The following is an 81,973-nucleotide window of genomic DNA, read 5'->3' on the forward strand; positions in this document are numbered from 1 at the left end:
GCTCGACCAGTGCCCGTGCCCGGGCGAACTCGGCCGGGGTGAACGGCAGATACGGCCGCTCCACGCTGATCACCCCGCCCTCCGGCGCGCGCAGCCGCAGCACGGTGTCCTCCAGGGAGCCTTCCGGCGGCACGTCGTCCACGACGTGTCCCCCGAGGCCCGCGGGCAGCGAGCGGATGGTGCACCGGCCCAGCAACTGACGCAGTGCCAGCGGGAGTTCCGCCGTGTCCAGGGCGGTGCGGGCGGCCAGCCCCAGTATCCGGGTCGGCGCGTCGACGAGGTCGTGGGCGTCCGCCCGCTCGGTCCAGGTGCGGTCCCCGCCGGCCGCCGACACCACACCGGCCAGCTCGGATCCCGTCAGCTCACCCGGGGCGCGGAGCAGGAACTCGTCCACCGTGCCCTCGGCCAGCGGGTGCGTCTGCAGGCTCAGGATGTCGACCCGCCGTTCGGCGAGGGCCGCGCACAGCACGGCCAGCGACCCGGGGGCGTCCCGCACGGTCGTCCGCATCCGCCACAGCGCGCTGTCCCCGGCGTCCGCTCCCGTCACCGCCTCGCCGTCCCGGTCGGACGACCCGGCCCGCCGCGCGGCGGACGGCGGCCGGGCGCCGGTATCGTCCGGCGGCGGGGCGTGCCCGTGGCGCCGTGTCCACCAGGTGTGGAAGCCCGCCGTGGCGATCAGGGCGGCCACCGACGCCGGCAGCAGGGCGGGGATCGCCGGGCCGTGCTCCACGAGGCGCGCCACGGCGCCCGTCACATCAGACATGTCTCGACTCATGCGACCACTGTGAAGGAACGGTGTTGCGTGATCACGAACGCTCTGTGACCGATGGGTAAAAGAGCTTCCGGGACATTTGGGAAACACCACCGCACGGAGACACGGGCCGCGCACCGGGGGATGACGCCGGTGCGCGGCACACCTCACAGGCTACGGGAACTACTGACCGACCCGGCCCGGCTGGAGCACCTTCGTGAACAGCACCGTCCCGTCCTGCTCACGCAGCCGCACCGTCATCTCGGCGCTGTCGCCGTCGATTTGGACCTCGCCGAAGAACTGGTAACCGTCCGCGGGCGAGACGTTGGAGGCGGTCGGCGCCTTCACGAAGACCCTCTCCGGGCCGAAGGTGCCGTCGAGCGCGCTGGCCGGGAAGGCACCCGCGTTGAGCGGCCCGGACACGAACTCCCAGAACGGCTCGAAGTCGGTGAACGCGGCCCGCGAGGGCTGGTAGTGCTGGGCCGATGTGTGGTGCACGTCGGCCGTCATCCAGACCGTGCCGGTGATCCGCCGGTGCTTGACGAAGCGCAGCAGTTCGGCGATCTGCAGCTCGCGTCCCAGCGGCGCGCCGGGGTCACCCTGCGCCACCGCCTCGATGTTCGCCCTCCCCTCGGTGCCGTCGGGCACGACCAGGCCGATCGGCATGTCGGCGGCTATCACCTTCCACACCGCGCGCGAGCGCGACAGCTCCCGCTTGAGCCACTCCAACTGCTCGCGGCCCAGGATGCCCTGGGGGTCCACGGTCTGGTCGCCGGGGGAGTTGGCGTTGCGGTACGTCCGCATGTCCAGCACGAACACGTCGAGGAGAGGGCCCTGGTGGAGGACCCGGTGCACCCGCCCCTCCCGCGCGCCGGGGCGCAGCGTGGAGATCGGGAAGTACTCGCCGAACGCGCGCCGGGCCCGGGCGGCCAGCACGTCCACGCTCTTCTCGGTGTAGCGGCTGTCCGTGTCCGCTATCACCTGGCCCGGGTACCAGTTGTTGCGCACCTCGTGGTCGTCCCACTGGACGACCGACGGGACCTGGGCGTTGAAGCGCCGCAGGTTGTCGTCGAGCAGGTTGTAGCGGAAGTTGCCGCGGAACTCGGCCAGGGTCTCGGCGACCTTGGACTTCTCCTCGGTGGTGACGTTCCGCCAGGTGCCGCCGTCGGGCAGGGCGGCCGTCTCCGCGATCGGGCCGTCGGCGTAGACGTTGTCGCCGCTGCACAGGAAGAAGTCCGGGTCCAGGGCGCCCATGGCGTCGTAGATGCGGTAGCCGCCGAGGTCGGGGTTGATGCCCCAGCCCTGGCCCGCCAGGTCGCCCGACCACACGAAACGCACTCCCTCGCGCCGGCGGACCGGCACCGTGCGGAAGGTACCGGGGACCGGCTCGCCGGTGCGGCGCGGGTCGTCCGGGTCGGCGAGGAGGACGCGGTAGTGGATCTGCTCGCCCGGCGGCAGGCCGCGCAGCCTGGTCGTGCCGGTGAAGTCCGTGTCGGCGCCGAGCAGCGGGCCGCGCCATCTGCGCGGGTTGCGGAACGACTCGGTCGCGGACGTCTCGACGATCATCCGGGCCGGCCGGTCGGACCGTACCCACACCAGACCGGAGTGGGCGGTCACGTCTCCCGTCTGCACGCCCCAGCCCGCCCCCGGCCGCCCGGAACGGGCGAACGCCGGCGCCGCCCCGAGAGCGGTGGGCAGGGTCAGGGCCGCCGACGCGGCGAGCGAGCCGCGCAGCACGCTGCGGCGGCCGGGCAACGGACGGTGTGACATGGATACGCCTCCAGGGACGTCCAGGGACGGGATCCGGCCGGTGGCCGGCCAGTGTGCAGAGCCAGACCTACTGGTGCGGCGCGGCGACCACGGAAATTCCGGGTGAACAACCGGCCGCCCGCGCGCCGGGAGCGTCTCACTCGCCCCGCGCCATCAGCGCCACCCCCGCGCGGATCCGCCCCGGCGTCAGATGCGCGTATCCCAGCACGAGCCGCACCTCCTTCCCCGCCGTCCCCTCACCGCCCGCCGCGTGCCCGTACGCCGCCAACGCGTGTACCGCGACCCCGGCGTCCGCCACGCGCGCGAGGAAGCGCTCCTCGGGGCCGTACCGCTCGGGGAGCGTGGCGATGGCGTGGAGTCCGGCGGCGATGCCGGAGACCCGCGAGCCGGGGAAGTGCTCCTCCAGCGCGGCGACCAGCGCGTCGCGCCGCTCGCGGTAGGCGCGCTGGCAGACACGCAGCTGGCGGTCGTAGTCGCCGCGCTCCACGAAGCGCGCGAAGAGCGCCTGGTCGAGGGTCGGATGTCCGAGGTCCGTGGTGCGCTTGCGCTCGACGACGTCGTCCGCCAGCCACTCCGGTACCAGCAGCCAGCCCAGCCGCAGTCCCGGTGCGAGGGACTTGCTGACCGAACCCGTATAGGCGACGCGTTCCGGATCGAGCCCCTGGAGGGCGCCCACGGGGGCACGGTCGTAGCGGAAGTCACCGTCGTAGTCGTCCTCCAGGACGAGCCCGTCCACGGACCGCGCCCAGTCCAGCAGTTCGGCGCGCCGCCGCGCCGAGTAGGCGATCCCGGTGGGGAACTGGTGGGCCGGCGTCGTCACGACGGTCCGTACGCCCGAGGCGCGCAGCGGGCCGACGGCGAGCCCCTCGTCGTCCAGGGGCAGCGGCACGGTGCCGACGCCCGCCGACGCGTACAGGGCGTCGTGCTGGGGGCTGCCGGGGTCCTCGACGCCGGCGGTGCGCACCCCGCGCGCGTGGAGCACGCTCGCGAGCAGCGCCGTCGCCTGCGCCACACCGGAGACGACCACGAGCCGCTCCGGGTCCGCCACCACGCCCCGGCGCCGTGTGAGCAGCTCGGCCAGCGCGGTCCGCAGCCGGGGCAGCCCGCGCGGGTCGGGATAGCCGAGGCTTTCGTGCGGCAGCTCCGCCAGCACGCCCCGCTGCGCGGCGGCCCACGCCGAGCGCGGGAAGAGCGACAGGTCCGGCGTCCCCGGCACGAAGTCGGCACGGTCACCGGGGGAGCGCGGGGCGAGATCGCGCGCGCGTGGACGGGCCGCCCTGACGGCGTCGCCCACCCAGGTCCCCGCACCCTGCCCGCTGCGCAGGTAGCCCTCGGCCGTCAGCTGCTCGTACGCCTCCGTCACGAGCCCCCGTGACACCCCGAGGTCGGCCGCGAGGTCCCGGCTGGACGGCAGGCGGGTGCCCGGCGTGAGCCGGCCGGAGCGGACCGAGTCCCGCAGCGCCTCCTGCAACGCCCGGCCACGCGCGCGTGCCGGCGCCGAGACGGCGGGCAGCAGCAACTCCCAGGCGGCCGTCCCGTCGCCCGTCCCGTCGGGAACGCCGTCGGCCGTGCCGTCGCGAACACCAGCGGCAGTGCTGTCGGCGGAGCCCGGACGGCTGTCGTCCGGGCCGGTCGGCGCTGATGTCATGAAAGCAGTCCCCCGAGGATCACGTCCGCCCAATCGCCCCCACTTTACGAGGGGTTGGACCCGAGGGGTGGGAGCCGCCGGTGCGTAAACCGGAGTGACAGACCACAGCGAGGGGGCAGGCCGCTGCCGGACCCCGGAATCGTACGCGCAATCCAGGAGCGCCCGTGGACGCCAAGAACCGTTTCGAGACGAAGGCCACCTTCGCTCTCTCCCGACTCGAATGGCTGGGCTTTCTCACCGTATCGCTCGTGCTCGTCTTCCAGCACCACGCGGAAATCCGCTGGGGCGTGTTCGTGCTGCTGTTCGTGGTGATCGACGTCATCGGCTACATTCCCGGGGCGATCGCTTTCCGGCGCGGCCCGGACCGACGTGTTCCGCGTGGTTACTACGTGGCCTACAACGTGATGCACAGCCTGGTCACGGCAGGTGTCCTGGCCGGGGCGTGGGCCCTGTTCGTCCGGCCCGAATGGGCGCTGCTCGCCCTCCCGGTCCACCTCATGGGCGACCGGGCGCTCTTCGGGAACTCCCTCAAACCCTTCGGCGTCGCCTTCGAACCGGAAACCGACCCGGCCTTCCGGGTGTTCGAGCAGCGTTATCACTCGGTGGCGGATTCCGGTGAAAGCGCCGCGGCGCGGACCGTGGAGGGCACCGATGCCGTCCGTGCTTGACACGCTCGCCGCGCACAGCGACAACCCCAGTTCCTTTCTCGCCCTCAACAGCGGAAACACGTACTTCCACGACGACCGGTTCGAAGGCGCCTGCGCCTATCGCACATCGGGCCGGTACGTGCTGCAATTCGGCGGCCCGTTCGCGGCACCCGAACACCGCGCCCGGCTGCTGGACGCCTTCGCCGCGCACGCCGGACGCCGCCTGGTCGCCGTACAACTGCAGCGAGCAGACGCCGAGTTGTACGCGGCGCACGGGTTCACGGTCAACCAGCTCGGGTCGTCGTACGCCGTCGACCTGAGCCGTTTCACACTGCGCGGCTCACGTTTCGTCCGGCTGCGGAACAAGATCTCGCGCGCCCGGCGTGCCGGTCTGGAGGTCGCCGAGGTGGTGGACGGGGACGACCGGGCCGAACTGGATCGGATCGACCAGTGCTGGCTGCGGGAGAAGGGCCGGCACGTCAAGGAGCTGCGCTTCCTCGTCGGCCAGCGGCACGGGAGCCTCCAGAAGCACCGCCGTCTGTTCGCCGGCCGGATCGACGGCGAAGTGGTCGGCTACATCAACTACTCGCCGGTCTACGGCAGCCGCCCCGGATGGCTGCACGACCTCAGCCGGCGCCGACCCGACGCGCCGCCCGGCGTGATGGAGGCACTCAACGCCACCGTCATGGAACGGCTGACCGCCGACGGAGCCGGCTGGCTGCACTTCGGGTTCACCCCGTTCACCGGGCTCGGCCCGGAGCACGAACCGCCGGGCGCCAGCCGCCTGTTCTCCCGGTTCGCCCGGCTGCTGGCCGAGCGCGGCGAGGCGATCTACCCCGCGGCCTCCCAGCTCGAGTACAAGCAGAAATGGGCCCCGCACGCGGTCCTCCCGGAGTACATCGCGTTCCGCGGCAGGCCCCGCCCCGGTGCCGTCTGGCAGCTGCTGCGCGCCACCAACGCCGTATGAGCCACCGTACGCGCGGCCGTGCGGGCGCCGTGCGAGTGCCGTACCCGCGCCGTGCGAATGCCGCGCACGTGTCACACCCATCCCATCCCGGAGGACCACGCCCATGAGATTCCTCGAGCGTGAACGCGCCACCCTCGCCAAGCTGTTGCCCGACCTGGACCCCGCCCTGCGCGAGACCCCGCTGATGGAGCTGGAGCGGCCGGGCAGCCCCGGCATCCGGCACTTCCGGGACAGCGGCGGTCCGGGACTCCTGGTTCCGGAGTCCCACCAGGGCCGGGGCGCGACCGCGCTGGACGCGCTGCGCGTGCAGCGGGCCATCGGCAGCCGTTCTCCCTCCCTGGCCGTGGCCACCACCATGCACCACTTCTCCATGGCCACCCTGGTCGGACTCGGCGACCTCGGCGACGGCCTGGAGTGGATGCTGGTCGAAGGCGTGGCCTCGACCAACCGGGTCATCGCCTCCGGTTTCGCCGAGGGCCGCAGCGGCGCCGGCATCCTGGACCCGTCGATGACCGCCGTGGTGACGGAGGACGGCATCCGGATCAACGGCGTCAAGCGGCCGTGCAGCCTGGCCCGCTCCATGGACGTGCTCACCGCCAGCGTCATGATCCCGCGCGAGGACGGGCAGGGGGACGAACTCGCCGTCGCCCTCGTGCCCGCCGAGAGCGAGGGCCTGAGCGTCAGCGGCTTCTGGTCCAGCGCCTTCCTCGCCGGTGCCGAGAGCGAACAGGTCACCCTCACCGACGTCCTCGTCCCGCCGGAGCTCCTCCTGCGCACCGCGACGACCTCCGGCGAACGGCTCGACGAGCTCCAGACGGCGGGTCTGATCTGGTTCCAGACGCTGATGACGGGCAGCTATCTCGGCGCCGCGAGCGCGCTGGTGGAGCGGGTACTGCTGAACGACCGTATCCCCGAGCACGAGCGGGTCCGTCTCTTCGTCGAGACCGAGGCCGCCATGGCCACCGCCGAGAGCGTCGCCCGGCGCATCGACGCCGGTGACCTGGACGAGTCGGCGCTCGCGCAGGCCCTGTACGCGCGCTACGGCGTCCAGGACGCCGTCGCCCGTGTCGTCCCGCGCGCGGTCGAACTGCTCGGCGGGCTCAACTTCATGGCCTCCGACGAGGTGGGCCACCTCGCCGCCTGCGCCAACGGACTGTCCCTGCACCCGCCGTCGCGCCCCCGGATGACCGGCCCGCTCTCCGCCTACCTGGCCGACCGGCCACTCGTCATCGCCTGACCTCAGTCCGCCGTTCACCGGTGGCCGAGACCCGTTGGGAGAACACACCCATGCCGTCAGACAACCAGCGTCTCGCCGTCCTGCCCACCTGCCGTACGGGACCGCGCGACCGCCCCACCCTGCTGCTCACCGGTGGTTCCGGAGTGCTCGGACGGGCCCTGATCGACGAGCTGTCACCCGACTTCGACCTGCTGTGCCTGCGCCGCAACACACCGCTGCGCGATCCGCGGGTACGCGAGCTGCGGGGCGACCTCGTCGCACCCCGGCTCGGTCTGAGCCCCCTGGCCTGGCACGAACTGGCCCTCCAGGTGGACGTCGTACTGCACTCCGCCGCCGAGACCAACTGGCGCACCCCGCCGGACGACATCACACGCACCAACCTGCGCGGTGCTGACACGATGCTCGACCTGGCCGCCCGGGCCGACGCCCCGCTCTATCTGGTGAGCACCGCGTTCGTGGCCAACACCCCCACCGAGGAGGACCGCCGGCGCTTTCCCGGCGCCGCCGCCTACCTCGACTCCAAGACCCGGGCCGAGCAGCTGGCACGCGACGCGGGTGTGCCCGGCGCCATCGTGCGGCCCTCGGTCGTCATGGGCGACTCCGGCACCGGGCGGATCGCCGGCCAGCAGGGTCTGACCAAGACGATCGGCTCGATGGTCCTCGGGCAGGTGCCCGTGCTGCCGGGAGCCCCCGAGGCCCGGATCGACATGGTGCCCCAGGACTACGTCGCGCGGGCCATCGGCGACCTGGTCCGGGGCGGCGTGGCCGGCGGCGAGTACTGGCTGACGGCGGGGAAGGAGGCCATCGAACTGCGGGAGTTCGCCGACGTCTGCGCGGACGTCGCCGTACGCCACGGCCTGCCCAGGCCCGAGCGGCCCCGGCTCATCCCGGTCGAGGCCGTGCACCGGCTGCTGCTGCCCATGCTGGAGGGCACCGCGCTGCCCGCGTCGGTCCGCCGGCGACTGGAGCACTACGCGGAACTGCTGCTGGTGTTCCAGCGGGAGCTGCCGTTCGACACCTCCCTCGGCGAACCCGACTGCGGCACCCGCCTGACCCGCACCGACATCCGCGCCGCCCTCGTGCGCAACGCGGAGAGCTGGGCCGAGGACAGGGCCGGCCTGCTCAGCAGGCACCGGGCCGCCGCGACCGCTTTGAGGGAGGCGGCGTCATGACGGTGTCGCCCCCGTCCACCGAGGCGTCCGGATCACCGGCCGGAACGGCTGGTCCGCCCGCCGGGACGACCGGATCGTCCGCAGGGGCCGCCGGGGCGCCCGCCGGGACGGCCGGGCCGTCCGCCGGGGTCGCTGGCCCATCTGCCTCAATGGCTGGGCCGCCCACCAGGGCCGCCGGGCCGTCCGACCGGATCGACGTCGTCGACCTCTACCTCAAGCACATCGGCTCCGGCCGCGCCGTCATGGGCCGGGTCATGGGCGGCATGGCCGAGGTCCGCTCCGAGGGCGTCTGGATCCACGCCGACGACGGCCGCCGCTTCCTGGACTTCGGCGGCTACGGCGTCTTCATCCTGGGCCACCGCCACCCGGCCGTCGTCGAGGCGGTGCACCGCCAGATCGACACCCACCCGCTGGCCAGCCGGGTCTTCCTCGAACCCGTCGCCGCCCAGGCCGCCCAGGCACTCGCCGCCCACACCCCGCCCGGCCTCGACTACGTCCACTTCGTCAACTCCGGCGCCGAGGCCACCGAGGCCGCCCTGAAACTGGCCCGCGCGCACGGACGCACCTCGTTGATCACCACGCGCGGGGGCTTCCACGGCAAGACCCTCGGCGCCCTGAGCGTCACCGCCAACGCCACCTACCAGACGCCCTTCCAGCCGTTGCTCCCCGACGTCACCCAGGTCGCCTACGACGACCCGGCCGGCCTCGAACAGGCGCTGGCCGCCCGCCGCGACCGGGCCTGCGTCATCGTCGAACCCGTGCAGGGCGAGGGCGGCGTACGCATCCCCCGCCCCGGCTACCTCAGCCAGGTGCGGGCGCTGTGCCGGGCGTACGGCGCCCTGCTGGTCGTCGACGAGATCCAGACCGGCATGGGGCGGCTGGGCACCTGGTGGGGCGTCGACGCCGAGGACGTGCGCCCGGACGTACTGCTCGCCGGAAAGGGGCTCAGCGGAGGCGTCGTACCGATCGCCGCGATGGCCGCCACCGCGGAGGCCTACGCACCCTTCAGCCGCGACCCCTACCTGCACACCTCCACCTTCGGCGCCTCCCCGATCGCCTGCGCCGCCGCCCTCGCCACCGTACGGGCGATGGAGGAGGAGAACACCGTGGCCCGGGCCGCCGCGCTCGGCCTGCGCGTCCTGACCGCCGTACGGGCCGTGTGCGCGCCGTACGAGGGCGGGCTGGTGCGTGAGGTGCGCGGCCGGGGGCTGCTGATCGGCATCGAGTTCGCCGAGGACCAGGCGGTGGGCGAACTCCTGCTGGAGCTGATCGCCCGCGGTGTGCTCGTCAACCACTCCCTCAACTCCACCCGGGTGCTGCGGCTGACCCCGCCGGCCGTGGTCGAGGACTCCGCGCTCGACCTCTTCCTCACCACCCTCGCCGAGGCCCTGCACAGCGCGGCCGGCCGCATGGCCGGCTGACACCAGCTTCCGGAAGGAACCGAACGACCCATGCGCCATGTGGTCCTGCACGCCTTCGCCGACAAACTGGCACCCGCCGACGTCTACCGACGCATCAGCGACTTCCGCCGCTACCCCGAGTACAGCGACACCTTCCGCGAGGTGCACGTCGAACCCGAGCTGCCCGACGGCTCGACGGTCTCGGACTGGACCGTCGAGTTCCGGGGCGGCCTGATGCGGTGGCGGGAACGCGACACCTACTCGCCCGAGACGCACTCCCTCGCCTTCGAGCAGCTCAGCGGCGACTTCCAGACCTTCGAGGGAAGCTGGCGCTGCGAGCCCCGAGGCGGCGGCACGCTCGTCGTGTTCACCGCCGCCTTCGACCTCGGCATCCCCTCCCTGGCCGAGATCCTCGACCCGGTCGCCGAGTCGACCGTGCGGACCAACATCGCCCGCGTGCTGCGGGGCCTGGCGGACGCGGAGGTGATCGATGAACGCGCGGCTGCGGCTCGTGGCTGACCGGACGGCGACCACCGGGACCCCGCCCACCGCGACGGATCCACCGCACGGGGAAGCACCGCACGGGGAAGCGCTGCACGAGGAACCGGGGCCGGGCGCCGCCCGCTGCCTCGGCCTGTACGCCAAACTGGCCGCCGGGGTGACCGTCGTGACCGCCCGTGGTGAGGACGGCCCGCTCGGCATGACGGTCTCCGCCGTCACCTCGCTCTCCGCCCGCCCGCCGATGCTCCTGGCCTGTCTGCGCGACGGTTCCCGCACCCTCGCCGCCGTCCGCGCCCGCCGGGTCTTCGCCGTGCACCTGCTGCGCGAGGAACAGCAGGAGCTCGCGGGCCGGTTCGCGTCCCCCGTCACGACGGCGGCCGAGCGGTTCGCCGGGACCGACATCCGGCAGGTGCTGGGCGTCCCGGTGCTGGCCGGCGCGCTCGCCTGGTCGGTGTGCCTCACCGAGGACGTACGCCGCTACGGCGACCACCACCTCGTCGTCGGCCGGGTCGCCGCCGTGCACGTGGGCGGCGGACGCCCGCTGCTGTGGCACGACCGCCGGTTCGGTGCGCTGACCGATCCGGTGCCGGACGCCGCCGGATGACCACGCCGCCGGCCGGAACGCCGTACTGGCAGCCGGCGGAACTGCCGCCGCAGCCCCAGCTGTACGGCGTGGTCACCGCGGACGTGGCCGTCGTCGGGGCCGGCCTGGCCGGACTGTCCTGCGCCTACCACCTGGCGCTCCGCGCGCCCGGCCTGGACATCGTCGTGGTGGACGCCGAGCAGCCGGCCGCCGGGGCGAGTGGCCGGGGCACCGGTCTGCTCGGCCCCCGGGCCGGCCCCGCCGTCGACCGCGCGGTGCGCCGCTTCGGCCCGCGGACGGCGCGCCGGATGCACCGGGCCAGCGAGCGGGCGGTCCGCGACGTCCTCGACCTGTGCGGCCGGCTCGACGTGCCGTGCGGGCTGCGAACCGGCGAGCAGCTCATGGCCACACGCTCGTCCGCGGGCCTGGTGGCACTCGCCCGCCAGGCCCGCGCCTGCCGCGAGATCGGCCTGGACGTCCCCGTCCTCACCGCGGCCGGCATCCGCGACCGCGTGGGCGTGCCGTACAAGGCCGCCCTCCTGCACCGCCCCGCCGCCACCCTGGACCCGGCCGCCCTGACCTGCGCCCTCGCCCGTGCCTGCGCGGACAAGGGCGTGCGCTTCTACGGCGGCAGCCCGCTGCTGGCGCTGCGCCCCGGCGACCTGGTCGGCCCCGAGCTGGTCCTCCCGCACGGCCGGCTCTACGCCGGTCAGGCGGTGCTCGCCGTCAACTCCGCCGCGCGGACACTGGACCTGCCGGTCGGCACGGTCCTCCCGCTGGAGGTGTACGCCGTCGCCACCGAGCCGCTGAGCGCCCAGGTGTACGAGGTGCTGGGCGGGGACGCCGGACGCACCGTCGTCGACGCCGTTCCCCTGGCGCCGTACTTCCGGCTGCTCCCGGACGGAGGGCTGGTGGCGGGAGGCGGCACCGCCACGGTCCCGGCGGGGCTCGACGCTCCCCGGCTGCGGGCCCTGCGGGAGCGCGCCTGGAGCCGGCTGGAGAGATGGCTGCGATGCCTGCACCCCGGCCTCGCCGGGACACGGGTCACCCACCGCTGGTCCGGCCGTATCGGTATCACCGGTGACGACCTGCCGGTGGTCGGGCCGGTCCAGGGGTTCCCCGACGTCTGGTACATCGGCGGCTGCGGCGGACACGGCCTCGCCCTGTCCGTGGCGCACGGCGCGCACGTGGCCGCGGCCCTGCTGGACGAGCCCGAACCCGGAGAACCCCTCCCGTGGCACCGCTCCCGGGCCCCGCGCCTGCCGGTTCACGGCCCCGCCCGGCCCCTGCTGCGCGCGTACGTGGACGCGCTCGCGGGCGCCGCGCGCCGCGCCTGCTGACACCCCGGCGGAGCGGTAGCCATGTGCTCGCGACCGAGAGACGAACCAACGGACAACCAACGGTTACCACCGGACAACCACCGGACAGATCGACATGACGAGCAGACCACCGAGAGACAACCGACGGAGAGGTCCCGGATGCGCCACCCCCGCCCCGGCAGCGACGGCGGTCTGCCGGCGTCCCTGCCCATGGGCACCGCCGACATCGCCTACCACCTGGCCATGGAGGGCAGACCGCTGCCGGCCGGTTTCCTCTTCGGCTTCTCGGGCCGCGCCCCCACCCTGGACGCGGTACGCGCCCGGGTCGCCGAACGTGCCCACCGCATCCCGGCGTTGCGCTACCGCATCGATCGAAGGAGCCGGACCTTCTCCCGCGTCGAACGGATCGACGTGGAGCGGCACGTGCACGAGGCCTGGCTGCCCGGGGACGACGACGGCTCGGGCGCCGGGAGGCTGATGCTGTCCCGTCCCATGGGCGGGGACGGCAGGCCGCCCTGGGACCTGTGGCTGGTGCACGGCCCCACCGGCGGCCACAGCCTGTGCTACCGCACCGACCACACCTTCCAGGACGGCGTGGGAGCCGCGCACACCGCGCGGGCCCTGCTCGACGACGACCCCGCGGGCGGACCACCGGCGCACCACCGCGGCCTGCCGGCCCCCGGCGGCCTCGCCGGTGCCGTCGGTGACGTGGCGGCCTCCTTCCGCCGGACCGCCAAACCGGCCTTCGACGTACCGGTCCGCGGGCGGACGGACATGTGTCAGGCGGTCGTCCCGGTGGCGCGGCTGCGGGCCGTCGCCCGGGCCCACGGAGCCTCCGTGAACGACGTCTTCCTCGCCGCCTACGCGCACGCGGTGGGCACCTGGCACCGTAAGAGCACCGGTTGTGCCCATCCGCCGCTGCCAGTGGCACTCCCGATGTCGGTGCGGGGACCCGGCGAGGAGTGCTCCCCGGGCAACCGGCTCGTCGTGGCACGCGTCCTGCTGCCCTGCGACGCACCGTCCCCGTGGCACGCGCTGCGCCGCGTGGTGGCCCGTACCGGGGCCCTGCGCACCAGCCGTCAGCGTGAGGCCCTGCGCCTGATGCTGACGGCCGGGCCACGGGCGGTCGGCGCCCGGGTCGGCACCCGGATGGTCAACGGCCGGTCCGTCGCCGGGCCGGTGAGCAGCGTGAACTTCGGCAGCGCACTCGTCCACCAGGGCAACGCCGCCCGCCGGGCCGTCGTCTACTCCGGGCTCGGCGCCGGTATCCGCTGCCTGACCACGCTGACGAGCCAGCACGACACCGCCTGCTTCGCCGTGATCCACGACGAGGCCCTGTCGACGGCCGGTGAACTCCCGGACCTGTGGCTCGCGGCACTGCTGGAACTGGAACGGCCGTAACGGGTACGGGGCACGGCAGGGTCCTCGGGCGTCGCGACGAGCCCGGGGCGCCTGCCGTGCCCTCCGGTTCCTCAGCCGGAGTCGCCGGAGTCGCCGGAGGCGCCCAGTGTCCCGGTCGTCAGGAACACGCACTTCGCCGCGGCCTCGGAGAGCAGCGGCAAGTAGGGCGCCAGGCGCTGCACCACGTACGGCAGCGTGAAGAGATCGGCCACCCGCGCGTCCCAGCCGTGCCCCGCCCACCAGCCCTCCGGCTCGGCGAGCTGCCAGTCCCAGGAGATCCCGGTGGCCGACAGCGCCTCCAGGAACGGCGCCACGAACGACGAGGACGCGGCCCCGGCGTTCACGCACTCGGCACCGAAGGCGCTGCCGGGTGCGGAGAGCTCCGTCATGGTGCGGACGATGGACTCCACCGTGTGGGGCTGGAGGTGGTAGAGGTGCGTCTCGCACAGCCACACGGTCGGCCGGCGCGGATCCAGCCCGGCGGCGAGCAGGTCCCCGCCCCAGGATCCGGCCAGGTCGGCACCGACGGTGCTGCGGCGCCCGCAGGACGGCGTGGCCCAGTCCAGCACGTGCTCCTTGAAGGCCAGCAGCGCCGGATCCTCGACCTCGAAGACGTGCACACCGGTCGGCCAGTCCAGCCGGAAGGCGCGGGTGTCGAGACCGGCCCCGAGCAGCACGACCTGCCGGCACCCCGAACGGACCGCGGCCATCAGGTGCTCGTCGTAGAAGCGGGTGCGCACCACGGCCCAGTCGGGCAACAGCCGCTGGAGCGGACCGTCGCCCGGGGGACCCCCGGTGAAGCCGGCCGCGTGCAGGAAGTCGGCGGCCCACGGATCCCGGACGTACGGCGCGGACCGCCCGTACTCCGCGGCGTGCGCGGACGCCGTCCAGAGGGCGACCCGGGAGAGTCCGTCCGGCAGCGGGACGCCCGACGCGGGCGGGGTCTTGGGCCGTGTGGTGTCCGGCATGGGAAACCTCCGTGTCGGTGATGTCGGTGATGTCGGTGATGTCGGTGATGTCGGTGATGTCGGCCGCGGGGTCCGGTCAGGGGGAGCGGCGACGACTGAGCAGGATCGCCAGCGCACCCAGCGCCAGCAGCCCGCCGGAGGGACGGACGGACCGCTGGCCGCCCATCGCGGCGGGGGTCCGCGGCTCGTGGATGTTCAGGGCGAACTGTCGGTTGGCGATGTCGGACAGCACCCCGCGGACCTGTTCCGGACTGGTGACGGCGGTCAGCAGCAGCTCCATGGAGTTGCGGGCGAACTGGTTGCGGCCCAGGAACTCGCGGCCCAGCGAGAAGAGGATCTTCGGCACCTCGCCCTGGAACACCTCCGGCAGCGTGATCTCGGGAGCCAGGCAGCGTACCGAGCCGTCGAGGTTCGCGAACGACTTGCCCAGCAGCGAGACGGCCGGCGGCGAACCGATGCCCCGCTTGGTCGCCTTGGCCAGCACCGTGGTGAGCGAGACGCCGAAGTTCATGTCCTCCAGGGACAGATGGGAGACCTTCGGCACGAAGGCGGCCATGTCGGCGGCGAACGCCGGCATGTTGGCCCACGGCGTCATCCGGCCCATCCCCGCCCAGTGCTGTGCCAGTCCGGCACCGTCGTTCTGCGCCAGCGTCATGAACAGCGGGAGCAGTTGCATGCTGGTACGGCGGTCCAGACGGCCGACCATGCCCCAGTCGATCAGCGTCGCGGGCCCGCCGGGCACCGCGAAGACGTTGCCCGCGTGCGGGTCCGCGTGGAAGAAGCGGTGGACGAAGTACCCGTGGTACATGAAACGCAGCAGATCCTTGCCGATCTCGACGCGCTCGTCGTCCGTGAAGTGGCTGCGGTCGATGTGCCGCACCGACTGCCCGCCGGCGAGCGACTGGACCAGGACCCGGGGACTGGCGTGCAGCACCCGGGGCACCTCCAGCGAGCGGAAGTGCCGGATGTGCTCACGGGCCTCGTCCATGTTGTGGGCCTCGCCGTTGAAGTCGAGCTCCGGCTCCATCGCGTCGAAGACCGAGCCGAGCATCGCCTCGATGTCGATGACCTCGTTGAACCGGGGCGCGACGCGGGCCACGATCTTCGATGCCCGTCGCATCAGGGCCATGTCCGCGAGCACGCCGTCGCGGATGCCGGGCCGTTGGATCTTCACCACGGCCGGGCGTCCACCGGGCAGGGTCACCCGGTAGACCTGCGCGAGGGACGCCGCCCCGAGCGGGGCGGCGGTCTCGACGTCGTCGAAGCGCAGCTTCCAGTCCGGTCCGAGGTCCCGCGCCAGCACCGGCTCGAACACGGAGAACGGCTGGATGTCCACCTGGTCGTGCAGGTTCTGCAGCTCGTCCCGGATCGACTGCGGAACCATGTCGGGACGGGTGGAGAGAATCTGACCGAGCTTCACGTAGAAGGGCCCGAGGCTCTCCAGCGCCTGCCGTACGGCCTTGGCCCGGCGCTGCTCCGACCCGGTGGAGGTGCCGGGGGCGGACCCGGCGGAGGCCTCGGTCTCCTCCGCCGGGGACCGCGTGTCCCCTCTCGTACGTCTCCGCAGCCGGGTCGCCTGTCCCACCTCGTCGGCCACGAGGCTGCCCAGCACCTTGACCACGAGACGCAGTCGATCGCCGACGACAGACGCCATCGTGTGTGATCCTCCTCAGATCGCTGCCGGGTACTCGAACGGCGGTCGGCGCGCTCGACCGGATCGGCCGGGCGGGACGGGGCGCCGGGGCCGGCCGGCTCTAGGACGTGGACTGTCCGCCCTGGGTGGGCAGACCGGTCAGGTTCTGCAGGCCCTCGAGTGCCTCGACGAGTTTGGGCAGCACCTGGAGCAGCTGGGTGAGCTGGGTCGGCAGCGACATGAGATCGCCGACCCCGCCGGCGGCCTGGCCGAGGCCTCCGGCCAGCTGTCCGAGCCCGCCGAGGGCACCGGCCGCACCGCCGACCGCGGCGAGCGGGTTGGCGGCGCCGCCCAGCGCCGCCAGGGGGTTGCCGGCGCCGCTGAGCGCCGCCAGGGGGTTACCGGCAGCGCCCCCGCCCAGCGCGGCGAGCGGGTTGGCCCCTCCCGCGGCGCCCGTGAGCGCGGCCAGGGGGTTGCCCGGGCTGCCCGCGAGCGCCGCCAGCGGGTTGGCCGCGCCCGCGAGCGCGGTCGCCGGGTTGACGGCGCCGGCCAGCGCGCCGAGCGCGTTCGCGGGCAGTCCGGCCAGTGCGTCGACGGGGTTGCCCGTGCCCGAGCCGCACGGCCCGGGCCTGTCCGGCCGGTCGAGGATGTCGTCGAAGGCTTCCTTCCCGCTGTCGGCCATATTGCCGACCAGGTCCTTGAGGATGTCCTGGAGGTTTTTGTTGTTGGACATGAGCGGGGTCCCTTTCCGTTTCCTGTGATGCGAGGGAAATGGCTTGTGCCCGTTATCGGGCGCAGCCTTCCAGGGATTTGGCGCACGCGTTCTTGAGTCGGGCGCGGCCCCTGGTGAAGGCGGCCTCGGCCGCCTTGACGGAAATGTTGTGTATGCGGGCGAATTCCGCAGTCGAAATCCCCTTGGCGCGGGCGAGTATGACCTCCTGTTCGCGTCCGCGCAGGTGTTTTACCTGGCCCAGCAGCCATCTGCCGAAGTCTTCGTCGCAGACGTCCTCCTCGGTCGTGCCGGAGGCGTCCATGGGCGCCGCGCGCTGCAGAAGTCTGCTGCGACGATCCATGTCACGGTAGAAGTCGATGCAGAGGCGAAGCGCCACGGACGTCAGGAAGGAACCGAGCCGATTCCTGTCCAACGCGGCATGGGCGGCTGCGCGGGCCATCGTTTCCTGAACGCAGTCCTCGGCGTCCTGAAAACTGGGCAGTCTTCGCCGAACCAACCGCATGAGGCGGTCCTGATGCTGGAAGATGTCTTCCCAGGAGCATTCAGCGGGCGATTGGCAGGTGGAATGTCGCACCATTGTGGATTGCAGCCCGTTGTCTCTCGGATTGGGCAGGGAGAACCGCAGTCGACTTTCTATTTGTCGGCCATGTGGTTTTCCTACCCGAGGCCCTCGGGGGGCAAACCGGAATGCGTACCTCCAGCGGTCGGCAGGAATGATTCTTCGCGGTCATTTCCGCGGAGCCGGACGCCGGGTCCAGTCGCGGTTCCAGTTGAACCACATGTCCCGTACGGTCTGGTGCACTTGGGAGCCGCCGGCGCGCAACTCGGTGGTGTACGCCTGGACGGCCTCCCTGCCCACCATCCGCGCGCCGCCGGTGAAGTAGGACCCGCGCACGTGCCGCGGTGAGCGGAATTTGCCCCACAGCAGGATCTTCATCAGCGGCCACAGGGTGAACACGCCGGAGGGGCAGCGGTCTTCGGGATCGAGGGTGCCCCACACCGCGGGGCAGAGCTCGCTCTCGCGTAGCAGTGCGTAGATGCGCGCGATCGTCCGGTCCTTCGTCAACTCTCCCGCGTGGTACGCGAGTACGGCGTCCCGCGACTGGTCGAACAACCGCTCCACCCACGGGTTGTCGACCCCTTGGAGGCCTCGGTAGGGCGGCAGTTCGAGTGCGTCGAAGCAGGCCGGGTCGTGCGTCTTCTCGAACGTCACGGCGGCCTGGTTCTGGGCGTTGGTCCCGTACAGAGTGGTGATGGTCCACACCCGGTTCCAGGCGTTCCACAGGTCGAAGTCGTCGAACGAGATGTAGCTGCAGGAGACCAGGTCGTCGTAGAAGCGGAACATGCGCTTGGTCCAGTGGTCCAGGTACGCGAACCGGGCGGTGTCGAAGTCGTCCTGGCGCACGGCTTCGATGAGCCGGTGGCCCAGCGCGTTGAGTGCCATCACGGTGACCGCGAGGCCGCTGGAGAAGAGCGGGTCGATGAAGTCGCTGGCGTGCGGCAGCAGGCACCACCGGTCTCCGACGACCTTCTGCGAGGCGAACTGGGTCCGGTCGGTCGACACGTACGGCCGCACCGCCCGCGCCTGCTCGAACTGCCGAGCCACACTGGGGAACCGGCGCACATGGCGCCAGAACTCCTCCTCCGCCGAGACGTCGTCCGGACGGGGGTGCCGGTCCAGATCGAGGTTGACGCCGACGCTGCACAGCTCACTGGTGCTCGTCGACTGGTTGTCGAACGGGATCACCCAGAACCAGCCGCCCCGGAACATGTGGTGGAGCGTTCCCTGGCTGAACGGGCTGGGCATTCCGTGCTGCTCGCGCGGCGGCGCCACGGTGTCGAAGGGACGCACGTCGACCATGTGCGTGAAGATCGTGCGTGACCGGGTGCGGTACGGCGGCTCCTGCCGCAGCCCGAGCCGTTCGGGCAGCACGGCCCGCATCCCGCCGGCGTCCACCACGTAGGACGCCCGGAAGGTGCCCCGTTCCCGGGTGACCAGGGTGGCGCCGTCCTCCTCGAACTTCACGTCGTCCACGAGGGTGTGGGTGTAGGCGGTGACGCCGTAGGACACGGCCACGTGGAACATGTACGCGTCCACGTCCTGCCGGAAGTAGTGCGAGTCCGGGCCGAGCGGCGGTCCCCAGGTGGGGTACTGGGTGCACTCGTCGGCCCGGGTCGGCTCGCCCTCGCGGTGGTAGACGAAGCTGAAGTTCCGCTTGACTCCGCAGTTGGACGACACGTGACGGCGCAGCGTTCCGTTGGTCGCCAGGTGCTCGATCTCCGGGACGCCGTAGCGGCGGGCCAGTACGCGCAGGCCGAAGGTGGTCTCGGGAACGGTGGACTCTCCGATGGCGAAGCGGGGGTGTCCGCTGCCCTCCAGCAGCAGCACGCGCACACCGTTGCGTGCGAGTACGGCCCCCAGCATCGTCCCGCCGATGCCGCCACCGACGATGGCGACATCGAAAACACGCTGGTCCTCTTGCATGTCTGCGGTTCCTTTCGCGACGGGAAGAGCGAGTTGCCCGGCCTCCCCGGTCACCGGTGGGCGACCGGGGAACCCGGCAGTACCCGGCGCAGCCCGCAGGCCGCCACCCGGGCGGAGAAGGAGACGGCGAACCAGGGAGTGGGCGCCAGGTCGGACAGCCGGCGCCGGTCTCCCGGTACGAGGCGCTCGCCGCGCCCGGTGACGTCGAGCCACGCACCGAAGTGCAGCAGCCGCGCCTCGGGCCCGGCATCACGCGCGGGGAACGGCCGCATGTGCTCGCGCACCGCGCGGGTCAGGGCCCTGCGCCGTTCGGCGCCCACCGCGTGCCCGGCCAGGAAGGAGTCGAGCAACTCGGCGGAACGGCCCGGAAACCCACCCCGTCTAAGCCGCGTGCGACCCACCAGCCCGGCGTCGTGGAACGCGGCGGCGGCCAGCAGCCCGACCCGGTCGTAGGTGGTGCCCCGGATCCGAGCACAGGCGTCCGCCAGCAGGAACGTACGCAGGGAGTGCACGGCGACGTGCGGCGGCAGCCGGCACAGCTGTGTCAGTGCGGCACCCGCGAGGGGATGCCCGAGCAGCTCCGCCAGGCGGGGCCGGCCGAGCAGGGGCTGCCACGAAGCGGGCAACGCCTCCGGTGGCGCGGCGGGCCAACTCGCCTCCTCGTCACCCGGGTCGGGCAGTCCGGGCTTTGCGGCCATGACCAACTCCCCCTCGATGTCCAGCCGTACGTCGGCTGTTTCCGTCTCACCTGTCCTTACGCTCGGCCCCCGCCCCACCCCCAAGGCGCAACGACCGTTGTCCGACCGCGCGTTGGCGCGCGAACGGCGGCGCGCGGACCGGGAAACGCGCTCCGGGGCGCGCTTTTGAGGCCGGCCGCGTTTCGCGGAAGTCCCGGCGTCCGGGAACGGGCATTCTGTATTCCGTGATCGCCGTGCTCAATGTCCATGAACGCTCCCTGCCCGCCCCGGCCGAGGAAGTCGGCGCCCTGATCGACTCGCTGGGCGGTGAGAACGACCGCCTCTGGCCGCCCGACTGGCCGCCCGTGCGCTTCGAGGGACCTCTGGCCGTCGGCGTCCCAGGTGGCCACGGACCGGTGCGGTACGTGGTGAGCCACTATGCGCCCGGCCGGTGGGTGCGCTTCCGGTTCACCGGTCCGCGGGGGTTCGAGGGCTTCCACGAGTTCAGCGTCGAACGCCTCGACGAGGGGCGGACCATGCTGCGCAACACCCTCGTGGTCCGTCCGCGGGGGCTGCGCTGGCTGGGCTGGCTACTGGTCGTCCGACCGCTGCACGACGCGGCGTTCGGGCGCAGCCTGGACTGCGCCGAACAGGCTCTGACCGGGCGGGTGGCCCACCCCGTCAGGTGCGGCAGGTACGTGCGTCTGCTGCGTGGTGCCGCCACGCGACTGGCCGTATGAACCATTCGAATGAATGAACCCTATTTGCTCGATGGGAGGAATTCTTTCCCCCTGTCGAGGGATCGTTGCGGAATTCGATGGACGCGAGACTGAGGAGTCAGAGCGAACCCAACGGTATTCCCAACGACAGGGAGATCGTCGTGAGTTTCCTGAACCCCCGCATCCCCGGACTCAATTCGGACGACGTGGCCACGGACCTCAGCGAGGCCCCGCACCGTCTCGCCGGACTCGCGCGGGCCGCCGGCGCCCAGGTCATCGCCACCGTCGACGTACAGCCGGGGGAGGACGACTGGAACGTCCCGGCGACCGAGGAACATCCCCGCCCCGTGGTGCTCGTGCACGGTACCTTCGGCAACCGCGGCTACACCTGGACCTCGGCCGCGCCCCTGCTGCGGCAGCACGGCCACCGGGTCTTCCGGCTCGACTACGGCCAGCACGGCAACCCGGTGATCTTCGGCCTGGGCGACATCAAGCACTCCGCCCGCCAGCTCGCCGACTTCGTCGAGGAGGTGCTGCGACGCACCGGCGAGCGGCAGGTCGACCTCGTCGGCTTCTCGCAGGGCGGCATGATGCCGCGCTACTACCTGAACGCCCTCGGCGGAGGGCCCAAGGTGCACAACTTCGTCGGGATCGCGCCCAGCAACCACGGAGTCACGGCCCAGGGCCTGATGAACCTGGCCCGCCAGATCCCCGGAGTGGTGGAACTCCTCGAACAGGGCGCCTTGGGGGAGGTCGTGCCGGCCTGGCCCCAGCTCCAGCACGACCACCCCTTCCAGGGCGAGCTGGCCGCCCTCGGCGAGACGACGGAGGGCGTCCGGCACACCGTCATCGCCACCCGCTACGACGACGTGGTCACCCCGTACACCTCGTGCGCCCTCGAGCGGACCGAGGGCCGCTACGTCGACAACATCGTCCTGCAGGACATCGACCCGGACGACCGCACGCCGCACGTGAGCATGCCCTACAACCCGACCGTGCTGAAGGAGGTCCTCAGAGCGCTCGCCTCCTGAGCGCGGCTGCCGTCCAGGAGGACGCGGGCGACCAGCGCCGGATCGTCGTTCATCGGCACGTGGCCGCAGCCGGGCAGCCGTACCAGCCGGGCCCGCGGAATGGTGTGCTTGGCGCGTACGCCCTGCCGGGGCAGGAGCAGCCGGTCCCGGTTGCCCCACGCCACGGTGACGGGGACGCCCGGGACGTCGTCGGTGAACAGCACGCTCCGTCCGGCCCGGAGCGTCTGCGCGAACCCCTCGGCGTGCGCGAGCGCGAGCGTCTCGGCGACCACGGCCTCGGGGGAGCGGCGGCCGGGACGGGCGTAGATCGTACTCGTCAGGGCGGTGCGGCCGACCGCCGTGCGGGAGAGCCGCTCGACCAGGGGGAGGGGCAGACTCCGGGCGGTCCGGCGCATCCCCGTCAGCACGCCGAAGGCGTAGCGCCGCTCGGCCTGCGTCCAGAACCCGGCCGGGGACAGGGCCGTCACCGACCGCACCAGGTTCTCGCGGCCGAGCTCCAGGGCCAGCAGGCCGCCCAGTGAGTTGCCGGCCACATGAGGCCGGTCGATTCCCAGTGCGGCGCAGAAGGCGCCGAGTGCGGCGGTCGTCGTCGGCAGGTCGTGCGGCAGCCCGTGCGGCAGCGCGGCCGACTGCCCGAAGCCGGGCAGATCCACGGCTATCACCTCGCGCTCGGTCGCGAGGATGTCGACCACCGGGTCCCAGGCCTGCCGGTGGTGGCCTATGCCGTGCAGCAGAAGCAGCGGCTCGCCGCTGCCCGCGCGCGCGTAGGCGAGGGTGAGGTCCTGCGGGCCGTACGCGGTGGCGGCCGTGAAGGAGAGCGTTGCGGACATGGGGCTCCTTGTCGGGAACGCGTGTAGTGGGAACACGTGTTGTCGGGAACGCGTGAACGATGACGGCATCGCGTAGACAGCCTGTCAGTAAGAGCTACCGACGGGTAGCCCCCGGGGGCGGCCCTTCGCCGGCGGTGGCGGCGGCCGGGGGCGATTCCGCCTGGACACGGCCGGACGAGTCCGCTGGGATGGAACGGTGACCACCGAAACCGCGACCGACGTCTTCGAAGAGCACCGCCCCGTCCTCCTGGGAGTCGCCTACCGCATGCTGGGCCGGCTGGCCGACGCGGAGGACGTGGTCCAGGAGGCCTGGCTGCGCTGGTCCGGCGCCGACCGGTCCGGCGTCCGCGAGCCGCGCGGCTTCCTGGTGCGCGTCACCACCCGCCTCGCCATCGACCGGCTGCGCCAGATCAAGTCGCGGGGCGAGACGTACGTCGGCCCATGGCTGCCCGAGCCCTATGTCACCGACTTCGGCGACGCCGTCCCGGACACGGCGGAACGGGCCGTCCTCGCCGACTCCGTCTCCCTCGCCGTCCTCGTCGTCCTGGAGTCGCTGTCACCGCTGGAGCGGGCGGTGTTCGTCCTGAGGGAGGCGTTCGGCTACCCGTACGCCGAGATCGCCGCGATGCTGGAGCGCCAAGAGGCCGCGGTGCGCCAGCTCGCCGGCCGGGCCCGCAAGCACGTCGACGAGCGGCGGCCCCGCTACGACGTCGACCCCGCGCAGCGCCGGGACCTCACCGAACGCTTCCTCGCCGCCGCGGTCGACGGCGACCTCGAAGGACTCATGGCGCTGCTCGCCCCGGACGTCCGCCTGGTCGGTGACAGCGGAGGCAAGTCCAAGGCCCCCCTGCGCGTCCTGGAGACCTCCGACAAGGTGGCCCGCTTCCTCCAGGGCGCCGCGCGCAAGGGGATCGCGGACGCCTCGTTCCGCTTCCTGGAACTCAACGGAGGGCCGGCCCTGCTGGTCCTGTCCGGGAACGAACCCGACTCCGTCTTCCAGCTGGACGTGGTCGATGGCCGCATCGAATCGGTGTACATCATCCGCAACCCCGACAAACTGCAGGCTCTGGCCGCCCTCGTCTGACCGCCCGCCTCCCCGTCACCACCCGAGCCCCCGTCCCCGCGACGGGGGCTTCGTCGTCCTGTCGCTGGATTGGTCTTGACCAAGGGTGTGGGCCGTTTTAGGGTCGCAGAGAACTGCAACAACCTTTAATAAACAAGGGCGTCAAAACGCCGCCGGACCACGGCGATTGCGGAGGACAGGGTGGGGACCACGCAGTTGGAACCGGTGCCGGAACCGAAGTACTGGCACCTCAGGACCGTGCTCAGCGAAGCCCTGGACTCGGAGTTCTCGGTGGGTGAGGTCCTGCCCAACGAGCGGGACCTCGCCGCCCGGTTCGGGGTCGCCCGCGCCACGCTCCGCCAGGCCCTGGAGCAGCTCGAACTGGAAGGCAGGCTCCAGCGGCGCCGCGGCGTGGGCACGACCGTCGCCCCACCGCGCGTCGGTGTGGCCGTCGGCACCCGGCAGCACGCCTGGCCCGGGACCGCCGACGACTCCTGGCAGCCGGCCGACTGCGCCCTGACGGTTCCGTCCGCGGCCGTCGCCGACGCGCTGGGCACCGGCCGGGACGAGCCCGTGCACACCGTCCGCCGCTCCCGCGTGACACACGGCCAGCCCGTCGCCGCGGAGCTGCTGTACGTCCCGCCCGCCTCGGTGCCCGACCTCACCGCCATCGACGCTCCCTCCGGCGCCGCACGCGCGCGTACCGTGCTCCGCGAACTGCAGCGCGGAGAACTGGAGCGGCAGGAGAGCGCCGTGGAACTCGGATCGGCCGGCGCCGAGGACGCGAAGGAACTGGACCGCCTCCCCGGAGCGCCCGTCCTCGTCGTCACCACCCGCTACCTCGCGAAGGGCCGCACCGCCGCGCTCTCCGTCGCCACCTACCGCGCGGACACCTGCCGCCTCACGTTCGGGGACTTCGGAGACGTGGAGATCCACCACGGCCCCGAGACCCGCGCCTCCTGACCGGCCCGGCCCGGTCTTCGGCTGGTCAGCGGCGAGCCGTCGCGCCCTCGACCGCGAACAGCTGCTCCTCCACATGGTCGAGGGCCAGTCGCAGCGCGCCGGTCGCCACGGCCGCTTCGCCGAGTAGGGACAGGGCCAGCTTCGGCGGGCGCAGGCAGTAGCGCGCCAGCTCCCGCCGCAACGGCTCCAGCACGTCGTCCAGCCCCGCCGCCCAGCCACCGATGACGACCAGCTCGGGATCGAGGGCCAGCGCCATCGCGGCCACGTCGTGCACCAGCCGCTGGATGTAACGCTCTACGGCCGCACGGGCCCGCAGGTCGCCCTCACGGGCCTCGGCGAACACCTTGGCGACCGCCTGCTCGTCCAGCGGGTGCAGCGGCTGGTCCGTGGTGGACAGCAGCGTCTCCGGTGTCACGTCCCGGCCCAGCAGATGCAGCGCGCCGGTCTCGCCGGCCGCCCCGCCGTACCCCCGGTGCAGCCGTCCGCCGATCAGCGCCCCGGCCCCCGGACTCAGCCCGGCCAGCACGAACACGATGTCGTCGGACTCGGTGGCGGCCCCCTTCCAGTGCTCGGCCACCGCCGCCGCGTTCGCGTCGTTCTCGACCAGCACCGGGCACTTGAAGGAACGGCTCAGCCGCTCGCCCAGACGCAGCCCGGTCCACCCGGGCAGCGCGGTACCCAGCCGGACCGTGCCGTCCGCCTCGACGATCCCCGGCGTGGCCGCTCCCACCGCGCGCAGCGACCCGCGGGCCACCCCGGCCCGGCGCAGCAGCTCGGCGACCGCCGTGCGCAGCCGCTCCAGCCGCTCGTCGGCCGGGGCGCTCTCGTCGACGTCCTTGGCCTGGGCGCCGATCACCCGGCCGTCCAGGCCGGACAGAAGCGCGGCGACGCGGTGCGGCCCGATCTCCAGACCGAGCAGGTGCCCGGCCTCGGCCCGGAACCGGAACCGCCGCGCGGGCCGCCCCTGCCGTCGGGCCGTGCCCTCGTCGGCGGCCGCCTCGATGACGAGACCCGCCTCGATGAGCCCCTCGACGACACCCTCGACGGTCGGCCGGGACAGCCCCGTCACCCGGGTGATCTCGGTCAGCGTCGCACAGTCCGTGGCACGCAACGCGTGCAGCACCACCGCGGAGTTGATCCTCCGCAGCAGCGACGGATCCCCGCCGGTCAGCCCGCCCAACGTCCGTCCTCCCAGCTCGTGCGCGTGTTGGCCGGATCGTACTCGGCCCGCTCCGCCCCGGCGAGGGCCGGTCCGTCCCTTCCCCGCCGGGCAAGCGCCTCACCCGGGTGCCACGAACCCCGACTCGTACGCCGTGATCACCGCCTGGGTGCGGTCCCGCGCCCCGAGCTTCGCCAGTACCGCGCTCACGTGGGACTTCACCGTCTCCGTGCCGACGACCAGCCGGGCGGCGATCTCCGCGTTCGACATCCCGCGCGCCATCAGCCGCAGCACCTCGCCCTCCCGCTCGGTCAGCTGTGCCCGCTCCAACTGCGCGCGAGCCGCCCGGTTGCCGCCGCCGTCGCCGTACTCGGCGGCGAGCTGCCGGACCGAGGCGGGGAACAGCAGGGAATCGCCCTCGGCGATCAGCCGCACCGCGTGCACGATCTCGGCCGGCCGGGCCCGCTTCAGCAGGAAACCGTCGGCGCCCGCGCGCAGCGCCTCGTACACGTACTCGTCGTTCTCGAAGGTCGTCACCACGAGGATCTTCGGCGGGTCGGTCATCGTCCGCAGCAGCGCGCGCGTGGCCTCGATGCCGTCCAGCAGCGGCATCCGGACGTCCATGGCGACCACGTCCGGCCGCACCTGCCGCACCAGCGGAATGACCGCCGCCCCGTCGGCCGCCTCCCCGACCACCTCGATGTCCGGCTGCGCCTCCAGCACGGCCCGCAGACCCGCGCGTACGAGGGGTTCGTCGTCGACGAGGAGCACTCTGACCGGCATCCGCCCAGCGTAGATCAACTCGGCGGCAGCTCGACGCGTACCTGCCAGTCACCGGCGTCGTCGGGCCCCGTGTGCGCCCGCCCGCCCAGCAGCGCGGCACGCTCGCGTATACCGCGCAGCCCGCTGCCGCGCCCGGGCGTGACCCTCCCGTCCGGCAGCGCGTTGCGCACCTCCAGGGTGAGCGCACCGTCCCTCACCTCGACGCGGACCCGCGCCGGCACCGCACCCGCGTGCCGCAGCACGTTGGTCAGCGACTCCTGGAGGATGCGGTACCCCTCCCGGGAGACGGGGCCCGGCAGGCTCTCCACGGGGCCCGTGACCTCCGCGTCGACCTTCGCCCCCGAGGCGCGTGCGGACTCCAGGAGACGGTCGGCGTCCGCGAGCGTCGGCCGCCCGCTCGCGGGCCCCCTCGTCTCCCGCAGGACACCGAGCACCCGCTCCAGGTCCTCCAGGGCCGCCCTGCCGGTCTCCTCGATCGCGGTCAGGGCCCGGTCGGTGAACTCGGGCCTGTTCGCCGCGCGCGCGGCCCCCGCCTGCACGACGGCGACGGTCAGCGCGTGACCGATGGAGTCGTGCAGCTCGCGGGCGATGCGGTTGCGCTCCAGGAGCTGCTCGGTGCGTTCTTCCAGGGCGCTGAGCCGTTCGGCGGCGGACGGTCCGAGGAACGCGCGGGCCGCCGCCGTCACCAGGACGCCCAGGCCGACCACGGCGCCGTACAGCGCGAGGAGGGGAAGCACCGCGAGGAGCGCCCACACCCAGTGCGGGTCGGCGTCCCGCAGCACCGGTATGTCGTCGACGCGGTAGCCCAGCGAGCGCCGGACCATCTCGACGGAGATGAGCGGCAGCCACACGCAGACCATCGAGGTCAAGACGCCCAGCAGCATGCGCAGCTCCAGCCACGCCACCGTGCGCAGCCGGTCGCGCCGGCTGACCGAGGGGGTGACCGAGAACGCCGAGTCGTCGTGTCCGGGGGTGAGGAGCAGGCGGGCCTGCACTCCCTCGCCGGTCCGCACAGCCGCGATCAGGCCGACCGGGACCAGCACGAGCAGGGGCACCCAGGGCATGTGCGGCACGACGAACATGAACACGCTGAAGGCCGCCATCGGCACCCACAGGTGCAGCAGGCGTGTGTACGTCGTCCCGCGGACCAGCGGGCGCAGCAGGCGGACCATCCCGTCATCGTGCCACCCGGCACCGACAGCGCGGCTCCCCCGCACGGGGGAGAGGCTCTCCACCGGCGGGGGAGGCCACGACCCGGTGCGAACCGGCACGCTGCTGTCATGACCAGCATCGACGTCCAGAACCTCACCAAGGAGTACGGCACCCGACGAGCCGTCGACGACCTCACCTTCACCGTGCGCCCCGGCCGCGTCACCGGCTTCCTCGGCCCCAACGGCGCGGGGAAGTCCACCACCATGCGGCTCGTCCTGGGCCTGGACCGGCCCACCTCCGGGACCGCGACCGTCGGCGGACGCGCGTACGCCACCCTGCGCGAACCGTTGCGGCACGTCGGCGCCCTGCTCGACGCGCAGGCCGCGCACGGCTCGCGCACCGCCCGGGACCACCTGCGCGTCCTCGCGGCGAGCAACCGCGTCCCGTCGCGCCGGGTCGACGAGGTGATGGAGGAGACGGGCATCGCGTCGGTGGCGCGCCACCGGGTGCGGACGTACTCCCTGGGCATGCGCCAGCGGCTGGGCATCGCCGCCGCCCTGCTGGGCGATCCCGAGGTGGTCATGCTGGACGAGCCCTCCAACGGGCTGGACCCCGAGGGCATCATCTGGATCCGCGGACTGCTGCGCGGCCTCGCGGCCGAGGGACGCACGGTCCTGGTCTCCAGCCACCTGATGAACGAGACCGCGTCCTTCGCCGACCACCTGGTCGTCCTCGGCCGGGGCCGCCTGCTCGCCGACACCCCGATGCGGGAGTTCATCGACGCGCGCGTGCGGCCGCGTGTCCGTATCCGTACGTCGGACGCCACCGCCCTCAAAGCCGCCCTGGCCCGGCACGGCCACGACGCCGTGGAGCAGGACGACGGGTACTGGACCGTGCACCACGCGCGCGTCGACGACATCGGTCGCGCCATGTCCGGCGCCGGAGTCCCGATCCTCGAACTGTCCTCGGACGAAGGCACGCTGGAGCAGGCGTACCTCGACCTGACGGCCGCCGAGACCGAGTTCACCGCACACCCCCAGGAGGCCTGACCATGTCATTCACGCCCGTACTCCGTTCGGAGGCGCTCAAGGTCCGCACCCTGCGCTCGCTGTGCGGCACCCTGCTGGCGGTGTTCGCGGTCACCACCGCCGCCTCCGCGCTGGCCGGAGTCTCCGACACCACCCAGCCCGAGTTCGATCCGCTGTTCATGGCGCTCTCCGGTGTCATACCCGGCCAGATCGCCGCCGTCGCCTACGGGGCCATGGCCGTCTCGTCCGAGTACCACGGCAACGGGATCCGGCTCTCCCTGGCCGCCGTTCCGCGGCGCGGACGGTGGTTCGCGGCGAAGCTCGTGGTCGTCGCCGCACCCGTGCTCGTCGTGGGGCTGCTCACCGCGTTCGCCTCCCTCGTCGCGGCCCGGGCGGGCCTCGGCACGGCGGCGGACGGGCTCACCACCGGCGAGCAGGTGCGCGGCGTCGTGGGCTGCGGGATCTACCTCATGCTGATGGCGCTGCTCGCGGCCGGCCTCACGGCGCTGTTCCGCAGCGGCGTGGCCACCCTGTCCGTCTTGATCCCGTTCATCCTCATCGTCTCCTTCGTGATCGGGGACGCGGTGGGCGGCGTCACCGACTTCCTGCCGGACAAGGCGGGACAGGTCATCCTCTACCAGACGCACGAGGGAACCCTGGGGCCCTGGGCCGGACTCGCGGTGACCGCGCTGTGGGTGGCGGCCGCCCTCCTCGCGGGAGCCTGGCGGCTGCGCGGCCGGGACGCCTGACGCCTGCCCGCGGCTGACGCTCCGCCAATTGTCAGTGCCGGCCGGTTTACTGGAGGGCATGGACATCGCGCGGCACATCGCCCTCATCGACGAGCTGTGCTTCCGACCCTTCCCGGCGGAGCACGGCCCGTCGGACGGGGGCGCCCGGCGTCCCGGCCACTTCGTGGCGGTGCTGGAGAGCAGCCACGGCCTGCGCGGCGGCGACCAGGGGGAGCGGGCGGTGACGGTGGAGCAGTACGAGAAATACCGCGACGCCCTCTACGAGCGCCTCGCCGGACGCTGGGGAGAGACGGATCCCTGGAACCTGCAGACGGTCCTGCTGCGCACCGAGGCCGAGGAGATACCCGAGCCGTGGGCGGACCTGAGTGTCCGAGCGAGCGTGGCCTACCTCTGGGAGGCGGAGGGCACCGGCCGCTGGGCCGCGGTGGCCGTCGCCGACCGGGACGGGACGGACGAGGTGCGACTGCTGGCCGTCGTCACGGAACAGGCGCCACCCTGACGGCCCTCCGTAGCTACGCCTCCGCCTGTGCCTCCGCCGCGATCCGCAGCCGCGCGAACTCCTCCGCCATCGTCCGCGCCGTCCAGTGGGCGTTGAGGCCACTGGGATTGGGCAGCACCCACACGCGTGTGTCCCCGATCGTCCGTTCCTGCGGCCCCACCTGGGCCTTCCGGTCCTCGAAGGCGGCGCGGTAGGCGGTGACACCGACCACGGCCAGCCAACGGGGCCGCAGCCGCGCCACCTTCAGCGCCAGCAGCCGGCCGCCCTCCCGGTACTCCTCGGCACTCAGCTCGTCCGCCCGCGCGCTGGCCCGCGCCACGACGTTCGTGATGCCGAGCCCGTACGACGGCAGTTCGTCCTGCTCCGACGGCTTCAGCAGCCGCGGCGTGAACCCGGACAGGTGCAGCACCGGCCAGAACCGGTTGCCGGGGCGGGCGAAGTGGTGGCCCGTCACCGCCGTCATCAGCCCGGGGTTGATCCCGCAGAACAGCACATGGAGACCGTCCGCGACGACGTCCGGTACGAGACGGTCGCGGGCGGCCTCCAGCTCCGCACGGGTGAAGCGCGTCAGAGGATCGCTCCGGGGGTGTAGCCCGCGGCGGCCGGGTGCTGCTTGACGATCTCCTCGATCCGGGCGACGACGACGCCGACCTGGCCGGCCGCGGCGCCCGTGAAGGACAGCTTGTCGGCCATCAGCGCGTCCAGCCCGGCACGGTCCAGCGGGATGCGCTCGTCGGCGGCCAGCTTGTCGAGCAGCTCGTTGCGCTCGGCGCCCCGCTCGCGCATCGCCAGCGCGGAGGCGACCGCGTTCTCCTTGATCGCCTCGTGCGCGACCTCGCGGCCGACGCCGGCCCGCACCGCGCCCATCAGGACCTTCGTGGTCGCCAGGAACGGCAGGTAGCGGTCCAGCTCCCGGGCCACGACGGCCGGGAAGGCGCCGAACTCGTCCAGCACGGTCAGGAACGTCTCCAGCAGCCCGTCCAGCGCGAAGAACGCGTCGGGCAGGGCCACCCGGCGCACCACCGAGCAGGACACGTCGCCCTCGTTCCACTGGTCGCCCGCCAGCTCGCCGGTCATCGACGCGTAGCCGCGCAGGATCACCATCAGGCCGTTCACGCGCTCGCAGGAGCGGGTGTTCATCTTGTGCGGCATGGCGGAGGAACCGACCTGCCCGGGCTTGAAGCCCTCGGTGACCAGCTCGTGCCCGGCCATCAGCCGGATCGTCTTCGCCAGCGACGACGGCGCCGCCGCCAGCTGCACCAGCGCGGTGACGACCTCGTAGTCCAGCGAGCGCGGGTAGACCTGGCCGACCGAGGTGAAGGCCCGTGAGAAGCCCAGGTGCCCGGCGATCCGCTGCTCCAGCTCAGCGAGCTTGCCGGCGTCCCCGCCGAGCAGGTCCAGCATGTCCTGGGCGGTGCCGACCGGGCCCTTGATGCCGCGCAGCGGGTAGCGGCCGAGCAGCTCCTCCACCCGGCCGTACGCGACGAGCAGCTCGTCGGCGGCGGTGGCGAAGCGCTTGCCCAGCGTCGTGGCCTGCGCGGCGACGTTGTGCGACCGGCCTGCCATGACCAGCTCGCCGTACTCGCCGGCCAGCTTGCCCAGCCGGGCCAGGACGGCCACCGAGCGGTCGCGGATCAGCTCCAGCGAGAGCCGGACCTGCAGCTGCTCGACGTTCTCCGTCAGGTCCCGCGAGGTCATGCCCTTGTGTACGTGCTCGTGCCCGGCGAGGTCGTTGAACTCCTCGATCCGCGCCTTCACGTCGTGCCGGGTGACCTTCTCGCGCTCGGCGATCGAGGCCAGGTCGACCTGGTCCAGGACGCGCTCGTAGTCGGCGATCGCGGCGTCGGGCACCTCGATGCCGAGATCCTTCTGGGCCCGCAGCACGGCGAGCCAGAGCTGCCGCTCGAGCTTCACCTTCTGCTCGGGCGACCAGAGCGTGGCGAGCTCGGCGGAGGCGTAGCGTCCGGCGAGGACGTTCGGGATGCGGGGCTTGGCGGGAGCGGAAGTCACGTGAACGGATTCTACTGGCGATTCCTGCAGGCCAGCTCCACGGGGTTCTTCGTCGGAAGCTACGAATGCCACGAAGGCCGGGCGGGCCCGAAGATCACGGCGTCAGGTCCTCGTACGGCAGCAGCTCCGGCCGCTTGGGCGGCAGGCCGTCCCCGGACGACCGGCCGGTCAGCCTGCGGCCGATCCAGGGCAGCAGGTACTGCCGGGCGAACCGGACGTCCGCGGTCCGGCGCATGGCCCAGCCCGGCGGGGGCGTCGGCGGGATCGGCGCGTGCCACTCGGGGTCCTCCGGCTCGTGACCGAGCGCCTGCCACACGGCCTCCGCGACCCGGCGGTGCCCGTCCGCGGTCAGGTGCAGCCGGTCCACGTCCCACAGGCGCGGGTCGGCCAGCGAGCGGGCCCCGTACAGGTCGACGACCACGGCGCCGTGCCGCTCGGCCAGGTCGTCGATGATGGCGAACAGCGCCTCCATGCGCGGCCGGAACCGCTCCAGCACCGGCCCCTGGCGGCCCGGGCTGCGCATCAGCACCAGCTGCTCGCAGTTCGGCGCGAGGCGTTCCACGGCCTGGGTCAGCAGATCCCGTACCCGGGCCATGTCGCACTTGGGCCGCAGTGTGTCGTTGAGCCCGCCGACCAGCGTGATCACGTCGGATCCCATGGTGGCCGCCACATCGACCTGCTCGTCGACGATCTGGCCGATCAGCTTTCCGCGCACCGCGAGGTTCGCGTACCGGAAACCGGGGGAGCGGGCGGCCATCCGCGCGGCGAGGAGGTCGGCCCAGCCCCGGTACGAGCCGTCGGGCAGCAGGTCCGACATGCCCTCCGTGAAGGAGTCGCCGACGGTGACAAGGCTGGTGTGAGTGGGATTCGTCTGCATGGCGACAGAAATGGTAGCCCCCGCACATACCCGCCGGTCGGTCGCCCTCCGCGGGGCCGTCCGGGCTCACGTCCGTTGCCCGAACAGCTCCCGCAGCACGTCCTCCATGGTCACCAGCCCCGCCAGCCGCCCGTCGGAGCCGATCACGGCCGCCAGGTGCGTACGGCTGCGGCGCATCGCGGTGAGCACGTCGTCCAGCGGGGTGCGCTCACGCACCCGCGCGATGGGCCGCATGTCCCGCAGCCGGAACGGCACGTCCCGCGGCGAGGCGTCCAGGGCGTCCTTCACATGCAGGTAGCCGACGATCCGCCGCCCGTCGTCCACCACCGGGAAACGGGAGAACCCGGACTCCACCGACAGCCGCTCCAGCTGCTCCGCGGTGATGCCCACGCGCGCGTGGACGACGCGTTCCAGGGGCAGCACCACGTCCCGCACCGGTCGACGGCCCAGCTCCAGGGCGTCGTGCAGGCGCTCCTGGGCCCGGTCGTCGATCAGGCCGGCCTCACTGGCGTCCTTCACGATCTCGGCCAGCTCGGCGTCCGTGAAGGTCGAGGAGACCTCGTCCTTCGTCTCCACCCTGAGCAGCTTGAGCAGCGCGTTCGCGAAGGTGTTGACCGTGAAGATCACGGGGCGCAGTGCCCGGGACAGCGCCACCAGCGGCGGCCCGAGGAGCAGCGCACTGCGTACCGGTTCGGCCAGGGCGACGTTCTTCGGCACCATCTCGCCGAGCAGCATGTGCAGATACGTCGCCAGCGCCAGGGCGATCACGAAGGACACCGCGTGCCCCGCGCCGGAGGGCACGCCCACCGCGTGGAACACCGGCTCCAGCAGGTGGGCGATCGCCGGCTCCGCGACCACACCGAGGACCAGTGTGCACAGCGTGATACCCAGCTGCGCCGCCGCCATCAGCGCCGACACATGCTCCAGACCCCACAGCACGCTCCTCGCGCGCCGGCCGCCCTCCGCCCCGGCCGCTCCCGCCGCCCCGGCTTCCATGGCCTGCTCCACCTGGCTGCGGCGCACGGAGATCAGCGCGAACTCGGCACCCACGAAGAACGCGTTGACGACGAGCGTCGCCAGACCGATCAGCAGCTGTACCGCGGTCACCGGCCGGCCTCCCCTTCGTCCGCGTCGGCGGCGCGCGCGTCGTCGAGCGGCGCGCGCAGCAGCACCCGGGCCGCCCTGCGACCGGTGGCGTCCACGACGTCCAGCCGCCAGCCGGCGACCTCCAGAGTGTCGCCGACGGCGGGAATGTGCCCCAGCCCGGCCGCGACCAGCCCGGCGACCGTCTCGTACGGCCCCTCGGGCACCTTGAGTCCCAGCCGCGCGAGCCGGTCCACCCGCGCCGCACCGTCGGCCCGGTACAGCGCGTGGCCCTGCTCGTCGGTGCCGGCGGCGTCCAGCTCGGGCGTCTCGTGCGGGTCGTGCTCGTCCCGCACCTGGCCGACGACCTCCTCCACGATGTCCTCCAGCGTGGCCACGCCCGCCGTCCCGCCGTACTCGTCGATCACGACGGCCATCGTGCGCCGCCCGGAGAGCCGGTCCAGGAGCCGGTCGACGGTCAGTGACTCCGGGACGAGCAGCGGCTCGCGCATCAGCTCGGCGACCGCGATCCGGCTCCGCCGCCCGGCCGGCACCGCGAGCACGTCCTTGACGTGCGCCGTCCCGACCACGGCGTCGAGAGTGTCCTGGTAGACGGGGAACCGGGACAGCCCGGTCGCCCGCGTCGCGTTCGCCACGTCCTCGCACGTCGCCCGCGCGTCGAGGGCGACGACCTGCACGCGCGGGGTCATCACGTTCTGTGCCGTCAGGTCGGCCAGGTTCAGGGTCCGCACGAACAGCTCGGCGGTGTCGGCCTCCAACGCGCCCTCCTTGGCCGAGTGCCGGGCGAGCGCCGCCAGCTCCTGCGGCCCGCGCGCGGACGCCAGCTCCTCGGCGGGCTCCACGCCGAATCGGCGCACGATGCGGTTGGCCGTGTTGTTCAGGTGGGTGATGAAGGGCCGGAAGACGGCGCTGAACCAGCGCTGCGGACCGCCCACCCGTTTGGCCACGGCCAGTGGCGAGGAGATCGCCCAGTTCTTCGGCACCAGTTCGCCGACGATCATCAGGAAGACCGTCGACAGGGCCGTACCCAGCACCAGCGCCAGTGAGGAGGCCCCCGAGCGCGACACCCCCACGCTCCTGAGCGGCCCCGCGATCAGCGCCGCGACCGACGGCTCGGCGAGCATGCCGACCACCAGATTGGTGACCGTGATGCCGAGCTGCGCCCCGGAGAGCTGGAAGGTCAGGTTCCGTACGGCCTTCAGGGCACTCGCCGCGCCCCGCTCGCCCCGCGCCGCCGCGCGCTCCAGCTCGCCGCGCTCGACGGTGGTCAGTGAGAACTCGGCCGCGACGAAGGCGCCGCACACGAGTGAGAGCAGGATCGCCACCAGCAGCAGAAGCACTTCGGTCATCGGGTCACCTCGGGTCCATGATCGGCCAGGACGCTGAGGCTCGCGCGACGGGGTGCGCCGGGTGAGGTGCCGGGGAGGGCGCCGGGAGGAACGCCGATGCGGACTCACTCATGCGCCGTTGCTCACACCTTTCAGTCGGTGAGGGGCTTCACCCAGCGTCGCCACTGTTCCTGGGGCGCGTACCCGGCCGCCCGCCAGGCATGCTGGGCCCGCTCGTTGCGCAGCAGCACCATCGCGTCCCCTCGGCGCCCGCCCAGCCCCGCGAACCGCTCCTCCGCGGCCGTGAGCAGCGCCGAGCCGATGCCCTGACGCCGGTGGTCCGGGTGCACCGCCAGCCGGTACAGATGGCACCGCCAGCCGTCGAAGCCCGCGATCACCGTGCCCACCAGGACCCCGCCCCGCTCGGCCACGATCAGCGCCTCGGGGTCGCGGGCGACCAGCCGCTCCACGCCCTCCCGGTCGTCGCTGATGCTCGTCCCCTCGGCGGCCGTCTTCCAGAAGGCCAGCACGGCGTCCAGCTCCCCGGGCCCGGCGGCCCGTACGCGCAGTTCGTTCACGTGGTGATCCCACCACGCTCGCGAGGACCACCACGCGGTATTCCGGCATGCGGACCGTCGCGGCGCGCACCGCCGCGCGGGGCCGGCCGTCAGGCGTCGCGCAGCGCCCGCATCACCGGAGCGAAGACCTCCATGTACGGCTCCAGCACGGTCAGGTAGGTGAAGCCGTACCGTTCGCGCTGCGCCCGTACCTGCGCGGTGATCTGCTCCAGGGTCCCGGCCAGGAAGATGGGCAGCTCCAGCACCTGGTCGGTGGTCAGGTGCGGAACGTGCTCCAGGAGGGGCTGGACGGCGGCCTCGCGGTCCTCGGTCACGACGACCGTCTGGATGAGCAGGTTCAGCTCCGCGGGCTCCTGGCGGCCCGCCGCCAGCTCCCGGTACCGGGCCACACGCTCGTCGAGCTCCTCGGCCGTGATCGGGGCGAGTTGCCCCGTCGTGCTGCCCCGCACGGTACGTCCGCCCGTGAACGCGGCGATGGCGGCGTGGCGGGCGGTCAGCTCCAGCATCCGGTCACCGTTGGCACCGATCAGCAACGGCACCCCCGGCCGCTGCACCGGCCGCGGCCGGTACTCCTCGTCGCCGAGCAGCCGCTCCAACTCCTCGACGGTGCGCCGCAGATGGTCCACCCGCTCACCGGGTGAGCCGAACGGCAGCCCCGCCGCGTCGTGCTCCGCCCGTACGTAGCCGGTGCCGAGCCCCAGTTCCAGGCGCCCGCCCGTCAGCGCGTCCGTGGTCGCCGCCTCCCGGGCCAGCAGAGCGGGATTCCAGAAGCCCGCGTTGAGCACGAAGGTGCCCAGCCGGGGCCGCTCGGTGGCCCTGGCCGCCGCGACCAGCGCCGGGAACGGCGCCGGCATGCCGAGATGGTCCGGAACCAGGATCACGTCGTACCCGAGCTCCTCGGCCCGCCGGCATTTCGCGGCCCACTCGTCGGCGGGTGCGGACGCCATCAGATTGACGCCGAAGCGGAACGGACGCGACATGAACTCTCCTCCAGGGCAGGGCACTTCGGGATACCGCGAGTCAATCACCAGTGCGCGGTGGCCGCCAGCACCTTCATCCGTGAGGCACGCGGCGCGGGCGCCCGCGCCACCACCGCGCCCAGCGTGCCCCGCCCGCCGGGATTCCGCCCCGCTCGCGCAGGCCTCCGCTCTTGCCGCCGCTAGCGTCTCGGCGCTAGCTTCGAGGTATGGCGAAGACCCGGAAGGCCCAGCTGAACGTGCGGGTGGACGAGGGCACCGCCCGGGCGGCCCGCGAACGAGCGGTGGCCCGGGGGATGAGCGTCAACCGCTACATCGAGGAACTGGTCCGGCAGGACACCGGCGAGGCCGGCCACACCTTCGTGGAGGCCGCCGCCGACTTCATGCGGCAGTACGAGAAGGTGTTCGCCGAGGAGGTCGGCGAAGGCCGCGGCTGAGCCGTCGACGCCCCCGGATGAACGACCTCACCATCGATCTCGCCTGGCTGCTCATGCTCGCCGAACAGCGCACCCCGGGAGACCCCCAGGTCACCGACTGGGGAGCGCTCGTCGCGGCCGTCGCCCGCCACCGGGCCGAGATATTCGACACCCCCGTCTACGAGGGCCCGCACGCCCGCGCCGCCGCGCTGCTCCAGCTGCTGATCCACGTGCCCGCGCTGGAGCGCTCCAACGCCCTGTTCGCCTCCGCGGTCGCCTATGCCTACCTGGTCGCCGGCGGGGTCGAGGTCGCCACCACGCCCGAGCAGGTGCGGGACCTCGCCCTGCTGGTCAAGAGCGGTGAGGCGTCGGTCGACGAGATCGCGGACGAACTGCGCCGGTGGCGCGTGTGACGACTACGCCTCCGCCTCGGCCTCCCGCCAGGCCGTGCCGAGCACGCAGTACGAACTCGGCAGCGCCGGCCCGTTCTCCGGCATCAGCACCCGGCGGTAGGGACCGAGCGTGAACCCCGCCTCCCGCAGCGCGGCGACCGGTTCGCGGGACAGGTGGCAACCGCCGGACAGCAAAGGCCACAGGGTCCGGTCCAGCGCGCGCTGGGTGCAGGTCATCACCCGGCCGCCGCCCCGGCCGTGCTCGAAGAACCGCAGCTCGCCGCCGGGTCGCAGCACCCTTCTCAGCTCCCCGAGCGCCCGCGGCACGTCGCGGACGCTGCACAGCACCAGCGAGACCACGGCCGCGTCGAAGGCCTCGCTCTTGACCGGCAGCGCCTCCGCCGCACCCGGCGCGACGTCGACCGGAACCCGCGCGCGCAGCGCCGCCTCCACGGCCAGGTGCCGCAGTACACGCTCCGGTTCGATGGCGACGACCTCCGAGACGGCGCCCGGGTAGTGGGAGAAGTTGAGTCCGTTGCCCGCGCCGACCTCGATCACCCGCCCGGACAGCCCGGCGAGCAGCCGTTCGCGCACGCGCCCCATGCCCATCCGGGTCTCGGCGCTCTCACTGAACCGGGCGTAGCAGCGGGCGAACAGCGGATGGTGCACGGCGTCCCGCGGCACCCCGCGGGCACGAGCGGATCGCAGCGCCATGGGACCTCCCTCACGAGGCGGTGCCTTACCGCGATTGTCCCCCCTGCGAGCACCGCGCACCCACCGCGCGGACGGCTCCTTTCCGGGCGCCTCGTTCCGCCCGGGACGCGGGGCGGCGGGCCGCCCCGGAGCCGTCGCGTCGGTCAGGGGGCTTCCCGGGCCCGGAACGCCTCCGTGTCCCAGGTGCCCGCCAGCCGGGGCGCCAGCCATCGCGGGGCCGCCGACCGGAAGGAGGCCGGCGGGAGGGAGCCCGCCCCGGCCGGCAGGGCGCCGAGCAGGGGGGCGCCGGCCACCTCCGGAAGGTCCGCGAGATTGCAGCGCGAGGCGAGGTCCGGGGTCCCGGGCCAGCTGCCGATCACCACGCCCGGCAGCTCCAGGCCGCGGGAGCGCAGCTCACGCGCCGTCAGTTCCGTGGTGTTCAGCGTGCCCAGCCCGGCCGAGGCCACCAACAGCACCGGCGCGCCCAGCAGTCCGGCGACGTCCGCCAGTGTCCCGCCGGCCGCGTCGAAACGGACGAGGAGCCCGCCCGCGCCCTCGACCAGCACGAGGTCGTGCTCGGTGGCCAGCTTGTCCGCGGTCTCCGCCACCTCCTCGGGACACACCGGCGCCCGGCCGGCCCGCCGCGCGGCCGTACCCGGCGCCAGCGGCTCCGGGTAGCGGGCGACTTCGGCCGCCGTCACGGCGCCCGCGAGGCGCGCCACCTCCTGGGCGTCCCCGGGCTCGTCCGGCCGTACGCCCGTCTGCGCGGCCTTCAGCACGGCCACCGACCGGCCGTCCGCCAGCGCCGCCGCGGCGACGGCGGCGGTCACGACCGTCTTGCCGACCTCCGTACCCGTGCCCGTGATCACCAGTACCGGCATGTCATCCCTCCCGTGCCGCCGCGCACACCGCGCGGGCGATCCGTGCCACGTCCGCGTCGTCCGTGACGTACGGCGGCATGGTGTAGACCAAATCGCGGAACGGCCGCAGCCACACACCCTCGCGTACGGCCGCCGCCGTCGCCGCCCGCATGTCGACGGCGTGGTCGAGCTGCACCACGCCGATCGCGCCGAGTACCCGTACGTCGCGCACACCCGGCGTCTCGGAGGCGGGCGCGAGGCCCTCCCGCAGGCCCGCCTCGATCCGCTTGACCTCCGCGAGCCAGTCCTGTCCGAGCAGCAGCCCGATCGACGCGCACGCCACGGCCGCCGCCAGCGGACTGCCCATGAACGTCGGCCCGTGGGCCAGCACCGGTACCTCGCCCCGCGAAATGCCGTCGGCCACCCGGAAGGTGCACAGCGTGGCCGCCATCGTCAGGTAGCCGCCGGTCAGCGCCTTGCCCACGCACATCACGTCCGGCGTCACCGCCGCGTGCTCCGCCGCGAACAACGCGCCCGTACGCCCGAACCCGGTCGCGATCTCGTCGAACACCAGCAGTACGCCATGCGTGTCGCAGGCCTCCCGCAGCACCCGCAGATAGGCGGGGGAGTGGAACCGCATCCCGCCGGCGCCCTGCACCACCGGCTCGACGATCACCGCGGCCAGCTCGTCGGCGTGCCGCTCGATCAACGCGCGCAGGTGATCCGCGTACGCCTCCTCGTACTCCGCCGGCGGCGCGTCCGCGAAGACCTGGCGCGGCAGGACGCCCTGCCACAGCTCGTGCATCCCGCCCTCGGGGTCGCACACCGACATAGGCTGCCAGGTGTCACCGTGGTAGCCGCCGCGCCAGGTCAGCAGGCGCCGCTTGGCCGGGCGGCCCAGCGACCGCCAGTACTGCAGACACATCTTGACCGCCACCTCGACCGACACCGACCCCGAATCGGCGAGGAAGACGTGCTCCAGCCCCTCGGGTGACATGTCGACAAGGAGCTTCGCCAGCCGCACGGCGGGCTCGTGGGTGATCCCGCCGAACATCACATGGCTCATCCGCTCCAGCTGCTCGCGCGCGGCCTCGTTCAGCACCGGGTGGTTGTAGCCGTGGATCGCCGACCACCAGGACGACATCCCGTCGACGAGCTCCCCCGAGCCGTCGGCCGGCCGCAGCCGCACCCCGCTCGCCGACTCCACGACGAGCGGATCCTGCCGGCCGGGCATGGGGCCGTACGGATGCCAGACGTGCCGCCGGTCGAGCGCCAGCAGCTCGTCCACGGACAGCGCGGGCTCAGGCATTGGGCGCGAGGTCCGTTCCGGCACCACGGCGGCGTACGGCGACCAGGTCCGTACGGACTTCGCCGGCCGGCGCCGGTCCGGCGGCCGGTGCGACGCCGCGGTCCTCCGCGGCCGGGGCGGAACCGCAGGCCACGCCGCTCTCGTGCGAGCCGCAGCCTTTGCCGCTCTCGTGCGACCCGCAGGGCCCGTCGCCCTCGTGCGGTCCGCAGCCACCACCGCCCGCCGTCGCCCGGTGGCCGGGCAGGGTCACCTGGTCGGCGCCCTCCACCTCGAAACCGGCGTCCGCGATCATCTCCAGGTCGGCATGGCCCGCCTGGCCCTCGCTGGTGAGGTAGTCGCCCAGGAAGATGGAGTTGGCCAGATTCAGCGCGAGCGGCTGCATCGTGCGCAGGTGGACCTCGCGCCCGCCCGCGATGCGCACCTCGACGTCCGGGCAGATGAACCGCGTCATCGCCAGGATGCGCAGGCAGCGCTGCGGGGTGAGGTGCCACTCCTTGGCCAGCGGCGTGCCCTCCATCGGGATCAGGAAGTTGACCGGCACCGAGTCCGGGTCCAGCTCCCGGAGCGAGAAGACCACGTCGACCAGGTCCTCGTCGCTCTCGCCCATGCCCGCGATGAGACCCGAGCAGGCGGACAGACCGGCCGCGTGCGCCTTGTTCACCGTGTCCACCCGGTCGGCGTACGTGTGCGTGGTCGTGATGTCCCCGTACGTCGCCTCGGACGTGTTGAGGTTGTGGTTGTAGGCGTCGGCGCCCGCCTCGCGCAGCCGCTCCGCCTGGCCGTCGGAGAGCAGGCCCAGGCAGGCGCACACCTCGACGGCCTCGTTCTGGTCCTTGATGGCCTTGATGGTGTCCGAGACCCGGTCCACGTCCCGGTCGGTCGGACCCCGTCCGCTGGCCACCAGGCACACCCGCTTGGCACCCCCGGCCACGCCCGCGGCGGCGGCCCGCGACGCCTGGTCGGGCTTCAGCCAGGTGTACTTGAGGATCTCGGCCTTGGAGCCGAGCCGCTGCGAGCAGTAGGAGCAGTCCTCGGGGCACAGGCCGGACTTGAGGTTGACGAGGTAGTTGAGCTTCACCCGTCGGCCGAACCAGTGACGGCGTACCCTGCCCGCCGCGGCCACCACATCGAGCAGGTCGTCGTCGGAAGTGGCGAGGACGGCAAGAGCCTCCTCGCGGGTCGGCGTCTCGCGCCGAAGCCCCTTGTCCACCAGCGTGTTCAGCAGGTCCATGAGAGCCGATCCTGTCCTACGGGGCCACCCGGGGCCAAGGAGAGTTTGCACAACACTGACAGATCGCCGTGTGGGTATTGCCACACCTCGCGGGGGCTGTCGTGCCGCTAATGTCTGTCCACTGCCTACAAAACTCCGGAGGACCGTCCCATGGCGTTCGGCTGGATCGACGAGCAGGCCCGGGCGCGCCGCCAGGCCGGACTTGTACGGATTCTGCGCCCCCGTCAGGCCGACTCGCCGCTGCTGGACCTGGCGAGCAACGACTACCTCGGACTGGCCCGGCACCCGGAGGTCACCGAGGGCGCGGCGCGGGCCGCGCGCACGTGGGGGGCCGGCTCGACCGGGTCCCGGCTGGTGACCGGCACGACCGAACTGCACGCCGAGCTCGAACGCGAACTGGCCGCCCACTGCGGTTTCGAGGCCGCGCTCGTCTTCTCCTCCGGCTACGCGGCCAACCTCGCCGCGGTCACCGCGCTGGCGCCGCACGGCTCCCTCGTCGTCTCCGACGCGGGCAACCACGCCTCGCTGATCGATGGCTGCCGACTGGCCCGCGGCACGACGCAGGTGGTGGCGCACGCCGACCCGGACGCCGTACGCAAGGCACTGGCGACGCACGACGGCCCCGCCGTGGCCGTCTCCGACACGGTCTTCTCGGTCGACGGCGACGCCGCCCCGCTCGCCGCGCTCGCCGGGGCGTGCCGGGAGCACGGCGCCGGGCTGGTCGTCGACGACGCCCACGGCCTCGGTGTCCTCGGCGACGGCGGGCGCGGCGCCCCGCACGCGGCGGGACTCGCGGGCGCCGACGACGTCGTCGTGACGGTGACGCTGTCCAAGTCGCTCGGCAGCCAGGGCGGCGCCGTGCTCGGCCCCGCCCGGGTGATCGAGCACCTGGTCAACTCGGCCCGGACCTTCATCTTCGACACCGGCCTCGCCCCCTCGGCGGCGGGCGCGGCGCTGGCGGCGCTCACCCTGCTGCGCCGCGAGCCGGAACGGGCGGCGCGGGCCCGCGCGGTGGCGGCCGAACTGCACGCACGCCTGACCGGACTGGGGCTTCGCGCGGTACGTCCGGACGCCGCCGTCGTCTCGGTGCGCGCCCCCTCCCCGGAGGGGGCGCTGCGGTGGGCGGCCGACTGCCGTGCGGCCGGCCTGTCCGTGGGCTGCTTCCGTCCTCCTTCCGTACCCGACGGCATCTCACGGCTCAGGCTGACCGCTCGTGCGGACCTCTCCGGGGAACAGATCGAACGCGCTGTACGGGTGATCGGCGAGACGCGGCCATGAGTCGGCGTGACACGGCCGTGCGTCGCCCGATGCCGGTCCGGGTCAGTGGCGGTGGATACCGGCCGTGAACGACGCCCAGCTCCCGGGGGAGAAGAGCAGCGCGGGACCGGCCGGGTCCTTGGAATCGCGCACGGCGAGCAGTCCGGCACAGGGGCCGGCCGACGGCCGCGCCGTCTCGACGCAGTTGTTCGCCCCGGTGCTGTAACTGCTGCGCAGCCACCGCACGCCGGGCAGATCGGTACTGGCAGGGATGCTCCGGGGAAGTTCGGACGTGAAGCCTGTCATGGTGCCTCCTTACGCGCCTGCCGCTGTCGCGGCGATGAAGTCCAACGAGTCCTCGGGCGAAAGGGCATGGATCAGAAGAGCGTTGAAGGCCTCGGTGTAGGCCTCTAGGTCTTCTTTCCGTTCGAGGTGCAGGCTACTCGTCAAGTGGTCGAGAACAACCACGTCCAGATCAGAAGTGCTCGAAAAAGAGAAGATTACGAAAGGTCCGGTGACACCGATGTGCGCCCCGGCGGCGAACGGCAGTACCTGGAGCCGGACATGGGGCAGACGCGCGGCCTCGACCAGCCGCGCCAGCTGACGGGCCATGACTCCGGATCCGCCCACCTCCCGGCGCAGCACCGACTCGTCCAGGACCGCGCTCAGTCTCAGCGGCGGCAGCGCCCGCAGCACGTCCTGCCGGGCCAGCCGGACCTCCACCAGGGTGTCCAGTCGTTCCTCCGGAAGCCCGTCCACCGCGGCGCGCGTCACCGCGCGTGCGTACTCCGGCGTCTGCAGCAGCCCGGGTACCACCGTGGTCTCCAGCGTGCGCATCGCGCTCGCCTGGGACTCCAGGCTGATGAAGTCGCGGTAGGTCGGCGGCAGTACCCCGCGATAGGCGTGCCACCAGTGGTTACGGCCGCCCGCGTCGTCGGAGCCGGCCAGCGTCACCAGCAGCTCCCGCAGCTGGTCGTCGGCCACGCCGTAGGCGTCCAGCAGTAACCGCACGTCGGCCGGTCTCGCCCCGCTCGTCCCGGTCTCGATCCGGCTGACCTTCGACTGGTGCCAGCCCACCAGCCGGGCCGCCTCGCCGCTGGTGATCCCCGCCGACGTACGCAGGGCGCGCAGTTCCGCGCCCAGCTTCCGGCGGCGCACCACGGGACCATGCTGCATGGGCCACTCCTCTACTCCCTCTGAGCCGCCCACATACGCTCTGCCGTCGCAGAGTTCACCGCATCGAGCGACAGATATATGCATATCTTGGTGGATCGCCGCCCTTCACGAGCCTGATGATGGCAGTCTGACGGCGAAGCACCAGTCCGGGACCGTACTCGAACCGTCCGCTCCATGTCGGGCCGCGGTCCCGCGGGAAAGGGACGACCTCGCCATGGCAGACCATCTGGAAGCATCCGTCACTCTGCCGAGCGATCCCGCCTCGGTGGCCGCCGCGCGCACTTATGTGGTCGGCACGCTGGCGGAGTGGGGCCTGTCGGCGGACACGGATGTGTCCGAAACCGTCCGGCTCATCGTCTCCGAGTTGACGACCAACGCGGTTCAGCACACCCTCGGCCAGTCACCCACCTTCACGGTGGACCTCGCACTCGACCGTGACGAGCGGCTGCGCATCGGCGTCACCGACAGCCATCCGCGGTTCCCCAAGCGCCTGCCCGCAGCCGTCCAGCAGGACAACGGCCGCGGCATGGTGATCATCCGCTGGCTGACGGCGGAGTGCGGCGGCAAGCTGAGAGTGCGGCCCACGCGGGAGGGCGGCAAGACCATCTCCGTCGAACTGCCCTGGACGCCGCCGGGCAGTCCGGTGACTCCCGAGCCCGTCACGGCCGTGGGGCGGGCCTCCGACCGGCAGGGGACTCAGCGATGAGGCGCCGGCGGCCTCCGGAGCGCCGCCGCATACCACGCACCCGAGGGGGAGACGGCGTCGTGGTCCGCCGTCTCCCCCTCGGGTGCGCTACTTGACCCGGCCGTACCAGACGCTGCCGGTCCAGATCTTCTGCAGACGCACCACGTCCCCGGTCTTCGGGGCGTGCCAGATCTTGCCCTTCCCGGCGTAGATGCCGACGTGGTAGACGCTGCGGCCCGAGTGAAAGAAGACCAGGTCCCCGGCCTTGCGGCTCTTGGCGGAGATATGACGTGTCTTGTTGTACTGCTGCGCCGCGGTGCGCGGCAGCTTCTTGCCGGCCTTCTTGAACGAGTACAGGGTCAGCCCGGAGCAGTCGAACCTGCGTGGTCCGACGGCGCCCCATGCGTACGGTGAGCCCTTCTTGGAGGCCGCGATCTTGAGGGCCTTCGTGGCATAGGTCGCCGCGGCCGCCTCGGAGGCGGCACCGGGGACCACGACAGATCCGCCGATGGCGGCGAGGGTGAGGGCCGAGGCCGTACCGGCACGGGCCATCAGCGACGGGACACGATTGAGCGCGGACATGCGCAACCCTTCGTCAGCCGCCTGTGAAGGATGACCTGTCGGATTCGGGCTGGCGAAGTTGCCCGGCCGCACGAGTGCGGCTTCACCCCAAGGGCTGCTCGGCCCGGCGCCTCTCCCGCGGAGATGACCGTTCCGGCGACCCGTCGTGCTCGGGTCCTCCACTCCTGCCGATCCACTCCTGTCGACCGGTTGTCCGGGCGGCGGCAGGACTCGGCGTCCGCCCGGACCGCCCCGCCGCTGCGGCGGGGGCTTGTCGTCAGTCACGGATCTTGTCTCGTCCAGAGGGAGAATCCCAACGGAACGTGCCCTTTGTGTTGTTACTCACCACTCACCCGTTCGGGTGGACACCTCCCTGTTCGAGTCACTTCCGAGCGTGGCGTCGACCCCCGGGACCAGCGGCGGAGCCTCTCATTCCGCCGTGCGGGCACGAGGGTCGCGCAACCTCGACCGGTCGGAAATCGATGGTGTTCCTACGCCGAAAGGGGGTACGCCGTTTGGTCCGTTTCGCCCCCTGGCGCGTCAACTGCCGGAGCGCGGCGGAAGGCTGACACGTGCCGTCCGCCGTTCGCCGTCCAGGACGGTGTCCACTCGATGTCCGCGGTCACCTGCCCGGGAGTGCGGCCCGTGTGGCGTACGACCATCTCCTCCAGCCGGGCGCGGACCCGGAGCAACTCGTCGGCCTGTACGACGAGATCACTCATCGTGTCGCAGATCGCCGTCATCGCGGTGAAGGAGCCGCAGGGCGAGTTGACGTCCCCCCGCGAGCACCACCACTTCGGCATCGCGGCGGAACACCGGGGGCCGAACGCGACGTAGCGGGTAGCACGGTCCGCTCTCCGCGGCGGGTTCCGCAGCTCGCCGACCCCGTACCGACCGGGGTGCGGACGGCCGGGGCTCAGGCGGCCGGTACCGACGCCCGGGTCCGGCCGGGTGCCGGTGAAGCGCCGGGTGCGCGCCGGCGCAGCGCGCCGCCGAGCAGGACGGCGCCCAGGCCGAGCAGGGCCCACCATGTGAGCGTGAGCGCGGGGCCGATGGCCGCGGCGCCGTCGAAGAAGGACACCGAGCGCAGCAGTGAGCCGCCCGCGCCCGGCGGCAGCCACTGGCCGATCGCTCCGGCCGGCCGGGGCAGCGTCTCCGGAGCCGAGGACACTCCCGAGAAGGGATTGCCCAGCAGCATCATCACGGCCCCGCCCAGCCCGAGACCCGCGCGTCCGAGCAGCGCCCCGAGCCCGGCGATGCCCGCCCCGACGGCCAGGGTCGAGAGCCCGAACACGCCGGCCACGGCCCACCAGTCACCGGTGACCACCCCGAGCCAGCTGTGGGCGATCGCCGCCGCCACCAGGCCCGTCGACACGGCGGCGCCGGTCAGTGCGACGACGGCGCGGACGCCGCGCAGCCCCAGCAGGGTCACCACGGCGCCGGTCGCGATCCCGGCCAGCGCGAGCGGCAGCACGCTCGCGCCCAGGGCCGCGCCGCGCGGATCCGCCTCCGGGGCGGGCACCACGTCGACGACCTGGACCGGGTCCCCCGAGGCGGAGGCCCGCCCGGTCATCGCCTCCCGCAGCAGCTGGGCCACGGCGGGGCTCGCCGCGGACGCCGTGAGCAGTTTCGGACCCCGGTCGCCGGCGATCACCGCGCCGTACACGGTCCGGTCCTCGACGGCGCCGCGGGCCTCGTCCTCGTCGGCGTAACGGTGGATCTCGAAGGCGCCCTCGTTCCGGTCGAGCCGCTGTTCCACCTGCGCGATCGCGGCGGGCGCTCCCGCCACGCCGACCGGCAGATCTCGGGGTGCCGTACGGGCGGCCGGCCAGGCGAAGGCCCACAGTGCCAGTGCCACCAGCACGGGGACCAGGACGACCACGGCGGCCACGCGGCGGCCGGGGGAAGGGGAGGGGCCGGACATGAGTGCTCCTCGTAAAAAGAAGGTCGTTCGTTTTGCCTTGTTTCCACCGTGCGGCGGGGTCGGTCGGCTTGTCAAGAAGGAACGTTCGTTTTACGTTGGACCACATGGCTCGCGTATCCCAGGAACACCTCGACGCCCGCCGCCGTCAGATCCTCGACGGCGCCGCGAACTGCTTCGCCCGCAACGGCTTCCACGCCACGTCGATGCAGGACGTGCTGAAGGAGGTCGACCTCTCGGCGGGCGCGGTCTACCGCTACTTCAGCGGCAAGGAGGAGCTGATCGCGGCGATCGTCACCGAGGTGCTGGGCACCCTGCGCGGCGTGTACGAGCGTGCCGCGCTGGAGAGCCCGCCGCCCCTGCCCGACGAACTCGTCGGCCGCATCTTCGCGCACCTGACGCGGGAGCGGCCGACGGTGACGGACGGCGGCGAGTGGCTGTTCCCGCGACTCATGGTCCAGGTCTGGACCGAGACGCTGCGCAATGACGAGCTGTCCGCCGTCCTGAGCGAGGGCTTCGCCGAGGTCCGGGCCGCCTGGGTCAAGGTCGTGGTCCGCTATCAGGAGAACGGCATGATGCGCGACGACGTCGACCCGGACGCCGTGGCCCGGACGCTGATCGCCACCGCACAGGGCCTCGGGGTCCAGTACGCGCTGTTCGGCGGCTTCTCCACGGAGGCGCTCCAGGCGGGCATGCGGGGGCTGTTGAGCATGCGAGAGGCCGACGACGGCACCGGTAATCAGTCGGTCAAATCCGGGTGACGTGCCCGAAACACTGTAGCCCTACTCTCCACCCCGATCCACCTGCGGTTTTTGAGCACAGGCGAGTGCATTCCAGCGCATTCATGTGTGTTACATCTATAGCCGTCGCGGTGGCCGCGGCAGCCGGACCGCCCGGTCCTGGCGTGATGTCCTGTGAGGTGGTAAGTGCAACTGACCCCGCACGAGCAGGAGAGACTGCTCATTCATGTGGCCGCGGACGTGGCGGAGAATCGCCGCGCACGAGGCGTGAGACTCAACTACCCCGAGGTCGTCGCACTGATCACCTCGCACATCCTCGAAGGCGCCCGCGACGGTCGCACGGTCGGTGAACTCATGGCCTCCGGCCGCAAGTTGATCCAGCGCGACGAGGTCATGGAGGGCATACCCGAGATGATCCACGACGTGCAGGTCGAGGCCACCTTCCCCGACGGCACCAAGTTGGTCACCGTCCACGATCCGATCATCTGACGGGGACGGCAGCCATGATTCCCGGAGAGATCCTCTTCGCCGACGAGCCGGTCGCCTTCAACGAAGGGTGCGAGACCACCCGACTGACCGTGCTCAACACCGCCGACCGGCCCGTCCAGGTCGGCTCCCACTACCACTTCGCCGAGGCCAACCCCGCTCTCGACCTCGACCGCGCCCTCTCCCACGGCAAGCGGCTCAACATCGCCGCCGGCACAGCCGTCCGGTTCGAGCCCGGCATCCCGGTCGACGTGGAGCTCGTCCCCCTCGGGGGTGCCCGCGTCGTCGTGGGCCTGCGCGGCGCGACCGGAGGTGCCCTCGATGCCTGAACTGTCCCGCCCCGCCTACGCCGACCTGTTCGGCCCGACCACCGGCGACCGCGTCCGCCTCGCCGACACCGACCTCCTCGTCGAGATCGAGGAGGACCGCTCGGGCGGCCCGGGCCGCTCCGGAGACGAAGCCGTCTTCGGCGGCGGCAAGGTGCTGCGCGAGTCCATGGGCCAGTCCCGTGCCACCCGCGCCGACGGCGCCCCCGACACCGTCATCACCGGCGCCTTGATCATCGACCACTGGGGCGTCGTCAAGGCCGACATCGGCATCCGTGACGGCCGGATCACCGGCATCGGAAAGTCCGGCAACCCGGACACCATGGACGGCGTCCACCCCGACCTCGTCATCGGCCCCGAGACGGAGGTCATCGCGGGCAACGGCAAGATCGTCACCGCGGGCGGCATCGACACCCACGTCCACTTCATCGCGCCGGCCGCCGTCGACGAGGCCCTCGCCTCCGGTGTCACCACCCTCATCGGCGGCGGCACGGGACCGGCCGAGGGCAGCAAGGCGACCACCGTCACCCCCGGCTCCTGGCACCTCGCGCGCATGTTCGCCGCCCTGGAGGCCAGCCCCGTCAACATCGGCTTCCTGGGCAAGGGCAGCACCATGTCCAAGGAGTCCATGCGCGACCAACTGCGGGCCGGCATCCTCGGCTTCAAGATCCACGAGGACTGGGGCGCCACCCCCGCCGTCATCTCGGCCTGCCTGGACGTCTGCGAGGAGTCCGGCGTCCAGCTCGCCGTCCACACCGACACCCTCAACGAGGCCGGATTCGTCGGCGACACCTTCGACGCCGTGGCCGGCCGCACCCTGCACGCCTTCCACGTCGAGGGCGCCGGCGGCGGCCACGCACCTGACATGATCACGGCGGTCTCGCTGCCCAACATGCTGCCGGCGTCCACCAACCCGACCCGGCCGCACACCGTCAACACCGTCGAGGAGCACCTCGACATGCTGATGGTCTGTCACCACCTCAACCCCGCCGTCCCCGAGGACCTGGCCTTCGCGGAGTCCCGCATCCGGCCCAGCACCATCGCGGCCGAGGACATCCTGCACGACATGGGAGCGATCTCCATCATGTCGTCGGACGCCCAGGCCATGGGCCGCATCGGAGAGGTGATCCTGCGGACCTGGCAGACCGCGCACGCGATGAAGCGGCGCCGGGGCTTCCTGCCCGGCGACACCCGCGCCGACAACCTGCGGGCCCGTCGCTATGTCGCCAAGTACACCATCAACCCCGCCGTCGCCCAGGGCATCGACCACGAGGTCGGCTCCGTCGAGACCGGCAAGCTCGCCGACCTGGTGCTGTGGGACCCGCGGTTCTTCGGTGTGAAGCCGCAGGTGGTACTCAAGGGCGGTCAGATCGCGTACGCGCAGGTCGGCGACGCCAACGCCTCCATCCCCACCCCGCAGCCCGTCCTGCCACGCCCGATGTTCGGCGCGCTCGGCACGGCGCCCGCCGCCAACTCGGTCGCCTTCGTGGCCCAGGCGACCATCGACGACGGGCTCCCGGGACGCCTCGGGCTCGGGCGGGAGTTCGTGCCCATCCGGTCGACCCGCGGCCGTACCAAGGCGGACATGCGGCAGAACGACGCCCTGCCGCGCGTCGAGGTCGCCGCGGACTCCTTCGCGGTGACCATCGACGGCGAGCTCGTCGAACCCGCACCCGTCGCCGAACTGCCGCTCGCGCAGCGGTATTTCCTCTTCTGAGCGCCGACATGAGCCGCGCGACACTGCTCGTCCTCGCGGACGGCCGCTTCCCCGCCGGAGGGCACGCCCACTCCGGCGGGGCGGAGGCCGCCGTCCGGGCGGGACACATCACCGACGCCGCGAGCCTGGAGGAGTTCTGCCGGGGACGGCTGCACACGAGCGGAGCCGTCGCGGCATCCCTCGCGGCAGCCGCGGCCCTCGGCGTCGACCCCGGCGAACTCGACCAGGCCGCGGACGCCCGTACTCCGTCGCCCGCCCTGCGGGCGGTGGCCCGCAGACTCGGGCGGCAGCTGATGCGGGCCGCCCGTGCCACCTGGCCGCATCCCGAACTCGACGCGTCGGCACGGCGGTTTCCCAAGGGCGCCCATCAGCCGGTCGTCCTCGGGCTGACCGCCCGGGCGGCCGGGCTGGGGCCGCTGGACGCGGCGTACTGCTCCGCCTACGAGGGGGTGAGCGGGCCGGCGACGGCCGTGGTGCGGCTGCTCGGCCTCGACCCGTTCGACGCGACCGGCGTGCTCGCGCGGCTCGCGCCCGAGCTGGACCGGGTGGCCGAGGACGCCGCGGAGGCGGGCCTGCGGGCCGTGACCGAGGGGGCCGACGTGCTGCCCGCGCGGTCCGCGCCGTTGCTGGAGACCGGGGCGGAGGCGCACGCCGCCTGGCCTGTGCGGTTGTTCGCCTCGTAGCGGGTTCCGCCCCCGCCGCCCCTTCCCTTTCCCGACCCCCGGGGCTCCGCCCCTTCGACCCCGCCGGGGGGCCCTGTCCCCTGGACCCCCGTCGGCCTTGACGGTCTCGTCCTCGAACTCCCCCGAAGGGGGCACCCCCGGACGGGCTGAACACAGCCGGCCTCAGTTCTTGTAAGGAGTCGCAGCATGCATCTCGACCATCACCACGACCTCCCCGCCGTCTCCGCCGACGCCCACCGGCCCGACGGCCGCCGCCGTGCCCTGCGCATCGGGCTCGGCGGGCCCGTCGGGTCCGGGAAGACCGCGACCGTCGCCGCGCTCTGCCGGGCGCTGCGTCAGGAGCTGTCCCTCGCCGTCGTCACCAACGACATCTACACCCGCGAGGACGCCGAGTTCCTGCTCCGGGAGGCGGTGCTGCCGCCGGAGCGGATCAGTGCCGTCGAGACCGGGGCCTGTCCGCACACCGCCATCCGGGACGACATCTCCGCCAACCTGGAGGCCGTCGAGGATCTGGAGGACGAGGTCGGGCCGCTCGACCTGGTCCTGGTGGAGTCCGGCGGGGACAACCTCACCGCCACCTTCTCCAGGGGACTCGTCGACGCCCAGGTCTTCGTCATCGACGTGGCCGGCGGGGACGACATCCCGCGCAAGGGCGGGCCCGGTGTCGCCACCGCCGACCTGCTGATCGTCAACAAGACCGATCTCGCCCCGTACGTCGGGTCCGACCTCGCGCGGATGGCCGCCGACGCGAAGGCCCAACGCGGTGAACTGCCCGTCGTGCTCCAGTCGTTGCGGAGCCCGGACGGCGTACGGGACGTCGCGGACTGGGTGCGGGCCCGGATCGCCGCATGGACGGCATGACCGCGCCGGGCGGGGTGCGCGCGAGGGCGAGCATCGTCGCGCGGGGCGACGGGCGGGGCGGCACCGCCCTGCCCGTGCTGGAGGGCGAGGGGCCGCTGGCGGTGCGGCGGACCCGGGGCGGTGGCGCCGAGGCCCGGGTCATGCTGGTCGGCGCGATGAGCGGGCCGCTCGGCGGCGACCACTTCTCGGTGGACGCCGAGGCGGCCCCGGGCGCCCGGCTGCGGGTGGGCTCGGCCGCCGCCACCCTCGCCCTGCCGGGGCAGGACAAGGCCGGGGCCCGTTACGACGTCCGGCTCACCGTCGGCGACGACGCCGCACTGCACTGGCTGCCCGAACAGCTGATCTCCGCGCACGGCAGTGAGCTGTGCGTCACCACACGCGCCGACCTCGCCGCCACCGGGCGTCTCCTGCTGCGCGAGGAACAGGTGCTCGGACGGTCCGGCGAGGAACCGGGGCGGCTCACCAGCCGTCTGACCGTGCGGATCGCGGGCCGGTGTGTGCTCGACCAGGAACTGGCCTGCGGGCCCGGTGCCCCGGGCGGCTGGGACGGCCCCGCCGGGCTCGCGGGACACCGTGCCGTGGGCCAGCTCGTCGTCGTACGCCCGGAGTTCGCCGCCGAACCCCCGAAGGCGCGCACCCTCGCTCAGGGCGCGGCCGTGATGCCGCTCGCCGGGCCCGCCGCGCTGGTGACGGCCGTGGCGCCGGACGGTCTGCGGCTGCGGCGGCTGCTGGACGAGGCCTCGGCCGCGCTGGGCTGAGAGTGCGCCAACCGAACGTTCTACTCCGTTTATCGGATTGGCAAAGAAGTAGTACCGCCTCTGTTCTCAGGGAACGCACAGCCGCGAGGATCCCCGTACTTGTCGCGAACACGTACGGGGAGGCCCCTCTTGAGGAAGAGCAGACTGCGGCGCGGGGCGGTGGCGTTCGGCTCGGCCGGAGCGCTGGTCACCGCCACCCTGATGGCGAGCGTCGTCTCGGTGCCGGCCGCGAGCGCCGCCCCGGCCACGGGGCACGGGCACGGGAAGGGCTGGGACCGGGAGGCCCGCGGCGCGGCCATCGCCGCGGCCCGCGCCGCGAAGGCCGGCGTCGACTGGCAGGACTGCCCCGCCGACTGGAACCTGCCCAAGCCCATCCAGTGCGGCTACGTCACGGTGCCGCTCGACTACGCCAAGCCGTTCGGCAAGCAGATCGAGATAGCCGTCGACCGCGTCGGCAACACCGGCACGAAGGCGGAACGCCAGGGCGCGCTCATCTACAACCCCGGCGGCCCGGGCGGCTCCGGACTGCGTTTCCCGGCCCGCGTCACCGGCAAGAGCGCGGTCTGGGCCGACGCGGCCAAGGCCTACGACTTCGTCGGCTTCGACCCGCGCGGCGTCGGCAAGTCCGCGCCCATCTCCTGCGTCGACCCGCGGGAGTTCGTCAAGGCACCCAAGATGGACCCCGTGCCCGGCTCCGAGGCCGACAAGCGCGCCCAGCGAGAGCTCGCCCGCGAGTACGCCGAGGGCTGCCACGAACGCAGCGGCGAGATGCTCCCTCACATGACCACGCCGAACACCGCGCGCGACCTGGACGTCGTCCGCGCCGCCCTCGGCGAGAGGAAGCTCAACTTCCTCGGCGTCTCCTACGGCACCTACCTCGGCGCCGTCTACGGCACCCTCTTCCCGGACCACGTGCGCCGGATGGTCCTCGACAGCGTCGTCAACCCGTCCCGTGACAAGATCTGGTACCAGGCCAACCTGGACCAGGACGTCGCCTTCGAGAAGCGCTGGAGGGACTGGCAGGACTGGGTCGCGAAGCACGACGCCACCTTCCACCTCGGCGACACGCGCGCCGAGGTCCAGGAGCGGTGGCTCGAGCTGCGCGCCACCGCGAAGAAGGAGCCGCTCGGCGGGGTCGTCGGCCCGGCGGAACTGATCTCCTTCTTCCAGAGCGCCCCGTACTACGACTCCGCGTGGGCACCGGTCGCGACCGTCTTCAGCGAGTACGTCGCCGGTGACACCCAGGCCCTCGTCGACGCCGCCGCCCCCGACCTCTCCGACACCGCCGGCAACGCCTCCGCGGAGAACGGCAACGCCGTCTACACCGCCGTCGAGTGCGCCGACGCCAAGTGGCCCACCGACTGGCGCACGTGGGACCGGGACAACACCCGGCTGCACCGCGACCACCCGTTCATGACCTGGGCCAACGCCTGGATGAACCTGCCGTGCGCCACCTGGCCGGTCAAGCAGCGGACCCCGGTGGACGTGAAGAGCGGCAAGGGGCTTCCGCCGGTGCTGATCGTCCAGTCCGAACGGGACGCGGCCACCCCGTACGCGGGCGCCGTCGAACTGCACCAGCGGTTCAGGGGATCGCGCCTGATCACCGAGCGGGACGCCGGGTCCCACGGTGTCACCGGCCTGGTCAACCCGTGCGTCAACGACCGGGTGGACACCTACCTGCTCACCGGCGAGGTCGACGCCCGCGACGTGACCTGCGCCCCGCACGCCACACCCAAGCCGTAACGACGAGCGGGCACAAGGAGGGGGCGGCCGGTCCGACCGGCCGCCCCCTGCGCCGTCCTCATCCCCGCCGGGCCGCCAGCCAGGTGTCCTCCGCCGCGTAGTCGAAGAGGTCGCCGTACGCCCGAGGCATCTTCGGGTACTCCTCCCGCCAGTCCCGGCCGGCCAGCCGCTCCTCGAGGAAGGCGACCGTCTCCGGCAGGGTCTCGGCGTACCGGACCACCGGGCGGTAACCCAACTGCCGCTCGGCCGCCGTCATGTCGCACACGACCGGCGTGGGCACGGACCACGGCGTGTCGCCCACCCCTTCCGCGGGCGGCGGACCGTCCACCAGTACGTCCTCGGCCTCGAAGCCCATCACCGCGTCGATCGCCGCCGCGATCTCCGCCACGGTCGGCGCCTCCGGATCGACCGCGTTCAGGACACGCGTGCCCGGTCGCGGGGCGGCCAGCCGGACCAGCTCGGCGATGTTGTGCACGCTCACCGGGTGGAAGCGGCTCGCACCGCCGTACGCGAGGACACGCCGGCGCCTGCCGTCGAGGACGCGCTTGACGAAGTACAGCTCGCGCGGCGTCCTGCAGTACGGCCCGTGGACCGCGCCCGCGCGCAGCAGCGTGACGGGCAACCGGTCGCCCGCCGCCAGGAGTTCACGCTCCAGCGCGATCTTGCGAGTGGGGTACGAGGTGTCGCCCGGACGGACCGTGCGCTGCTCCTCGGTGATCGGCACCGGGTACTCGGGGAAGCCGTCGGGTTCGGTCTGCGTGTCGAAGTTGCGGCCCTTGTCGTCCTCGTAGACCGACATGCTGGAGATCACCACCGCCGAGCCGACCCGTCCGGCGAGCCGGACCAGCTGCCGCGCGTGCCCCTCACCGAAGGCCACCATGTCCACCAGGACGTCACATCCGTCACCCACCGCCGCCGACAGGGCCGTGTCGTCCTCCCGGTCGGCGCGCACCACACGTACGTCCTCGGGCCAGTCCCCGTCCCGCTCGCCGCCCCGCGAGACGGCCGTCACCTCCCAGCCGTCGCGGGCCAGCGCACCCACCGCCACCCGTCCGATCTGTCCCGTCGCTCCGACCACCACAGCACGTGTCATACGGCGACCGTAGGCGCACGTCCGGCCGCCCGGCCACTCCCTTCTGCCGACGGCAGACAAGGGGAACCCGGCGGCGGGCAACGGGCAACGAGCCGCCCCGGCGGCGGGCAACGGCCCCCTAGCGGTGCGGCAGCCGGGGGAACCTCGGGCCCTTCGCGGCCTTCGCCGCCTCCTCGGCCTTCACGTCGGCCGCGTACCGGTCGACGTACTCCTGCCCGGACAGTGTCAGGACGGCGTACATGATCTCGTCGGTGACGGCGCGCAGCACGGCCTTCTCGCGTTCCAGGCCGGCGTACCGGGAGAAGTCCAGGGGCTCGCCGAACCGGATCACCACGGGGTGCAGTTTCGGGATCTTCCGCCCCGGCGGCTGCGCCTCGAAGGTGCCGATCATCGCGCAGGGCACGACCGGCACGCCGGCCCTGAGCGCCATCACCGCGACGCCGACCTTGCCCTTGTACAGCCGGCCGTCGTGCGAGCGCGTGCCCTCCGGGTAGATGCCGAGCAGCTCGTCCCTGCCCAGCACGCCGAGTCCCTCGCGGATCGCGGCCTGTCCCGCCTCCTTGCCGGTGCGGTCGACGGGGATCTGCCCGGCACTGCGGAAGAAGAACGCGGTCAGCCGGCCCTTGAGGCCGGGGCCGGTGAAGTACTCGGCCTTGGCGAGGAAGGTGATGCGGCGTCTGAGCACCGCGGGCATCAGGAAGTGGTCCGAGAACGAGAGGTGGTTGCCCGCGACGATCGCCGCCCCCGACGCCGGCACATGGTCCAGACCCTCGATCCGGGGGCGGAAGACCACTCTCAACAACGGGCCCAGCAGTACGTACTTGAGCACGTAGTAGAACACGGTGTGTCTCCCACTCTCCCGGTAGGCACGGCACGGCTCCGCGCCGGACGTCCGCGTCCGGTGATCGATCGTAGCCCGGACCGCGGCGGTCCGTCCGGGACGGGGGCGGACGCGCTTCGGGGCCCGACGCGACGAGCGGGCGGTGGGGTGCGCACCGCACCCCACCGCCCGCTCGACGCGTGGTCAGAACTTCGGCGTCGGAGCCTGCGACTCGACCATCTCCGCCGCCTCCTCGTCGGTCTGCACCGAGGGCGGGGAACCTTCGAGGGGACGCTGGGCCGTCTCCTTCATGCAGGCCACCGCGATGACACCGACCAGGGCCGCGGCCATCGCGTAGTAGGCCGGCATCATGTCGGAGTCGGTCACGCTGATCAGGGCGGTGATGACCAGCGGCGTCGTACCGCCGAACAGGGACGCCGACAGGTTGTAGCCGACCGAGAGGGACCCGTACCGGACGTTGGTCGGGAACATCGCCGGGAGCGCCGCCGACATCGTGCCCAGCAGACAGACCAGGGAGAGGCCGAGCATCAGCATGCCGGCCGAGACGGCGAGCAGACTGCCCTCCTGCACCAGCACGAAGGCCGGGGCGGACAGCACGAAGAAGCTGATCATGCCGGTCATGAGGAGGGGCTTGCGGCCGAAGCGGTCGGACAGCCGGCCGACCTGGTTGATGATCAGCATCAGTACCACCATGGTGGCCACCAGGATCATCAGGCCGTGGCTCTCGCTGTAGTGCAGCTCGTCCGACAGATACGTGGGCATGTAGGACAGCAGCATGTAGTCGGTGATGTTGTACGCGCCGACGAGCGCGACGCACAGCACCAGCGAGCGCCAGTGCGTGCGGAAGATCTTGGCGAGGTCGCCCCGGGCCGTGGTCTCCACCGCGGTCGCCGCCTCCGAGATGTGGACGTTGGAGTCCTCCAGCTTCAGGAAGGCGGGCGTGTCGTCCAGCTTCAGCCGCAGATAGATACCGACGATGCCGAGCGGCGCCGCGACCAGGAAGGGGATGCGCCAGCCCCAGGCGTCCATGGTGTCGCTGCCGAGCCAGGCCGTGAGGCCGGTGACCAGGCTCGCGGCGCCGGTGTACCCGGCCAGCGTTCCCAGCTCCAGGAAGCTGCCGAAGAATCCGCGCCGCTTGTCGGGCGCGTACTCGGCGATGAAGGTGGAGGCACCGCCGTACTCGCCGCCGGTGGAGAAGCCCTGGAGCAGACGGAAGAGGATCAGCAGGACGGGGGCCCAGAAGCCGATGGAGTCGTAGCTGGGGATGAGCCCGATGGCGGCTGTGCCGATCGCCATGAGGATCATCGTCAGCGCGAGCACCTTCTTGCGGCCGACCTTGTCACCCATCGGGCCGAAGACCATGCCGCCGAGCGGGCGCACCAGGAACGCCACGGCGAACGTGGCGAACGAGGAGAGCAACTGCGCGGTGTCACTCCCCGACGGGAAGAACACGCGGCCGATGGTGCCTGCCAGATAGGCGTAGATGCCGAAGTCGAACCACTCCATGGCGTTGCCGAGAGAGGCGGCCTTCACCGCTCTCTTGACCGCGGCCTCGTCCGTGACGGTGATGTCCGACCGGCGCAGCCGGGGGTTCTGCCGACGCCTGATCGCCCGGAAGAGAGCCGGGTGGCGGCGGATCGCCGCGGTGTCGGGTTCTTGGCCGTTCTCGGTGGGGGACGTGGCGGCCTCCCTTTCCACGCGCAGCCGCTCCTGGCGGAGTGCTGCTCGGTCGTACGTTTCTCAGGGTCGTACCGTTCCCCCGATCATCCTGGGTATGGTCGTGACTTCGGTCATGTGGTTGAGCCGATGAGGTGAGCGGCGCGCCGGGCGGCCGATGAGTACGCTTCGCCCATGCGCATCTCCGTCTCCTCCGACATGGACGAACCCGTCGCTCGCCTCCTGGTCGAGGAACTGCGCGCACGGGGCCACGAGGTGCTGCCCCACGGCGCGCTGCGGCCCGGGGCGGACCCGCGGTGGGCGGTGTGCTCACAGCGGGCGGCGCGTGAGGTCGCCGACGGCACGGCCGACCAGGCGGTGGTGTGCTGCTGGACCGGCACGGGCGCGTCGATCGCCGCCAACAAGATCCCGGGCGTGCGGGCCGCCCTGTGCACCGACGCGTACACCGCTGACGGGGCCCGCCGCTGGAACGACGCCAACGTACTCGCGATCGGCCTGCGGCTGACCTCGGCGCCGCTGCTGCGGGAGATCCTCGACGCCTGGTTCGCGGGAGGGCCCAGCCAGGACGCCGAGGACCTGGCCAACGTGGCCCACGTGGAGCGGCTGGATCGGGACCCGGCCGCTTCGTGACAGCACCTTCAGGACGTCAGGACCTTCTCCAGCGTTCCGAGTGCTCCCTCCAGCTCCTCGCCGGTGACGGTCAGCGGCGGGGCCAGCCGGATCGTGGAGCCGTGGGTGTCCTTGACGAGGACGCCCTCGCGCATCAGCCGTTCGCTGATCTCCCGGCCGGTGCCGAGCGCCGGGTCGACGTCGACGCCCGCCCACAGTCCCCGCGCGCGGAAACCGACGACGCCCCTGCCGACCAGGGCGGTCAGGCCCTCGCGCAGCACCGCGCCCAGCTCGGTGGCCCGACGCTGGAACTCGCCCGTCTCCAGCAGCTCCACCACCGCCGTGCCGACCGCGGCCGCCAGCGGGTTGCCGCCGAACGTCGAGCCGTGCTCGCCCGGACGCAGCACGCCGAGGACCTCCCGGCTGCCGACCACCGCCGACACCGGGACGATGCCGCCGCCCAGCGCCTTGCCGAGCAGCACCACGTCCGGCGCGACCGACTCGTGCTCGACGGCGAGGGTGCGCCCCGTGCGGCCGAGACCCGACTGGATCTCGTCCGCGACGAAGAGGCAGCCGGCCCGGCGGGTCAGCTCCCGCACGCCGGCCAGATAGCCGGTGTCCGGGATCAGCACGCCCGCCTCGCCCTGGATCGGTTCGATCAGCACGGCCGCCGTCGTCTCGTCGACCGCCGCTTCCATGGCCGCCAGGTCGTTGTACGGGACGACCCGGAAACCCGGGGTGAAGGGACCGAAGCCGGAGCGGGCCGTCTCGTCCGTGGAGAAGCTCACGATCGTCGTCGTACGGCCGTGGAAGTTGTCCGCCGCGACCACGATCGTCGCCCGGTCGGCCGGGACGCCCTTGACGTCGTAGGCCCACTTGCGGGCCACCTTGATGCCGCTCTCCACCGCCTCCGCGCCGGTGTTCATCGGCAGCACCATGTCCGTGCCGGTCAGCGCGGCCAGCCGTTCGGCGAAGGAGGCGAGCCGGTCGTTGTGGAAGGCGCGCGAGGTGAGTGTGAGCCGGTCCAGCTGGCGGTGGGCGGCCTCGGTCAGCGCCGGGTGCCGGTGGCCGAAGTTGAGCGCCGAGTACCCGGCCAGCATGTCCAGGTAGCGGCGGCCCTCCACGTCCTCGACCCAGGCGCCCTCCGCGCGGGCCACGACCACGGGCAGCGGGTGGTAGTTGTGCGCGAGGACGGGCTCCTCCGCGCGGATGAGCTCCTCGGAGCCGCGGGTGGGGGCGGGGTGGGCGGGCGCGGTCATGAACGGGTCTCCCGGATCTCCTGGGTGCAGCACTTGATGCCGCCACCGGCCTTGTGGAACTCGGACAGGTCGACGGGGACGGGGACGTAGCCGAGGCCGGCGAGGCGGTCGGCGAGTTCCCGGGCCCCGGGCGCGAGGAACACGTGCCGCCCGTCGGAGACGGAGTTGAGTCCGAACGCCATGGCGTCCTCGCGGGTGGCGATCACCGCGTCCGGGTAGAGCCGCTCCAGCACCTCGCGGCTGCCGGGCGAGAAGGCCCCGGGGTAGTAGGCGATGTTCCCGTCCGCTGCGCCGTCCGCGTCGTCGAGCACGAACAGCGCCGTGTCCAGATGGTAGAAGTACGGGTCCACGAGCGTCAGCGAGATCACCGGCACGCCGAAGAACTCCTGTACCTCGCGGTGCGCCTCACGGGTCGTACGGAACCCCGTGCCGGCCAGGATCCAGCGGCCGGCCGGGACCAGGTCGCCCTCGCCCTCGCAGACCGCCTCGGGGTGGTGGACCTCGAAGCCCTCCGTCTTGAACCACGCCTCGTAGGGCACCGACTCGGGACGGCGCTCGCGGGCGTGGAAGAGGGAGCCGCAGACCCGGCCCTCGACGACGACCGCGCAGTTCGCGGCGAAGACCATGTCGGGCAGACCCGGGACCGGCTGGACGGTGTCCACGGTGTGGCCGTGGGCGCGGTAGGCGTCGACCAGTGCCTGCCACTGGTCCAGTGCGCGGATGACGTCGACGGGCCGGTCGGGGCTCATCCACGGGTTGATCGCGTACTGCACGGCGAAGTGTCTGGGTTCGCAGACCAGAAAGCGCCGCCGGCGCGGCACACGGGATTCGGACACAGAGGGGTTCCTCCGCTTCCTGACGGATTGTGACTGGGGTATGACACCACGGTAGGAAGCGAAGGAGACGGACGACAAGCGACAACAGCTGCGTGTTCGCGCACGATCGCTGCGTCCTGAGTCGCATCGGCGCACGTCTGCTGCGCCCTCGGCCGGTCTCCGGGCCGCCGCCCGGGGTGCCGGGGCCGGCTCCCGGGCCGCGTCTTACGGTGCCGGATGGCTCGCGCCCGCCTCCGGACTGTCCGGGATCAGATGGGACAGCACCATCACACTGATCGTCTTGCGGATGAACGGCTCGGCCCGGATCCGTTCCAGCACCTCCTCGAAGTGCTCCACGTCCCGCGCCCGCACATGCAGCAGCGCGTCCGCCCCACCGGTCACCGTCATCGCCGCCGTGATCTCCGGGTAGCCGCGCGCGACCTGGGCCAGCCGCCTCGGCGGCGCCGCCCCCTCGCAGTACACCTCCACGTAGGCCTCGGTCCGCCAGCCCAGCGCGGAGGGCCGCACCGTCGCCGTGAACCCGGTGATCACGCCGGTCTCGCGCAGCCGGTCCACCCGGCGCTTGACCGCCGTCGAGGACAGGCCGACCTCCGCGCCGATCTCGGCGAAGGACGTCCTGGCGTTCGCCATCAGGGCGGTGACGATCTTCCGGTCGAGTTCGTCGAACGAAGCGGGCCTGCTGCTCATGCGGGCACTGTATCCAGCGGATACGTCCACGTCGGGCACGTGTGCAGGCGCACGGATTGCTCCTACACTCCAGCCTCATGCTGCGCGCCCTGGCTGTCGACGACGAACGCCCCACCCTCGAGGAACTCGTGTACCTGCTGAACGCCGATCCCCGCATCGGCACGGCGGAGGGCGCGTCGGACGCGACGGAGGCGCTGCGCCGCATCAACCGCGCCCTGGAGTCGGGCCCCGACGGGCCGGACGCCATCGACGTCGTCTTCCTCGACATCCAGATGCCCGGCCTGGACGGACTCGACCTCGCCCGGCTGCTGAGCGGGTTCGCCCGCCCGCCGCTGGTCGTCTTCGTCACCGCGCACGAGGACTTCGCCGTGCAGGCCTTCGACCTCAAGGCCGTCGACTACGTCCTCAAGCCCGTCCGCAGGGAACGGCTCGCGGAGGCGGTCCGCCGAGCCGTCGAACGACGGGGCACCGCGGCCCCGGCCCCGCGCATACCCGTGCACGAACCCGACCCCGACCACATCGCCGTGGAACTGGGCGGCGTCACCCGCTTCGTCCCCGTCGAGGACATCACCCACGTCGAGGCCCAGGGCGACTACGCCCGCCTGCACACCGACCGGGGCAGCCACCTCGTCCGCATCCCCCTGTCCACCCTGGAGGAGCGCTGGCGTGCCCGCGGCTTCGTCCGCATCCACCGCCGCCACCTCGTCGCCCTGCGCCACATCGGCGAGCTCCGCCTGGACGCCGGGTCCGTCAGCGTCCTGGTCGGCGCCGAGGAACTCCAGGTCAGCCGGCGCCACGCCCGCGAACTGCGGGACCTGCTCATGCGGAGGCCGTGACCATGCCCCAGGACCCCACCGAACGCCGCGTCACCGTCACCGGCCCGCCCAGACGCACCGGCAGGGCCCCCGGCTACTACCGCCCGCGTACCGAGATCGACGAGCAGACCACGCTCGGGCACACGTACGTCCGCTCCCTCATGCGCAGCCAGCTGCGGGCCGGCCTCACCGCCTTCGCGGTGCTCGGACTCCTGGTCGGCCCGCTGCCGCTGCTGTTCGCGGCGTTGCCCGACGCCCACCGTCTGGAATGGACCGTCCTCGGCTTCGGCCTGTACGCCCCGCTCGTCCTTCTCGCCCGCTGGTACGTGCGCCGCGCCGAGCGCAACGAACGCGACTTCGTGCGCCTCGTCGAGGACCGATGACCCCGTTCCCGAAGGTGCCTCGCCGAGGACCGATGAGCCCGCCCCCGAAGGCGCCATGAACTCCAGCTACGCCATACCCGCCGTCGCCCTCGTCGTCGTCGCCACCGTCCTCGTCGGCGCCTTCGGCCTGCGCATCTCCCGCACCACCTCCGACTTCTACGTCGCCTCCCGCACCGTCGGCCCCCGCCTCAACGCCGCCGCCATCAGCGGCGAGTACCTCTCCGCCGCGTCCTTCCTCGGCATCGCCGGGCTGGTCCTCGTCCAGGGCCCCGACATGCTCTGGTACCCGGTCGGCTACACCGCCGGCTACCTGGTCCTGCTCCTCTTCGTCGCCGCCCCGCTGCGCCGCTCCGGCGCCTACACGCTGCCCGACTTCGCCGAGGCCCGGCTCGCCTCCCAGGCGGTACGGCGGCTCGCCGGGGCCTTCGTCGTCGGCGTCGGCTGGCTCTACCTGCTGCCCCAGCTCCAGGGCGCCGGACTGACCCTGGCCGTGCTGGGCGGGGCGCCCGACTGGCTGGGCGGAGTGATCGTCGCCGTCGTCGTCACCGCCATCGTCGCCGCCGGCGGCATGCGCAGCATCACCTTCGTCCAGGCCTTCCAGTACTGGCTGAAGCTCACCGCCCTGCTCGTCCCCGCCCTCTTCCTGGTGCTGGCCTGGCAGGGCGACGGCGCACCCGGCCGGCCCTTCGAGGAACCGGCCACCTTCCGCGAGCAGCGCTCCGTCCGGGTCGACGACAGCCTCACCCTCACACTGGACAGTCCGCTGACCGTCACCGTCGACGGCACGGTGGACGGCCGCGCCCACGACGGCACCCGGGTCGGGCTCCCCACCGGCACCCATCACATCGAGGCCGGCACCCGCCTCACCTTCGCCGAGGACACCCCCGTCCCGGCCGCCGGACGCGGCGCCGACGACGCCCTGTCGCCCTCCCGGGCCGAGAGCCGCACGGAACGCCCGCTGTACGCCACGTACGGCCTGATCCTCGCCACCTTCCTCGGCACCATGGGCCTGCCGCACGTCGTGGTCCGCTTCTACACCAGCCCGCACGGCGTCGCCGCCCGCCGCACCACCGTCGCCGTCCTCGGTCTCATCGGCGCCTTCTACCTACTGCCGCCCGTCTACGGCGCCCTGGGCCGCATGTACGCCCCCGAGCTGACCCTCACCGGCGACGCCGACGCCGCCGTGCTGCTGCTGCCCGACCGGGTGATCGGGGGAGTGGGCGGCGACCTGCTCGGGGCGCTGGTCGCGGGCGGTGCCTTCGCCGCGTTCCTGTCCACCGCGTCCGGGCTGACCATGGCTGTCGCGGGCGTCCTCACCCAGGACGTGCTGCCGTCCCGCGGCGTGCCGCACTTCCGGCTCGGCACCCTCCTCGCCATGGCCGTGCCGCTCGCTGCGAGCGCGCTGGTCGGCGGGCTGCCGGTCGCCGACGCCGTCGGCCTCGCCTTCGCCGTGTCGGCGTCCTCCTTCTGCCCGCTGCTCGTCCTCGGCATCTGGTGGCGGCGGCTGACCCCGCCCGGCGCGGCGGCCGGAATGCTGGTGGGCGGCGGCTCCGCCCTGCTCGCCGTCGCCGCGACCATGGGCGGCTTCCCGGGCGGCGGCGGTGCGCTGCACGCGCTGCTGGCCTGGCCCGCGCTCTGGTCGGTGCCGCTGGCCTTCCTCACCATGGTGCTGGTCTCCCTGGCCACACCGGGCCGGGTCCCGGCCGGGACGGCGGCCATCCTGGCCCGCTTCCACCTGCCGGAGGAGCTGCGCACGGACGAACTGCACAAGGAGGTGACCCCGTGAGCGGCTCCATGAGCGGATTCCTGGCGGGCCTGGCCGTGGCCGTGCTCCCGCTGCTGGCCGCGGGCTTCTGGCTGGGGCGGCGCACGGCCCGCCCGCAGACCCTCGGCGGGCTGGGCACCCCGGTCGAGCACGCCACCTTCCAGACCCTGCACACCGCCTCCCTGGCCACACCCCCGCTGCGGGCGGGCCTGACCGAGGAGACCGCCGGCAAGTCGGCCCGCAAGCTGCGCTCCCTGCTCGGCACGGACGCGCTGTGTCTGACCGACCTCAAGGAGGTCCTGGTCTGGGACGGCGCGGGCGCCCATCACCGTACCGAGATCATGGAGCGCCTCGCCGGACCGCTGGAGACCGGCCGCGGCGAGGCCTTCCCGCTCTCCTGCCTCGTCCCGGACTGCACGGTGCGCTGGGCGGTCGTCGCCCCGCTCACCGTCGACGACCGGGTGCACGGCGCCCTGGTCGCCTGCGCGCCCCGTGAGTCCGCCGTCCTGGTCCGGGCCGCCGGCGAGGTCGCCCGCTGGGTCTCCGTCCAACTGGAGCTGGCCGACCTCGACCAGTCCCGCACCCGGCTCATCGAGGCCGAGATCAAGGCCCTGCGGGCCCAGATCTCCCCGCACTTCATCTTCAACTCGCTCGCGGTGATCGCGTCCTTCGTGCGCACCGACCCCGAGCGCGCCCGCGAGCTGCTCCTGGAGTTCGCCGACTTCACCCGCTACTCGTTCCGCCGGCACGGCGACTTCACCACCCTCGCCGACGAGCTGCACGCCATCGACCACTACCTGGCGCTGGTACGGGCCCGCTTCGGCGACCGCCTCGCCGTCACCCTCCAGGTCGCCCCCGAGGTGCTGCCGGTCGCCCTGCCCTTCCTCTGCCTCCAGCCGCTCGTCGAGAACGCCGTCAAGCACGGCCTGGAGGGCAAGTCCGACCGGTGCCGCATCCAGATCACCGCGCAGGACGCGGGCGCCGAGGCCCTGGTCGTCATCGAGGACGACGGCGCCGGCATGGACCCGGGCCTGCTGCGCCGCATCCTCGCGCGCGAGGTCAGCCCGTCGGGCGGCATCGGACTGTCCAACGTCGACGACCGGCTCCGCCAGGTCTACGGAGACGACCACGGCCTCGTCATCGAGACGGCCGTCGGCGCGGGCATGAAGATCACGGTCCGGCTGCCGAAGTACCAGCCGGGCGTGCACTCGGCGGGCCGGCTCGGCCGCGAGTGAACTGTGGTGCGCCCCGGCGTGGGGCTCAGGCGCTGCGCGTGGTCACCAGCCCCACCGTGATCAGACCCAGCACGACCCAGCCGAACCACAGCCAGCCGTTGCTTCCGAGCGCCACCGTGTAGGCCGTCACCGCGACCAGGCCGCCGATGGTGAGCGCCCCCATCGTCTTCGTCGAACTGTCCGTGGAACCGGGCATCGCAACACCCTCCTCATGGTCCGTTCCCCTCCATGGTGCCCCCGTTCTGCCTCCGTACGGTGCAGACGACGAGATGTGAGCCCGATTTCCACGCGCCGGCGGCCGTCCGCGAGCCGGACTCGTACAGGGAGGGGTCGAATCCGTAGTCGCGCGGCGGCACCCGACGCCCACACGCCGCGTCCGCCGCCGCGGGTGCCTCGGCGAGCGAGACACCGGGGGCCAGCCGGGTGAAGCCGAGCACCTGAGCGTCGTACCGGCCCGAGCAGGACACCAGCCGGGCCTCCCGCGCGGAGCGCACGTCCAGGCAGTCCCGGCGCTGCATGGTGGCGGTGTCCGCGAACACCGCGCCGGGCTCGCGATGCCGTCCGAGCGGCCCGTACACCGGCCCGTACGCGCCCACGACCAGACACGCCGTGCGCCCGAGCGCCGTCTCGAAACCCTCCTCGGCCGGCACGACCGCCACGCTGCGCACACCGGCCAGCCGCCCCCGGACCTCCCGCGTCCGCTCCTCACACCGCGCCGGACCCAGCTCGCGGGCCTCCTCGGCGGAGGAGGCGGGCACGAACGCCATCACCTGGCCGTCGGGCGCCCCGCCCCGGCAGGCCGGGTCCACGGTGAGGCGCGGCGTCCCCGTGAACCGGGTGCCTCCCGGCCAGCGGGCGCGCACGCAGTCCCCGTCCGCCAGCGGCGCCACGAGTCCCACGGCGTCGCCGTACGGTGTCCCGGCCCCGTCGGCCGCCCGGTCGGCCATGGCGTACCAGACACCGCCCAGGGCGAGGGCCAGGCCGAGCCCGCCGGCCAGGGCGGCCCGCAGGGCCCGCGGGCGCGGACGCCGGTGCCCGGCGGGGGAGACGGCGGTGGTGGAAGCGGCCGGTCCGATCACGGCCGGGCGCGCCGCGGACCAGGGCGGCTGCGACCCCGGGTCGGTCCGCGGCCGGGCGTACGTCTCCGTCTGCGGCGTGACGATCCACGCCAGTTCCGCCTCCGCCTCGGCCACCGTGACACCCGGCCCGGAGGCCCGGCCGAGCAGCCTCTCCAACAGGGGCCCCAGCGCACCGGCACGCACGGGCACGTCCCGGTCGCAGGGCTCGCGGCCCTCGACGGCGTAGTACAGGGTGCGGCCCAGTGCGAGGAGACCGTCGTCGTCGCCGGGACCGGTGACGACGTGGTCCAGGAGCAGGATCCGGCCGTACGGTGCGCCGCCGCCGTCCGGCGCCAGCAGGATGCCGGCCGGCGTCACCCGCCGGTGCGGCGCGGCCCGTCCGTGCCCGGCGGCCTGCGTGTCGAGCACGGAGAGCGCCGCGAGCCCGATCCGGGCGCAGTCGGCCGGGGCCCGCGGCCCGCGCCGGGCCACCAGCTCCCCCAGGTCGACGGCGCCCGCCACGTACTCCATGACGATCCACGGCGCGTCCTCATGCTCCACCACGTCATGAACGGTCACCAGGTGCGGATGGTCGTACGGCGGCCGTGGCAGGCTCCGGGGATCGGTGTGGGCGGCCTTCAGCGCGACCTCGCACCCCAGCCGCTGGTCGTGGGCGAGCCACACCCGGCCCGAGCCGCCGTCGCCGAGCGGACGCAGCAGCAGATAGCGGCCGGCGACGAGCAGGCCGACTTCCGGCCGCCGTGATCCCGGCCCCCGCGCTTGTGGCCCCTCTGATCCTGAGAACGCGTGACGTGCCATACCGCTCCCCCCGGGCGGTTCCCCCGACGCGCCACATGCTACTGAACGGAGCCGCCGTTCAGCCGCCGCGTGTGCTCAGTGAGGCCAGATAGGCGTTGTATGCCTCAAGTTCCTTGTCGCCGTCGCGCTCGGCCGCCCGGTCGCTGCGCCGGGCCTGCCGCTCCTCGGAGGCGTACCACTGGAACAGCAGCGCGAGCAGCACCAGCACGGACGGGACCTCGCTGAAGGCCCAGGCGATGCCGCCGGCCGCGTTCTGGTCGGAGAGCGCGTCGATGCCGAGCGACGCGGGCGGGTTCTTGAACGTCTCGACCATGGGCGAGGACGCCATCATCAGCGCGATGCCGAAGAAGGCGTGGAACGGCATGCCCGCGAACAGTTCCAGCATCCGCATCAGGTAGCCCGGCCGGTGGGGGCCCGGGTCCACGCCCATGATCGGCCAGAAGAACACCACGCCGACGGCGAGGAAGTGCACCATCATCGCGATGTGCCCGACCTGGGAGCCCATGAGGAAGTCGAAGAGGGGGGTGAAGTACAGCGCGTACAGGCTCGCGATGAACAGCGGGATGGTGAACGCGGGGTGCGTGATGATCCGCATGTAGCGGCTGTGCAGCAGCATCAGCAGCAGTTCGCGGACGCCCTTGCGGCCACGGCCCGCGGGCGGCAGCGCGCGCAGGGCGAGGGTGATCGGGGCGCCGAGCAGCAGCAGGATCGGCGACACCATGCTGATCATCATGTGCTGCACCATGTGCACGCTGAACATGACCATGCCGTAGTCGTTGAGCTTGGTGCACATCATCAGCGCGACGCTCAGCACCCCGACGACGAAGGACACGGTCCGGCCCACCGGCCACCTGTCACCGCGCCGGGTCAGACGCACGACGCCCCATCCGTAGAGCGCCAGTCCCAGGAGGCAGGCGATCAGGAAGAAGGGGTCGGCCGACCACGCGAGACCTCGCCCCAGCGTGAACGGCGGCAGATCCATCGTCATGCCGTGCCCGCTGTGATCCATCCGCCGGCTCCTGTTTCGTGGGGGTTGAGCGCGGTTGAGCGCTGTCTGTCCGAAGCAAGACTAGAACCGCCCCCGGCCACACTCGTGACCGGGGGCGGCTTGTCGTCGGGCTCGCCTCAGAGAACGCACTCCGCTTCCGCGTACCGCTCGTCCGGCACCGTCTTCAGCGTCTCCACGGCCTCCGCCAGAGACACCATCGCGATGTCCGTCCCGCGCAGGGCCGTCATCATCCCGAACTCCCCGCGGTGCACGGCTTCCACCGCGTGCCAGCCGAACCGGGTGGCCAGCACCCGGTCGTACGCCGTCGGCGTGCCGCCGCGCTGGACGTGTCCGAGTATCACCGGCCGGGCCTCCTTGCCGAGGCGCTCCTCCAGCTCGATCGAGAGCTGGCGGGCGATCCCGGCGAAGCGCTCGTGGCCGTAGACGTCCTTGCCGCCCTCGTCGAAGTCCATGCCGCCGGCCTTCGGCTTGGCGCCCTCCGCGGCCACCACGATGGCGAACCGCTTGCCCGCCGAGAAGCGCTCGCCGACCTTGGCGGTCAGCTCGTCGATGTCGAAGGGCCGCTCCGGGACGACGACGGCGTGCGCGCCGGCCGCCATGCCCGAGTGCAGCGCGATCCAGCCGGTGTGACGGCCCATGACCTCGACGATCAGCACCCGCTGGTGGGACTCGGCGGTGGTCTTCAGCCGGTCCAGGGCCTCGGTGGCCACGGTGACGGCCGTGTCGAAGCCGAAGGTGACGTCCGTGACGGCGATGTCGTTGTCGATGGTCTTCGGTACGCCCACGATCGGCAGGCCGTTGTCGGACAGCAGCCGGGCCGCCTTCAGCGTGCCCTCACCGCCGATCGGGATGATCGCGTCCAGACCGAGTTCCTCGACGTGCCCCCGGGCACGCTCCACGCCGTCCCGCAGATGCTCGGGACGGACCCGGGAGGAGCCGAGAATGGTGCCGCCGCGGGCCAGGATGCCACCGACCGCGTCGAGGTCGAGCTTGAGGTAGTCGCACTCCAGGAGGCCCTTCCAGCCGTCCCGGAAGCCGATGACCTCGTCGCCGTGGTCGACGACGGCGCGGTGCACGACGGACCGTATGACGGCGTTCAGGCCGGGGCAGTCACCGCCGGACGTGAGGACACCAATGCGCATAGCCCGGAATACCTTCTCAAGTGGCACGGGGGCCGGACCGCGCTGTCCGGCTCGATTCCCGCCACCCTAGCGGCATCGGGGGGCGGGACCGAACCACGCGTCCGCCTACTGGACGTGCCCGCTCACCTGTGCGGATGAGTCATCAGACGGGCCCGCCCGCGGAGGCCCGGACGGGCTCGCCCCCCAGGCCCGGCAGGCTGCCGCGCCGCCGGTCTACGCCGGCTGCTGCGCGGCGGCGATGCGCTCGTTGCGCAGCGCCTCGTACCAGCGGTCGTCGGTCGGCGGCAGCGCGTTCACGTCGAGGGCCAGCTTCAGCAGCAGGTCCGCGATCTGCGGGTTGCGCGCCAGCACCGGGCCGTGCATGTAGGTGCCGAAGACCGTGTCGTTGTACGCGCCCTCCGTACCGTCGCCCGTGCCGTTGCCGTTGCCGTTGCCGAAACGGACCTGGGCGAGCGGGCGGGCGCCGGGGCCGATGTGCGTGATGCCCTGGTGGTTCTCGAAGCCGGTCAGCGGCGGCAGGCCCAGGCGCGGGTCGATGTCGCCGAGGACGTCGCCGACGCACCGGGCGCCCTCGCCGCGGGTGGAGACCACGTCGAGCAGGCCGAGGCCCGGCTCGCGCTGGCCCAGGTCGTTGATGAACTCCTGGCCCAGGATCTGGTAGCCGGCGCAGACGGAGAAGACGATCGCGCCGTTCTCCACCGCCCGGTACAGGCCGCCGTCCCGGCGCAGCCGCTCGGCTGCCAGCCGCTGCGGGCGGTCCTCACCGCCGCCGATCAGGTAGATGTCGCCGGAGGTCGGGATCGGCTGGTCGCTGCGCACGTCGAGCCGGGCCACGTCGAGGCCGCGCTGGCGTGCCCGGCGCTCCACGACGAGGGCGTTGCCCTGGTCGCCGTACGTGCTGAGGAGGTCCGGGTAGATCCAGACGATCCGCAGTTGGTTGTCGCTCACGAAAGTCCCCTGAAGTCTCGCGGTCAGTTGCCGACGCGGCGGCGCAGGTCCTGGAAGGCGGTGTAGTTCGCGATGACCTCGATGCGGCCGGGCGGGCACAGCTGCACCGCCTGGTCGATGTCCTCGCAGACCTGGAACTGCTGGTTCGCGACCTCCAGGCGCACCGCGAGGTCCAGCTTCCGGTCACCGACCAGGCAGATCGGATGGCCGGTCAGCCGGGTGTAGTCCACGTCCCACAGCCAGGAGGTGTCGGTGCCGTCGGCGCCGCGCGCGTTCACCGAGAGGATCACCGGGGTCGGCGGCGGGTCGATCAGGGAGAAGGTCTCCAGCCAGCCCGCCGGGTTCTTGGCGAGCAGCAGGCGCAGGTCACGGCCCTGGTACTGCACGACGTCGTAGCGTCCGGCGACCGCCTGCACCTGGTACATGCGCTCCAGGGCGACCTGCGGCGGCACCCCGAACACGGCGGCGACGGCCGCCGACGAGGCGGCGTTGGCCTTGTTGGCGCGGCCCGGCAGCTGGAGGTGGATCGGCCAGGCGGAGCCGTGCGGGTCGAGTACGTGGTCGCCGGACAGGGCCCAGCTCGGCGTGGGCCGGCGGAAGCCGCACTCGCCGCAGAACCAGTCGTCACCGGGGCGCTGCATCACACCGCCGCAGGACGGGCAGGACCAGGCGTCGTCCTTCCACATCTGCCCGGCCGCGACCCAGATCACGTTGGGGGAGGAGGACGCCGCCCACACCACCAGCGGGTCGTCGGCGTTGGCGACGACCACGGCCTTGGAACCGGCCAGGCCCTCGCGCCAGTTCTCGGCGAGCATCCGGGTCTCCGCGGCGCGGTCCAGCTGGTCGCGGGAGAGGTTGAGCAGGGCGATGCACTTCGGCTCGGTGGCCTGGGCGACGCCGACGAGGTACTTCTCGTCGACCTCGATGACGCCGAACCGGGCCTCCGAGCCGCCCGCGAGCGCCGAGGTGATGCCGGCCGGCATGTTGGCCCCGAGCGCGTTGGAGACGACCGGACCGGCCGCCTTGAGCGCCTCGGCGATGAGCCGGGTGGTGGTGGTCTTGCCGTTGGTCGCCGAGACGAGGGTCACGTCCAGGTGCTGGGCGAGCCGTGCGAGGAGGTCGGGATCGAGTCTCAGCGCGACCTTGCCGCCGATCACCGAACCACTGCCGCGCCCCGCGGCACGAGATGCCGCCGCGACCGCCTTGCCCGCGGTCACGGCGATCTTGGCCCGGGGCGAAAGCGGGTCCGAGTTGCCTGCCATCAGTTCTCGATCCTCCTTGCGTACGCGCCGCGCCTGAAGCCTGACGGCCACGTGGTGTGGACCTCAGCCTATCGAGATCCGTTCGCACTCCCGAATCGCGGCACCGGTCACGGGGTTTTGGCGGTGGGCGCGAGCCGCCGCGGGACACAGGGACCTTACTCTTGCCGCCATGCGACACGGCTCCATCCCGGGCGCCCACGGGCGCACCCGCCCCCTCGGCCTCCTCGGCGACCCCGTCCTGCACGCGCCCTGCGAGGAGGTGACGGACTTCGGTCCGGAACTCGCGGCCCTGGTGGAGGACTTGTTCGCGACCATGTACGCCGCGCGCGGCGTGGGCCTGGCCGCGAACCAGATCGGCGAGCCGGTACGCGTCTTCGTGTACGACTGCCCGGACGACGAGGACGAGCGCCATCTCGGCCACGTGGTGAACCCGCGGCTGGTCGAGACCGGCGGGGTGGTGGTGCGCGGGCCGGAGGGCTGTCTGTCGCTGCCGGGCCTGGAGGCCGGGACGGAGCGTCACGACGAGGCGGTCGTGACGGGTCTCACGATGGCCGGGGAGCCGGTCACCGTGCGCGGGACGGGGTTCTTCGCCCGGTGCCTCCAGCACGAGTGCGATCATCTGGAGGGCCGGGTGTACGCCGATCGCCTGACGGGCCGGCGCCACCGGAAGCTGATGCGGCAGGTGGCGCGGGCGTCCTGGCACCGCTGAGCGCGTCGCCCGGCTGCCGGCGGCCACGGATGCGTCCCGCGCCCGGCGCGTGGCCTGAGGCACCGTCGGGGAGGCGGCAGCGGCAGCGGCACTGGCCCGGCAACGGCGCGGCACTGGCACCGGCGTGCGGCCGGGCCCGGCATTGGTCCGGCACGGCACCGGCGTGCGGCCGGGCCCGGCCCGCGACCGTCAGAAGCCGGGCCCGCGACCGTCAGAAGCCCGGGCCGCCCGCCTTGTCGCCGGCCGCGGCGAGGCGGCCCCACAGCAGGTCGGCCAGGGTGCGCACCAACTCCGTGCGGGAGCAAGGGCGTTCGCCCAGCCACCAGTCCCCGGCGGCGTGCATCATGCCGACGATTCCGTGCCCCCACACCCGGGCCAGCTGCTGGGTGCCCGGTCCGACATCGAGGCGTTCCTCTATGACCTGGGCCAGTTCCTCGCCCATGCGGCGCAGCAGCGGCGCCGAGTGCTTGCCGATGTCGAAGCCCTGCTCGGTCTGGTCGCCCGTCGGGGCGGCGCCCTCCGCCGGATGCATCAGGAAGCGGTACACCTGCGGGCGGGCCTCTATGGCCGCCAGATAGGTGTCCAAGGTGGCCTCGACGCGGTCCCGCCGTTCCGCCGGAGCGTCGAGGGCGGCCCGCAGCGAGGACAGGAGCGCGTCCGTGTGCCGCCGGGCGAGGGCGGCGTAGAGTCCGCTCTTGTCGCCGAAGTGGCGGTAGAGGATCGGCTTGGTGATGCCTGCCTCGGCGGCGATGGCGTTCATCGAGGCCTGGGGGCCGTCGCGCAGCACCACCCGGTCGGCGGCCTCCAGCAGCTCACGCCGGCGGCGGTCGGCGGACCGCTGTTGATCGGTCCGCTGCGTGGTGTCCATGTGCTCTCCCCACCCGTGCTGTTTCGGTGACGCCTGCGCAAAGTAACACCTGGCGGACACCCGGCATCGAACGGGAGGGCGACGGGGCCTCGGGAGTTGACTTTTCCTACCCGCCGGTAACAGACTCGGGTTACCGCAAGTAACATGCACGTGCGTCACTGGAGGGGACATGGCCGAGTTCACCATGGAGCTGAGCGACGAACAGAAGGAGGTCCGGGACTGGCTGCACGGCTTCGCGGCCGACGTCATCCGCCCCGCGGCCGCCGAATGGGACGAGCGTGAGGAGACTCCCTGGCCAGTCATCCAGGAGGCCGCCAAGGTCGGCATCTACTCCCTCGACTTCTACGCCCAGCAGTACTTCGACCCCACCGGCCTCGGTATCCCCATGGCGATGGAGGAACTGTTCTGGGGTGACGCCGGCATCGCGCTGTCCATCGTCGGCACCGGCCTCGCCGCCGTCGGCGTCCTCGCCAACGGCACCGAGGAGCAGATCGGCACCTGGATCCCCCAGATGTACGGCGACGCCGACGACGTGAAGCTCGCCGCGTTCTGCTCCTCCGAGCCCGACGCCGGCTCCGACGTGGCGTCCATGCGCACACGTGCCGTGTACGACGAGGCCAAGGACGAGTGGGTGCTCAACGGCACCAAGACCTGGGCGACCAACGGCGGCATCGCGAACGTCCACGTCGTGGTCGCGGTCGTCGACGCGGAGCTGGGCTCCAAGGGCCATGCCTCCTTCATCGTCCCGCCGGGCACCCCCGGGCTGTCCCAGGGCCAGAAGTTCAAGAAGCACGGCATCCGCGCCTCGCACACCGCCGAGGTGATCCTCGACAACGTGCGCCTCCCCGGCTCCTGCCTGCTCGGCGGCAAGGAGAAGCTGGACGCGCGCCTGGCCCGCGCCCGCGAGAAGGCCAAGAAGGGCGGCATGGGGGTCCCCCCGCTCGAGCGAAGCCGAGAGTGGGGGAGGGTCAAGAACGCGGCGATGGCCACGTTCGAGGCGTCCCGCCCGGCGGTCGGCGCCATGGCGGTCGGCACCGCGCGTGCCGCGTACGAGGTCGCGCTGGAGTACGCGCAGACGCGGGAGCAGTTCGGCCGCCCGATCATCGACAACCAGGGCGTCGCCTTCCAGCTCGCGGACATGCGCACCTCGATCGACGCGGCGCGGCTGCTGGTCTGGCGGGCCTCGTGGATGGCGGTCAACGGCAAGCCGTTCACGGCGGCCGAGGGCTCGATGTCGAAGCTGTTCGCGAGTGAGACGGCGAAGAAGGTGACCGCCCAGGCGATCCAGATCCTGGGCGGCAACGGGTACACGCGGGAGTACCCGGTGGAGCGGATGCACCGCGACTCCGCGATATACACGATCTTCGAGGGCACGAGTGAGATCCAGCGGCTGGTGATCGCCCGGACGCTGGCGGGGATGCCGATCCGTTAACGATGCCTGAGCGGCGTCAGCTGCTCGATGTCGTACTTGGCCCTCAGCGCCTCGATGGCCTCGTGGTCCGGCGGACCCCCGTCCGCCAGGATCTCCAGCAGTTCCTCGAAGTAGCGTTCGTGGTCCGGGGGCGGGCCGGCCTGGAAGAACATCTTGGCCGGCTCGCCCGTCGGGTTCGCGAAGGCGTGCGGGCAGCCGGGCGGCACGACGATGACCGTGCCCGGGGTGGCGCGGACCACCCGGTTGCCGGTACTCGACTCCCACTTCTGCCAGTTGTCGGGCGTACGCACGCGCGGCTCGAAGGCGAGGACGTCCAGTTCGCCCTCGAGCACGTAGAACAGCTCCTCGCTGCGGGTGTGCACATGGGCGCCGACGTCGAAGCCCGGCGGCACGACGACCTCGAAGGTGGAGGCCATGCGCGAATGCGAACCGGTCACCTTGAAGGTCACGTGCTGGGCGGGTGCCTGCACGACCCTGCCGTGCCCCGGCGGCACCAGCAACCCCTGCGACTTCGCCGCGAGGCCGCTCACCAGGTCACCGGCAGGGCCTCGGGACCGCGGATCAGCGCCCCCTTCCTGAAGGGCACGTCCTCGGGCGGCACCGCGAGCCTCAGGCCGGGCACCCGGTCCAGGACCGCGTCGACGAGCAGCTCCGACTCCAGCCGGGCCAGCATGCTGCCGGGGCAGTAGTGCGGGCCGAAGCCGAAGGACACGTGCGGGTTGGGGCTGCGGGCGAAGTCGATCGTGTCCGGGTCGGGGAAGACCTCCGGGTCCCGGTTCGCGGCCAGGTACGACACGTAGACCGCGTCACCCGCCCGGATCCGCACCCCTTGGATCTCCACGTCCTCCAGGGCGATCCGGGACAGCCCGACGGCGTTGCGATGGGGAATCCAGCGCAGCAGCTCGTCGATGGCCCGGGGACGGGCCCCGGGTTCGGAACGAAGGCGTTCGGCGAGTTCGGGGCGGGTCAGCAGCAGGTAGAACATCTGCCCGCTGTTGTTGGTGACCGCCTCGCCGCCGATCTGCAGCAGGACGGCGAGCCCCACCGCCTCCTCCAGAGTGATCTCCCCCCGGCCCACGGCCGCGCCGAGGAGCGAGGTGACGTCCTCGCCGGTGCTGTCGGACCGGAGCCCGACGAGATCGGCGAAGTAGGCGCTCATCTCCTGCTTGGCCTTCTCGCTGACCTCCGCGCCGTGCGAGGAGGACAGGATCAGCTGGGTCCAGGTGTGCATGCTGTGCCGGTCGGTGGCCGGGACGCCCATCAGCTCGCAGATCACCGCGATGGGGAAGGGGCTCAGCACGGCCTCGGTGAGGTCGGCCGGCGGGCCGGCCCTCAGCAGGGCGTCGACGAGTCCGTCGAGCATGACCCGGGACTGTTCGCGCACGCGCTCCACGCCCCGGGCCGTGAACGCGGCGGCCACCGAACGGCGCAGCCGGGTGTGGTCGGGAGGGTCGAGGAAGCCGACCGCGCCACGTGCCGGGATGAAGTGCGGGGCGAGCCGGGTGACCTGCCGGTCCATGACGGCCTCGCGGCCGAACCGGGAGTCGTTGGTGACCATGCGGACGTCGTCGTGGCGGGTCACCAGCCAGGCCCAGCCCTCGCCGTGGGGCAGTGAGATACGGGTGAGGGGACCGTCGCGCATCAGCTCGGTCAGGACGGGGTCGAAGTCGGTGCCGGGCAGGTCGAAGGCCGGCCAGTCCCGGACGGGCGGGGCGGTTTCGGCCCGGTCGATCGTCTCTTCGCTCACGCTTGCCTCACGCCTCGCGTCTCGTCCGCGGTCTGCCAGCGGCCCAGGGACATCTCCGCGGTGATGCCGGGACCGAAACCGGCCAGCAGCCCGCGTGCCCGGTCCGGGGCACCGCCTTCGTCGAAGAGCCTGCGCAGCGCGTCCAGGACGACGGCGCTGGCGATGTTGCCGTACTCGGTGAGCGTGGCCCGGCTGAACCGGAACGCGTGCCGGTCGACGTGCAGAAACGTGCTGAGGTCGTCCAGGATCCGGGGCCCGCCGGCGTGGACGATGTAGAAGTCCAGGTCGGAGGCGTCCCAGCCGTGGGTCTCCGCAAGATCCCGCAGGGCCGGCGCGAGCGGCTCCATGGTGGCCGGCACCCGCTTGTCCAGCAGGAAGTGGAAACCGGTCGCCTTCACGTCGTACATGATCCACTCTTCGGTCTTCGGGATCAGGTAGGAGCCGTTGCGCTCCAGCCGGACCCCGGTGCCGCCCTGACCGCGGACCACCGCGGCGGCGATGCCGTCGCCGAAGAGGCCGTTGGAGAGCAGGGAGCCCACACCGATGTCGGTGGGCTGGTAGCACAGCGAGCAGAACTCGCAGGCCACGATGAGCGCGTTCGCCTCGGGATAAGCGGTGCAGAAATCGTGGGCCCGGTTGATCGCCGCACCGCCGGCCGCGCATCCCAGCTGGGCGATGGGTATCTGCCGCGTGGTGCTGTCGAAGCCCATCTCGTTGATCAGCCACGCCGTGAGCGAGGGCATCATGAAGCCCGTGCACGAGACGTAGATGATCACGTCGATGTCGGTGGTGAGCAGTTCCGCGTCGTCCAGGGCCCGCTGGACCACCGCCGGGACACGGGACTTCGCCTCCCGCTCGTAGATCCGGTTGCGGTCCTCGAAGCCGGGGTGCTTCAGGGTCTCCTCGATGGGCTGCACGATGTGCCGGGTGCGTACCCCGGTGTTCTCTATCAGCCGGAGGGCGAGCGGCAGTTGGGGATGGTCGGTGTGGCGCTGGCGCGCCAGCTCCAGCGTCTCCTCCATCGTGATCACGTGCTCTGGAACGGACACCGAGGGTCTGCACAAAGTCGCCATGAACCGTGCCTGCTTTCGCCTCGCGGAAGGCTCTCGCCCCCCGGCCGGAAAGTGGTGCACCTTTTCGGGTGCTCACCCACGATCACTCACGGGGGCGGCGATCTCTCGCCGGGCTACTCCGTCTCGGGGACCGGACGGTGCGGGCGGGGGACGAGCGTCCGTCAGGGAGGAGCGTCGTCAGGGAGGAGCGTCGTCAGGAGGACTGGCCGCTGCTGTGGGCGATGCACGCCACGTCGATACGGTCGGCCAGCTTGGCGAGCTCGATCGTGAGGGCGGCGACCGTGTCCTCGTCCAGGCTCTCCTCGCCGGCCTCCACCAGCCGCAGCCATCGCCCGCCCACCGTACGCAGGAGTTTGCTCACGTCGGACGCGGCGACCTGCAAAGTGCCGTGGTCGTCGACGATCAGAGGCAGGGTCACTTCGCGGTTCACAAAGGGGATCGTAGTCGCGGAAGGCTCACGCTCCGTGCCATACGGTGGTGATGTTGCAGAACTCCCGGATTCCGTGCCCGGACAGCTCACGCCCGTAGCCCGACCGCTTGACCCCGCCGAACGGGAACGCCGGATGGGACGCCGTCATCCCGTTGACGTACACGCCGCCGGCCTCCAGGTCCCGTACGAAGCGGTCCACGTCGGTGTCGTCGCGGGTCCACACGTTGGAACTGAGCCCGAAGTCGGTGTCGTTGGCGATCAACACCGCCTCGTCCAGGTCGGCCGCCCGGTACAGCGTGGCGACCGGGCCGAAGGCCTCCTCGCGGTGGACGCGCATCTCGCGGGTCACGTCGGCCAGCACGGTCGGCGGGTAGTACCAGCCGGGCCCGTCCGGGCGTTCGCCTCCGCACAGCACGCTCGCCCCGCCGCGCACCGCGTCGTCGACCAGCTCCACGAGGTCGTTGACGCCCTGCTCGCTGGAGAGCGGGCCGACCTCGGTCGCCTCGTCCATCGGGTCGCCGACCGTCAGCGCCTTCATGCCCTCGGTGAAGCGTGCGACGAAGGCGTCGTACACGTCCGTGTGCACGATGAACCGCTTGGCGGCGATGCAGGACTGTCCGGCGTTCTGTGTGCGCGCGGTCACCGCCACCTGGGCGGCCCGGTCGACGTCGGCGGACGGCATGACGACGAACGGGTCGCTGCCGCCCAGCTCCAGCACCGTCTTCTTGATCATCTCCCCGGCGGTGGAGGCGACCGCGCGGCCGGCGGGCTCGCTGCCGGTGAGCGTCGCGGCCCGCACGCGCTCGTCGCGCAGGATGTCGTCGACCGCGGCGGAGCCGATGAGCAGGGTCTGGAAGCACCCCTCGGTGAAGCCCGCCCGATGGAACAGGTCCTCCAGGTACAGGGCGGTCTGCGGCACGTTCGAGGCGTGCTTGAGCAACCCGACGTTGCCCGCCATCAGCGCGGGAGCCGCGAAGCGGATCACCTGCCAGAGCGGGAAGTTCCACGGCATCACGGCGAGCACCGGCCCGAGCGGCCGGTAGCGGACCAGCGCCCGCAAGGCGCCGGAGTCCTTCACGTCCGCCTCGGCGGGCTCCTCGTCGGCCAGCAGCTCCGCCGCGTGGTCGGCGTACCAGCGCATCGCCCTGGCGCACTTGACGGCCTCCGCGCGGGCCTGCTTGACCGGCTTGCCCATCTCCGTGGTGATGACCTTCCCGATCTCCTTCTGGTCCGCCTCCAGAAGATCGGCGGCCCGGCGCATGAGCCCGGCCCGCTCATAGAACCCCGTCGTCCGGTACGTGCGGAAGGTGGCCTCCGCGAGCTGGAGCCGGCGCTCGATCTCCTCCTCGCCCATGGCCTCGTACGTCCTGAGCGTCTCGCCGTTCGCCGGATTCACCGTCGCGATGGGCATGGCCGACCTCCTGGGTGCGCGTTCGTGCTTCGACCTTGGCCTGTGGCGCGGGGTGCCGCAACGCATACGGGTCCCGTCGCCGCCGGTCGACTCTCGTCAGTGCGAGTGCTCAGCCAGCCGGTCGAGAAACGCGGCCTGCGCCTTCACGATCACCTCGCGCGCCCGGTCCACCGGGAACCACGCCACCCGGTCCAGCTCGGGGAACTCCTCGGTCCGCCCCGACCTCGGCGGCCACTCCATGCGGAACGTGCCGGGGACGACGGCGGCCGGGTCGAGGCCGGCCTCGACAGCCCAGACCGTGACCATCTTCCCGCCCGCCTGTCGGACCTCCCCGAGCGGTACGGCCACGCCCTCGGGCGGCGGCAGTCCCAGCTCCTCCTCGAACTCGCGCCGGGCCGCCTCCCAGGCCGGTTCGGCGGGGTCGTACTCCCCTTTCGGGACGGTCCACGCCCCGGCGTCCCGGCCGGCGTAGTAGGGGCCGCCCATGTGCCCGAGGAGCACCTGGAGATCCTGGCCGGGACCGCGCCGGTACAGCAGCAGACCCGCGCTGCGCCTCACCGGGCCACCTCCGGGTGGGCGGCGAGCAGGGTGTCCACCGTGTCGGCGTCCTCGGGGCGCTTGTCCTCCCGGTAGCGGACCACGCGGGCGAAACGGAGGGTGACGCCGGCCGGGTAGCGGGTGGAACGCTGGAGGCCGTCGTAGGCGATCTCGACGACGAGTTCGGGGCGTACGGTCACCCCCCAGCCGTGCTCCTCGACGGCCAGCCGCCCCAGGCGCTCGGTCTGCCAGGCCAGCAGTGCGTCGGTCATGCCCTTGAAGGTCTTGCCCAGCATGGCGAAGGAGCCGTCGGCGGTGCGGGCGCCGAGGTGGAGGTTGGACAGCTTGCCGGTGCGGCGGCCGTGGCCCCACTCGGCGGCCAGGACGACCAGGTCGAGGGTGTGGACGGGCTTGACCTTCAGCCAGGAGGCGCCGCGCCGGCCCGCGCTGTAGGCGGCGTCGAGCCCCTTGACCACGACACCCTCGTGCCCGCGCCCCAGCGTCTCGGCGAGGAACCCCTCGGCGGCCTCCGTCTCCTCGGCTCCGCGCACCAGCCTGCGCCGCACCCGGGTCGGCTCGGGGACCAGCCGGGCCAGCTCCGCGTGCCGCTCGGTCAGGGGCAGGTCGAGCAGGTCGCGGCCGTCGACGGACAGCGCGTCGAAGAACACGACGGAGACGGGGACCGTCCGCGCGGCGGTGGCCACGTCCGTGCGGGAGCCGACCCGCCCGGCGGTCTCCTGGAAGGAGCGGGGCCGTCCGCTCTCGTCGAACGAGATCACCTCGCCGTCCAGGACGAACCGCTCACCGGGCAGTTCGAGTGCCGCCGCGGTGACCTCGGGGAGCCGGTCGGTGATGTCGTCCAGGGTGCGGGTGTAGAGCCGTACGGTGCCTCGGTCGCGGTGCACCTGGACGCGGATGCCGTCGAGCTTCTCCTCGACGGCCGAGGCGCCCAGCTTGCCGACCGCCTCGGCGACCGAGGAGGCGCTGTGCGCCAGCATCGGCAGGACCGGGCGGCCCACGGTGAGCCGGAACCGGTCCAGGGCGCCGGGCCCGTCGGCCAGCAGGGCCTCGGCCACCGTCTGCAGCGAGCCCGCGAGCATCACCGCCCGCCGTACGTCCGCCGGGGGCGCGTCGGTCGCCGCGGCCAGGCCCTCCACGGCGGCCGCGTCCAGGGCGCCCTGCCGGACCTCCCCGGTGAGCAGCCCGATCAGGAAGCGCTGCTCGTCCTCGGTGGCCGCGCCCATCAGCTCGCCGACCAGCCGTGTCCGCTCGGCCTGCGAACCGGCGCCGGACACCGCGCCGAGCCGCGTGAGCCGGGCGTCCACCTCGCGCACGGTCAGGGTCGGTCCGGCGGCCGGTGGGACCGGGCGGCTCAGCACCTTCCAGCCGACGCCGATCCGGCCCTGCGGGAGCCGGCCCGCCAGGTACGGGATGACGACCGGCACGTCCGCCGCCTCCGCCTCCCGGAACAGCTCCGCGAGCAGGGCGGTCTTCCGGGACCGCGCCGACGTGGCGGCGATCTCCCGGGACACCTGGGCCAACCGGGTAAGCAGCATGCAGTCAGAGTGCACCGGGGAGGCCGGGACCACACCCGCGTGTGGTGGCGGTCCCGCGCCGCTCGCGCGGTGGACGTCGGGGCGTTCGGGCCTTCGGGGGCCAGATCATGGAGCGGGGCCGGGTCCGGGGCGTCCGCGTCGCGGCGGTACCGCGTGGTGGGTGCCGGGGTGCCGGGGTGCCGGGGTGCCGGGGTGCGGGGGTGCCGGGGTGCGGG

At 72.6% G+C, this 81,973-nt stretch carries 83 protein-coding genes, 1 pseudogene and 1 riboswitch (1 of these 85 only partly in view); of the genes and pseudogenes, 35 read left to right on the forward strand and 49 right to left on the reverse strand.

The annotated features are described in order from the left end of the window. The 3 genes from QC283_RS25730 to pdxR form a co-directional block, all read right to left on the reverse strand. Positions 1-763, reverse strand: the 5' portion of a protein-coding gene (locus QC283_RS25730) for a GNAT family N-acetyltransferase (RefSeq protein WP_279564048.1). 569 nt of this gene lie to the left of the window's left edge; only the first 763 of its 1,332 coding nucleotides appear in the window; it begins with the start codon at positions 761-763; its stop codon lies off the left edge, out of view. Between the two features lie 171 nt (positions 764-934). Then, positions 935-2,521, reverse strand: a complete 1,587-nt coding sequence (locus tag QC283_RS25735; protein WP_279564049.1) for an alkaline phosphatase D family protein — start codon at positions 2,519-2,521, stop codon at positions 935-937. 136 nt (positions 2,522-2,657) lie between these two features. Then, positions 2,658-4,169, reverse strand: coding sequence for a MocR-like pyridoxine biosynthesis transcription factor PdxR (gene pdxR, locus QC283_RS25740; RefSeq protein ID WP_279564050.1), 1,512 nt, complete (start codon positions 4,167-4,169; stop codon positions 2,658-2,660). 164 nt (positions 4,170-4,333) lie between these two features. Here pdxR and QC283_RS25745 point away from each other — a divergent pair, with 164 nt between their 5' ends. The 9 genes from QC283_RS25745 (at position 4,334) to QC283_RS25785 (ending at position 13,396) form a co-directional block, all read left to right on the forward strand. Then, on the forward strand, positions 4,334-4,837 hold the full coding sequence (locus QC283_RS25745; protein WP_279564051.1) for a hypothetical protein: 504 nt from the start codon (positions 4,334-4,336) through the stop codon (positions 4,835-4,837). Beyond that, on the forward strand, positions 4,821-5,783 hold the full coding sequence (locus tag QC283_RS25750; RefSeq protein ID WP_279564052.1) for a bifunctional lysylphosphatidylglycerol flippase/synthetase MprF: 963 nt from the start codon (positions 4,821-4,823) through the stop codon (positions 5,781-5,783). The genes QC283_RS25745 and QC283_RS25750 overlap by 17 nt, the downstream gene beginning before the upstream one ends. Before the next feature lie 103 nt (positions 5,784-5,886). Continuing rightward, a complete protein-coding gene (locus QC283_RS25755) occupies positions 5,887-7,020 on the forward strand; it encodes an acyl-CoA/acyl-ACP dehydrogenase (protein ID WP_279564053.1) in 1,134 nt (377 codons plus the stop codon). A 50-nt stretch (positions 7,021-7,070) separates the two neighbouring features. Next, on the forward strand, positions 7,071-8,192 hold the full coding sequence (locus tag QC283_RS25760) for an SDR family oxidoreductase (protein ID WP_279564054.1): 1,122 nt from the start codon (positions 7,071-7,073) through the stop codon (positions 8,190-8,192). A gap of 149 nt (positions 8,193-8,341) precedes the next feature. Further along, positions 8,342-9,613 carry an aspartate aminotransferase family protein gene (locus tag QC283_RS25765; protein WP_279564055.1) on the forward strand — a complete coding sequence of 424 codons (1,272 nt, stop codon included), beginning with the start codon at positions 8,342-8,344 and terminating at the stop codon, positions 9,611-9,613. Positions 9,614-9,643: 30 nt separating this feature from the next. Next, complete coding sequence (locus tag QC283_RS25770) at positions 9,644-10,111, forward strand: aromatase/cyclase (protein ID WP_279564056.1); 468 nt, start codon at positions 9,644-9,646, stop codon at positions 10,109-10,111. Further along, positions 10,083-10,697, forward strand: a complete 615-nt coding sequence (locus tag QC283_RS25775; RefSeq protein ID WP_279564057.1) for a flavin reductase family protein — start codon at positions 10,083-10,085, stop codon at positions 10,695-10,697. The genes QC283_RS25770 and QC283_RS25775 overlap by 29 nt, the downstream gene beginning before the upstream one ends. Next, the gene (locus tag QC283_RS25780) at positions 10,694-12,016 is read left to right on the forward strand and encodes an NAD(P)/FAD-dependent oxidoreductase (RefSeq protein WP_279564058.1); all 1,323 of its coding nucleotides are present in this window, start codon (positions 10,694-10,696) and stop codon (positions 12,014-12,016) included. The genes QC283_RS25775 and QC283_RS25780 overlap by 4 nt, the downstream gene beginning before the upstream one ends. Before the next feature lie 138 nt (positions 12,017-12,154). Continuing rightward, complete coding sequence (locus QC283_RS25785) at positions 12,155-13,396, forward strand: wax ester/triacylglycerol synthase domain-containing protein (protein WP_279564059.1); 1,242 nt, start codon at positions 12,155-12,157, stop codon at positions 13,394-13,396. Positions 13,397-13,467: 71 nt separating this feature from the next. On the opposite strand, the gene QC283_RS25790 is transcribed toward QC283_RS25785, so the two are convergent. The 6 genes from QC283_RS25790 to QC283_RS25815 all read right to left on the reverse strand — a co-directional run bounded on the left by QC283_RS25790 (position 13,468) and on the right by QC283_RS25815 (position 19,913). Further along, complete coding sequence (locus tag QC283_RS25790; RefSeq protein ID WP_279564060.1) at positions 13,468-14,364, reverse strand: SAM-dependent methyltransferase; 897 nt, start codon at positions 14,362-14,364, stop codon at positions 13,468-13,470. Positions 14,365-14,440: 76 nt separating this feature from the next. Continuing rightward, on the reverse strand, positions 14,441-16,018 hold the full coding sequence (locus QC283_RS25795) for an ABC1 kinase family protein (protein WP_279564061.1): 1,578 nt from the start codon (positions 16,016-16,018) through the stop codon (positions 14,441-14,443). Between the two features lie 100 nt (positions 16,019-16,118). Continuing rightward, on the reverse strand, positions 16,119-16,730 hold the full coding sequence (locus QC283_RS25800; RefSeq protein WP_279564062.1) for a hypothetical protein: 612 nt from the start codon (positions 16,728-16,730) through the stop codon (positions 16,119-16,121). A gap of 52 nt (positions 16,731-16,782) precedes the next feature. After that, positions 16,783-17,307, reverse strand: coding sequence for an RNA polymerase sigma factor (locus tag QC283_RS25805; RefSeq protein ID WP_279564063.1), 525 nt, complete (start codon positions 17,305-17,307; stop codon positions 16,783-16,785). 150 nt (positions 17,308-17,457) lie between these two features. Further along, positions 17,458-19,215, reverse strand: a complete 1,758-nt coding sequence (locus QC283_RS25810) for an NAD(P)/FAD-dependent oxidoreductase (RefSeq protein ID WP_279564064.1) — start codon at positions 19,213-19,215, stop codon at positions 17,458-17,460. Between the two features lie 50 nt (positions 19,216-19,265). Then, a complete protein-coding gene (locus tag QC283_RS25815) occupies positions 19,266-19,913 on the reverse strand; it encodes a hypothetical protein (RefSeq protein ID WP_279564065.1) in 648 nt (215 codons plus the stop codon). A gap of 227 nt (positions 19,914-20,140) precedes the next feature. Here QC283_RS25815 and QC283_RS25820 point away from each other — a divergent pair, with 227 nt between their 5' ends. Both QC283_RS25820 and QC283_RS25825 read left to right on the forward strand, forming a co-directional pair. Next, positions 20,141-20,632 carry an SRPBCC family protein gene (locus tag QC283_RS25820; protein WP_279564136.1) on the forward strand — a complete coding sequence of 164 codons (492 nt, stop codon included), beginning with the start codon at positions 20,141-20,143 and terminating at the stop codon, positions 20,630-20,632. 140 nt (positions 20,633-20,772) lie between these two features. Continuing rightward, positions 20,773-21,642: an esterase/lipase family protein gene (locus QC283_RS25825; RefSeq protein WP_279564066.1), complete on the forward strand. Its 870-nt coding sequence runs from the start codon at positions 20,773-20,775 to the stop codon at positions 21,640-21,642. Here the strand turns inward: QC283_RS25825 and QC283_RS25830 are convergent. After that, positions 21,594-22,472 (reverse strand): alpha/beta fold hydrolase, encoded by an 879-nt coding sequence (locus QC283_RS25830; protein ID WP_279564067.1) that lies wholly within the window; start codon positions 22,470-22,472, stop codon positions 21,594-21,596. The genes QC283_RS25825 and QC283_RS25830 overlap by 49 nt on opposite strands. A gap of 196 nt (positions 22,473-22,668) precedes the next feature. Between QC283_RS25830 and QC283_RS25835 the strand changes: the two genes are divergently transcribed. Both QC283_RS25835 and QC283_RS25840 read left to right on the forward strand, forming a co-directional pair. Further along, a complete protein-coding gene (locus tag QC283_RS25835; protein ID WP_279564068.1) occupies positions 22,669-23,556 on the forward strand; it encodes an RNA polymerase sigma-70 factor in 888 nt (295 codons plus the stop codon). Between the two features lie 180 nt (positions 23,557-23,736). Then, the gene (locus QC283_RS25840; protein ID WP_279564069.1) at positions 23,737-24,498 is read left to right on the forward strand and encodes a GntR family transcriptional regulator; all 762 of its coding nucleotides are present in this window, start codon (positions 23,737-23,739) and stop codon (positions 24,496-24,498) included. Positions 24,499-24,523: 25 nt separating this feature from the next. Here QC283_RS25840 and QC283_RS25845 read toward each other — a convergent pair whose 3' ends face one another. From QC283_RS25845 to QC283_RS25855, 3 genes are all read right to left on the reverse strand, one after another. After that, a complete protein-coding gene (locus QC283_RS25845) occupies positions 24,524-25,678 on the reverse strand; it encodes an ROK family transcriptional regulator (protein WP_279564070.1) in 1,155 nt (384 codons plus the stop codon). Between the two features lie 99 nt (positions 25,679-25,777). Then, positions 25,778-26,440, reverse strand: a complete 663-nt coding sequence (locus tag QC283_RS25850; protein WP_279564071.1) for a response regulator transcription factor — start codon at positions 26,438-26,440, stop codon at positions 25,778-25,780. Positions 26,441-26,454: 14 nt separating this feature from the next. After that, the gene (locus QC283_RS25855; RefSeq protein WP_279564072.1) at positions 26,455-27,612 is read right to left on the reverse strand and encodes a sensor histidine kinase; all 1,158 of its coding nucleotides are present in this window, start codon (positions 27,610-27,612) and stop codon (positions 26,455-26,457) included. A 108-nt stretch (positions 27,613-27,720) separates the two neighbouring features. Between QC283_RS25855 and QC283_RS25860 the strand changes: the two genes are divergently transcribed. The 3 genes from QC283_RS25860 to QC283_RS25870 are packed head-to-tail and all read left to right on the forward strand — an operon-like array spanning position 27,721 to position 29,868. Then, the gene (locus QC283_RS25860; RefSeq protein ID WP_279564073.1) at positions 27,721-28,641 is read left to right on the forward strand and encodes an ABC transporter ATP-binding protein; all 921 of its coding nucleotides are present in this window, start codon (positions 27,721-27,723) and stop codon (positions 28,639-28,641) included. 2 nt (positions 28,642-28,643) lie between these two features. Next, entirely contained in the window at positions 28,644-29,369 is a 726-nt protein-coding gene (locus QC283_RS25865) for an ABC transporter permease (RefSeq protein ID WP_279564074.1), read from the forward strand. A gap of 58 nt (positions 29,370-29,427) precedes the next feature. Further along, positions 29,428-29,868 (forward strand): hypothetical protein, encoded by a 441-nt coding sequence (locus QC283_RS25870; RefSeq protein ID WP_279564075.1) that lies wholly within the window; start codon positions 29,428-29,430, stop codon positions 29,866-29,868. Between the two features lie 13 nt (positions 29,869-29,881). Here the strand turns inward: QC283_RS25870 and mug are convergent, their stop codons facing one another. The 7 genes from mug to QC283_RS25905 all read right to left on the reverse strand — a co-directional run bounded on the left by mug (position 29,882) and on the right by QC283_RS25905 (position 36,745). Continuing rightward, on the reverse strand, positions 29,882-30,439 hold the full coding sequence (mug, locus tag QC283_RS25875; RefSeq protein ID WP_279564137.1) for a G/U mismatch-specific DNA glycosylase: 558 nt from the start codon (positions 30,437-30,439) through the stop codon (positions 29,882-29,884). Then, positions 30,436-31,878, reverse strand: coding sequence for an adenylosuccinate lyase (gene purB, locus QC283_RS25880; protein ID WP_279564076.1), 1,443 nt, complete (start codon positions 31,876-31,878; stop codon positions 30,436-30,438). The genes mug and purB overlap by 4 nt, the downstream gene beginning before the upstream one ends. 94 nt (positions 31,879-31,972) lie before the next feature. Further along, positions 31,973-32,755, reverse strand: coding sequence for an SGNH/GDSL hydrolase family protein (locus QC283_RS25885; protein WP_279564077.1), 783 nt, complete (start codon positions 32,753-32,755; stop codon positions 31,973-31,975). Between the two features lie 66 nt (positions 32,756-32,821). Further along, the gene (locus QC283_RS25890; RefSeq protein WP_279564078.1) at positions 32,822-33,862 is read right to left on the reverse strand and encodes a hemolysin family protein; all 1,041 of its coding nucleotides are present in this window, start codon (positions 33,860-33,862) and stop codon (positions 32,822-32,824) included. Next, positions 33,859-35,208: a hemolysin family protein gene (locus tag QC283_RS25895; RefSeq protein WP_279564079.1), complete on the reverse strand. Its 1,350-nt coding sequence runs from the start codon at positions 35,206-35,208 to the stop codon at positions 33,859-33,861. Before QC283_RS25895 ends, QC283_RS25890 begins: the two co-directional genes overlap by 4 nt. Before the next feature lie 131 nt (positions 35,209-35,339). Beyond that, complete coding sequence (locus QC283_RS25900; protein ID WP_279564080.1) at positions 35,340-35,765, reverse strand: GNAT family N-acetyltransferase; 426 nt, start codon at positions 35,763-35,765, stop codon at positions 35,340-35,342. Positions 35,766-35,854: 89 nt separating this feature from the next. Further along, positions 35,855-36,745, reverse strand: a complete 891-nt coding sequence (locus QC283_RS25905) for an LLM class F420-dependent oxidoreductase (RefSeq protein ID WP_279564081.1) — start codon at positions 36,743-36,745, stop codon at positions 35,855-35,857. A 206-nt stretch (positions 36,746-36,951) separates the two neighbouring features. Here QC283_RS25905 and QC283_RS25910 point away from each other — a divergent pair, with 206 nt between their 5' ends. After that, a complete protein-coding gene (locus QC283_RS25910) occupies positions 36,952-37,179 on the forward strand; it encodes a toxin-antitoxin system HicB family antitoxin (RefSeq protein ID WP_279564082.1) in 228 nt (75 codons plus the stop codon). A 17-nt stretch (positions 37,180-37,196) separates the two neighbouring features. Continuing rightward, positions 37,197-37,571: a fic family toxin-antitoxin system, toxin component gene (locus QC283_RS25915; protein ID WP_279564083.1), complete on the forward strand. Its 375-nt coding sequence runs from the start codon at positions 37,197-37,199 to the stop codon at positions 37,569-37,571. 3 nt (positions 37,572-37,574) lie between these two features. Here the strand turns inward: QC283_RS25915 and QC283_RS25920 are convergent, their stop codons facing one another. The 4 genes from QC283_RS25920 to bioB all read right to left on the reverse strand — a co-directional run bounded on the left by QC283_RS25920 (position 37,575) and on the right by bioB (position 41,643). Then, a complete protein-coding gene (locus QC283_RS25920; protein WP_279564084.1) occupies positions 37,575-38,264 on the reverse strand; it encodes a class I SAM-dependent methyltransferase in 690 nt (229 codons plus the stop codon). A gap of 143 nt (positions 38,265-38,407) precedes the next feature. After that, positions 38,408-39,124 (reverse strand): dethiobiotin synthase, encoded by a 717-nt coding sequence (gene bioD, locus QC283_RS25925; RefSeq protein WP_279564085.1) that lies wholly within the window; start codon positions 39,122-39,124, stop codon positions 38,408-38,410. A 1-nt stretch (position 39,125) separates the two neighbouring features. Beyond that, the gene (locus QC283_RS25930; protein WP_279564086.1) at positions 39,126-40,412 is read right to left on the reverse strand and encodes an adenosylmethionine--8-amino-7-oxononanoate transaminase; all 1,287 of its coding nucleotides are present in this window, start codon (positions 40,410-40,412) and stop codon (positions 39,126-39,128) included. Beyond that, positions 40,405-41,643, reverse strand: a complete 1,239-nt coding sequence (bioB, locus tag QC283_RS25935; RefSeq protein WP_279564087.1) for a biotin synthase BioB — start codon at positions 41,641-41,643, stop codon at positions 40,405-40,407. The genes QC283_RS25930 and bioB overlap by 8 nt, the downstream gene beginning before the upstream one ends. Positions 41,644-41,793: 150 nt before the next feature. Between bioB and QC283_RS25940 the strand changes: the two genes are divergently transcribed. Beyond that, complete coding sequence (locus QC283_RS25940; RefSeq protein WP_279564088.1) at positions 41,794-42,921, forward strand: 8-amino-7-oxononanoate synthase; 1,128 nt, start codon at positions 41,794-41,796, stop codon at positions 42,919-42,921. A 42-nt stretch (positions 42,922-42,963) separates the two neighbouring features. On the opposite strand, the gene QC283_RS25945 is transcribed toward QC283_RS25940, so the two are convergent. Both QC283_RS25945 and QC283_RS25950 read right to left on the reverse strand, forming a co-directional pair. Continuing rightward, on the reverse strand, positions 42,964-43,206 hold the full coding sequence (locus QC283_RS25945; protein ID WP_279564089.1) for a DUF397 domain-containing protein: 243 nt from the start codon (positions 43,204-43,206) through the stop codon (positions 42,964-42,966). A gap of 9 nt (positions 43,207-43,215) precedes the next feature. Continuing rightward, positions 43,216-44,076, reverse strand: coding sequence for a helix-turn-helix domain-containing protein (locus QC283_RS25950; protein ID WP_279564090.1), 861 nt, complete (start codon positions 44,074-44,076; stop codon positions 43,216-43,218). Between the two features lie 214 nt (positions 44,077-44,290). On the opposite strand from QC283_RS25950, the gene QC283_RS25955 reads away from it, so the two are divergent. Further along, a complete protein-coding gene (locus tag QC283_RS25955) occupies positions 44,291-44,782 on the forward strand; it encodes an ATP-binding protein (protein ID WP_279564091.1) in 492 nt (163 codons plus the stop codon). 87 nt (positions 44,783-44,869) lie between these two features. On the opposite strand, the gene QC283_RS25960 is transcribed toward QC283_RS25955, so the two are convergent. The 3 genes and pseudogenes from QC283_RS25960 to QC283_RS25970 all read right to left on the reverse strand — a co-directional run bounded on the left by QC283_RS25960 (position 44,870) and on the right by QC283_RS25970 (position 47,246). After that, positions 44,870-45,343, reverse strand: coding sequence for a C40 family peptidase (locus QC283_RS25960; RefSeq protein WP_279564092.1), 474 nt, complete (start codon positions 45,341-45,343; stop codon positions 44,870-44,872). A 3-nt stretch (positions 45,344-45,346) separates the two neighbouring features. After that, a riboswitch (cyclic di-AMP (ydaO/yuaA leader) is annotated at positions 45,347-45,491 on the reverse strand. Positions 45,492-45,862: 371 nt separating this feature from the next. Beyond that, positions 45,863-46,095 (reverse strand): annotated as a pseudogene (locus QC283_RS25965) (ATP-dependent Clp protease proteolytic subunit); the annotation flags it as partial. A 143-nt stretch (positions 46,096-46,238) separates the two neighbouring features. After that, complete coding sequence (locus tag QC283_RS25970) at positions 46,239-47,246, reverse strand: ABC transporter permease (RefSeq protein WP_279564093.1); 1,008 nt, start codon at positions 47,244-47,246, stop codon at positions 46,239-46,241. 104 nt (positions 47,247-47,350) lie between these two features. On the opposite strand from QC283_RS25970, the gene QC283_RS25975 reads away from it, so the two are divergent. The 8 genes from QC283_RS25975 to QC283_RS26010 all read left to right on the forward strand — a co-directional run bounded on the left by QC283_RS25975 (position 47,351) and on the right by QC283_RS26010 (position 54,557). Continuing rightward, positions 47,351-48,004, forward strand: coding sequence for a TetR/AcrR family transcriptional regulator (locus tag QC283_RS25975; RefSeq protein ID WP_279564094.1), 654 nt, complete (start codon positions 47,351-47,353; stop codon positions 48,002-48,004). 165 nt (positions 48,005-48,169) lie between these two features. Next, positions 48,170-48,472 (forward strand): urease subunit gamma, encoded by a 303-nt coding sequence (locus QC283_RS25980; protein ID WP_279564095.1) that lies wholly within the window; start codon positions 48,170-48,172, stop codon positions 48,470-48,472. Positions 48,473-48,486: 14 nt separating this feature from the next. Then, a complete protein-coding gene (locus tag QC283_RS25985; RefSeq protein WP_279564096.1) occupies positions 48,487-48,798 on the forward strand; it encodes an urease subunit beta in 312 nt (103 codons plus the stop codon). Then, entirely contained in the window at positions 48,791-50,512 is a 1,722-nt protein-coding gene (locus QC283_RS25990) for an urease subunit alpha (RefSeq protein ID WP_279564097.1), read from the forward strand. Before QC283_RS25985 ends, QC283_RS25990 begins: the two co-directional genes overlap by 8 nt. A gap of 8 nt (positions 50,513-50,520) precedes the next feature. Beyond that, positions 50,521-51,195, forward strand: a complete 675-nt coding sequence (locus QC283_RS25995; RefSeq protein WP_279564098.1) for an urease accessory protein UreF — start codon at positions 50,521-50,523, stop codon at positions 51,193-51,195. Positions 51,196-51,381: 186 nt separating this feature from the next. Further along, on the forward strand, positions 51,382-52,056 hold the full coding sequence (gene ureG / locus QC283_RS26000) for an urease accessory protein UreG (protein WP_279564099.1): 675 nt from the start codon (positions 51,382-51,384) through the stop codon (positions 52,054-52,056). Continuing rightward, positions 52,044-52,814, forward strand: coding sequence for an urease accessory protein UreD (locus QC283_RS26005; RefSeq protein ID WP_279564100.1), 771 nt, complete (start codon positions 52,044-52,046; stop codon positions 52,812-52,814). The genes ureG and QC283_RS26005 overlap by 13 nt, the downstream gene beginning before the upstream one ends. Positions 52,815-52,943: 129 nt before the next feature. Beyond that, a complete protein-coding gene (locus QC283_RS26010) occupies positions 52,944-54,557 on the forward strand; it encodes an alpha/beta hydrolase (RefSeq protein ID WP_279564101.1) in 1,614 nt (537 codons plus the stop codon). 58 nt (positions 54,558-54,615) lie between these two features. Here the strand turns inward: QC283_RS26010 and QC283_RS26015 are convergent, their stop codons facing one another. From QC283_RS26015 to proP, 3 genes are all read right to left on the reverse strand, one after another. After that, positions 54,616-55,650 carry an NAD-dependent epimerase/dehydratase family protein gene (locus QC283_RS26015; protein ID WP_279564102.1) on the reverse strand — a complete coding sequence of 345 codons (1,035 nt, stop codon included), beginning with the start codon at positions 55,648-55,650 and terminating at the stop codon, positions 54,616-54,618. Between the two features lie 118 nt (positions 55,651-55,768). Further along, positions 55,769-56,491 carry a lysophospholipid acyltransferase family protein gene (locus QC283_RS26020; protein WP_279564103.1) on the reverse strand — a complete coding sequence of 241 codons (723 nt, stop codon included), beginning with the start codon at positions 56,489-56,491 and terminating at the stop codon, positions 55,769-55,771. A gap of 183 nt (positions 56,492-56,674) precedes the next feature. Further along, the gene (gene proP, locus QC283_RS26025) at positions 56,675-58,189 is read right to left on the reverse strand and encodes a glycine betaine/L-proline transporter ProP (protein WP_279564104.1); all 1,515 of its coding nucleotides are present in this window, start codon (positions 58,187-58,189) and stop codon (positions 56,675-56,677) included. Between the two features lie 153 nt (positions 58,190-58,342). Between proP and QC283_RS26030 the strand changes: the two genes are divergently transcribed. Beyond that, positions 58,343-58,798 carry an RpiB/LacA/LacB family sugar-phosphate isomerase gene (locus tag QC283_RS26030; RefSeq protein ID WP_279564105.1) on the forward strand — a complete coding sequence of 152 codons (456 nt, stop codon included), beginning with the start codon at positions 58,343-58,345 and terminating at the stop codon, positions 58,796-58,798. Positions 58,799-58,806: 8 nt separating this feature from the next. Here QC283_RS26030 and rocD read toward each other — a convergent pair whose 3' ends face one another. The 3 genes from rocD to QC283_RS26045 all read right to left on the reverse strand — a co-directional run bounded on the left by rocD (position 58,807) and on the right by QC283_RS26045 (position 61,559). Then, the gene (gene rocD / locus QC283_RS26035; RefSeq protein ID WP_279564106.1) at positions 58,807-60,036 is read right to left on the reverse strand and encodes an ornithine--oxo-acid transaminase; all 1,230 of its coding nucleotides are present in this window, start codon (positions 60,034-60,036) and stop codon (positions 58,807-58,809) included. Continuing rightward, entirely contained in the window at positions 60,033-60,872 is an 840-nt protein-coding gene (gene ddaH, locus QC283_RS26040; RefSeq protein WP_279564107.1) for a dimethylargininase, read from the reverse strand. Before ddaH ends, rocD begins: the two co-directional genes overlap by 4 nt. Before the next feature lie 204 nt (positions 60,873-61,076). Further along, complete coding sequence (locus tag QC283_RS26045; RefSeq protein WP_279564108.1) at positions 61,077-61,559, reverse strand: Lrp/AsnC family transcriptional regulator; 483 nt, start codon at positions 61,557-61,559, stop codon at positions 61,077-61,079. A 77-nt stretch (positions 61,560-61,636) separates the two neighbouring features. Between QC283_RS26045 and QC283_RS26050 the strand changes: the two genes are divergently transcribed. From QC283_RS26050 to QC283_RS26065, 4 genes are read left to right on the forward strand one after another with little or no spacing between them, the layout of a single operon-like run. Further along, on the forward strand, positions 61,637-62,395 hold the full coding sequence (locus QC283_RS26050; RefSeq protein ID WP_279564109.1) for a LytR/AlgR family response regulator transcription factor: 759 nt from the start codon (positions 61,637-61,639) through the stop codon (positions 62,393-62,395). Positions 62,396-62,397: 2 nt separating this feature from the next. Beyond that, positions 62,398-62,757: a hypothetical protein gene (locus QC283_RS26055; protein WP_279564110.1), complete on the forward strand. Its 360-nt coding sequence runs from the start codon at positions 62,398-62,400 to the stop codon at positions 62,755-62,757. 55 nt (positions 62,758-62,812) lie between these two features. After that, a complete protein-coding gene (locus tag QC283_RS26060; protein WP_279564111.1) occupies positions 62,813-64,543 on the forward strand; it encodes a sodium/solute symporter in 1,731 nt (576 codons plus the stop codon). An 8-nt stretch (positions 64,544-64,551) separates the two neighbouring features. Beyond that, positions 64,552-65,757 carry a sensor histidine kinase gene (locus QC283_RS26065; RefSeq protein ID WP_279564138.1) on the forward strand — a complete coding sequence of 402 codons (1,206 nt, stop codon included), beginning with the start codon at positions 64,552-64,554 and terminating at the stop codon, positions 65,755-65,757. Between the two features lie 25 nt (positions 65,758-65,782). Here QC283_RS26065 and QC283_RS26070 read toward each other — a convergent pair whose 3' ends face one another. The 6 genes from QC283_RS26070 to QC283_RS26095 all read right to left on the reverse strand — a co-directional run bounded on the left by QC283_RS26070 (position 65,783) and on the right by QC283_RS26095 (position 71,995). Further along, the gene (locus QC283_RS26070) at positions 65,783-65,953 is read right to left on the reverse strand and encodes a hypothetical protein (RefSeq protein WP_279564112.1); all 171 of its coding nucleotides are present in this window, start codon (positions 65,951-65,953) and stop codon (positions 65,783-65,785) included. Positions 65,954-65,966: 13 nt separating this feature from the next. After that, positions 65,967-67,634 carry a septum formation family protein gene (locus tag QC283_RS26075; protein WP_279564113.1) on the reverse strand — a complete coding sequence of 556 codons (1,668 nt, stop codon included), beginning with the start codon at positions 67,632-67,634 and terminating at the stop codon, positions 65,967-65,969. Between the two features lie 58 nt (positions 67,635-67,692). Next, positions 67,693-68,643, reverse strand: coding sequence for a cytochrome c oxidase assembly protein (locus tag QC283_RS26080; protein ID WP_279564114.1), 951 nt, complete (start codon positions 68,641-68,643; stop codon positions 67,693-67,695). Between the two features lie 116 nt (positions 68,644-68,759). Next, entirely contained in the window at positions 68,760-69,785 is a 1,026-nt protein-coding gene (locus tag QC283_RS26085) for a 6-phosphofructokinase (RefSeq protein WP_279564115.1), read from the reverse strand. Between the two features lie 213 nt (positions 69,786-69,998). Further along, positions 69,999-70,733 (reverse strand): type 1 glutamine amidotransferase, encoded by a 735-nt coding sequence (locus QC283_RS26090; protein ID WP_279564116.1) that lies wholly within the window; start codon positions 70,731-70,733, stop codon positions 69,999-70,001. Positions 70,734-70,756: 23 nt separating this feature from the next. Next, entirely contained in the window at positions 70,757-71,995 is a 1,239-nt protein-coding gene (locus QC283_RS26095) for a Mur ligase family protein (protein ID WP_279564117.1), read from the reverse strand. A gap of 169 nt (positions 71,996-72,164) precedes the next feature. Here QC283_RS26095 and def point away from each other — a divergent pair, with 169 nt between their 5' ends. Beyond that, positions 72,165-72,704, forward strand: coding sequence for a peptide deformylase (def, locus tag QC283_RS26100; RefSeq protein WP_279564118.1), 540 nt, complete (start codon positions 72,165-72,167; stop codon positions 72,702-72,704). 211 nt (positions 72,705-72,915) lie between these two features. Here def and QC283_RS26105 read toward each other — a convergent pair whose 3' ends face one another. After that, the gene (locus QC283_RS26105; RefSeq protein WP_279564119.1) at positions 72,916-73,572 is read right to left on the reverse strand and encodes a TetR family transcriptional regulator; all 657 of its coding nucleotides are present in this window, start codon (positions 73,570-73,572) and stop codon (positions 72,916-72,918) included. A 169-nt stretch (positions 73,573-73,741) separates the two neighbouring features. Between QC283_RS26105 and QC283_RS26110 the strand changes: the two genes are divergently transcribed. Next, the gene (locus QC283_RS26110; RefSeq protein ID WP_279564120.1) at positions 73,742-75,004 is read left to right on the forward strand and encodes an acyl-CoA dehydrogenase family protein; all 1,263 of its coding nucleotides are present in this window, start codon (positions 73,742-73,744) and stop codon (positions 75,002-75,004) included. Here the strand turns inward: QC283_RS26110 and QC283_RS26115 are convergent. From QC283_RS26115 to QC283_RS26145, 7 genes are all read right to left on the reverse strand, one after another. Further along, the gene (locus QC283_RS26115; protein WP_279564121.1) at positions 75,001-75,534 is read right to left on the reverse strand and encodes a cupin domain-containing protein; all 534 of its coding nucleotides are present in this window, start codon (positions 75,532-75,534) and stop codon (positions 75,001-75,003) included. The two genes, QC283_RS26110 and QC283_RS26115, sit on opposite strands and share 4 nt — an antisense overlap. Beyond that, complete coding sequence (locus QC283_RS26120) at positions 75,531-76,751, reverse strand: cytochrome P450 (RefSeq protein ID WP_279564122.1); 1,221 nt, start codon at positions 76,749-76,751, stop codon at positions 75,531-75,533. The genes QC283_RS26115 and QC283_RS26120 overlap by 4 nt, the downstream gene beginning before the upstream one ends. Further along, a complete protein-coding gene (locus QC283_RS26125) occupies positions 76,748-77,884 on the reverse strand; it encodes a type III polyketide synthase (protein ID WP_279564123.1) in 1,137 nt (378 codons plus the stop codon). The genes QC283_RS26120 and QC283_RS26125 overlap by 4 nt, the downstream gene beginning before the upstream one ends. A 133-nt stretch (positions 77,885-78,017) precedes the next feature. After that, the gene (locus tag QC283_RS26130; protein WP_279564124.1) at positions 78,018-78,254 is read right to left on the reverse strand and encodes a DUF6213 family protein; all 237 of its coding nucleotides are present in this window, start codon (positions 78,252-78,254) and stop codon (positions 78,018-78,020) included. Between the two features lie 25 nt (positions 78,255-78,279). Next, positions 78,280-79,665, reverse strand: a complete 1,386-nt coding sequence (locus tag QC283_RS26135; protein WP_279564125.1) for an NADP-dependent succinic semialdehyde dehydrogenase — start codon at positions 79,663-79,665, stop codon at positions 78,280-78,282. Between the two features lie 96 nt (positions 79,666-79,761). Continuing rightward, a complete protein-coding gene (locus QC283_RS26140) occupies positions 79,762-80,223 on the reverse strand; it encodes an NUDIX domain-containing protein (RefSeq protein ID WP_279564126.1) in 462 nt (153 codons plus the stop codon). Beyond that, the gene (locus tag QC283_RS26145; protein ID WP_279564127.1) at positions 80,220-81,758 is read right to left on the reverse strand and encodes an ATP-dependent DNA ligase; all 1,539 of its coding nucleotides are present in this window, start codon (positions 81,756-81,758) and stop codon (positions 80,220-80,222) included. Before QC283_RS26145 ends, QC283_RS26140 begins: the two co-directional genes overlap by 4 nt. Between the last annotated feature and the right edge of the window lie 215 nt (positions 81,759-81,973).

This window comes from Streptomyces sp. DH41 (genome assembly GCF_029813785.1).
Lineage (GTDB): Bacteria > Actinomycetota > Actinomycetes > Streptomycetales > Streptomycetaceae > Streptomyces.

Excerpts from the sequence above, each read along its gene's own strand:
- QC283_RS25915 (WP_279564083.1), top strand. The coding sequence starts at position 37,197 with ATGAACGACCTCACCATCGATCTCGCCTGGCTGCTCATGCTCGCCGAA.
- QC283_RS26065 (WP_279564138.1), top strand. The coding sequence starts at position 64,552 with ATGAGCGGATTCCTGGCGGGCCTGGCCGTGGCCGTGCTCCCGCTGCTG.
- QC283_RS25830 (WP_279564067.1), bottom strand. The coding sequence starts at position 22,472 with ATGTCCGCAACGCTCTCCTTCACGGCCGCCACCGCGTACGGCCCGCAG.
- QC283_RS25895 (WP_279564079.1), bottom strand. The coding sequence starts at position 35,208 with ATGACCGAAGTGCTTCTGCTGCTGGTGGCGATCCTGCTCTCACTCGTG.
- QC283_RS26050 (WP_279564109.1), top strand. The coding sequence starts at position 61,637 with ATGCTGCGCGCCCTGGCTGTCGACGACGAACGCCCCACCCTCGAGGAA.
- QC283_RS26005 (WP_279564100.1), top strand. The coding sequence starts at position 52,044 with ATGGACGGCATGACCGCGCCGGGCGGGGTGCGCGCGAGGGCGAGCATC.
- QC283_RS25970 (WP_279564093.1), bottom strand. The coding sequence starts at position 47,246 with ATGTCCGGCCCCTCCCCTTCCCCCGGCCGCCGCGTGGCCGCCGTGGTC.
- QC283_RS25920 (WP_279564084.1), bottom strand. The coding sequence starts at position 38,264 with ATGGCGCTGCGATCCGCTCGTGCCCGCGGGGTGCCGCGGGACGCCGTG.
- QC283_RS25795 (WP_279564061.1), bottom strand. The coding sequence starts at position 16,018 with ATGGCGTCTGTCGTCGGCGATCGACTGCGTCTCGTGGTCAAGGTGCTG.
- QC283_RS26105 (WP_279564119.1), bottom strand. The coding sequence starts at position 73,572 with ATGGACACCACGCAGCGGACCGATCAACAGCGGTCCGCCGACCGCCGC.
- QC283_RS25780 (WP_279564058.1), top strand. The coding sequence starts at position 10,694 with ATGACCACGCCGCCGGCCGGAACGCCGTACTGGCAGCCGGCGGAACTG.
- QC283_RS25955 (WP_279564091.1), top strand. The coding sequence starts at position 44,291 with ATGGCAGACCATCTGGAAGCATCCGTCACTCTGCCGAGCGATCCCGCC.
- QC283_RS25885 (WP_279564077.1), bottom strand. The coding sequence starts at position 32,755 with ATGCAGACGAATCCCACTCACACCAGCCTTGTCACCGTCGGCGACTCC.
- QC283_RS25930 (WP_279564086.1), bottom strand. The coding sequence starts at position 40,412 with ATGCCTGAGCCCGCGCTGTCCGTGGACGAGCTGCTGGCGCTCGACCGG.
- QC283_RS25770 (WP_279564056.1), top strand. The coding sequence starts at position 9,644 with ATGCGCCATGTGGTCCTGCACGCCTTCGCCGACAAACTGGCACCCGCC.
- QC283_RS25815 (WP_279564065.1), bottom strand. The coding sequence starts at position 19,913 with ATGGCCGCAAAGCCCGGACTGCCCGACCCGGGTGACGAGGAGGCGAGT.
- bioB (WP_279564087.1), bottom strand. The coding sequence starts at position 41,643 with ATGGACCTGCTGAACACGCTGGTGGACAAGGGGCTTCGGCGCGAGACG.
- QC283_RS25945 (WP_279564089.1), bottom strand. The coding sequence starts at position 43,206 with ATGACAGGCTTCACGTCCGAACTTCCCCGGAGCATCCCTGCCAGTACC.
- QC283_RS26070 (WP_279564112.1), bottom strand. The coding sequence starts at position 65,953 with ATGCCCGGTTCCACGGACAGTTCGACGAAGACGATGGGGGCGCTCACC.
- QC283_RS25735 (WP_279564049.1), bottom strand. The coding sequence starts at position 2,521 with ATGTCACACCGTCCGTTGCCCGGCCGCCGCAGCGTGCTGCGCGGCTCG.
- QC283_RS25800 (WP_279564062.1), bottom strand. The coding sequence starts at position 16,730 with ATGTCCAACAACAAAAACCTCCAGGACATCCTCAAGGACCTGGTCGGC.
- pdxR (WP_279564050.1), bottom strand. The coding sequence starts at position 4,169 with ATGACATCAGCGCCGACCGGCCCGGACGACAGCCGTCCGGGCTCCGCC.
- QC283_RS25910 (WP_279564082.1), top strand. The coding sequence starts at position 36,952 with ATGGCGAAGACCCGGAAGGCCCAGCTGAACGTGCGGGTGGACGAGGGC.
- QC283_RS25870 (WP_279564075.1), top strand. The coding sequence starts at position 29,428 with ATGGACATCGCGCGGCACATCGCCCTCATCGACGAGCTGTGCTTCCGA.
- QC283_RS25775 (WP_279564057.1), top strand. The coding sequence starts at position 10,083 with ATGAACGCGCGGCTGCGGCTCGTGGCTGACCGGACGGCGACCACCGGG.
- QC283_RS25755 (WP_279564053.1), top strand. The coding sequence starts at position 5,887 with ATGAGATTCCTCGAGCGTGAACGCGCCACCCTCGCCAAGCTGTTGCCC.
- QC283_RS25790 (WP_279564060.1), bottom strand. The coding sequence starts at position 14,364 with ATGCCGGACACCACACGGCCCAAGACCCCGCCCGCGTCGGGCGTCCCG.
- QC283_RS25950 (WP_279564090.1), bottom strand. The coding sequence starts at position 44,076 with ATGCAGCATGGTCCCGTGGTGCGCCGCCGGAAGCTGGGCGCGGAACTG.
- QC283_RS26060 (WP_279564111.1), top strand. The coding sequence starts at position 62,813 with ATGAACTCCAGCTACGCCATACCCGCCGTCGCCCTCGTCGTCGTCGCC.
- QC283_RS25995 (WP_279564098.1), top strand. The coding sequence starts at position 50,521 with ATGAGCCGCGCGACACTGCTCGTCCTCGCGGACGGCCGCTTCCCCGCC.
- QC283_RS25990 (WP_279564097.1), top strand. The coding sequence starts at position 48,791 with ATGCCTGAACTGTCCCGCCCCGCCTACGCCGACCTGTTCGGCCCGACC.
- QC283_RS26015 (WP_279564102.1), bottom strand. The coding sequence starts at position 55,650 with ATGACACGTGCTGTGGTGGTCGGAGCGACGGGACAGATCGGACGGGTG.
- QC283_RS26085 (WP_279564115.1), bottom strand. The coding sequence starts at position 69,785 with ATGCGCATTGGTGTCCTCACGTCCGGCGGTGACTGCCCCGGCCTGAAC.
- QC283_RS26135 (WP_279564125.1), bottom strand. The coding sequence starts at position 79,665 with ATGCCCATCGCGACGGTGAATCCGGCGAACGGCGAGACGCTCAGGACG.
- QC283_RS26095 (WP_279564117.1), bottom strand. The coding sequence starts at position 71,995 with ATGGCAGGCAACTCGGACCCGCTTTCGCCCCGGGCCAAGATCGCCGTG.
- QC283_RS26080 (WP_279564114.1), bottom strand. The coding sequence starts at position 68,643 with ATGGATCACAGCGGGCACGGCATGACGATGGATCTGCCGCCGTTCACG.
- QC283_RS25850 (WP_279564071.1), bottom strand. The coding sequence starts at position 26,440 with ATGCCGGTCAGAGTGCTCCTCGTCGACGACGAACCCCTCGTACGCGCG.
- QC283_RS26145 (WP_279564127.1), bottom strand. The coding sequence starts at position 81,758 with ATGCTGCTTACCCGGTTGGCCCAGGTGTCCCGGGAGATCGCCGCCACG.
- ureG (WP_279564099.1), top strand. The coding sequence starts at position 51,382 with ATGCATCTCGACCATCACCACGACCTCCCCGCCGTCTCCGCCGACGCC.
- QC283_RS25855 (WP_279564072.1), bottom strand. The coding sequence starts at position 27,612 with ATGGTCCGCCTGCTGCGCCCGCTGGTCCGCGGGACGACGTACACACGC.
- QC283_RS25785 (WP_279564059.1), top strand. The coding sequence starts at position 12,155 with ATGCGCCACCCCCGCCCCGGCAGCGACGGCGGTCTGCCGGCGTCCCTG.
- rocD (WP_279564106.1), bottom strand. The coding sequence starts at position 60,036 with ATGACCGCGCCCGCCCACCCCGCCCCCACCCGCGGCTCCGAGGAGCTC.
- QC283_RS25985 (WP_279564096.1), top strand. The coding sequence starts at position 48,487 with ATGATTCCCGGAGAGATCCTCTTCGCCGACGAGCCGGTCGCCTTCAAC.
- QC283_RS25760 (WP_279564054.1), top strand. The coding sequence starts at position 7,071 with ATGCCGTCAGACAACCAGCGTCTCGCCGTCCTGCCCACCTGCCGTACG.
- QC283_RS26030 (WP_279564105.1), top strand. The coding sequence starts at position 58,343 with ATGCGCATCTCCGTCTCCTCCGACATGGACGAACCCGTCGCTCGCCTC.
- QC283_RS25960 (WP_279564092.1), bottom strand. The coding sequence starts at position 45,343 with ATGTCCGCGCTCAATCGTGTCCCGTCGCTGATGGCCCGTGCCGGTACG.
- QC283_RS25810 (WP_279564064.1), bottom strand. The coding sequence starts at position 19,215 with ATGCAAGAGGACCAGCGTGTTTTCGATGTCGCCATCGTCGGTGGCGGC.
- QC283_RS25805 (WP_279564063.1), bottom strand. The coding sequence starts at position 17,307 with ATGGTGCGACATTCCACCTGCCAATCGCCCGCTGAATGCTCCTGGGAA.
- QC283_RS25865 (WP_279564074.1), top strand. The coding sequence starts at position 28,644 with ATGTCATTCACGCCCGTACTCCGTTCGGAGGCGCTCAAGGTCCGCACC.
- QC283_RS25940 (WP_279564088.1), top strand. The coding sequence starts at position 41,794 with ATGGCGTTCGGCTGGATCGACGAGCAGGCCCGGGCGCGCCGCCAGGCC.
- QC283_RS25905 (WP_279564081.1), bottom strand. The coding sequence starts at position 36,745 with ATGTCGCGTCCGTTCCGCTTCGGCGTCAATCTGATGGCGTCCGCACCC.
- QC283_RS25975 (WP_279564094.1), top strand. The coding sequence starts at position 47,351 with ATGGCTCGCGTATCCCAGGAACACCTCGACGCCCGCCGCCGTCAGATC.
- QC283_RS25765 (WP_279564055.1), top strand. The coding sequence starts at position 8,342 with ATGGCTGGGCCGCCCACCAGGGCCGCCGGGCCGTCCGACCGGATCGAC.
- bioD (WP_279564085.1), bottom strand. The coding sequence starts at position 39,124 with ATGCCGGTACTGGTGATCACGGGCACGGGTACGGAGGTCGGCAAGACG.
- def (WP_279564118.1), top strand. The coding sequence starts at position 72,165 with ATGCGACACGGCTCCATCCCGGGCGCCCACGGGCGCACCCGCCCCCTC.
- QC283_RS26045 (WP_279564108.1), bottom strand. The coding sequence starts at position 61,559 with ATGAGCAGCAGGCCCGCTTCGTTCGACGAACTCGACCGGAAGATCGTC.
- QC283_RS25860 (WP_279564073.1), top strand. The coding sequence starts at position 27,721 with ATGACCAGCATCGACGTCCAGAACCTCACCAAGGAGTACGGCACCCGA.
- QC283_RS26110 (WP_279564120.1), top strand. The coding sequence starts at position 73,742 with ATGGCCGAGTTCACCATGGAGCTGAGCGACGAACAGAAGGAGGTCCGG.
- QC283_RS26075 (WP_279564113.1), bottom strand. The coding sequence starts at position 67,634 with ATGGCACGTCACGCGTTCTCAGGATCAGAGGGGCCACAAGCGCGGGGG.
- QC283_RS26055 (WP_279564110.1), top strand. The coding sequence starts at position 62,398 with ATGCCCCAGGACCCCACCGAACGCCGCGTCACCGTCACCGGCCCGCCC.
- QC283_RS25750 (WP_279564052.1), top strand. The coding sequence starts at position 4,821 with ATGCCGTCCGTGCTTGACACGCTCGCCGCGCACAGCGACAACCCCAGT.